Source organism: Amycolatopsis sp. N2S4-7 (genome assembly GCF_058119595.1).
Genome location: NZ_CP172299.1, coordinates 3118666 through 3231655, shown reverse-complemented (window position 1 = coordinate 3231655; position 112990 = coordinate 3118666). Strand labels below are relative to the sequence as shown.

Annotated in this window: 110 protein-coding genes and 2 pseudogenes (2 of these 112 running past the window's edge); 75 read left to right on the top strand and 37 right to left on the bottom strand. The window is 71.7% G+C overall.

Features of this window, described 5'->3' with window-relative positions; genetic code table 11:
* A protein-coding gene (locus ACH54P_RS15020) for a phosphatase PAP2 family protein (RefSeq protein ID WP_489913077.1) crosses the window boundary here: on the bottom strand, positions 1–272 show its start. 295 nt of this gene lie to the left of the window's left edge; only the first 272 of its 567 coding nucleotides appear in the window; its start codon is at positions 270–272; its stop codon lies beyond the left edge, outside the window.
* Positions 273–335: 63 nt separating this feature from the next.
* Between ACH54P_RS15020 and ACH54P_RS15015 the strand changes: the two genes are divergently transcribed.
* The gene (locus ACH54P_RS15015; protein WP_489913075.1) at positions 336–1223 is read left to right on the top strand and encodes an FAD-dependent oxidoreductase; all 888 of its coding nucleotides are present in this window, start codon (positions 336–338) and stop codon (positions 1221–1223) included.
* On the opposite strand, the gene ACH54P_RS15010 is transcribed toward ACH54P_RS15015, so the two are convergent.
* The 3 genes from ACH54P_RS15010 to rocD all read right to left on the bottom strand — a co-directional run bounded on the left by ACH54P_RS15010 (position 1210) and on the right by rocD (position 5326).
* Positions 1210–2511: a glycoside hydrolase 5 family protein gene (locus tag ACH54P_RS15010; RefSeq protein ID WP_489913073.1), complete on the bottom strand. Its 1302-nt coding sequence runs from the start codon at positions 2509–2511 to the stop codon at positions 1210–1212. The two genes, ACH54P_RS15015 and ACH54P_RS15010, sit on opposite strands and share 14 nt — an antisense overlap.
* An 84-nt stretch (positions 2512–2595) precedes the next feature.
* Positions 2596–3954, bottom strand: a complete 1359-nt coding sequence (locus ACH54P_RS15005) for a DUF2252 domain-containing protein (protein ID WP_489913071.1) — start codon at positions 3952–3954, stop codon at positions 2596–2598.
* A gap of 139 nt (positions 3955–4093) precedes the next feature.
* The gene (gene rocD, locus ACH54P_RS15000) at positions 4094–5326 is read right to left on the bottom strand and encodes an ornithine--oxo-acid transaminase (RefSeq protein ID WP_489913069.1); all 1233 of its coding nucleotides are present in this window, start codon (positions 5324–5326) and stop codon (positions 4094–4096) included.
* Between the two features lie 144 nt (positions 5327–5470).
* Between rocD and ACH54P_RS14995 the strand changes: the two genes are divergently transcribed.
* From ACH54P_RS14995 to ACH54P_RS14975, 5 genes are all read left to right on the top strand, one after another.
* Positions 5471–5836: an SRPBCC family protein gene (locus ACH54P_RS14995; RefSeq protein ID WP_489913067.1), complete on the top strand. Its 366-nt coding sequence runs from the start codon at positions 5471–5473 to the stop codon at positions 5834–5836.
* Positions 5837–5853: 17 nt separating this feature from the next.
* On the top strand, positions 5854–6705 hold the full coding sequence (locus ACH54P_RS14990; RefSeq protein WP_489913065.1) for a PPK2 family polyphosphate kinase: 852 nt from the start codon (positions 5854–5856) through the stop codon (positions 6703–6705).
* 20 nt (positions 6706–6725) lie between these two features.
* The gene (locus ACH54P_RS14985; RefSeq protein ID WP_489913063.1) at positions 6726–8825 is read left to right on the top strand and encodes a S9 family peptidase; all 2100 of its coding nucleotides are present in this window, start codon (positions 6726–6728) and stop codon (positions 8823–8825) included.
* A gap of 73 nt (positions 8826–8898) precedes the next feature.
* Complete coding sequence (locus ACH54P_RS14980; RefSeq protein ID WP_489913061.1) at positions 8899–9849, top strand: LLM class F420-dependent oxidoreductase; 951 nt, start codon at positions 8899–8901, stop codon at positions 9847–9849.
* A 54-nt stretch (positions 9850–9903) separates the two neighbouring features.
* On the top strand, positions 9904–10281 hold the full coding sequence (locus ACH54P_RS14975; protein WP_489913059.1) for a hypothetical protein: 378 nt from the start codon (positions 9904–9906) through the stop codon (positions 10279–10281).
* On the opposite strand, the gene crcB is transcribed toward ACH54P_RS14975, so the two are convergent.
* From crcB to ACH54P_RS14960, 3 genes are read right to left on the bottom strand one after another with little or no spacing between them, the layout of a single operon-like run.
* Positions 10278–10652 carry a fluoride efflux transporter CrcB gene (crcB, locus tag ACH54P_RS14970; RefSeq protein WP_489913058.1) on the bottom strand — a complete coding sequence of 125 codons (375 nt, stop codon included), beginning with the start codon at positions 10650–10652 and terminating at the stop codon, positions 10278–10280. The genes ACH54P_RS14975 and crcB overlap by 4 nt on opposite strands.
* The gene (locus tag ACH54P_RS14965) at positions 10649–10981 is read right to left on the bottom strand and encodes a DUF190 domain-containing protein (protein WP_489913056.1); all 333 of its coding nucleotides are present in this window, start codon (positions 10979–10981) and stop codon (positions 10649–10651) included. The genes crcB and ACH54P_RS14965 overlap by 4 nt, the downstream gene beginning before the upstream one ends.
* Positions 10981–11388 (bottom strand): fluoride efflux transporter FluC, encoded by a 408-nt coding sequence (locus tag ACH54P_RS14960; protein ID WP_489913054.1) that lies wholly within the window; start codon positions 11386–11388, stop codon positions 10981–10983. The genes ACH54P_RS14965 and ACH54P_RS14960 overlap by 1 nt, the downstream gene beginning before the upstream one ends.
* 143 nt (positions 11389–11531) lie before the next feature.
* Here ACH54P_RS14960 and ACH54P_RS14955 point away from each other — a divergent pair, with 143 nt between their 5' ends.
* The 5 genes from ACH54P_RS14955 (at position 11532) to ACH54P_RS14935 (ending at position 17782) form a co-directional block, all read left to right on the top strand.
* On the top strand, positions 11532–13118 hold the full coding sequence (locus tag ACH54P_RS14955) for a pyridoxal phosphate-dependent decarboxylase family protein (protein WP_489913052.1): 1587 nt from the start codon (positions 11532–11534) through the stop codon (positions 13116–13118).
* A complete protein-coding gene (locus tag ACH54P_RS14950; RefSeq protein WP_489913050.1) occupies positions 13115–14398 on the top strand; it encodes a lysine N(6)-hydroxylase/L-ornithine N(5)-oxygenase family protein in 1284 nt (427 codons plus the stop codon). Before ACH54P_RS14955 ends, ACH54P_RS14950 begins: the two co-directional genes overlap by 4 nt.
* The gene (locus tag ACH54P_RS14945; protein WP_489913048.1) at positions 14395–16128 is read left to right on the top strand and encodes an IucA/IucC family protein; all 1734 of its coding nucleotides are present in this window, start codon (positions 14395–14397) and stop codon (positions 16126–16128) included. Before ACH54P_RS14950 ends, ACH54P_RS14945 begins: the two co-directional genes overlap by 4 nt.
* Positions 16125–17432 carry a type I glutamate--ammonia ligase gene (locus tag ACH54P_RS14940; protein ID WP_489913046.1) on the top strand — a complete coding sequence of 436 codons (1308 nt, stop codon included), beginning with the start codon at positions 16125–16127 and terminating at the stop codon, positions 17430–17432. Before ACH54P_RS14945 ends, ACH54P_RS14940 begins: the two co-directional genes overlap by 4 nt.
* Before the next feature lie 221 nt (positions 17433–17653).
* Positions 17654–17782, top strand: coding sequence for a hypothetical protein (locus tag ACH54P_RS14935; protein ID WP_489913044.1), 129 nt, complete (start codon positions 17654–17656; stop codon positions 17780–17782).
* 321 nt (positions 17783–18103) lie between these two features.
* On the opposite strand, the gene ACH54P_RS14930 is transcribed toward ACH54P_RS14935, so the two are convergent.
* Together ACH54P_RS14930 and ACH54P_RS14925 are read right to left on the bottom strand one after the other, a co-directional pair.
* Positions 18104–19492: an FAD-binding oxidoreductase gene (locus ACH54P_RS14930; RefSeq protein ID WP_489913042.1), complete on the bottom strand. Its 1389-nt coding sequence runs from the start codon at positions 19490–19492 to the stop codon at positions 18104–18106.
* 81 nt (positions 19493–19573) lie between these two features.
* Positions 19574–22564, bottom strand: coding sequence for an ATP-binding protein (locus ACH54P_RS14925; RefSeq protein ID WP_489913040.1), 2991 nt, complete (start codon positions 22562–22564; stop codon positions 19574–19576).
* 91 nt (positions 22565–22655) lie between these two features.
* Here ACH54P_RS14925 and sthA point away from each other — a divergent pair, with 91 nt between their 5' ends.
* Positions 22656–24068 carry a Si-specific NAD(P)(+) transhydrogenase gene (gene sthA / locus ACH54P_RS14920; protein ID WP_489913038.1) on the top strand — a complete coding sequence of 471 codons (1413 nt, stop codon included), beginning with the start codon at positions 22656–22658 and terminating at the stop codon, positions 24066–24068.
* A gap of 8 nt (positions 24069–24076) precedes the next feature.
* Here the strand turns inward: sthA and ACH54P_RS14915 are convergent, their stop codons facing one another.
* Positions 24077–26953, bottom strand: coding sequence for an AfsR/SARP family transcriptional regulator (locus ACH54P_RS14915; protein WP_489913036.1), 2877 nt, complete (start codon positions 26951–26953; stop codon positions 24077–24079).
* 44 nt (positions 26954–26997) lie between these two features.
* Here ACH54P_RS14915 and ACH54P_RS14910 point away from each other — a divergent pair, with 44 nt between their 5' ends.
* The 6 genes from ACH54P_RS14910 (at position 26998) to ACH54P_RS14885 (ending at position 34941) form a co-directional block, all read left to right on the top strand.
* Positions 26998–28911: an intein-containing Rv2578c family radical SAM protein gene (locus ACH54P_RS14910; protein WP_489913034.1), complete on the top strand. Its 1914-nt coding sequence runs from the start codon at positions 26998–27000 to the stop codon at positions 28909–28911.
* A 287-nt stretch (positions 28912–29198) separates the two neighbouring features.
* Complete coding sequence (gene merB, locus ACH54P_RS14905) at positions 29199–29801, top strand: organomercurial lyase (RefSeq protein WP_489913032.1); 603 nt, start codon at positions 29199–29201, stop codon at positions 29799–29801.
* Between the two features lie 153 nt (positions 29802–29954).
* Positions 29955–31730 (top strand): aspartate--tRNA ligase, encoded by a 1776-nt coding sequence (aspS, locus tag ACH54P_RS14900; RefSeq protein ID WP_489913030.1) that lies wholly within the window; start codon positions 29955–29957, stop codon positions 31728–31730.
* Entirely contained in the window at positions 31730–32677 is a 948-nt protein-coding gene (locus tag ACH54P_RS14895) for a DUF389 domain-containing protein (RefSeq protein WP_489913028.1), read from the top strand. Before aspS ends, ACH54P_RS14895 begins: the two co-directional genes overlap by 1 nt.
* Before the next feature lie 79 nt (positions 32678–32756).
* Positions 32757–33944 carry a phosphotransferase gene (locus tag ACH54P_RS14890; RefSeq protein WP_489913026.1) on the top strand — a complete coding sequence of 396 codons (1188 nt, stop codon included), beginning with the start codon at positions 32757–32759 and terminating at the stop codon, positions 33942–33944.
* A 145-nt stretch (positions 33945–34089) separates the two neighbouring features.
* On the top strand, positions 34090–34941 hold the full coding sequence (locus ACH54P_RS14885; RefSeq protein ID WP_489913024.1) for an SGNH/GDSL hydrolase family protein: 852 nt from the start codon (positions 34090–34092) through the stop codon (positions 34939–34941).
* Here ACH54P_RS14885 and ACH54P_RS14880 read toward each other — a convergent pair.
* The 3 genes from ACH54P_RS14880 to ACH54P_RS14870 form a co-directional block, all read right to left on the bottom strand.
* Positions 34913–35641 (bottom strand): metallophosphoesterase family protein, encoded by a 729-nt coding sequence (locus tag ACH54P_RS14880; protein WP_489913022.1) that lies wholly within the window; start codon positions 35639–35641, stop codon positions 34913–34915. The two genes, ACH54P_RS14885 and ACH54P_RS14880, sit on opposite strands and share 29 nt — an antisense overlap.
* 62 nt (positions 35642–35703) lie before the next feature.
* Complete coding sequence (locus ACH54P_RS14875; protein ID WP_489913020.1) at positions 35704–36915, bottom strand: cytochrome P450; 1212 nt, start codon at positions 36913–36915, stop codon at positions 35704–35706.
* Positions 36916–36946: 31 nt separating this feature from the next.
* The gene (locus ACH54P_RS14870) at positions 36947–37642 is read right to left on the bottom strand and encodes a TetR/AcrR family transcriptional regulator (RefSeq protein WP_489913018.1); all 696 of its coding nucleotides are present in this window, start codon (positions 37640–37642) and stop codon (positions 36947–36949) included.
* A gap of 144 nt (positions 37643–37786) precedes the next feature.
* On the opposite strand from ACH54P_RS14870, the gene ACH54P_RS14865 reads away from it, so the two are divergent.
* The 4 genes from ACH54P_RS14865 to ACH54P_RS14850 all read left to right on the top strand — a co-directional run bounded on the left by ACH54P_RS14865 (position 37787) and on the right by ACH54P_RS14850 (position 40994).
* Complete coding sequence (locus ACH54P_RS14865) at positions 37787–39160, top strand: replication-associated recombination protein A (protein WP_489913016.1); 1374 nt, start codon at positions 37787–37789, stop codon at positions 39158–39160.
* Between the two features lie 302 nt (positions 39161–39462).
* Positions 39463–39840 (top strand): VOC family protein, encoded by a 378-nt coding sequence (locus ACH54P_RS14860; RefSeq protein WP_489913014.1) that lies wholly within the window; start codon positions 39463–39465, stop codon positions 39838–39840.
* Positions 39841–39960: 120 nt separating this feature from the next.
* On the top strand, positions 39961–40152 hold the full coding sequence (locus ACH54P_RS14855) for a hypothetical protein (RefSeq protein WP_489913012.1): 192 nt from the start codon (positions 39961–39963) through the stop codon (positions 40150–40152).
* Complete coding sequence (locus tag ACH54P_RS14850) at positions 40149–40994, top strand: NAD(P)-dependent oxidoreductase (protein WP_489913011.1); 846 nt, start codon at positions 40149–40151, stop codon at positions 40992–40994. Before ACH54P_RS14855 ends, ACH54P_RS14850 begins: the two co-directional genes overlap by 4 nt.
* Positions 40995–41040: 46 nt before the next feature.
* Here ACH54P_RS14850 and ACH54P_RS14845 read toward each other — a convergent pair whose 3' ends face one another.
* Positions 41041–41931 (bottom strand): hypothetical protein, encoded by an 891-nt coding sequence (locus tag ACH54P_RS14845; RefSeq protein WP_489913009.1) that lies wholly within the window; start codon positions 41929–41931, stop codon positions 41041–41043.
* Positions 41932–42059: 128 nt separating this feature from the next.
* Between ACH54P_RS14845 and ACH54P_RS14840 the strand changes: the two genes are divergently transcribed.
* The 7 genes from ACH54P_RS14840 to ACH54P_RS14810 all read left to right on the top strand — a co-directional run bounded on the left by ACH54P_RS14840 (position 42060) and on the right by ACH54P_RS14810 (position 50834).
* On the top strand, positions 42060–42446 hold the full coding sequence (locus ACH54P_RS14840; protein ID WP_086678291.1) for a DUF948 domain-containing protein: 387 nt from the start codon (positions 42060–42062) through the stop codon (positions 42444–42446).
* Positions 42443–42748, top strand: a complete 306-nt coding sequence (locus ACH54P_RS14835) for a hypothetical protein (RefSeq protein ID WP_489913007.1) — start codon at positions 42443–42445, stop codon at positions 42746–42748. Before ACH54P_RS14840 ends, ACH54P_RS14835 begins: the two co-directional genes overlap by 4 nt.
* Positions 42749–42923: 175 nt before the next feature.
* Complete coding sequence (alaS, locus tag ACH54P_RS14830; RefSeq protein ID WP_489913005.1) at positions 42924–45584, top strand: alanine--tRNA ligase; 2661 nt, start codon at positions 42924–42926, stop codon at positions 45582–45584.
* 31 nt (positions 45585–45615) lie between these two features.
* Positions 45616–46077, top strand: coding sequence for a Holliday junction resolvase RuvX (gene ruvX / locus ACH54P_RS14825; protein WP_489913003.1), 462 nt, complete (start codon positions 45616–45618; stop codon positions 46075–46077).
* The gene (mltG, locus tag ACH54P_RS14820; RefSeq protein WP_489913001.1) at positions 46074–48674 is read left to right on the top strand and encodes an endolytic transglycosylase MltG; all 2601 of its coding nucleotides are present in this window, start codon (positions 46074–46076) and stop codon (positions 48672–48674) included. Before ruvX ends, mltG begins: the two co-directional genes overlap by 4 nt.
* A 16-nt stretch (positions 48675–48690) precedes the next feature.
* Positions 48691–49518, top strand: a complete 828-nt coding sequence (locus tag ACH54P_RS14815; RefSeq protein ID WP_489916442.1) for a shikimate dehydrogenase — start codon at positions 48691–48693, stop codon at positions 49516–49518.
* Positions 49519–49589: 71 nt separating this feature from the next.
* Positions 49590–50834, top strand: coding sequence for a GrpB family protein (locus tag ACH54P_RS14810; RefSeq protein ID WP_489912999.1), 1245 nt, complete (start codon positions 49590–49592; stop codon positions 50832–50834).
* Here the strand turns inward: ACH54P_RS14810 and ACH54P_RS14805 are convergent.
* Together ACH54P_RS14805 and ACH54P_RS14800 are read right to left on the bottom strand one after the other, a co-directional pair.
* Complete coding sequence (locus ACH54P_RS14805) at positions 50821–51480, bottom strand: TetR/AcrR family transcriptional regulator (protein WP_489912997.1); 660 nt, start codon at positions 51478–51480, stop codon at positions 50821–50823. The two genes, ACH54P_RS14810 and ACH54P_RS14805, sit on opposite strands and share 14 nt — an antisense overlap.
* A gap of 25 nt (positions 51481–51505) precedes the next feature.
* A complete protein-coding gene (locus ACH54P_RS14800) occupies positions 51506–51925 on the bottom strand; it encodes a hypothetical protein (RefSeq protein ID WP_489912995.1) in 420 nt (139 codons plus the stop codon).
* A 143-nt stretch (positions 51926–52068) separates the two neighbouring features.
* On the opposite strand from ACH54P_RS14800, the gene ACH54P_RS14795 reads away from it, so the two are divergent.
* Together ACH54P_RS14795 and ACH54P_RS14790 are read left to right on the top strand one after the other, a co-directional pair.
* Positions 52069–53262, top strand: a complete 1194-nt coding sequence (locus ACH54P_RS14795; RefSeq protein WP_489912993.1) for an endonuclease/exonuclease/phosphatase family protein — start codon at positions 52069–52071, stop codon at positions 53260–53262.
* 5 nt (positions 53263–53267) lie between these two features.
* Positions 53268–54200: a D-2-hydroxyacid dehydrogenase family protein gene (locus ACH54P_RS14790; protein ID WP_489912991.1), complete on the top strand. Its 933-nt coding sequence runs from the start codon at positions 53268–53270 to the stop codon at positions 54198–54200.
* A gap of 185 nt (positions 54201–54385) precedes the next feature.
* Here the strand turns inward: ACH54P_RS14790 and ACH54P_RS14785 are convergent, their stop codons facing one another.
* The 4 genes from ACH54P_RS14785 to ACH54P_RS14770 form a co-directional block, all read right to left on the bottom strand.
* On the bottom strand, positions 54386–55201 hold the full coding sequence (locus ACH54P_RS14785; protein ID WP_489912989.1) for a serine hydrolase domain-containing protein: 816 nt from the start codon (positions 55199–55201) through the stop codon (positions 54386–54388).
* Positions 55202–55280: 79 nt separating this feature from the next.
* Positions 55281–55547 carry an HPr family phosphocarrier protein gene (locus ACH54P_RS14780; RefSeq protein ID WP_013224593.1) on the bottom strand — a complete coding sequence of 89 codons (267 nt, stop codon included), beginning with the start codon at positions 55545–55547 and terminating at the stop codon, positions 55281–55283.
* Positions 55548–55586: 39 nt separating this feature from the next.
* Complete coding sequence (locus ACH54P_RS14775) at positions 55587–56828, bottom strand: PTS transporter subunit EIIC (protein ID WP_489912981.1); 1242 nt, start codon at positions 56826–56828, stop codon at positions 55587–55589.
* Complete coding sequence (locus ACH54P_RS14770) at positions 56825–57613, bottom strand: GntR family transcriptional regulator (protein WP_489912979.1); 789 nt, start codon at positions 57611–57613, stop codon at positions 56825–56827. Before ACH54P_RS14770 ends, ACH54P_RS14775 begins: the two co-directional genes overlap by 4 nt.
* A 243-nt stretch (positions 57614–57856) precedes the next feature.
* Between ACH54P_RS14770 and ACH54P_RS14765 the strand changes: the two genes are divergently transcribed.
* Both ACH54P_RS14765 and ACH54P_RS14760 read left to right on the top strand, forming a co-directional pair.
* The gene (locus ACH54P_RS14765; protein ID WP_072482356.1) at positions 57857–58096 is read left to right on the top strand and encodes a PTS sugar transporter subunit IIB; all 240 of its coding nucleotides are present in this window, start codon (positions 57857–57859) and stop codon (positions 58094–58096) included.
* On the top strand, positions 58093–58548 hold the full coding sequence (locus ACH54P_RS14760; RefSeq protein ID WP_489912977.1) for a PTS sugar transporter subunit IIA: 456 nt from the start codon (positions 58093–58095) through the stop codon (positions 58546–58548). The genes ACH54P_RS14765 and ACH54P_RS14760 overlap by 4 nt, the downstream gene beginning before the upstream one ends.
* Positions 58549–58621: 73 nt before the next feature.
* Here the strand turns inward: ACH54P_RS14760 and ACH54P_RS14755 are convergent, their stop codons facing one another.
* Complete coding sequence (locus ACH54P_RS14755) at positions 58622–59059, bottom strand: QcrA and Rieske domain-containing protein (RefSeq protein WP_489912975.1); 438 nt, start codon at positions 59057–59059, stop codon at positions 58622–58624.
* Between the two features lie 105 nt (positions 59060–59164).
* Between ACH54P_RS14755 and ACH54P_RS14750 the strand changes: the two genes are divergently transcribed.
* From ACH54P_RS14750 to ACH54P_RS14710, 9 genes are all read left to right on the top strand, one after another.
* Positions 59165–59533 carry a hypothetical protein gene (locus ACH54P_RS14750; RefSeq protein WP_489912973.1) on the top strand — a complete coding sequence of 123 codons (369 nt, stop codon included), beginning with the start codon at positions 59165–59167 and terminating at the stop codon, positions 59531–59533.
* 10 nt (positions 59534–59543) lie between these two features.
* Positions 59544–60056 carry a sigma-70 family RNA polymerase sigma factor gene (locus ACH54P_RS14745; protein ID WP_489912971.1) on the top strand — a complete coding sequence of 171 codons (513 nt, stop codon included), beginning with the start codon at positions 59544–59546 and terminating at the stop codon, positions 60054–60056.
* Entirely contained in the window at positions 60053–60694 is a 642-nt protein-coding gene (locus ACH54P_RS14740) for an anti-sigma factor family protein (RefSeq protein ID WP_489912969.1), read from the top strand. Before ACH54P_RS14745 ends, ACH54P_RS14740 begins: the two co-directional genes overlap by 4 nt.
* Positions 60695–60997: 303 nt before the next feature.
* Positions 60998–62185, top strand: coding sequence for a chorismate synthase (gene aroC, locus ACH54P_RS14735; protein WP_489912967.1), 1188 nt, complete (start codon positions 60998–61000; stop codon positions 62183–62185).
* Positions 62182–62706: a shikimate kinase gene (locus ACH54P_RS14730; RefSeq protein WP_489912965.1), complete on the top strand. Its 525-nt coding sequence runs from the start codon at positions 62182–62184 to the stop codon at positions 62704–62706. The genes aroC and ACH54P_RS14730 overlap by 4 nt, the downstream gene beginning before the upstream one ends.
* 8 nt (positions 62707–62714) lie before the next feature.
* The gene (gene aroB, locus ACH54P_RS14725) at positions 62715–63824 is read left to right on the top strand and encodes a 3-dehydroquinate synthase (RefSeq protein WP_489912963.1); all 1110 of its coding nucleotides are present in this window, start codon (positions 62715–62717) and stop codon (positions 63822–63824) included.
* Positions 63821–64252 carry a type II 3-dehydroquinate dehydratase gene (aroQ, locus tag ACH54P_RS14720; protein WP_364725185.1) on the top strand — a complete coding sequence of 144 codons (432 nt, stop codon included), beginning with the start codon at positions 63821–63823 and terminating at the stop codon, positions 64250–64252. Before aroB ends, aroQ begins: the two co-directional genes overlap by 4 nt.
* A complete protein-coding gene (locus ACH54P_RS14715) occupies positions 64249–65181 on the top strand; it encodes a GNAT family N-acetyltransferase (protein ID WP_489912961.1) in 933 nt (310 codons plus the stop codon). Before aroQ ends, ACH54P_RS14715 begins: the two co-directional genes overlap by 4 nt.
* Before the next feature lie 590 nt (positions 65182–65771).
* The gene (locus ACH54P_RS14710; RefSeq protein ID WP_489912959.1) at positions 65772–67253 is read left to right on the top strand and encodes a glycoside hydrolase family protein; all 1482 of its coding nucleotides are present in this window, start codon (positions 65772–65774) and stop codon (positions 67251–67253) included.
* A gap of 96 nt (positions 67254–67349) precedes the next feature.
* Here ACH54P_RS14710 and ACH54P_RS14705 read toward each other — a convergent pair whose 3' ends face one another.
* Positions 67350–67868 (bottom strand): B-4DMT family transporter, encoded by a 519-nt coding sequence (locus ACH54P_RS14705; protein ID WP_489912957.1) that lies wholly within the window; start codon positions 67866–67868, stop codon positions 67350–67352.
* A 103-nt stretch (positions 67869–67971) separates the two neighbouring features.
* On the opposite strand from ACH54P_RS14705, the gene ACH54P_RS14700 reads away from it, so the two are divergent.
* From ACH54P_RS14700 to nusB, 3 genes are read left to right on the top strand one after another with little or no spacing between them, the layout of a single operon-like run.
* The gene (locus ACH54P_RS14700; protein WP_489912955.1) at positions 67972–69063 is read left to right on the top strand and encodes a M24 family metallopeptidase; all 1092 of its coding nucleotides are present in this window, start codon (positions 67972–67974) and stop codon (positions 69061–69063) included.
* A gap of 45 nt (positions 69064–69108) precedes the next feature.
* Positions 69109–69672, top strand: a complete 564-nt coding sequence (gene efp, locus ACH54P_RS14695; protein ID WP_125315891.1) for an elongation factor P — start codon at positions 69109–69111, stop codon at positions 69670–69672.
* Entirely contained in the window at positions 69672–70127 is a 456-nt protein-coding gene (gene nusB / locus ACH54P_RS14690) for a transcription antitermination factor NusB (RefSeq protein ID WP_489912953.1), read from the top strand. The genes efp and nusB overlap by 1 nt, the downstream gene beginning before the upstream one ends.
* Before the next feature lie 102 nt (positions 70128–70229).
* On the opposite strand, the gene bldD is transcribed toward nusB, so the two are convergent.
* Complete coding sequence (gene bldD, locus ACH54P_RS14685) at positions 70230–70718, bottom strand: transcriptional regulator BldD (protein ID WP_003096372.1); 489 nt, start codon at positions 70716–70718, stop codon at positions 70230–70232.
* Positions 70719–70967: 249 nt separating this feature from the next.
* On the opposite strand from bldD, the gene pyrR reads away from it, so the two are divergent.
* From pyrR to ACH54P_RS14620, 13 genes are all read left to right on the top strand, one after another.
* Positions 70968–71582, top strand: coding sequence for a bifunctional pyr operon transcriptional regulator/uracil phosphoribosyltransferase PyrR (gene pyrR, locus ACH54P_RS14680; protein WP_489912949.1), 615 nt, complete (start codon positions 70968–70970; stop codon positions 71580–71582).
* Positions 71579–72511, top strand: a complete 933-nt coding sequence (locus ACH54P_RS14675) for an aspartate carbamoyltransferase catalytic subunit (protein WP_489912947.1) — start codon at positions 71579–71581, stop codon at positions 72509–72511. The genes pyrR and ACH54P_RS14675 overlap by 4 nt, the downstream gene beginning before the upstream one ends.
* Positions 72512–72584: 73 nt before the next feature.
* Positions 72585–73871, top strand: coding sequence for a dihydroorotase (locus ACH54P_RS14670; protein WP_489912945.1), 1287 nt, complete (start codon positions 72585–72587; stop codon positions 73869–73871).
* A complete protein-coding gene (locus ACH54P_RS14665; RefSeq protein ID WP_489912943.1) occupies positions 73871–74365 on the top strand; it encodes a PH-like domain-containing protein in 495 nt (164 codons plus the stop codon). Before ACH54P_RS14670 ends, ACH54P_RS14665 begins: the two co-directional genes overlap by 1 nt.
* Complete coding sequence (gene carA / locus ACH54P_RS14660) at positions 74362–75483, top strand: glutamine-hydrolyzing carbamoyl-phosphate synthase small subunit (RefSeq protein ID WP_489912942.1); 1122 nt, start codon at positions 74362–74364, stop codon at positions 75481–75483. The genes ACH54P_RS14665 and carA overlap by 4 nt, the downstream gene beginning before the upstream one ends.
* Entirely contained in the window at positions 75483–78797 is a 3315-nt protein-coding gene (gene carB, locus ACH54P_RS14655) for a carbamoyl-phosphate synthase large subunit (protein ID WP_489912940.1), read from the top strand. Before carA ends, carB begins: the two co-directional genes overlap by 1 nt.
* Entirely contained in the window at positions 78794–79642 is an 849-nt protein-coding gene (gene pyrF, locus ACH54P_RS14650; protein WP_489912938.1) for an orotidine-5'-phosphate decarboxylase, read from the top strand. The genes carB and pyrF overlap by 4 nt, the downstream gene beginning before the upstream one ends.
* 107 nt (positions 79643–79749) lie before the next feature.
* Entirely contained in the window at positions 79750–80067 is a 318-nt protein-coding gene (gene mihF, locus ACH54P_RS14645; protein WP_003096398.1) for an integration host factor, actinobacterial type, read from the top strand.
* Positions 80064–80717: a guanylate kinase gene (gene gmk, locus ACH54P_RS14640; protein ID WP_489912934.1), complete on the top strand. Its 654-nt coding sequence runs from the start codon at positions 80064–80066 to the stop codon at positions 80715–80717. Before mihF ends, gmk begins: the two co-directional genes overlap by 4 nt.
* Positions 80714–80983 carry a DNA-directed RNA polymerase subunit omega gene (gene rpoZ, locus ACH54P_RS14635; RefSeq protein WP_308671079.1) on the top strand — a complete coding sequence of 90 codons (270 nt, stop codon included), beginning with the start codon at positions 80714–80716 and terminating at the stop codon, positions 80981–80983. Before gmk ends, rpoZ begins: the two co-directional genes overlap by 4 nt.
* Positions 80976–82196, top strand: coding sequence for a bifunctional phosphopantothenoylcysteine decarboxylase/phosphopantothenate--cysteine ligase CoaBC (coaBC, locus tag ACH54P_RS14630; RefSeq protein WP_489912932.1), 1221 nt, complete (start codon positions 80976–80978; stop codon positions 82194–82196). Before rpoZ ends, coaBC begins: the two co-directional genes overlap by 8 nt.
* 93 nt (positions 82197–82289) lie before the next feature.
* Positions 82290–83492, top strand: a complete 1203-nt coding sequence (metK, locus tag ACH54P_RS14625; protein ID WP_489916440.1) for a methionine adenosyltransferase — start codon at positions 82290–82292, stop codon at positions 83490–83492.
* A gap of 126 nt (positions 83493–83618) precedes the next feature.
* On the top strand, positions 83619–85721 hold the full coding sequence (locus ACH54P_RS14620) for a primosomal protein N' (protein WP_489912930.1): 2103 nt from the start codon (positions 83619–83621) through the stop codon (positions 85719–85721).
* Between the two features lie 121 nt (positions 85722–85842).
* On the opposite strand, the pseudogene ACH54P_RS14615 reads toward ACH54P_RS14620, so the two are convergent.
* Positions 85843–86121: pseudogene (locus ACH54P_RS14615) on the bottom strand (hypothetical protein); the annotation flags it as partial.
* A 29-nt stretch (positions 86122–86150) separates the two neighbouring features.
* On the opposite strand from ACH54P_RS14615, the gene ACH54P_RS14610 reads away from it, so the two are divergent.
* Together ACH54P_RS14610 and ACH54P_RS14605 are read left to right on the top strand one after the other, a co-directional pair.
* The gene (locus tag ACH54P_RS14610) at positions 86151–86450 is read left to right on the top strand and encodes a recombinase family protein (protein ID WP_489912928.1); all 300 of its coding nucleotides are present in this window, start codon (positions 86151–86153) and stop codon (positions 86448–86450) included.
* Positions 86451–86464: 14 nt separating this feature from the next.
* On the top strand, positions 86465–87076 hold the full coding sequence (locus tag ACH54P_RS14605; RefSeq protein ID WP_489912926.1) for a recombinase family protein: 612 nt from the start codon (positions 86465–86467) through the stop codon (positions 87074–87076).
* A gap of 81 nt (positions 87077–87157) precedes the next feature.
* Here the strand turns inward: ACH54P_RS14605 and ACH54P_RS14600 are convergent, their stop codons facing one another.
* Together ACH54P_RS14600 and ACH54P_RS14595 are read right to left on the bottom strand one after the other, a co-directional pair.
* Complete coding sequence (locus tag ACH54P_RS14600) at positions 87158–87535, bottom strand: hypothetical protein (protein WP_489912924.1); 378 nt, start codon at positions 87533–87535, stop codon at positions 87158–87160.
* A 256-nt stretch (positions 87536–87791) separates the two neighbouring features.
* Positions 87792–88274 (bottom strand): DUF6998 domain-containing protein, encoded by a 483-nt coding sequence (locus ACH54P_RS14595; protein WP_489912922.1) that lies wholly within the window; start codon positions 88272–88274, stop codon positions 87792–87794.
* Positions 88275–88972: 698 nt separating this feature from the next.
* Here ACH54P_RS14595 and ACH54P_RS14590 point away from each other — a divergent pair.
* Positions 88973–90340, top strand: coding sequence for a pentapeptide repeat-containing protein (locus ACH54P_RS14590; RefSeq protein WP_489912921.1), 1368 nt, complete (start codon positions 88973–88975; stop codon positions 90338–90340).
* Positions 90341–90716: 376 nt separating this feature from the next.
* Here ACH54P_RS14590 and ACH54P_RS14585 read toward each other — a convergent pair whose 3' ends face one another.
* The 3 genes from ACH54P_RS14585 to ACH54P_RS14575 form a co-directional block, all read right to left on the bottom strand.
* Positions 90717–91010: a hypothetical protein gene (locus tag ACH54P_RS14585; RefSeq protein ID WP_489912920.1), complete on the bottom strand. Its 294-nt coding sequence runs from the start codon at positions 91008–91010 to the stop codon at positions 90717–90719.
* 63 nt (positions 91011–91073) lie between these two features.
* Positions 91074–91352, bottom strand: a complete 279-nt coding sequence (locus ACH54P_RS14580; RefSeq protein ID WP_489912919.1) for a hypothetical protein — start codon at positions 91350–91352, stop codon at positions 91074–91076.
* A 58-nt stretch (positions 91353–91410) separates the two neighbouring features.
* The gene (locus ACH54P_RS14575) at positions 91411–91803 is read right to left on the bottom strand and encodes a peptidase inhibitor family I36 protein (RefSeq protein WP_489912918.1); all 393 of its coding nucleotides are present in this window, start codon (positions 91801–91803) and stop codon (positions 91411–91413) included.
* A gap of 246 nt (positions 91804–92049) precedes the next feature.
* Here ACH54P_RS14575 and ACH54P_RS14570 point away from each other — a divergent pair, with 246 nt between their 5' ends.
* The gene (locus ACH54P_RS14570; protein ID WP_489912917.1) at positions 92050–94863 is read left to right on the top strand and encodes an AfsR/SARP family transcriptional regulator; all 2814 of its coding nucleotides are present in this window, start codon (positions 92050–92052) and stop codon (positions 94861–94863) included.
* 728 nt (positions 94864–95591) lie between these two features.
* On the opposite strand, the gene ACH54P_RS14565 is transcribed toward ACH54P_RS14570, so the two are convergent.
* The 4 genes from ACH54P_RS14565 to ACH54P_RS14550 form a co-directional block, all read right to left on the bottom strand.
* Positions 95592–96062, bottom strand: coding sequence for a hypothetical protein (locus ACH54P_RS14565; protein ID WP_489912916.1), 471 nt, complete (start codon positions 96060–96062; stop codon positions 95592–95594).
* A 51-nt stretch (positions 96063–96113) separates the two neighbouring features.
* Positions 96114–96485 (bottom strand): peptidase inhibitor family I36 protein, encoded by a 372-nt coding sequence (locus tag ACH54P_RS14560; RefSeq protein WP_489912915.1) that lies wholly within the window; start codon positions 96483–96485, stop codon positions 96114–96116.
* Positions 96486–96583: 98 nt separating this feature from the next.
* Complete coding sequence (locus ACH54P_RS14555) at positions 96584–97564, bottom strand: ArsR/SmtB family transcription factor (protein ID WP_489912914.1); 981 nt, start codon at positions 97562–97564, stop codon at positions 96584–96586.
* 561 nt (positions 97565–98125) lie between these two features.
* Complete coding sequence (locus ACH54P_RS14550; RefSeq protein WP_489912913.1) at positions 98126–98425, bottom strand: hypothetical protein; 300 nt, start codon at positions 98423–98425, stop codon at positions 98126–98128.
* Between the two features lie 328 nt (positions 98426–98753).
* On the opposite strand from ACH54P_RS14550, the pseudogene ligD (ACH54P_RS14545) reads away from it, so the two are divergent.
* From ligD (ACH54P_RS14545) to ACH54P_RS14535, 3 genes and pseudogenes are all read left to right on the top strand, one after another.
* A pseudogene (ligD, locus tag ACH54P_RS14545) lies at positions 98754–99200 on the top strand (non-homologous end-joining DNA ligase LigD); the annotation flags it as partial.
* A gap of 278 nt (positions 99201–99478) precedes the next feature.
* On the top strand, positions 99479–99775 hold the full coding sequence (gene ligD / locus ACH54P_RS14540; RefSeq protein ID WP_489912912.1) for a non-homologous end-joining DNA ligase LigD: 297 nt from the start codon (positions 99479–99481) through the stop codon (positions 99773–99775).
* Between the two features lie 800 nt (positions 99776–100575).
* Positions 100576–100890: a hypothetical protein gene (locus ACH54P_RS14535; RefSeq protein WP_489912911.1), complete on the top strand. Its 315-nt coding sequence runs from the start codon at positions 100576–100578 to the stop codon at positions 100888–100890.
* A gap of 41 nt (positions 100891–100931) precedes the next feature.
* Here ACH54P_RS14535 and ACH54P_RS14530 read toward each other — a convergent pair whose 3' ends face one another.
* The 3 genes from ACH54P_RS14530 to ACH54P_RS14520 form a co-directional block, all read right to left on the bottom strand.
* Positions 100932–101270, bottom strand: coding sequence for a hypothetical protein (locus ACH54P_RS14530; RefSeq protein WP_489912910.1), 339 nt, complete (start codon positions 101268–101270; stop codon positions 100932–100934).
* Between the two features lie 161 nt (positions 101271–101431).
* Entirely contained in the window at positions 101432–102043 is a 612-nt protein-coding gene (locus tag ACH54P_RS14525; RefSeq protein ID WP_489912909.1) for a hypothetical protein, read from the bottom strand.
* A 278-nt stretch (positions 102044–102321) separates the two neighbouring features.
* Positions 102322–102765, bottom strand: a complete 444-nt coding sequence (locus ACH54P_RS14520; RefSeq protein ID WP_489912908.1) for a MarR family winged helix-turn-helix transcriptional regulator — start codon at positions 102763–102765, stop codon at positions 102322–102324.
* A gap of 103 nt (positions 102766–102868) precedes the next feature.
* Between ACH54P_RS14520 and ACH54P_RS14515 the strand changes: the two genes are divergently transcribed.
* Together ACH54P_RS14515 and ACH54P_RS14510 are read left to right on the top strand one after the other, a co-directional pair.
* A complete protein-coding gene (locus ACH54P_RS14515) occupies positions 102869–103483 on the top strand; it encodes a UbiX family flavin prenyltransferase (RefSeq protein WP_489912907.1) in 615 nt (204 codons plus the stop codon).
* Positions 103480–104964: a UbiD family decarboxylase gene (locus ACH54P_RS14510; RefSeq protein WP_489912906.1), complete on the top strand. Its 1485-nt coding sequence runs from the start codon at positions 103480–103482 to the stop codon at positions 104962–104964. Before ACH54P_RS14515 ends, ACH54P_RS14510 begins: the two co-directional genes overlap by 4 nt.
* Positions 104965–105014: 50 nt before the next feature.
* Here the strand turns inward: ACH54P_RS14510 and ACH54P_RS14505 are convergent, their stop codons facing one another.
* Entirely contained in the window at positions 105015–105785 is a 771-nt protein-coding gene (locus tag ACH54P_RS14505; protein WP_489912905.1) for an IclR family transcriptional regulator, read from the bottom strand.
* 151 nt (positions 105786–105936) lie between these two features.
* On the opposite strand from ACH54P_RS14505, the gene ACH54P_RS14500 reads away from it, so the two are divergent.
* The 8 genes in view from ACH54P_RS14500 to ACH54P_RS14465 are tightly spaced (at most 25 nt apart) and all read left to right on the top strand, a layout consistent with a single transcriptional unit that may run on beyond the window.
* Positions 105937–107295: an MFS transporter gene (locus ACH54P_RS14500; RefSeq protein WP_489912904.1), complete on the top strand. Its 1359-nt coding sequence runs from the start codon at positions 105937–105939 to the stop codon at positions 107293–107295.
* Between the two features lie 5 nt (positions 107296–107300).
* On the top strand, positions 107301–107501 hold the full coding sequence (locus tag ACH54P_RS14495) for a tautomerase family protein (RefSeq protein ID WP_489912903.1): 201 nt from the start codon (positions 107301–107303) through the stop codon (positions 107499–107501).
* Positions 107498–108259: an alpha/beta fold hydrolase gene (locus ACH54P_RS14490; RefSeq protein WP_489912902.1), complete on the top strand. Its 762-nt coding sequence runs from the start codon at positions 107498–107500 to the stop codon at positions 108257–108259. Before ACH54P_RS14495 ends, ACH54P_RS14490 begins: the two co-directional genes overlap by 4 nt.
* Positions 108260–108270: 11 nt before the next feature.
* Complete coding sequence (locus tag ACH54P_RS14485) at positions 108271–108963, top strand: SDR family NAD(P)-dependent oxidoreductase (protein ID WP_489912901.1); 693 nt, start codon at positions 108271–108273, stop codon at positions 108961–108963.
* A gap of 24 nt (positions 108964–108987) precedes the next feature.
* Positions 108988–109818, top strand: a complete 831-nt coding sequence (locus ACH54P_RS14480) for an alpha/beta fold hydrolase (protein WP_489912900.1) — start codon at positions 108988–108990, stop codon at positions 109816–109818.
* Complete coding sequence (locus ACH54P_RS14475) at positions 109815–111824, top strand: flavin-containing monooxygenase (protein WP_489912899.1); 2010 nt, start codon at positions 109815–109817, stop codon at positions 111822–111824. The genes ACH54P_RS14480 and ACH54P_RS14475 overlap by 4 nt, the downstream gene beginning before the upstream one ends.
* A 5-nt stretch (positions 111825–111829) precedes the next feature.
* On the top strand, positions 111830–112789 hold the full coding sequence (locus ACH54P_RS14470) for a PDR/VanB family oxidoreductase (RefSeq protein ID WP_489912898.1): 960 nt from the start codon (positions 111830–111832) through the stop codon (positions 112787–112789).
* A gap of 25 nt (positions 112790–112814) precedes the next feature.
* A protein-coding gene (locus ACH54P_RS14465; protein WP_489912897.1) for a cytochrome P450 crosses the window boundary here: on the top strand, positions 112815–112990 show its start. 1024 nt of this gene lie beyond the right edge of the window; only the first 176 of its 1200 coding nucleotides appear in the window; the start codon lies at positions 112815–112817; the stop codon falls past the right edge of the window.

The following is a 112990-nucleotide window of genomic DNA, read 5'->3' as shown; positions in this document are numbered from 1 at the left end:
AGGATCGCCAGGACCGGCGCGGCGAGCGCGAGGAGGGCGTCGGCCCGCCGCCCGGCGCGCAGGCACAGCACGACAGCGAGGACGCCCAGCGCGAGCACGACGTACGGCTCGGTCGGGAGCACCAGCACCCGCACCACGCCGGGGCTCAGGTGCGCCGTCCACCCGGCCGCTTCGGCGTCGACGGCGCCGGGCGTGGTCCCGCCCGCGAACGGCAGGCCCAGCAGCAGCGCGAGCAGGCCGCAGACCGCGGCCGGCACCCGGATCGTCCTCACCCGCGCGAGGGTAGTCGCGCCCCCGCGCCCCGGCGGGCGCGCCCGGTGCGTCACGATGCGAGCATGCGGGTGACAGTCGCCGGGGCCGGGATCATCGGGCTGAGCTGCGCGTACCGGCTGGCCGAGGCGGGGCACGAGGTCACGGTCGTCGCGGCGGCCCCGCCGGCGGAGACGACGTCGGCGATCGCGGGCGGGGTGCTGTACCCGCCGGTGCGCCGTCCGGACGAGCGGATCCCGCGGTGGACCGCGGCGACCCTCGCCGTGCTGCGCGAGCAGGAGGCGCCGGGGGTGCGCTTCCGCCGCGGGCGGGTGCTGCTCGCGCCGGGCGAGCCGGACCCGCAGTGGTTCCCGGCGATGGGCGACCCGGTCCGCGACGGCGACCGCCTGGAGTTCACGACGGCGCTGGTCGACACGCCGGTGTACCTGGCCTGGCTGCTCTCGCGGGTGGAATCGCTCGGCGTGCGCGTCGAGTACCGGTCGCTGTCGTCCCGGTCCTCGTTGTCCGGTCCCGGCCCCGTGGTCAACGCGGCGGGCCTGGGCGCGGGCCGCCTGGCGGGCGACGACTCGATGGTCCCGGTCGGCGGTCAGGTGGTGCACCTGGCGGACCCGGGCCTGACGGAGTTCGTGGTCGACGAGACGGGCCCGGGCGTGAGTTACGTCATCCCGCACGGCGGCCACGTCGTGTGCGGCGGCACGGAGGAACCGGGCCGCGGCGACACGGACCCGAACCCGGGCGTGACGGCGGACATCGTGCGCCGCTGCCGCGAACTGGAACCCCGCCTGGCGGGCGCGCAGGTGCTGCGGTCCCTGGTCGGGCTGCGCCCGTTCCGGCGCGAGGTGCGGCTGGAACGGGTCGGCGACGTCGTCCACTGCTACGGCCACGGCGGTTCGGGGATCACGCTGGCGTGGGGCTGCGCGGCTGACGTCGCCGCGTTGGTCACAGGGGGATGAGCTCGGTGATTCCGCGCTGCTTCAGGTAGTTGGCGTCCGAGGCGCGGCTCTGCAGCACGAACGCCACGCGCTTGCCCGCGTCGGCCAGCGCGAAGAACCGGTCGTTGCCCCGGGTCGGGTCCGCGTCGGGGATGACGATCGCGCTCGGCCGGGGTTCCGGGCGCGGCGGGGTGCGGTCGAACTCCGCGGCCAATTCCTTCAGCGCCTGCCCGGCCGGCTTCAGCCGGCGGTCGTTCGTGTACAGCCCCAGGTCGTACTCCAGGGGGTTCAGGTTCGGCACCAGCGCGGGGTTCACGTCGTGGGAGCACCACCACGTGAAGCCGAGGGTGTGGGCGCACGAAGCCGCGTTGCGGATCGAGCGGGACAGCCATTCGCCGTACCGCGGGCGGGTCGCGTCGCTGAAGTGGAGCGACGGCGCCGCGCCGTCCTCCTGGATCCAGCAGGGCCGCGCCGGGTCCGTCGCGTACGCCTGCGCCACCTGGATCAGCCGTTCCGCGTTGTGCGTGGCGAACGCGCTGAGCGGATCCGTCTTCAGCGTGCCGAAGAACGACGTCCACGGGTGGATCGCCACGACGTTCCCGGCGTCCGCCAGGGCCGTCCGCGTGAAGTAGCGGCCGTTGTCCCACGGCGCGCGGTCGCAGCCGACCGTGTGGGCCTTGCCCGGCGCGACGCTCTCCGCCGTCTCGCAGAGGGTCCGCGCCCAGGCGTCGGCCTGCTGCGGTGTCACGGGCAGCCCGGCGTAGGAGTCCCAGTAGTAGTACGGCTCGTTCGACAGGTCGAAGCCGAGGAACCGCGGGTGCCGGCCGATCCGCGCCGCCAGGGCCGTCAGCAGGGCGCGCTGGGCGTCGAGCGCCGCCGGGTCGGTGAACCAGTTGACCGGCTCCGGGGTGGTCTGCAGCCAGTTCGGCGTCCAGTAGCGGGCCGAGATGTGGCCGTTGAAGACCGTCACCTCGACGTCGAGACCGGCCGCGCCGGCGTAGGAGAGCAACTGCTCCAGCCGGTCGAGCTTCTCGCCGCTGACCAGGTGCGGCTCGGGCTGGAACGCCGACCACAGCAGCATGATCCGGATGTGGTCGAGCCCGAGCGCGGCGATGTCGTCGAGGTCGCGGCGCAGGTCGCGCTCGCGCCAGTCCTCCCACAGGTGGAACCAGCGGGTCGACGGCGTGTAGTTGACGCCCAGCCGGAACGCCCGTTTCCGGGCCGGCGCGGCGAGCGCCGGGGCCGCCGTCCCGGCCACCGCGGCCGCCACCGCACCCGTGAGCACCGACCGCCGCCTGAGATCCGCCACGTCGCCTCCCTCGCCGTCACCCGTTCACGAACATCTAGCACGGCGGGGAATTCGTTCTCCAGCGTTGACCGGCAACCTGTCCGGTCAGGTCGCCGAGAAGGCGGCGTGGTCGGCTTCGGTCAGATCGGCGTAGCGCACGGCATACGCCCCCAGCGCCTCGTCCAGCTCGGAGTCGTCGGCGAAGTAGCCGGCGAGGAGCTTCGGGTGCAGCGACCGCGTGTGGGCGCGGGCGAGCAGTGCCCCGGCCAGCCGGCCGTAGTCGTCGAGGTGGTCCTTCTCCAGCTCCGCCGGGTCGATGTCGCCCTTGAGGTTCCGGAACTGCCGGACGATGAACGGCACGCCGCCGATCGTGGTCCAGCCGAGCAGGATGTCCGTCTCGGCCTGCACGAGCCGGGCGCCGTCGACGATCCGGCGGCCTTCGTGCGCCGCCGCGGGCAGGTCCAGGTACGGCGCCAGCGCGGGCGCCTGGGCCTGCTTCACCTGCAGCACCAGGTCTTCGTCGTCGTTGCCGTGCAGCAGGGCGACGTAGCTGCGCAGCCCGACGCTGCCCGTGCCGACCACGCGGAAGGCGACGTCGGCGAGCCGGTAGCGGGCGATGAGCGAGCGCCGCGACTCGCGCAGGCTGTCCACATAGGACACCAGCCCGGCCGCCACGGCCTCCGCGGTCTTGTCGTCGACGTGCGTCAGCACGGGCGGGTCTTCGACGAACCGGTGCCGGGACAGGCCGGTCTCGTGGTCGTCGACGCGTTCGGTCCACTTCGCCACGACCTTCGCGCTGTCGTTCTTGCGGGCCTTCTCGGCGGCGTCGGCGAAGTCGTCGATCAGCTCGTCCGCCCGGGCCTTCGACAGCACCGACGAGTCCGGCAGGGCGTTCCAGCTCCGCAGGAACGGCAGGTCGGCCAGCGCGCGGATGGTCCGGCGGTAGGACTTCACGGCGTCTTCGGCGGCTTCGCGGCAGCCGGACTCGCCGATGCCGCCCTCGCGGCCGGCGAGCACGAGGCTCGCCGCGAGCCGCTTGAGGTCCCACTCCCACGGGCCCGGCACGGTCTCGTCGAAGTCGTTGATGTCCATCACGATCTGGCCTTCGGGGGTGCCGTAGAGCCCGAAGTTCGCCGCGTGCGCGTCCCCGCAGAGCTGCGCGGTCAGCCCGGAGTCCGGGGTCCCGGCGAGGTCGGCGCCCATCAGCCCGGCGGCCCCGCGGAAGAAGGTGAACGGCGAGGTCCGCATGCGTTCCCGCCGCAGCTCGGCCAGCTCGGGCAGCCGCCCGGCGTTGCTCGCGTCGAAGTACTGCTTCGCGCTCGGCCGGTCTTTCGCCGCGGCCTCGTGATCATGCGCGGTGGCGGGCGTCTTCTCCCGGAGCCGCTTCCCCCGCGCGTACAGCTCGGCCGGCGTGACGCTCGCGGCGCCGACGAGCGGCCGTTCCACCCAGTCCCCTGATCCCATACCGGGCACAACGTCCACCCGGGGGCAAACGCTCCCGAAAGCCGTGAAGGCCACCTTCCGGTGACCTTCACGGGCTTCGGGCGGGGTTGTATCCGGATGCCGCCGGGGCGGGAGGCTCACCCGGCGGCATCCGGTGGTTTCAGGGGCGGATGACCCCGGCGATCGCGTCGATGCCGCGGTCCAGCTCCTCGCGGGTGATCACCAGCGGCGGCGCCACGCGCAGGGTGCGCTCGTGCGTCTCCTTGCACAGCACGCCCCGCGCCGCCAGGGCCTGGGACGCCTCGCGGCCGGACGGGCCGCCCGGGGCGATGTCGATGCCCGCCCACAGTCCGCGGCCGCGGACTTCGGACAGCCCGTCGCCGATCAGCGCCGACAGGCGGGTGTGCAGGTGGGCGCCCAGCTCCGTGGCGCGCTGCTGGAACTCGCCGGTGGCCAGCAGGCGCACCACCGCGCGCCCGACCGCGCAGGCCAGGGGGTTGCCGCCGAACGTCGAGCCGTGCTCGCCCGGCTTCAGCACGCCCAGCACGTCGCGGCGGCCCACCACCGCGGACACCGGCAGGATGCCGCCGCCGAGGGCCTTGCCCAGCGTGTACACGTCCGCGCGGACGCCTTCGTGGTCCAGCGCCAGCACCGTGCCGGTGCGGGCCAGCCCGGACTGGATCTCGTCGGCGATCAGCAGCACGCCGTGTTCGTCGCACGCGGACCGGACCTCGGCGAAGTAGCCCTCCGGCGGCACGATGACGCCGGCCTCGCCCTGCACCGGCTCCAGGAGCACCGCGGCCGTGCGCGGGGTGATCGCGTCGCGCAGCGCGGCGGCGTCGCCGTACTTCACGGTGACGAAGCCCGGCGTGAACGGGCCGAAGTCGGCGCGTGCGGTTTCGTCGGTCGAGAACGACACGATCGTGGTCGTCCGGCCGTGGAAGTTGGAGCCGGCGACGATGATCTCGGCGGTGCCGTCCGGCACGCCCTTGACCCGGTGGGCCCACTTGCGGGCGATCTTGACCGCGGACTCGACGGCCTCGGCGCCGGAGTTCATCGGCAGCACCAGCTCGGTGCCGGTCAGCTCGGCCAGCTCGCGGCAGAACAGGCCCAGCTGGTCGTGGTGGAACGCCCGCGACGTCAGCGTGACGCGCCCGAGCTGCTCCACGGCGGCGGCGACCAGGTCCGGGTGGCGGTGACCGAAGTTCAGGGCCGAGTAGCCGGACAGGAAGTCCAGGTAGGAGCGGCCTTCGACGTCGGTCACCGAAGCGCCGGAGGCTTCGGCGATCACGACGGGCAGCGGGTGGTAGTTGTGCGTGCTCCACCGCTCGTCGAGCTCGATGAAGCTCGCGGCGGAGGGGGCGGCGGTCTCCCGGCCGGCGAACGTCGTCATACGTTCAGATTAGAGGCAGTACACGCAGAGTTCAGCCGGGAATCGTTGCTTTCACCCGTTGTTCGTTGCGCAATACCGAGCCTCGACCCCCGAAACGCTGCGCAGCCGTTGAGGGGGGCATTGGTAAGTCGTGACTGACGGTTCGTGGCGACTTACGGAAGCGACCAGCCGGCCGCGTTGGCCGACCCGTCGCGGCGTGCGATCGTCGAGGCGCTCCACGGGGGGCCGCGCGCGGACGGCCGCTGGTACGAGCGGACCGTCGACGGCGCCGACTGCGACTGGGGCGAGGTGCTCGTCCGGGAGCCGCCCGCCCGCCTGGTGCTGTCCTGGCGGATCGACGGCGACTGGCGGATCGACCCCGACCCCGCGAACGCCAGCACCCGCGCCGAGCTGGAGCACCGGGACTTCGAGCGGCACGGCGAAACCGGCGCGAAGGTCCGCGACGGCCTCTCGGGCGAAGGCGGGCACGGCGCCCTGCTGGACCTCTTCGCCGCGAAAGCCGCCGCCTGAGCGGGTAGCTTCACAGGATGGCGAAGAAGGACGACGGAAGCCGGGTCCGGGACGCGCTGCGCGTCGGCGGGGACCTGCCGGACCCGGGCTCGGCCCCGGTCGGGCCCGGCAAGAAGGCCAAGGCCCTCGCGAAGCTCGGCAGCGCGGGCGAGCGGTTGTCCACGCTGCAGGAGGCGCTCTACGCCGAGGGCGTCGGCGGCGGCCGGCGCAACGTCCTGCTGGTGCTGCAGGGCATGGACACCTCCGGCAAGGGCGGCACGGTGTCGCACGTGCTCGGCCTGGTGAACCCGATGGGCGTCCGGTACGCGGCGTTCAAGAAGCCGACCGCGGCCGAACAACGGCACGAGTTCCTGTGGCGGATCCGCAAGCAGCTGCCGGCGCCCGGTCAGATCGGCGTCTTCGACCGCTCGCACTACGAGGACATCCTGGTCCCGCGGGTCTCCGGCCTGCTCACCGCGGCCGAGCGGCGCCGCCGGTACGCCCAGCTCAACGCCTTCGAGGCGGAACTGACCGAGGCGGGCACCACCGTCGTCAAGGTGTTCCTCCACATCTCGCCGGAGGAGCAGCTCAAGCGCCTCAAGGCCCGGCTCGTCACGCCGGAGAAGCGCTGGAAGTACAACCCGGGCGACCTCGAAGCGCGCTCGCACTGGCCCGCCTACCAAGAGGCCTACGCCGACATCTTCAAGCGGACCTCGACCGCCCACGCACCCTGGTACGCGGTGCCCGCCGACCACAAGTGGTACCGCAACTGGGCGGTCGCCGAGCTGCTCATCGAAACGCTGGCGGAGCTGGCACCGCGCTTCCCCGAGCCGGACTACGACGCCGACGCGGAGCTGGCGAAGCTGACGGGTGTTGGCGTCCCGTCGTGACCGTCTGAAAGAGTGCGGACGTGACCGATGTCGACAACCTCCCGTTCCTCCGCAAACAGGCCCGTACCCAGCGCTTCACCCTCGGCGCGCCGAAGGAGTTCCGGGTCGCCCCGGACGGCTCCCGCGTGCTGTTCCTGCGCGCGGAGTCGGGGACCGACCCCCGGCACAGCCTCTGGTCGGCCGATCCGGCCACCGGCGCCGAGACGAAGCTCGTCGACGCCGCCGAGCTGCTGCCCGGCGAGGAGGAGCTGCCCGCCGAGGAGCGGGCGCGGCGCGAACGGGCCCGCGAGACCGGCGGCGGCGTCGTCCACTACGGCGTCGACGCGGGCTTCACCGTCGCGGCGTTCTCGCTCTCGGGCAAGCTCTACACCCTGGACCTCGTTTCGGGAGAGATCACCCTGCGCGTCGACGGCGCCGTGATCGACCCGCGGCCGAACCCCACCGGCACGCACGTGGCGTACGTGCAGAACCGGCGGCTGCACGTGCTGGAGCTGGCCACCGGCGACAACCGCGTGCTCGTCGAGGAGGACGGCGAGGACATCGCCTGGGGCCTGGCCGAGTTCATCGCCGCCGAGGAGATGGACCGCACCCGCGGCTACTGGTGGGCCCCGGACGGCCGCAGCGTCCTCGCCGAGCGGTCCGACCGCGGCCCGGTGCCGCGCTGGACCATCGCCGACCCCGCGAACCCGCAGCACCCGGCGAACGTCGTCGCCTACCCGGCCGCCGGCACCACGAACGCCCTCGTCTCGCTGGCCGTGCTCGGACTGGACGGCTCCCGCGTCGACGTCGAGCCGGGGGAGTGGGAGTACCTGGCCTCGGTGCACTGGTCGGCCGGCGGCGCACCGCTGCTGGCCGTGCAGCCCCGCGACCAGAAGCGGATGGACGTCCTCGCGCTCGACGTCGCCGACGGGTCGACGTCGGTCGTGCACACCGCCGCCGACCAGCACTGGATCGACATCGTCGGCGGCGTCCCGGCGTGGACCCCGGACGGGCGGCTCGTCACCGAGGGCATGGTCGACGGCGACCACCGGCTCTTCGTCGGCGGCGAGGCCGTCACCCCGGCCGGGCTGCAGCTGCGGGCCGTGCTCGACGTCGGTGCCGAGATCCTCTTCAGCGCCTCCGAGGACGACCCGACGCAGATCCACGTGTTCCGGACGGAAGGCGCTTCGGTGCGCCGCCTGTCCACTGTGGACGGCGTGCACGTCGGTGCCGGATCCGCCGCGGTCACCGTGCTTTCGTCGTGGAGCCTCGAGTACAGCGGCCCGCGCGTCTCGGTCCTGCGGGACGGCGCGCCGGTCGCGTCGATCACGACGTCCACTGTGGACCCGGAAGTCGTGCCCAACCTGACCTGGCTGACCCTGGGGGAGCGCGGCCTGCGCGCGGCGCTGCTCCTGCCGCGCGGCTACGAGCCGAGCGAGGGCAGGCTGCCGGTGCTGCTCGACCCGTACGGCGGGCCGCACGCGCAGCGCGTCCTGCAGAGCCGCAACGCCTTCCTGACGTCGCAGTGGCTGGCCGACCAGGGGTTCGCGGTGCTCGTCGCGGACGGCCGCGGCACGCCGGGCCGCGGCGCGGTGTGGGAGCGCGAGATCGCCGGCCGCCTCGCCGACGTCACGCTGCAGGACCAGGTGGACGCGCTGCAGGCGGCGGCTGCCCGGTTCCCGGAGCTGGACCCGGAACGGGTGGCGATCCGCGGCTGGTCCTACGGCGGCTACCTGTCGGCGCTGGCGGTGCTGCGGCGGCCGGACGTCTTCCACGCGGCGGTCGCGGGCGCGCCGGTCACCGACTGGTCGTTGTACGACACGCACTACACCGAGCGGTACCTGGGCAAGCCGCAGGACGAGGTCGAAAGCTACGCGCACAACTCGCTGATCGAGAGCGCGGGCGAGCTGAGCCGCGCGCTGCTGATCGTGCACGGGCTCGCCGACGACAACGTGTTCGTCGCGCACGCGCTGCGGCTGTCGTCGGCGTTGCTGGCGAAGGGCCGCCCGCACGTCTTCCTGCCGCTGGCGGGCGCCACCCACATGACGCCGCAGGCCGAAGAGGTCGCGGAGAACCTGATGCGCACGCAGGTGGACTGGCTGCTGCGCGAACTGTCCGCCGTGGAGAAGGAGACTGCGTGAGCGAGCTCGCGAGCGAACCAGCCAACACCGCGCCTTCGGCTTGTGCCGGGCCGAGCGTCAGGGAGGGCCGCGCATGAGCCGCTGGGGCCTGACGATCCCGCTGACCGGGGTGCCGCTGACGGCGCACCGCGAACTGGTCGAACAGCTGCCGGACCTGGGCTACACCGACGCGTGGACGGCGGAGACGGCGGGCACGGACGCGTTCACGCCGTTGGTCCTCGCCTCGCAGTGGGCGCCCCAGCTGCGCCTGGGCACGGCGATCGTGCCGGTGTACACGCGGGGCCCGGGTCTGCTGGCGATGCAGGCGGCGACGGTGGCGGAGCTGGCGCCCGGCCGGTTCGTGCTCGGCATCGGCGCGTCGTCCCCGGTGATCGTCTCCCAGTGGAACGCCGCGGCGTTCGAAGAGCCGTTCGCGCGGTCCCGGGACACGCTGCGGTTCCTGCGCACGGCGCTGGCGGGGGAGAAGGTCAGCGAGAAGTACGAGACGTTCGCCGTCTCGAAGTTCCGCCTGGAGCGCCCGGCCGACCCGCCGCCGTCGATCATGCTGGCGGCGCTGCGCCCGGGCATGCTGCGCCTCGCGGCGCGTGAGGCGGACGGCGCGATCACCAACTGGCTGGCGGCTTCGGACGTGCCTCGGGTGCGTTCCGTGGTGGGGCCGGACGTCGAACTGGCGGCCCGGATCTTCGTCTGCCCCACGGAGGACGCGGACGCGGCGCGCGGCCTGGGCCGGATGCTGATCTCGAGCTACCTGACGGTCCCGGTGTACGCGGCGTTCCACGAATGGCTGGGACGCGGGGAGGCGCTGGCGCCGATGCACGAGGCGTGGGCGGCCGGGGATCGGCAGAAGGCCAACCAGGTGATCCCGGACTCGGTCGTGGACGAACTGGTGATCCACGGGAGCGTCGAGTCGTGCCGGGAGCAGGTGCAGTCCTATGTGGACAACGGACTGACGACGCCGGTCATCGCCTTGCTGCCGACGGGCGGGGATCCCTTCGAGCAGGTGCGGGGACTGGCGCCGCGCTGATATTTCGTTGCCTTCCGCCGGGGCCGGGTGTTTCCTGGCCCCGGAGGAGGGCGGATGAGACGGAAGACGCCGCCGGAGAAGAAGCGGCTCAGCTACCTCAAGGACCGACGCGACGCCTACGGCGAGAACGACAAGTCGTCGCGCAAGAACCTGGCGCGCAGCAAGGCCTTCGCGCGCCGCGCCAACCGCGCGCGGGAAAGCCTGGCGTTGCGGGCGGCGACCGGCAACCCGGACGAGGTCCGCGCCGAAGCGGCCGAGCTGCGGCTGCTGGGGAAACGCCGCCGGGTGAAGCGCAAGTGGCCGGACATCCCGCTCGCCGAGTACGTGGAGGGGAAGGTCGACCGCCGCGCCGGGCGGGAAGGCGGCCGGGCCGGGCGGCTGGAGGAGGCGCTCGGCCGCGTGCAGCGGAGGCTGGGCCGTCCGGGCCGCTAGGGCAAGACCGCGGTCGCGAGGAGCAACCCGAGCGCTCCCGAAACCAGCCCCGCGATCACCGTCACGACCACGTTGAGCACCGCGTACAGCCGCGTCTTCTCCAGGAACAGCCGCACCGTCTCGTAACCGAACGTCGAGAACGTCGTCAACCCGCCGCAGAAACCCACCGCCACCAGGGACCGCACCGACGACGGCTCCGCGCCGTGCAGGAGCCAGCCGCTCAGGAACCCCAGGATGAACGAGCCGATCACGTTCACCGTCAGTGTTCCGAACGGGAACGGCGAGTCGCGCCACGCCTGCACCCGGCGGTCGGTCAGGTAGCGCAGCACCGAGCCCGCCGCTCCGCCGAGGGCCACCAGGACCGGCGTCACCCCGTCCGCCCCCCGTGGCGGACCACCTCGACCTGGTCGAGCGTCACCAGGCCTTCGCCGATCAGCTCGTCCAGCCGCGGCAGGAACGCCCGCAGCTTCTCCTCCGCGTCGATGATCACGACCACCACCGGCAGATCCTCCGACAGCGACAGGATCCGCGTCGTGTGGATCAGCGACGACGCGCCGTAGCCCTCGACCCCGCGCAGCACCGAGGCGCCCGCCAGCCCGGCGTCGCGCGCCCGCCGGACGATCTCGTGGTAGAGCGGCTTGTGGTGCCAGTGGTCGTCTTCGCCGAGGTAGATCGTCAGACGGGTGGCGGGTCCTTCCATCAGCGTCCCTTCCTCACCGCGCGCGTCGCCGTCAGGCCGGCGGTCACCGCGAGCAGGCACAGCACCACCGACGCGGACGCGTACGCCAAGGATCCCACGAGACGCCCGGTTGTCGCCGCGTCGAGGGTGTCGGTCACGAACGTGGAGAACGTCGTGAACCCGCCGAGGATCCCGACGCCGAGGAACGGCCGCAGGAGGTGGTGCGGCCGGGCGGTCGTGGTCAGGATCGCCATCAGGACACCGATGAAGAGGCAGCCGAGGACGTTGGTGAGCAGCGTCGCGACGGCGAACCCGCCCCGCGGGTGCGGGATCGCCACCGACAGGCCGTACCGGGCCAGGCTGCCCAGCGCGCCGCCGGCGCCGATCGCGAGCAGGACGTCCCACCGGGTCGCGGGCACGCTGATCACCTCCGGCGCCGAACCTACTCCCGATGGCCGACGCGTTCCCGCCACCCGGTCGAGCATGCTGGACGGGGCCGGATGACAGGCAGCCGTCGGTCGCCGTACTGTTGCTCAGCGTAGGCAAGGCAACCCTAACGAAGGGCGGGTACATGCGCGGAGACGGGCTGGCCGGGGGCGAGGGCGGCGCGGAGCGGCTCGGCGAGCTGATCCCGGCGGCACTGCGCGGAATGGCGGCCGGCATCGCCGAGCGCGGCGGCCCCGTGCCGGCCGGCGGACCGGCGGCCGTGGCCGCCGCGCTGGCCGCCGGCGGAGGCCCGACCGTCGAGGGGCCCGAAGGCCTGGAGCGGCTCCTGGCCGCCGGCGGAGGCCCGTCCGTCGAGGGACCCGAAGGCCTGGAGCGGCTCCTGGCCGCCGGCGGAGGCCCGTCCGTCGAGGGGCCCGAAGGTCTGGAGCGGCTCCTGGCCGCCGAGGGAGGCTCGCTGCCCCGCCAGGGCGTCGGCGCCGAGGCGGCCCTTGAGGAGCTGAGCCGGCTGCTGGCGGCGGGCTCGGCCGACCCCGCCGATCCGGCCTGCGCGGCCCACCTGCACTGCCCGCCGCTCGCGGTGTCCGTGGCCGCCGACGTCGTGGCGAGCGCGCTCAACCCGTCGATGGACTCCTGGGACCAGGCGCCGGTCGCCAGCGAGCTGGAGCGCGAGTTCACCACCGGCATCGCCCGGTTGTGCTACCCCGGCGCGCAAGCCCCGGACGCCGTCGTGACCACCGGCGGCACCGAGTCCAACCTGCTCGGCCTGCTGCTGGCCCGCGAACGCGGCGTCGTCCAGTCGTTCTGCGGCGCCAACGCCCACCACAGCGTCGCCCGCGCGGCCTGGCTGCTCGGCCTGCCCGCGCCGATCGTCGTGCCGTGCGAGGGCGACCGCCTGCTCCCCGGCGCCCTCGCCGAGGTGCTGACCCCCGGAGCCGTCGTCGTCGCGACGGCGGGGACGACCAACACCGGCACCCTCGACCCGCTGCCCGAGATCGCCGCCGTGTGCCGCCGCGCCGGGGCCCGGCTGCACGTCGACGCGGCCTACGGCGGCATGGCCCTGTGCAGCGACGCGCTGCGGCCGAAGCTGGCCGGGCTCGAGCTCGCCGACTCGGTCGCGCTCGACCTGCACAAGTTCGGCTGGCAGCCGGTCGCGGCCGGGCTCTTCGCCGCCCGCGAAGCCGCCGACCTGGGCGCCCTGACCGTCCGCGCCGAGTACCTCAACGCCGACGACGACACCGAGGCCGGCCTGCCGGACCTGCTCGGCCGCTCGATCCGGACGTCCCGGCGGCCGGACGCGTTCCGGATGGCCGTCACCGTGCGCGCGCTGGGCACCGACGGCCTCGGCGCGCTCGTCGAACGGTGCTGCGCCACCGCGCAGGAGGTCGCCGCCCGGGTCGAGGCGAACCCCGGCCTCCGGCTCTGGGGCGCGCCGGAACTGTCCACTGTGGTGCTCCGGCCGGTCGTCGCCGACGAGACCGGCGACGACGAGCTCGTCGCCCGCGTGCGCCGGGCGCTGCTGGAGGCGGGCACCGCGGTGATCGGCCGGGCCGCGCTCCCGACCGGCCCCGGCGGCGCGCCGCAGCTGTGGCTCAAGCTGACGCTGCTGCACCCCGGGACGACCGGCGCGGACTACGGCCCCTTGCTCGACCGGATCGTCGCCACGGCCGGCGCCGAACTCGTGGCCGGCCGGGAAAGCCCGGTCGCTTCGTGAGGCGCCACCACCTGGCGGGCATCGGGATCGGGCCGTTCAACCTCTCGCTCGCGGCGCTGGCCGCACCGGTCGACGGGCTGGACGCGGTGTTCTTCGACGCCCGCCCGGAGTTCCGCTGGCACCCCGGCCTGCTGGTCGACGGCGCGACGCTGCAGGTGCCGTTCCTGGCCGACCTGGTGACGCTGGTCGACCCGACGAACCCGTTCTCGTTCCTCAACTACCTGCGCGACCGCGGCCGGCTGCTGCCGTTCTACTTCGCCGAACGGTTCCACATCCCGCGTGTCGAATACGACGACTACGGCCGGTGGGCCGCGGCCCGGCTGCCGTCGTGCCGGTTCGGGCACGAGGTCACCGGGATCCGCTGGGACGACGCCGAAGCGGCGTTCGAGCTGACCGTCGCCGGGGCCGGACCGGTGCTCGCCGAGGCCGTCGTGCTCGGCGTCGGCTCGGTGCCGTCGGTGCCCGAACCGCTGAAGGACCTCGTGGCCGACCCGGCGGCGCGCGTGCTCCACTCGGCCGACTACCTGACGCACCGGGACGCGCTGCTCGCCGCCGAGAGCGTCACCGTGGTCGGGTCCGGGCAGTCGGGGGCCGAGGTCGTCCTCGACCTGCTGCGGTCCCGGCCCACCGTGGACGGGGTGCGCTGGCTCGCGCGGACGCCGGCGTTCGCGCCGATGGAGTACTCCAAGCTCGGGCTGGAGCAGTTCACCCCCGACTACACCGCGTACTTCCACGGCCTGCCCGAAGCCGTCCGCGACCGGCTGCTGCCCACGCAATGGCAGCTGTACAAGGGGATCGACGCCGAGACGATCGGCGCGATCCACGACGAGCTCTACCGCCGCAGCATCACCGGCTCCCCGGGCGCGGTGCTGACCCCGGGGGTCGAGGTCGTCTCGGCGTCCACTGCAGACGGGCAGGTCGAGCTCGGGCTGAGGCACGCGCAGCAGGGCCGCAGCGGCACCCTGCGCACCGCCGCCGTCGTCGCGGCCACCGGCTACGCCGAGGCGCCGACCGGCTCACTGCTGGCCGGGCTCGGCGACGCCGTCCACCGCGACCAGCGCGGCCGGCTGGTCGTCGGCGCCGGCTACCGCGTCGCCCTCGACGTGCCGGGGCCGCTGTTCGTGCAGAACGCCGAACGGCACACCCACGGGCCGGGCGCGCCCGACCTGGGGCTCGGCGCCTGGCGGGCGGCCGTGATCCTCAACGCCGTGTGCGGCAAGACCGTCCACGACCTGCCCGACCGCACCGCCTTCACCACGTTCGGCCTGGAGGAGAAGTGAGCATCGACGAAGCGGCCGCCTGGCGCGCGGCCGGTGCCCTGATCGTGCACAAGATGCTCGGGGAGCTGTCCTACGAGCACATGCTGGAGCCGGTCGCCGACGGGGACGGCTACCGGCTGGAGCTGGCGGACGGCGTGGTCTACACGTTCCGGGCCCGGCGCGGCGCCTTCGAGGGCTGGACGGTCGAGCCCGGCAGCGCGCACCGGTCCGGCGAGCCGGTCACCGACCCGCGCACCCTCGTCGTCGACGCCCGGCGGGTCCTGGGCCTCGGCGGGCTGCGGCTGGCGGACGTCCTGGCCGAGCTGACCGCGACGGTCGCCAACGAGGCCGCCCGGCTGCGCCGCGCGCCGACCGCGGCGGAACTGTCCACTCTGGACTACAACCTGGCCGACGGGCACCTGACCGGGCACCCGCGGCTGGTCCTCAACAAGGGCCGCGTCGGGTTTTCCGCGCGCGACCGCGCCCGGTACGCGCCGGAGGCCGGCGCCGACGTCCGGCTGCGCTGGTTCGCCGTCCACCCCGGGCACGCCGAGTTCCGCTGCGTCGACGAGCTGAGCCGGGACGCGCTCCTGGACGCCGAGCTCGGCGACCTGCGCGCGGAGTTCGCCGCGCGGGCCCCCGAGGACTACGTGTGGGTGCCGGTGCACCCGTGGCAGGCCGACGAAATCGTCGGCACGCTCTACGCCGCCGAGCTCGCCACCGGGGTCCTGGTCGACCTCGGCGAAAGCGCCGACGGCTACCGGCCGCACCAGACGGTCCGGACCCTGGCGAACGTGACCACGCCGGGCCGCCACGACGTCAAGACCGCCGTGTCGGTGCGCAACACCCTCGTCTACCGCGGGCTGAACTCCGCCGCCACGCTCGCCGGGCCGTCCGTGACGTCGTGGCTGCGCCGCGTCAGTGCCGGCGACCCGCTGCTGGCGGAGAAGTACCGGTTCGGGCTGCTCGGCGAGGTCGCGAGCGTGTCGGTGAAGCACCCGCTGTTCGGGCACCTGGAGGAACTGCCGTACCGGTTCCACGAAACCCTGGGCGCGCTGTGGCGCGAGCCCATCCGGCTCGCCGAAGGGGAGCGCGCGATTTCGTTCGCCGCGCTGCCCTACCGCGGCCCGGACGGCGTCTCGGTGCTGGCGCACCTGATCGGCGGCGGGGACGCGGAAGCGTGGCTGACGCGGCTTTTCGACCTCGTGCTCACGCCGTTGCTGCAGTGGCTGCTGCGCCACGGCGTCGGGTTCTGCCCGCACGGCCAGAACCTGATCCTGGTCGTCGACGCCGCCGGGGTCCCGCAGCGGGTGCTGATCAAGGACTTCGCCCAGGGCGTCGACCTGCTCGACGAACCGCTCGAGAGCTACGAGAGCCTGCCGCCCGAAGCGGCGGCGGACATGCTGCGCTGGCCGGCGCACCTGCTCGCGCAGTCGTTGTTCAGCTCGGTGTTCTCCGGCCAGTTCCGCTTCTGGGCCGAGGTCCTGCTCGACGAGCTGGGCCTGCCGCGGGCGGCGTTCTGGGCGCCGGTCCGGGAGATCGCCGGCCGCTACCGCGACGAGAACCCGGACGTGGCCGCCCGCTTCGACGCGTGCCGCCTGTTCGCCCCGGACGTCGAACGCGTGACGCTGAACCGGGAGCACTTCGCCGGCCAGGGCTTCGACAAGGTGGAGCGCGACGACGAGTTCGACGTCCGCTGGGGCCGGGTGCCGAACCCGCTGCACGCGCCGGATCCCGGCGGTGCCTGGTGACGCCGTTCGCGCGGCCGGCCGGCCCGCGGTCCCTGGCCGTCCGCCGCGCGGCGGCCGAGGCGGGGGAGGCGGTGCTGCGCGGGGTGCTCGCCGAGGACGGCGCGCGGCTGCTCCTGCTGGTCCCCGACCCGCACGCGCGGTTCGCCGCGGTCGAGCTGGCCGCGCCGTTCGCCGCCGAGGTCCTGACCGGCGGCTACGGCGTCTGCAGCTACGTCTTCGCGTGGACGCCCGCGCGGGAGCCGCTCCCGGCGTCCGGCGTGCTCGGCGGGTACCTGGAAGGCTTCGGCGACCTGTGGATGCGGCCGGACGCGGCGAGCGCCGTCCCGCTGGGCGACCGGACGTGGGCGGTGGTGTGCGACGCCGGGTGGCCGTCCGGCGGAGCCGCGGAGCTCGCGCCGCGCGAGGTGCTGCGCGGGCAGCTCGCCGCGCTGGAAGGACTGGGGCTGGTGCCGTCGGTGGGGATCGAGCACGAGGTCGTGTTCCGCGACGCTCGCGGCGAGCCGCTCACCGGGCACGGCGCCGACTACGCGGTCGGCGGCACCGAACGGCTGGCGCCGCTGCTGCGCGACCTGCGGACGGCGCTGGACGAGGCCGGGCTCGGCGTCGAGTCGGCGCGCGCCGAGTGCCACCCGGGGCAGTACGAGATCGTGCTGCGCCACCGCGACGCACTGGCCGCGTGCGACGACGTCCTGCTGCAGCAGCTGATCGTGCGCCGGGTCGCCGCGCGCCACGACGTGGTCGCCGAGTACCTGGCCGCGCCCGCGCCGGGGCAGGGCAACTCGGGGCACGTGCACCTTTCGTTGTCCACTGTGGACGGCTCGGAACCGGACCTCCTGGGCGGCTTCCTCGCCGGCGTCCTCCGGGACGCGCGGGCGCTGACGGGGGTGTGGGCGCCGACGTGGAACAGCTACGTCCGGTTGCGGACCGCGCCGTTCTCGCCGCGCGAGGTGCGCTGGGGGCACGACGACCGGACCGCGTCGGTGCGGGTGGCCGGGCCGGACGGCAACCGGCGCCTGGAGTTCCGGTTCGCCGGCGCGGACGCCCAGCCGCACCTGGTCGTCGCGGGGCTCCTCGCCGCCGGGCGGTTCGGCCTCGAGGAGGGCCTGCAGCCCCCGGAGCCGGGGATCGCGGCCGCTTCGCTGGCGACGTCCCCGTGGGAGGCGCTGTCGCTGCTGGACCGCGTGGGGGAGCTGCTGGGCACCGACGTCGCGGCCCAGCTGACGGCGCTGCTCACCGAAGAGATCGACGCCGGCCTGGACACGGTCACCGACTGGCAGCGCCGCCGCGGCGCCCTCCGCTCGTGAGCCGGTCGCCGGGCACGGGGCCGATACCGGTTGGTGCCCGTGCTGCCACGCACCGCATGATCACGGCGACTCCCCGCACAGCCGATCGTGGGGTGGAGGCGCCGTGGGCAAACCGGACGAGTGCTTCCCGTGCGAACTCGAAAGCGACCCGGAGGACGTCGGGCTGACCCGGGAGTGCTGCGACGGGCCGTTCGGCAGGCTCCACTACCTGCGGCGTCGTTATGGTCGACCTCCGCCGGGTCTGCGAGCACGCCGAAACGCACTCGCTCGACAGCTGCGCGCACTTCCCGCACGCCGAAATGCCCGACCGCACGTACGCGTTCCTGTTCGGCGGACCGGCCGCCGGATGAGCGCGCGGCCGTTCGCCCCCAGCCGCCCGGTGGCCGAGCTGCTGCTCGGCGTGCCCGCCGCCATGGTCTCCATGGCGGTTTCCTCGGCCGTGCACGGAACTTCGCCGCGGTCGCCTACCACGTGTTCGTCCGGCGGCGCGGACCATCCGGCTCGAAGCCGACCACCTCGTCGGCGACGCCGGCTACCCGGTCCGCGGCCGCGCCGTGCGGTTCGCGTCGCTCGCCTCGGGCCTGATCCCGGTGCTCAAGCTGACCCACGACGTGATCGACCTGTACTTCTAAACCCGGGAGCCGGCGGCGGGCCGCCGCCGGCTCCGCGGGTCACGCGGGGCGGATGTTCTGGTTGACGTGGAAGACGTTGTCCGGGTCGTACCGCCGCTTGACGGCGGCCAGCCGCTCGTAGTTGCCGCCGTACGACGCCCGGACGCGCTCCTGGCCCTCCTCCATCATGAAGTTGACGTACGCCCCGCCCGCCGACGTCGGGTGCAGCTCCTCCCAGTAGTTCTTCGTCCACTCGGAGATGGCTCCCGCGTTCTCCGGCGCGGGGTCGACGCCGACGATCACGCCCGACCAGCCGCCGGACCGGTGGGGGAACGCCGTCGCGTCCGCCGCGACCCGGCTCGCGGCGCCGTCGATCGGGTACAGGTGCATCGACGAGTGCATGCTCGGCAGGCGCTCGCCGTGCTTGAGGTGGATGTCGATCGCGGCGTCGGAGATCTCGTGGAACACGTCCGCCCGCCAGTACCACTGCAGCCCGGCCGGGTACAGCGCGTCGAACGCGCCCTGCAACGCCGTGTACGGCATGGCCTGCAGGCCGACCAGCAGCGGCGAGCCGAATCCGCGCACCGGGGCCAGCACCTCGTCGGCCTTGTCGTGCGCGCCGGTGTAGCACCAGATGATCGCGCACGCCTTCCGGCCCCACAGCTGTTCGGGGAACGGCGGGGCCGGCGGGATGGTGATCAGGCCGAACCAGCCGTTCAGCTCCTCCGGCAGCGAGGGCAGCAGCTCGCGGTACCAGCGCAGCACGGCGGGGGTGTCGGCGAGGTCGTAGAGCACCGGCCCGCCGATGACCGTGCCGCGCTCGCCGATGTCGTGGCAGCGGAAGGTGAACGACGTGACGACGCCGAAGTTGCCCCCGCCGCCGCGCAGGGCCCAGAACAGGTCGGTGTGCGAAGACTCCGAAGCGTGCACGAACGAGCCGTCCGCGAGCACGACGTCCGCGCCGAGCAGGTTGTCGACGGTCAAGCCGAACCGCCGGGCCAGGTAGCCGATGCCACCGCCGAGCGTCAGCCCCGCGACGCCGGTGGACCCGACGATGCCCGAGGGCGTCGCCATGCCGAAGGCGACCGTGGCGTGGTCGACGTCGCCCCAGGTGCACCCGGCGTCGGCGCGCACGGTGTGGTTCACCGGGTCGACGGTGGTGCTGCGCAGCCCGGACAGGTCGATCACCAGCGCGTCGTCGGCGACCCCGAGGCCGCCCGCGTTGTGGCCGCCACCGCGCACGGCGATGTCCAGGTCGTTCGCCCGCCCGTACCGGACGCAGGCGACGACGTCGGCGGTGTCGCGGCAGTAGGCGATCGCCGCCGGCCGTTTGTCGATCATGGCGTTGTAGACGGCGCGGGCCTCGTCGTAGCCGGCGTCGGCCGGGGTGACGAGCCGGCCGCGCAGGACGGTGGCCAGTTCTTCGTGCGGCAGTGCGGTGGTGGTCATGGGTGCCCCTCTCGGATGTCCCGGTTCCCGTCGGAACGTAGGCACGCGGCGTTCGCGCAGCGTTCGGTCCGCCGCGGCCGGTCAGGAACCGGGCCGAACGCCGAGGTCCGCCTCCGCCCGGCGCAGCAGGGCGACGCTGCCCTGGGCGCGGGCGAGCGCGGCGGCGGCCCGCAGGCGGGGACCCGGATCGGGGTCGTGCGCGGCCCGCAGCCGCAGCACCTCCGGCAGCCACCAGCGGTCGTCGCGGGCCTCGCCGGCGGCGAGCGCGGCGTCCAGCGTCGCCCGGGCCGGCTCCGGCGCCGCCAGGTCGGCGACCAGCGTCAGCCAGTACGGCATCCGGGCGAACGCCCCTTCGGCCTTGAGGTTCGCGACGCCTTCCTGGGCCGCGGCCAGCCCGGCCTCGCCGCCGCGGGACCAGCCGCCCAGCACCAGGGCCCACTCCCGGTAGTACGCGAAGCCGTACCGGTCGCACAGCGCGTGCAGCTCGGTGACGGCCGCCCACAGCGCCGGCCGGTCGCGGCGCATCTGGTGGGTGATCCCCGCGTACGCCAGGGCGATGGCCAGGCTGTACGGCTGCTCGATCTCGCGGGCGTGCGCGATCGCGGCGGCCCCGCACGCCACGGCTTCGTCGTCGTGGCCGAGGAGCCAGTGGGCGTGCGCCGCCCACGCCGGGCCGTGCACGTCCGGCCGGGTGCCGATCGGCCACGACGACGCGCCGCGCGTGCGTTCCGCGCCCAGCTCGAAGTGCCGCAGGGCCTCGGCCGGGTCGTGCCCGAGGCTCAGCGAGGAGCCCGCGACGATGAAGTGCGCCGAGCCGTCCTGTTCGGCGCTCGTCCCGGGGGCGAGCAGCGCGAGGGCGCGTTCGGCCGCCTGGTGCGCCTCCGCCGTCCGGCCCTGGACGAACCGGGACGACCACAGCTCGAGCAGGGCCGTCAGCGCGGATTCCTTGCTGCCCAAGGACTCCGCGAGGGCCAGCGAGCGCTCCAGGGTGCGCTGCAGCTCGGGGGAGGCGTAGCCGTGGTGGGCGTTGAGCGGCCCGGCGAGCGCTTCGAGGACCTCGAGCTCCGCGCGGTCGCGGTTGCCGCTCGCGGGGCGGGCGCGCACCAGCGCCAGCGCCTCGTTCAGCAGCCGGATCGCCTCGGCGTGGGCGAAGGTGCCCGCGGCGACGGCCGCGGCCCGCCGGTAGTGCGCGACGGCGCGGTCGGGGCGGCCGCCGCGGGCGTACTGCTCGGCCAGCTGCGCGGCCACGGCGTCGGGGTCGTCGGCGTGCAGCAGCTCCATGCCCTGGGCCAGCCGCCGGTGCAGCAGCCACCGGCGCGGCGGGCTGACCTGCTGGTAGGCGGCCTCGCGCAGCAGGTCGTGGGTGAAGTCGTAGCCGCCGCGGAACTCGCGCACGATCCGGCGCCGCCACAGTTCGTCGATGGCGTCGACGACGGTGTCGGTGTCGAGGTCGCTCGCCTCGGTGAGCAGTTCGAGGGTGAAGTCGCGCCCGGCCGCGGCGGCCAGCCCGGCGACTTCGCGGGCGGCCGGGCCGGGCTGTTCGAGCCGGGCCCGCAGCACTCCGCTCAGCCGTCCCGACGGCGGGGAGGTGCTGGTGCGCAACGCTTCCACCACGTACAGCGGGAACCCGCCGGTGGCCGCGTGGAGCAGGGCGCGGTCCGGTTCGGACAGCGGGCGCCCGGCGACCGCTTCGCCGAGCCGGGCCGTGCCCTCGGCGTCGAACGGGCTCAGCGGCAGCTCGGTGAGCTTGCCCTCGTCGCGCAGGTGCGCGGTCCACGCCTCGACGCGGGCGTCGAGGTCGCCGTCGCGCATCGTCCCGGCGACCAGCAGCGGCGCGTCCGGCAGGAGGCCGAGGCAGAAGGCGAGGAACGCGCTCGTTTCCTCGTCGCACCACTGCGCGTTGTCGAGCACGAGCAGGACGGGCCGCCCGCCGGCGGTGAGCGCGCGGGCCAGCCCTTCGAAGAACCGCAGGCGCTGCCAGGCGTCGACCCTCGGGTGCCCGGCCGCGGCCGGGCGCGTGGCGGGCAGCAGCCGGTCGGCCTCGGCCCGCCACACCGGGTCGAGGGACGCCGCCGCGCGCTGCACCGCGGGCGTGCGCAGCCAGTCGGCGACCGGGGCGAGCGGGAGGCGTCCGGCCGAGCCGAAGCAGCGGCCGGTGGCCACGACGGCGCCGTCCCCGCGCGCCAGCCCGGCCAGCTCGGCGACCAGCCGCGTCTTGCCGACCCCCGCGTCGCCGCGCACGAGGACCATCCCGGCCCGGCCCGCCGCGGCCGCCCGCCACACCTGCCCGAGCCGGGCCAGCTCGGCGGCCCGCCCGACGAGCCCGGGCGCCGCCGCCCGGGGGCCGGGGTCCGGCCGGGCGAGCAGCCGGCGCAGCGCCGCGCGGGTCGGCTCGGCCGGGACGACGCCGAGTTCGCGTTCGAGGATCGACGCGCACCGGTGGTAGGTGCTGACCGCGCCCGCCCGGTCGCCGGCGGCGGCCTGCAGCGCCATCAGGGTCCGGTAGCCGGTTTCCTCCAGCGGCCGCAGCCGGATCCGGCGGCGGGCCGCGGCGAGCGCGGCGGCGGGGTCGGCCGACGGCGTCCGGCAGACCAGGTCGCACAGTTCGACGCACTGGCGGTCCAGTTCGGCGCGGGCCGCCAGGACCCAGTCGTCGGTCAGGCCCGGCAGCAGCTCGCCGCGGTAGGCCGCGAGTGCCTCGCGGGCGTGGGCGAGCACCTCGCCGTCGTCGGTGGCGGCCAGCGCCGCCCGGCGGGCGAGGTCGAAGACGCGGACGTCGACGCGGCTCGACGGCGTGTCCCGCCAGCACAGGTCGTGCCCGGTCACGACCAGCGACGGCGGGTCCCCCAGCACGCGGCGCAGCTGGTGCAGCTCGCGGCGGAGGTTGGTCAGGGCCTGCGCGTCGGTGGAATCGGGCCAGAACAGCCCGGCGATCCGCGGCCGGGGCTGCGCCAGCCCGGCGTGCACGACCAGGTGGGCCACGAGCGCGACCGACCGCGGCGACCGCGTCAGCACGGCGCCCGTCTCCTCGTCGGCGATCACCTGCTCGCCCAGCAGCGAAACGCGCAGCACCCGGTCACGCTAACCCCGGGACGGCGTCGTGCGCGGATCTTCACCGGGTGAGGGGTTGCGCCGGGACCGCCGGGTGCGCAGGCTCGACGTCGTGAGCGAGCACGAGTACGACCTCATCGTCATCGGTTCGGGCCCCGGCGGTCAGAAGGCCGCGATCGCCGCGGCGAAGCTCGGCAAGCGGGTGGCGGTCGTCGACCGGCACGACATGGTCGGCGGGGTGTGCGTCAACACCGGCACGATCCCGTCCAAGACGCTGCGCGAAGCGGTGCTCTACCTGACCGGCATGAACCAGCGCGAGCTCTACGGCGCGAGCTACCGCGTCAAGCAGGACATCACGATCGCCGACCTGCTGGCGCGCACCCAGCACGTCGTCGGGCGCGAGGTGCAGGTGGTGCGCGCGCAGCTGATGCGCAACCACGTCGACCTGATCGCCGGCACCGCGTCCTTCGCCGACGCCCACACCGTCGTCGTCGACGGCCGCCACCGCGGCGACCGCCGGACGCTGAGCGCGGACCACATCGTGATCGCCACCGGGACCCGGCCGGCGCGCCCGGGGCACGTCGACTTCGACGCCGCCCGCGTGCTCGACTCCGACGAGATCCTGCGGCTCGAACAGATCCCGTCGTCGCTGGTCGTGGTCGGCGCCGGGGTGATCGGGATCGAGTACGCGTCGATGTTCGCCGCGCTCGGCTCCCGGGTCACCGTCGTCGAGCAGCGCGACCACATGCTCGACTTCTGCGACCCCGAGATCGTCGAGTCGCTCAAGTTCCAGCTGCGCGACCTCGGCGTCACGTTCCGCTTCGGCGAGAAGGTCGCGGACGTCGCCGTGTCCGACGACGCCACGATCACCACCCTGGTCAGCGGCAAGCGCATCCCGGCCGACGGCGTCATGTACTCCGCGGGCCGCCAGGGCATGACCGGCGAGCTGGCCCTGGAGGCGGCCGGCCTGAGCGCGGACGAGCGCGGCCGGCTCGTGGTCGACGAGAACTACCGCACGGCGGTGCCGCACATCTACGCGGTCGGCGACGTGATCGGCTTCCCGGCCCTGGCGGCGACGTCGATGGACCAGGGCAGGCTCGCGGCGTACCACGCGTTCGGCGAACCGGCGAACGGACTGGGCGCGCTGCAGCCGATCGGCATCTACACGATCCCGGAGATCTCGTACGTCGGCGCGACGGAGGCCCAGCTGACGTCGTCGTCGGTGCCGTACGAGGTCGGCATCGCGCGGTACCGCGAGCTGGCCCGCGGCCAGATCACCGGCGACAGCTACGGGATGCTGAAGCTGCTGGTGTCCACTTCGGACCGGAAGCTCCTGGGCGTCCACGTGTTCGGCACGGGCGCGACGGACCTGGTCCACATCGGACAGGCGGTGATGGGCTGCGGCGGCACGGTCGACTACCTCGTCGACGCGGTGTTCAACTACCCGACGCTCTCGGAGGCGTACAAGGTGGCGGCCCTCGACGCGACCAACAAGATCCGGGCCCTGGACCGCTTCTCGTCCTGAGCCGCGGGCTAGCGCGGGCCGCCGAGCCGGTCGAGGTGCCGTTGCACGTGTTCGGCGTCCCGGTCGCGGCCCTGCTGCCGGTACAGGCGGTGGGCCTCCTGCCATACCGCGCGGGCTTCGTCGTCGTGGCCGAGGGCGAGGTGCGGGGGGCCGAGGTGGTCGAGCGTGCTCGCCGCGTCGTAGGCGTTGCCGAGGCCGCGGCGCAGGGCGAGGGCCCGCCCGTAGTGGCGGATGGCCTCCTCGTGGTGGCCGGCGTGGTGCTCGAGGTAGCCGAGGCTGTCGAGGCTGTTCGCCTCACCGGCGGGGTTGTCCTGTTCCCGGTGCAGGGCGAGAGCGGCCCGGAAGTGCTCGCGCGCGGTTTCGTGGTGGCCGAGGCGGGCGGTGTACCAGCCCACCGCGTTGTGCCCGTGGGCCAGGCACAACGGCACGCCGAGGCCGGAGAAGAGCCGCAGGGCGCGGGTGGCGTGGTCCAGCGCCCGGTGGTCGTCGTGGTGCCCGGACACCCGGGCGAGCGTCTGGTGCGCGTGGGCGAGTTCGTAGGTGCTGCCCTGCTCTTCGGCGAGGCCGACCGCGTGGCGCAGCTGTTCGACCGCCTCCTCGTGCAGGCCCACGGCGGCGCAGGCGCGGCCGAGGTACCGGTGGGCGATGACGCGGGGCGTGGGGCCGGGCAGGTGCGGCGCGGCGTCCGCGGCGGCCCGCCACGCGGCGAGGCGGTCGTGGCGGTGGCCTCCCCGGTGGTGGAACGTGTCCAGCGACAGGGCCAGCCACCACACGATGTCGTGCCGTTGCCGGAGGACCGCGAGCTGCTGGGCGGCGAGCAGGGTGCGGCGCTCGGCCTCGAACCAGGCCATCGCCGCCGCGGCGCCGGGCAGCGGGTGGACGTGGGTGCCGGGCTCGGGAGGCGCGAGGCCGGCCGGTCCGCGGTGGGCGTCCAGCAGCAGGCCGGCCTCGTGCGCGGTGTGGGCGTAGAAGCCGAGCACCCGCCGCAGCGCCGCGTCCCGCACGTCGCCGGGCAGCTGCCGCGCGGTGTCGGCGGCGTAGGCGCGGACCAGGTCGTGCATCCGGTACCGGCCGCCCGGGTCGGGTTCGAGGAGGGACGCCTGTTCCAGGCCGCGCAGGACGGCCCGGGTCCGCGCGGGCGGCAGGCCGGTCAGGTTCGCCGCGGCGGGCAGGCCGGTGTCCGGGCCCGGCGCGAGGGCCAGCAGGCCGAACACGGCGGCTTGCTCTTCGGCCAGGGCGTGGAACGACCAGGACAGCACGGTCGGCAGGCTCATGGCCGGATCGTCGTCGGCCCAGCCGCCCAGCCCCGACTCGCGCAGCTCGGCGACGGCGGCGGACAGCGGCGCCCCGGCGCGGCCGGCGAGCACGCTCAAGGCCAGCGGCAGGCCACCGCACAGGCCGACCAGCTCGTCGACGGCCGCGCGCTCGGCCTCGACCCGGGCCGGGCCGAGCCGGGCGGCCAGCAGGTCGCGGGCCTCGTCGGCGGCGAGCACGTCCAGCGGGACGTGGCGGGCGCCGTGCGCCGTGACCAGGCCCGCGAGCCGGTTGCGGCTGGTCACGACGACGGCGCAGGAGGCACCGCCGGGCAGGAGCGGCACGACCTGGCCGGTGCCGGCGGCGTTGTCCAGCACCACCAGGAGCCGCTTGTCCGCGGTCAGGCTGCGGAACAGCGCGGACCGGGTGTCCGTGTCGGGCGGGATCGAACCCGCCTCGACGCCCAGTGCCGTGAGGAAGCCGCGCAGCGCCGTGGCCGGATCGACCGGCGCGTCGTCCGGGCCGAAGCCGCGCAGATCGACGAACAGCTGGCCGTCGGGGAACCGGTCGAGACGGCGGTGCGCCCACCGCAGGGCCAGCCACGTCTTGCCGAGGCCGCCCGCGCCGGTGACGGCCGAGACCGTCATCGCGCCGCGCGACCCCGCGTCGGCCAAGGCCGCGTCGAGCCGGTGCAGCTCGTCCCGGCGGCCCACGAACGCCGTGGGTGCGGCGCGGAGCTCGCGGGGGACCACCGGGCCGGGCGCCGTCCGCGGGCCGGGACCGGGGCGCTCGGTCAGGATCCGCTGGTGCAGTTCCTGGAGGGCGGCGCCGGGATCCGTGCCGAGTTCCTCGACCAGGTGCGCCCGGAACCGCCGGTAGTGCTCCAGCGCGTCGGCGGTCCGCCCGGCCTGGTGCAGGGCCTGCAGGTACTGACCCGCCACCCGTTCGTCCAGGGGGTGCGCCCGGACGGCGGCGGCCAGCTCGGCCACCAGTTCCTCCCCGAGCCCCTGCCGGAGCCGGGTGTCGGCGAGCTCCCGCGCCGTCGCCTCGCGCTCCCGTTCCAGCCGGTCGCGTTCGGCTTCGGCCCATTCGCCGGCCAGCCCGGTCAGCGCTTCTCCCCGCCACAGCCCCAGCGCTTCGGTGAGCAGCGGCAGGGCCTGCTGTTCGTCGTCCCGCGCGCGTTCGCGGAGCTCGCGGCCGCGGTGGACGTCGACGGTGGCCAGGTCCGGGTCGGTCATCAGGGCGTAGCCGCCGGAGCGGCGCGTGAGGGTGACTCCATCGGCTCCGGCCAGCGCCGCGCGCAGCCGGGAGATGTAGCCGTGCAGGGTGGTCCGCGTCCGCGGGGTGACGTCGGCGCCCCAGACCCGGCCGACCAGCCGGTCCGTCGGCACCACCCGGCCGGCTTCGAGGGCCAGCACCGCCAGGATGCAGCGCTGCCGCGGTGTGCCGAGAGCCACCGGACGGCCGTGGACCAGCACGTCCACCTCGCCGAGCAGGCGCACCATCGTGACCACGCGCGGCCCCCTCACCACCACGGAGTACGCCGCGTCCCCCGGCGGATCACCGAGGGTACCCGGGCGAGCCGCGCTCGGCACCGACCCCAGGCGTCCCACCCGCACCAGCCGTCCCATCGCCGAAACCCTTGCCGGGAACCGGTTTGACACCCGAATAGAACATGTGTTCGACTGGCGGCGTGCGATGGGATCGGCAGCGAGCAGGGGAGGGTGAGCCGGCACTGCCCGGGCTGGAGGGCCTGGTGCGATCGGTGCGGTCACCGGAATTCGACGGCGTCACCTTTCACGAGGTGCACGCCCGTTCGGTGCTGAACAAGGTGCCCGCCGGGTCCGGGGTGCCGTTCGGCTGGACCGTCAACCCGTACCGCGGCTGCTCCCACGCCTGCACGTACTGCCTCGAAGGCGGCACCCGGATCCTGCTCGCCGACGGGCGGACGAGGGCGCTGTCCGAGCTGAAGGTCGGCGACCGGATCTTCGGCACCCGCGGCCACGGCGCGACCCGGCGGCTGGTGCCCACCGAGGTGCTCGCGCACTGGACGACGCTGCGCGCCGCCTACCGGGTGACCCTCGAGGACGGCACCCGGCTCGTCGCCGGCGGGGACCACCGGTTCCTCACCGCCAAGGGCTGGAAGCACGTCACCGGCAGCAAGTTCGGCGCCGCGCAGCGGCCGCACCTCGAGCCCGGGACCGAGCTGATCGGCGTCGGCCGGTTCGAGCCGACGCCGGACGAGACGCTCGGGTACCGGGCCGGCTACCTGTGCGGGATGCTCCGCTCCGGCGGGTTCGCCGCCGAGACCGACGCGGCCGCGCGCGCCCTCGGGTACCTGCCGGACTTCGGGGCCTCGGTGGGGTTCCTGCAGGTGCCGGCCGACCCGGACGCGCACTGGCAGCGCGGGTTCCTCGCCGGGGTCTTCGACCTCGCGGGCGGCTACGGCCGCGGCGTCCTGACGGTGGCGCACGACGAGCCCGAGATCACCGACGCCTTCGCCGCCGCGCTCACCCGCTTCGGCTTCGCCCACCAGCTCGACGAGGTGCCGAAGTTCCCGACCCGCCAGGAGGTCCGGCTGCTCGGCGGCGTCGGCGAGGTGCTGCGGTTCCTGCACGTGAGCAACCCCGCGGTGGGCTGGAAGCGGTCCCTGGACGGCGCGGTGATCGGTGCGAACCGGCGCCGCGTCGAGGCGATCGAGCCGCTGGGCCTGCAGCTGCCGCTGTTCGACATCACCACCGGCACCGGCGACTTCGTGGCCGACGGCATGGTGTCGCACAACTGCTTCGCCCGGAACACGCACACGTACCTGGACTTCGACGCCGGCCGCGACTTCGACACCCAGGTGGTCGTCAAGGTCAACGCCCCGCAGGTGCTGGCGGCGCAGCTGAAGAAGCCGTCGTGGCGCCGCGAGCACGTGGCGATGGGCACCAACACCGACCCGTACCAGCGCGCGGAGGGCCGCTACCGGCTCATGCCGGGGATCATCACGGCGCTGGCCCGGTCCGGCACACCGTTGTCGGTGCTGACGAAGGGCACCGTGCTGGCGCGGGACCTGCCGCTGCTGCGGGACGTCTCCGCCGACGTGCCGGTGGGGCTGGCGGTGTCGATCGCCCTGCTCGACGACGAGCTGCAGCACCGCCTCGAGCCCGGCACGCCGAGCCCGCGGGCGCGGCTGGAGCTGGTCCGCAAGGCCCGCGAGGCCGGCCTGCCGTGTTCGGTGCTGGTGGCGCCGGTGCTGCCGTGGCTGACCGACTCGGCGGAGGCCCTCGACGCGCTGTTCGCCCGGCTCGCGGAGGCGGGCGCGTCGAGCGTGACGGTGATCCCGCTGCACCTGCGGCCCGGGGCCCGCGAGTGGTTCGGCCGCTGGCTGGCGGGTTCGTACCCGGCGCTGGTCCCGCGGTACCGGGAGCTGTACGCGCGGGGGAGTTACGTCCAGAAGGCCTACCGGGAGAGGCTGGCGACGCGGGTGGCGCCGCTGCTGCGACGGCACGGCCTGGCGCCGAAGACGGGATATGACCCGCGAGACCCGGAGCCATCCCCGCTCGAGGCGGCGGAGGTTCCGGCGGAGCAGCTCCGGCTGCTTTGACCGCGCGGCCGGATGGTGGGCGAGGAGGTGCCAGGACCGTCGCCGTCGTGTCCTCAGTGGACTGTGGACCGGCATCCGCTCCGCCGCCCGGCGCGTGATCATCCCCCGGGCGGCCGGTTTCGTGGACCTGTCACCGGATCGGCGGTAGCGCTGCGCCGTTCGCCGTAGTCCGGGGTCGCTCGCGGGTGAGAGTCGGCGGCTTGCGGGAAAATGTCCGATCGTGTCGTTGTCGTCCCCTGTCACCGGCGCCTAACGTCGAAGGGATCGATCCCGAAGGGAGCCGGACGTTGACGACCTCGCAGACCGACCGGGTCGCGGCCGCCCGGCTCGCCTGGGCCGCCCTGAAGCTGACGCGGGCCGGGCGCCACCCGGTGGGCGTCGACCGGCTGGCCGCGACCGTCGGCGTCACCCCCGCCGAGGCGCGCCGGCTCGTCGAACTGATCGGCTTCACCCTGCGCCGCGACCTCGTGAGCACCGGCCCCGCGCCGCGCGGCGCGCACCACCGCCTCGAACCGGCCGAGGGCACCCTCGGCGCCGGCCCCGACGGCTCGGTCGACATGTTCCTGCTCGCCATCGCGACCGGCGAGCGCGTGCACGCGGCCGCGACCTGCCCCGTCACGGGCACGCGCATCCGCATCGAGCTCACGCCCCGCGCGATCCTGCTGGCCGACCCCCCGTCGGCGGTGGTCGCCGCGGTCGACCTCGGCTTCGGCCTCGAGCACGTCGAAGCGGTGGCGTGCGCGGGCCAGCCGTTCTTCGCCTCGGCGTCCGCGGCGGCGAGCTGGCTGGTGGGCCACCCCGGCGGCCGCATCTACCAGGTCGCCGCCTACCTCGCCCAGGCCCACCGGCTCGTCGCGGCGCTGGAGGCCCGGCCGAAGTTCGTGCTCTGACCACCGCGCGACCCCAGCCTGCCGACGTCCTAAGCTGTGACGTTCGGGGCTTCGCCCCGAGCCGGGGGCTCCGCCACCCGGACCCCCCAAGCGTTGGGCTGTTCGTTAGCCTTTTCCGGGCAGCGAGACCCATGTCGAAGGAGAGCAGTCGCAGTGCTCCGCACTCACAACGCCGGCACCCTGCGTGCCGGACAGGCCGGACAGACCGTCACCCTCACCGGATGGGTGGCCCGGCGGCGCGATCACGGCGGCGTCATCTTCATCGACCTCCGGGACGCCAGCGGCGTCGCCCAGGTCGTCTTCCGCGAGGGCGAGATGGCCGAGCGCGCGCACGCGCTGCGGTCGGAGTTCTGCGTGAAGATCGTCGGCGAGGTCGCGAAGCGCCCCGAGGGCAACGCGAACGCCGAGATCCCCACCGGCGAGATCGAGGTCCTCGCGACCGAGCTCGAAGTCCTCTCCGAGGCCGCGCCGCTGCCGTTCCCGATCGACGACCGGGTCGACGTCGGCGAAGAGATCCGCCTCAAGCACCGCTACCTGGACCTGCGCCGCAGCGGCCCGGCCGCGGCCATGCGGCTGCGCAGCGAGGTCAGCCGCGCCGCGCGCGAGGTGCTGCACGCCCAGGACTTCGTCGAGATCGAGACCCCGACGATGACCCGCTCCACCCCGGAAGGCGCCCGCGACTTCCTGGTCCCGGCCCGGCTCAAGCCCGGCTCCTGGTACGCCCTGCCGCAGTCGCCACAGCTGTTCAAGCAGCTGCTCATGGTCGGCGGCATGGAGCGGTACTACCAGATCGCGCGCTGCTACCGGGACGAAGACTTCCGCGCCGACCGGCAGCCCGAGTTCACCCAGCTCGACATCGAGATGAGCTTCGTCGAGCAGGACGACGTCATCGCGCTGGGCGAGGACATCGTGTCGGCGCTGTGGAAGCTGATCGGGCACGAGATCCCGCGGCCCATCCCGCGCATCACCTACCACGAGGCGATGGCCAAGTACGGCTCGGACAAGCCGGACCTGCGCTTCGACCTCGAGATCACCGACATGACGGAGTTCTTCGCCGACACGCCGTTCCGCGTGTTCCAGGCGCCGTACGTCGGCGCGGTCGTCATGGCCGGCGGGGCGGACCAGCCGCGGCGCCAGCTCGACGCGTGGCAGGAGTGGGCGAAGCAGCGCGGCGCCCGCGGCCTCGCGTACATCCTCGTCAACGAGGACGGCACGCTCGGCGGCCCGGTCGCCAAGAACCTGTCCGAGCACGAGCGCGAGAACGTCGCCGCCGCGGCGGGCGCGAAGGCCGGCGACTGCATCTTCTTCGCCGCCGGCAAGGCCGCTTCCACGCAGCCGCTGCTCGGCGCCGCGCGCGACGAGATCGGCAAGCGCCTCGGCCTGATCGACGAGAACGCCTGGTCGTTCGTGTGGGTCGTCGACGCGCCGCTGTTCGCGCCGGTCGAGGACATCGGCGACGACGTCGCCGTCGGCTCCGGCAAGTGGACCGCCGTGCACCACGCGTTCACCTCGCCGACCCCCGAGTGGATCGACAAGTTCGAGCAGGACCCGGGCAACGCGCTGGCCTACGCCTACGACATCGTCTGCAACGGCAACGAGATCGGCGGCGGCTCGATCCGTATCCACCGCGGCGACGTCCAGAAGCGCGTCTTCAGCCTGATGGGCCTCGGCGAGGAGGAGGCGCAGGAGAAGTTCGGCTTCCTGCTCGACGCCTTCGCCTTCGGCCCGCCGCCGCACGGCGGCATCGCGTTCGGCTGGGACCGCATCGTCATGCTGCTGGCGAAGGCCGACTCGCTGCGTGACGTGATCGCGTTCCCGAAGACCGGCGGCGGGTACGACCCGCTGACCGCGGCGCCGGCGCCGATCACCGCGCAGCAGCGCAAGGAGGCCGGGATCGACGCGAAACCGGCCGCCGCGCCGCAGAACTAGTGCTGCACCTCAGGGCCGTGTGCCCGCCGGAGAAGACCGCCCAGGCGCTCGACATCCTGCGGGCCCACACCGGGACAGCGCACCTGATCGTGCACCGCGGCGTCGCCGTGCAGCCCGAAGGCGACCTGGTCGAGGCCGACATCGCGCGCGAGGCGGCGGACGAGATCGTCGACGCGCTGTGCGGGCTCGACCTCGACCACACCGGCGGGATCACGCTCGAATCGCTCGACACGGCGCTCTCCGACGCCGCCGACGAGGCCGAGGAGGCCGCGCCGGGGGAGGCCGCCGACGCCGTCGTGTGGCAGGAGCTGCTGTCCCGCACCGGCGAAGAGTCGCGGCTCAACGCGACGTTCCTGGCGTTCCTCACCATCGCCTGCCTGCTCGCCGCGGTCGGGGTGCTCACCGACTCCGCCGTGACGATCGTCGGCGCGATGGTCGTCGGCCCGGAGTTCGGGCCGCTGGCCGCGCTCGCGGCGGGGCTGGTGCTGAAGCACTGGCAGCTCGTCCGGCAGGCGGCGGCCGCGCTGGTCGTCGGGTTCCCGCTGGCCATGGTCGTCACGCTGGGTGGCGCGCTGCTGGTCCGCGCGACCGACGTCTTCGGCGACAAGGCGTTCGAGCTGCAGCAGCACAACGAGGTCGACTTCGTCTTCTCCGTCGGCGTCCCGTCGCTGGTCGTGGCGATGCTCGCCGGTGCCGCGGGGATGCTCGCCATGACGTCGGCGAAGTCGGCCGCGCTGGTGGGCGTCTTCATCTCGGTGACCACGGTGCCGGCCGCCGGTTACGCGGTCGTCGCGGCCGTGGCGGGGGAGTGGAGCCGGTGCCTCCAGTCGGTCGGCCAGCTGCTCGTCAACCTTCTCGGAATCGTTGCAGCAGCGGCCATTGTGTTGATCGTGCGCCGGAATGGGCAACGTTCACCGGTGGGAATGCGTCCGCTTTCACGCGGGTGACCCGGATCCCGGGCGGTCGCGTTCTGCTGACCGGATGTCAATAGCCATGGTTGCTCAGTCACGAGTAGGGTCGGTGACAATGACAGTCGACACCTCCTCCGCCGGCGACGCTGGGGTCGGGGCAGGAGCCGAGCACCTCGCCGTCGCCGCGGCGGTCGCGGCGGGCGAGTCCGTTCTTTCGCGCCGGTTCGGCAGCCCGATCACCCTGGTCGCGCCCGAGGACCTCGCGGGGAGCGGACCGGCCACGGTTGTCCGCGCCAGGGTGGTGTCGTCGTCGTTCGCGCTGCCGCGGACGCTGGTGATCAAGCACTACCCGGATCCGCCGGCGCCGGGCGGCGCCGACCCGTTCGCCCAGGAGGCGGTCAGCTACCAGCTGTTCACCGCGCTGGCGCCGGACGAGCGGATGTGCCCGGAGCTGCTCGCCCACGACGGCACGCACCGCGTGCTCGTGCTGGAGGACCTCGGCCGCACGCCGACGCTGGAGGACAAGCTCTACGCCCGCGACTCCCGCGCGGCCGAGCGCGCGCTGCTGTCCTGGGCCCGCTCTCTGGGCCGGCTGCACGCGAACACGGCGGGGCGCGAAGCCGACTTCAACGCGCTGCTGCGGCGGCTCGGCGGGCCGGCGAAGAGCGACTCCAGCGGCGTCGACGAGCTCTGCGCGCGGGTGCCGTCGGTGATCCAGGAGCGCCTGGGCATCCCGGTGCCGGAGGCGGTCCGAGCCCAGGTGGCGGCGGCGCTGGAGCAGTCGCGGTCGGCGGGCTTCCGGGCGTTCAGCCCGGTCGAGCTGAGCCCGGACAACAACCTGGTGACCGGCGACAGCGTCCGGTTCCTCGACTTCGAGTACGGCTGCGTCCGTTCGGCCCTGGTCGACGCCGCCCACCTGCGGCTGCCGTTCGCGAGCTGGCCGGACGCGCTGGCCCTCCCGGCGGGCATGAGCGAGGCGATGATCGCGGCGTGGCGCGCGGAGGTGGTGGGGGTGTGGCCGGCGTTCGCCGACGACGAAGCCCTCGCCGGCCACCTGACCAGCAGCGAGCTGCTGCGGGTCTGGCTGATCACGGGCGAGGAGCTGGGTTCGCTGGACCTGTCCCGCCACGCGGCCCCGGTGAGCCGCGAGGCGGCGTTCGTGACGTGGTGGCGAGATTTGGCCAAGCACGCCGGGTATGTCCGCATGACGGCGGTTTCGGAGTTCGCGGCCCGGGTGGCGGCGGCGTTGGCGGCTCGGCTGGGGCCGCACGCTGACCTGGCGTTTTACCCGGCCTTTCGCTGAGCCGGCTTGGTTGTCCACAGGGCGGTGGATGCGCCACCCACCCAGAACACGACATTCCCGGCGCCCCTGACCAGAGCGTCAAGAGTTAGGCGCCCTGTCGCGACAGCGTTACCTCGTCCTCACCGGGCGTGAGTCTCCGTGGCCGATGGTCGTGGGCGTGACCGTGATGAGCGTCGATGTCACTCCTGTTCCCGAACGTCCCGAACGTCCTCCGCTGGCCGCCGTTCCGCCGCTGCGGCAGGCGCGGCGGCTCGTCGTGCTCGGCGACTCCACCGCCGTCGGGCTGGGGGATCCGCTGCCGGAAAAGGGCGGCTGGCGGGGGGTCGGCCCGCTGGTCGCCGCCGCGCTCGGGGTCGAAGCCGACGGCTACCTGAATCCCTCCTTCACCGGTGCCCGGATGCGCTGCGTGCTCACCGGGCAGGTGCCCGCGGCCGTGGCGCACCGGCCCGACGTCGCGTTGGTGGTCGCCGGCATGAACGACACCCTGCGCCCCGACTTCGACGCCGCCCGCATCGCCGCCGATCTCACCGAGGTCGTCCACCGGCTGCGGGAGACCGGCACCACCGTCATCCCCGTCCGGTTCCACGACCACAGCAAGGTCTTCCGCCTCCCGCCGTCGCTGAAACGCGCCCTCAGCGCCCGCGTCGCCGAACTGAACACCGCCATCGACGACGTCGTCGCCCGCGAAGGCGTGCCCTGCCTCGATCTCGAGCACCTGCCCGGCGCCTACGACCTGACGTCGTGGAGCGTCGACCGGCTGCACCCCTCCGAGCTCGGCCACCGCATGCTGGCGGACGGTTTCACCCGCCTCCTCGCCGAAGCCGGCTTCGACGTCCCCGAGCCGGTGAGCCTCACCTGCGGCGGCGGGGCCGAGCCGAGCACCACCGGCCACGTGGGCTGGCTGGTGCTCAAGGGCATCCCGTGGCTCTGGCGCCGCGGCCGCGAGTTCCTGCCCTACGCCGCGGTGATCATGTGGCACTCGTTCCGGAACCGCTGAACACCCGCAGCGCCTCCGCGTCCGAGGCCGGGTGGCGGACGAAGAAGTCCGCCCACTCCTCGATGTCCGGATACGCGCAGTGCTCGGCGAGGAACCGGCACGCCGCCTCGGCGTCGTACTCCGTGCGCCGCAGCTGGACGCCGTCGCCGAGCAGCGCCCAGTGCGCACCGGCTGTCCCGTAAGGCATGCCGACGCTGCCGGGGTTCACGATCAGCCGCCGGTCGGCCAGCCGGACGAACGGCATGTGCGTGTGCCCGCAGACCACCGTCGGCTCCGCGACGCCGTCGAGGACCTCCGCCCACCGCTCCAGCGGGCTGTCGACGAGCACGATTTCGCTGTCGTCGCGCGGAGTCGCGTGGCAGAACAGCACCTCGCCCAGGCGCACGGTCAGCGGCAGGGCGTCCAGCACCGGCAGGTGCTCGGGACGCAGCTGCCGCGCCGCCCACGGGAAGATCGGGTCCGGCACGAACGCGCCGGCACCGCGCGCGGACGCCGCCAGCTCCCGGTCGGCGTTGCCCCGCACCCACACGGCCCGCGAGCCCAGCGGCTGCAACCGCTCCAGGGTCTCGACCGGCATCGGGCCCGCCAGCACGTCGCCGAGCAGGACGATCCGGTCCGCCGTGCGCACGTCCGGCTCCGCCAGGACGGCCTCCAGCGCGGGGAGCACCCCGTGGATGTCGGACAGCACCGCCACCTTCATCGCCCCACCATCGGGCACGGCCGACGCCCTGGGCGAGGGATTTCGCCCAGGGCGCAACCGGCCTAGCCGATCGTGAGCGGCAGCTCCCGCACGCCGGTCATGTTCGGGTTGACCTGGAACTTCGGCGGCTCACCCGGGATCGTGCGCAGGGCCGGGTAGCGGTCGAACAGGATGTTCATCGCCACCCGTCCCTCCAGCCGCGCGAGCGGCGCCCCGATGCAGAAGTGGATCCCGCGGCCGAACGCCAGGTGCGGGTTCGGGTCGCGCAGCGGGTCGAAGACGTCCGGGTCGGTGAACACCCGCTCGTCCCGGTTGGCCGCCGCCACCCACACCATCAGCAGCTGGTCGGCCGGCACGGTGACGCCGCCGACTTCCACCTCCCGCATGGTCGTGCGCGCCACCGCCGCGAACGGCGTGAGGAAGCGCAGCGATTCCTCGATCACCGCGGGGACCAGCGTCCGGTCGGCCCGGGCGCGCTCGTCCCACTCCGGGTGGGTGTCCAGGCTCAGGACGGTGTTGCCGAGCAGCATCGTGGTGGTGATGTGCCCGGCCAGCAGCAGGATGTTCGCGAAGTTGACGACCTCGTTGCGGGACAGCCGTTCGCCGTCCAGCTCGGCTTCGACGAGCTTCGTCAGCAGGTCTTCGCGCGGCTGCTTCCGCCGCTCGTCGACGTGCTCGCCGAGGTAGTCCGTGAGCGCCTTCTGGCCCTCCAGGGACTTCTTGATCGCCTCGTCCTGCTTTTCGTCCTTCTTCACCAGCGAAAGCTGTTCGCCGGACTCGAACATCTTGTCCACCCAGCCCTTGAACAGGTGCCGGTCGCTCGCCGGGACGCCCAGCAGCTCGGCGATCACGATCACCGGCAGCGGGTAGGCCAGGTCCGCCACCAGCTCCAGCCGGCCGTCGGTGGTGACCGCGTCGAGCGTCTCGTGGGTGATGGCGGCGATCCTCGGCTCGAGGTCCGCCACCACCTTCGGCGTGAAGGCCCGGCTGACGAGCTTGCGCATCTTGTTGTGCAGCGGCGGGTCCAGCTGCAGCAGGTTGCCGGCCGACATCGCTTCGAGGTCGGCGTCCGGCATCATCTCCTTCGGCACCAGCCGGGTGGTGTCGGAGGAGAACGTCGCCGGGTCGCGGAGGATCTCCTCGATCTCCGGGTGCCCGTAGACGTTCCACATCCCCAGGTCGGCGGCGAACTCGACCCGCTTCTCCGGCTGCTTCCCCCGCAGCCAGAACTGGGATGCGTGGAGTCCCCAGGTGTCCGCCGGTGTGGTGGTCATTTCCGCCCCTTTCCCCTGTGTGGCCCCGGCTTCAGCCGGGTGCCTTGGCGGGATCGTGTGCGTAGATCCCTTTCCGGTAGCCCGCGACGAGCTCCTCGAGCGCCGCACCCAGTTCCGCCGCCACGTCCGCGACCGCGAGGGGATCGGGTTCCCCCGGCGGCTCGAACGTGGTGCGGATCAGGTACGCGAGGACATCCGCCTTCTCCTCCAGCGGGATGCCCGCGAACTCGTCGGAAAGCGTGTCGCCGACGTAGAAGCCGATCGTCGCGGCGTGGAGCGCGTAGCTCACGTTCGGGACGTCCGCGCGGATCAGCCCGCGCCGGAGCATCGCTTCCTCGAACTGCGTGCGCAGCTCGTCCTGCTGCTTCTTCAAGGCGACGTCGCCCAGCGAGCCGAACATCTCCGCGTTGCCGCGCAGCATCGCCATCACGAGCGGACGGCGGTGGGTGACGAGGAACGAGGCCGAGATCATCCGGTGCGGGAGGATCATCGCCGGGTCGGCCTTGATCGCGTTCAGGATCTCGTCGGTCAGGTCGGCCGATTCGCGCATCATCAGCGCCTGGAACAGCAGCTCCTTGTTGCGCCAGTGCAGGTAGACGGTGCCCTTGCCGATCCCGACCGCGCGCGCGATGTCGTCGATCGCCACCTTGCGGTAGCCCATGCGCAGCAGCAGTTCGCCCGCCGCGTCCAGGATGCGGTCGGCGCGCTCGCGGTTGGGATGACTCATGCGTGTCCACCTGATCTGTTTTCGTTGAGCATTTGACCTGTTGACCAGAATCGCACTTTCGGTCAACCAGTCACCACGACCGTAGCGCGGAGCCGGGCACCTCGGCAAGGGGAGTTGTCGGTGCCGTCGGTTAACGTCATCGGTGTGGCACAGGACGAGCTCTTCACCGTGAACGCCGACATCGCGCCTCCGCCGGAGCGCACGACGTCGAACGCGGGGGAACCGCAGGCGGACCCGGCCAGCTCCCCGCTGGCCGTGCGGATGCGGCCGCGCTCGCTCGGCGAGGTCGTCGGCCAGCAGCACCTGCTGCGCGAAGGGGCCCCGCTGCGGCGGCTGGTCGAGGGCGCCGCGCCGGCGTCGGTGCTGCTCTACGGCCCGCCCGGCACGGGCAAGACGACGCTGGCCAACCTGGTCTCCATCGCCACCGGCCGCCGGTTCGTCGCGATGTCGGCGCTCTCGGCCGGCGTCAAGGAGGTGCGCGGGGTCATCGAGGAGGCCCGCCGGCGGCGCCAGTACAACGCCGAGAACACGGTGCTGTTCATCGACGAGGTGCACCGCTTCTCCAAGACCCAGCAGGACGCGCTGCTCGGCGCGGTCGAGGACCGCACGGTGCTGCTGGTCGCGGCGACCACGGAGAACCCGTCGTTCTCGGTCGTCTCGCCGCTGCTGTCGCGGTCGCTCGTGCTGCAGCTGCGTCCGCTGACCGACGAGGACATCACCGAGCTGATCGAGCGCGCGCTGGCCGACGAACGCGGCCTCGGCGGCGAGCTGACGCTGACCGAGGACGCGCGCGCCCACCTGGTCCGGCTCGCGGGCGGGGACGCGCGCCGGGCGCTCACGGCGCTGGAGGCGGCGGCGGACGCGGCGTCGGCCACCGAGGCGAAGACGATCGACCTCGCCATCGTCGAGTCCACTGTGGACAAGGCGGCGGTGCGCTACGACCGCGACGGCGACCAGCACTACGACGTCATCAGCGCGTTCATCAAGTCGATCCGCGGGTCCGACGTCGACGCGGCACTGCACTACCTGGCCCGGATGATCGAGGCGGGGGAGGACCCGCGGTTCCTCGCCCGGCGGCTGGTCGTGCACGCCAGCGAGGACATCGGGATGGCCGACCCGACGGCGCTGCAGTCGGCGGTCGCGGCCGCGCACGCGGTCCAGTTCATCGGCATGCCCGAGGGCAGGCTGGCGCTGGCGCAGGCGACCGTCCACCTGGCCACGGCCCCGAAGTCGAACGCGGTGATCAAGGGCATCGACGCGGCACTGGCGGACGTCCGGGCCGGGCTGGCGGGCGCGGTCCCGCCCCCGCTGCGCGACGGGCACTACGCGGGCGCGAAGAAACTCGGCAACGCGCAGGGCTACCGGTACCCGCACAACGTGCCGGAGGGCGTGCTGGCGCAGCAGTACCCGCCGGACGAGCTCGTCGGCAAGGACTACTACGAGCCCACCCAGCGCGGCGCCGAGCGGCCGCTGGCCGAGCGGGTCCCGAAGCTGCGCCGCACGATCCGCGGCCAGTGAGGTGGGAGGTGGGTGAAGGGGCGCTCGAGTTCTCGGAGCCGCTCTTCGCCGCCGCGTCGCGAGCCCAGGTACGGCACGCTGCGGGGAGCGGCTGAGCGCGGGGAAGTCTCGGCGGCCCGTTCGCGGTGCCGTTGCCCGCAGCCCGATCGCGGCCCGACGTGATCACTGCGTGAAGGGCACTTCACGCCCGGTTGAACGCCGTTCGCCAAGATCGGGGCGCGGGCACCAAGATCATCGGGTTTCGTAAACTACCCACTTCGAGGGGCTCGGGAGGGGCCCCGGCGACAGCAGGAGGCGTACCCGTGCCCGCGACGCTGCAGTGCATCGTCCTGGACTGCCCGGAACCGGTCGTGCTCGCCCGCTTCTACCAGGCCCTGCTCGGCGGCGAGGTGGACCGCCCGGACCCGCGGTGGCGGGTCGACGAGGACTGGTCCACCCTGCACGTGAACGGGACGGTCCTCGGCTTCCAGCGTGCTCTCGACCACCAGCCGCCGCGCTGGCCGGATCCCGCCTTCCCGCAGCAGTTCCACCTCGACTTCGAGGTCGACGACTTCCGGGAATCGCACCACCTGGTCCTGGAGCACGGCGGCCGGCTGCTCGACCCCGACCTCGGCGGCCGCGGCTGGCGCGTCTACGCCGACCCGGCCGGGCACCCCTTCTGCCTGCTGGGCGACTACTGATCCAGGGGTCGTGTCCCGCATTTCCGGAAAAGACGGTGAATAACCGCCTCTGACGGCAGAACCCTGCCGTTTGGGCAGGTCCGGATCACCGCGCTCGGCTACTGGCCGGTCTTCCGGCTCATGCAGCTGGTGCCCGGGATCATCGCGTTCCGGCTCGACGGCGAGCGCCTCGGCCCGCTGCTGGCGCTGCCGCTGGAGCAGTTCGTCCACCGGCAGCTGATGTACCTGGTGGTCGTCCAGTCCGTGATGACGGCGTTCGCCGGTCGGCTGAGCGCGCGGCCGCGTCCCGGCTTCGGCACGATGGCGGCATGACTGTCGCGTTTCTGGGAACCGGGATCATGGGCGCGCCGATGGCCGCCAACGTCGCGAAGGCGGGCCTCGACCTGCGGGTCTGGAACCGGACCCGTGCGAAGGCCGAACCCCTCTCGGACGTCGCCTCGGTCGCGGATTCGGCGGCTGAGGCGGCCGAGGGCGCGGACGTCCTGGTGACGATGCTGGCCGACGGCCCCGCCGTCGCTTCGGCGTTCGAAGCCGCTTCGCCTGCTTCGGGGACGTTGTGGCTGCAGATGAGCACGGTCGGTCTCGAGTGGACCGAACGGCTCGCGGCGACGGCGGAGAAGGCGGGCGTGGTGTTCGTCGACGCGCCGGTGCTCGGCACCCGCCGGCCCGCCGAGCAGGCGCAGCTGCTGGTCCTGGCGTCCGGGCCGGAGGAGAGCCGCCCCGCCTCCACGCCGGTGTTCGACGCGGTCGGGATGCGCACGCTGTGGCTCGGGCCCGCGGGCGGGGGAAGCCGGCTCAAGCTGGTCGTGAACGCGTGGGTGCTCGCGCTGACCAACGCCACGGCCGAGAGCCTCGGCCTGGCCCGGGCCCTGGGCCTGGACCCGGCGCTGTTCCTGGAGACGATCTCGGGCGGCGGCCTCGACGTCGCCTACGCGCACGTCAAGGGCGGGGCCATGCTGGCGGGCGAGTACCCGCCGTCGTTCCCCGCGGGCCTGGCGGCGAAGGACGCGCGCCTGGTCGTGGAGGCCGCGGGCGACGCCGTCGACGTGGCCGGGGCCCGGGCGGTGCTGTCCCACCTGGAGTCGGTGGTGGCGGCGGGCCACGGCGACGAGGACATGGCGGCGCTCTACCGGGCGGTGCTGAAGTCCTCCTGACGCGGGCTCCAGCGCCCCGGCGTGGGATTCGGTAACACCGGGGCGCTCACGAGCCGGGGAGGAGCGTGGCCAGGCGGTCCACACCCAGGCCGCTCGTCATGAGACGTTCCTTCGCGTTCCCGAGCAACCGCCGCGTCCACGGCGTGAAGCCGCCGTCGCCGACCTCGGCCGGGGAACCGCCGAAGGACGCGTACACCTTGAAACACAGCCCCTCGTAGTACCCGCCTCGGCCGCCTTCGCGGTCCGGGAAGGGGTGGACCGGCACGTCCACCCCGTCGAGCAGGCCGTCGAAGCGCGGATCCAGCACCGTCACCCCGAGCGAAACCTCCGTCGCGCCCAGCGCCCGGCACCCCGCCGCCATCAGCCGCGCGTGCTCGGCCGCGGCCGCCCGCTCGAAGCCGAGGTTGCCCGGGTCGCGGCCCGCCGTCACCGCGCCGAACAGCGAGAAGTGCGCGAACAGCCCGGCGCCGCCGGCCCGCTGCGCCCGGACCACGCGCTGGACCGCCGCCAGGCGGACCTCGGCGCCGGCGGCGCGCCGCACCGCCGCTTCCAGGGCCAGCCCGGTGGTCGGGTCGGCGGCGACCTCGGTGCCGCGGCCGGTCGGCACCACCCGGTGCTGCGCCAGCCCGGTCACCGCCGAGTGCGTGCCCAGCGGCACCACCGGCGCGAGCGGCACCAGGTCGAACGCCGAAGCCTCGGCCAGCAGGGCGTCCTCGACCCGGCGCAGCAGCGCGAACGGCAGCGGGCTCGGCGCGACGAACCGGTCGGCACGGTGCCGCCGCAGCACGTCGGGCCCGGACAGCCGGGCCGCGCGGCGGCGCGCCACCTCCAGCTGGACCGTCGTCAGGTCCGCGCCGGGCAACGCGGCCAGCACGTCGGCCGCCTCCCCGCCCGGTCCGGAAAGGACCCGGCGCCCGGGTCCGTCGTCGTGTCCCATCGCCCAGGTTTACCGCCCCGCGGCCGCCGGGGCGACGCGTTTTCCGGCCCGCGCGGGCCGACACGGTCGGGGACCCGGCCAGGCGGTAACCTCATCGGCACCCAAGACCCGTGAACCGAGGAGGGCCCGTGTCGGCAGGGCAGATCGCCGCGTTGATCGCCGCAGGAGCATTCGTGGTGCTGGTCGTCCTGCTGGCGATCCCGCTGATCAAGCTCGGCAAGACGCTGGACGCGGCCACCGAGGCGATCGAGCGCACCAACAGCAACACCGACCCGCTGCTGATCGGCGCGAACCAGACGATCACGCACGTCAACGCCCAGCTCGAGCGGGTCGACGGGATCACCTCGAACGCCCAGGCCGTGACCGGGAACGTCTCCGCGCTGGCGTCGGTGTTCACCGCGACCCTGGGCGGCCCGCTGGTCAAGACCGCGGCGCTGTCCTACGGGCTCAGCAAGGCGATCAAGGCGCGCAAGAAGAAGAGCGCGCTGAAGGCCGCGAAGAAGGCGGCGAAGTGAAGCGCCTGTTCTGGCTCGGCGTCGGCGTGGTCGCCGGCGTCGCCCTGTCCCGCAAGGCCACCGAAACCGCTCGTCAGGCCAGTCCGGCCGGGTTAGCATCGAACCTGGGGGAGGCCGTGCGCGAGCTGGCCGGCGCCGTGGGCTCGTTCGGTGCCGAGGTGCGCGCGGGCATGAACGAGCGGGAGCAGGAGTTGCACGACATGGTCGAGGAGCGGACGGGCGTCTCGGCGCCCCGCGCCGAAGGACGGCACGCCGCTGCCGCCCGGCGCCCGGTCCGGCGAGCTCGCCGGGCGGAGGGCTGATCCGGGCCTGCCCGGAACCCTTCCGCCGCCGCCGTCCGACCCCGTTCGTCGCCACCCAGTCACCCATCCGACCCCAAGCAGGCCGCCCGTCGAGCGGGCGTAACGGTTGCCGCGAAAGCCATCGGCCGTGACTGTGGTTGGATTGGTGACGAACAGCACAGCAAGGACTGACCCCGTGGACACACACGAAATCACCGACCGTTTCCTGCGCCATTTCGAGGGCAAGGGGCACACGCGCGTGCCCAGCGCGCCGCTGATCCTCGACAACCCGAACCTGCTGTTCGTCAACGCCGGCATGGTGCAGTTCAAGCCGTACTTCCTCGGTGAGGCGCCGCCGCCGTACCCGCGCGCGACCTCCGTGCAGAAGTGCGTCCGCACGCCGGACATCGACGAGGTCGGCAAGACCACCCGGCACAACACGTTCTTCCAGATGGCCGGCAACTTCTCCTTCGGCGACTACTTCAAGGAAGGCGCCATCGAGAACGCCTGGGAGCTGATCACCAAGCCCCAGAGCGAAGGCGGCTACGGCCTCGACCCGGACCGGATCTGGGCGACCGTCTACGAGGACGACTCCGAAGCGGCCGGCCTGTGGCGCAAGCTCACCGGCCTGCCCGGTGACCGGATCCAGGCCCGCGACGGCAAGGACAACTACTGGGACATGGGCGTGCCCGGTCCCGGCGGCCCCTGCTCGGAGATCTACTACGACCGCGGCCCGGCGTACGGCCGCGAGGGCGGCCCGGTCGCGGACGAGGACCGCTACATCGAGATCTGGAACCTCGTCTTCATGCAGGACGTCCGCGGCGACCTGAGCCCCAAGCTCGGGCACAAGCCGATCGGCGAGCTGCCGAAGAAGAACATCGACACCGGCATGGGCGTCGAGCGCGTCGCGACGATCCTGCAGGGCGTCGAGAACGTCTACGAGACCGACCTGGTGCGCCCGGTGATCGGCCGCGCGGAGGAGTTCTCGGGCCGCCGCTACGGCAGCAACCACGCCGACGACGTCCGCTTCCGCGTCATCGCCGACCACGCCCGCACCGGCGTCATGCTGATCGGCGACGGCGTCACCCCGGGCAACGACGGCCGCGGCTACGTGCTGCGCCGCCTCCTGCGCCGCATCGTCCGCTCCTCGCGCCTGCTGGGCGTGCACGAGCCGGTGCTGCAGGCGTTCGCCGGCGTCGTCCGCGACACCATGGGTCCGACCTACCCCGAGCTGGTCAGCGGCTTCGACCGGATCAACGAGGTCGTCCGGATCGAGGAGGAGGCGTTCCTCTCGACCCTGACGAGCGGTTCGCGCATCTTCGACATGGCGGCCGAGGAGACCAAGCGCGGCGGCGGGGACGTCCTGGCCGGCGACAAGGCCTTCCAGCTCCACGACACCTACGGCTTCCCGATCGACCTGACCCTCGAGATGGCGGCCGAGCAGGGCCTCACCGTCGACGAGGACGGCTTCCGCACGCTCATGAACGAGCAGCGGACCCGCGCGAAGGCGGACGCGGCGGCCCGCAAGACCGGCCACGGCGACCTTTCGGAGTACCGGAAGGTCCTGGAGCAGCACGGCGAGACCGAGTTCCTCGGCTACACCGACCTGCAGGCCGAGGCCAAGGTCGTCGCCCTGCTCGAAGACGGGCAGCCGGTCCGCAGCGTCTCCGCGGGCAAGAAGGCGGAGCTGGTCCTCGACCGCACGCCGTTCTACGCCGAGAGCGGCGGCCAGGTCGCCGACACCGGCGTGCTGCTGGGCGACGGCGTCGAGCTGAAGGTCCTGGACGTGCAGAAGATCGTCCCGGGGCTGTTCGTGCACCGCGTCGAGGTCGTCGACGGCGAGGTCGGCCTGGACACGAAGCTGACCGGTTCGGTCGACGCGCACCGCCGCCTGTCCATCGAGCGCTCGCACTCGGCGACGCACCTGGTGCACGCGGCCGTCCGCGGCGCGTACGGCAAGCGCGCGGCGCAGGCGGGTTCGCTCAACTCGCCGGGCCGCATGCGGTTCGACTTCACCACGCCCGGCTCGGTGTCGGCGGACGTGCTGACCGAGGTCGAGCAGGAGGTCAACGACTACCTGCAGACCAACGTCGAGGTGCAGAGCTTCACCACGACCAAGGACAAGGCCCTCGAGCTCGGCGCGGTCGCGCTGTTCGGCGAGAAGTACGGCAACGACGTCCGCGTGGTCGACATGGGCGAGTACTCCCGCGAGCTCTGCGGTGGCACGCACGTCGACCGGATCGGCCAGCTCGGCCTGGTCAAGCTGGTCTCCGACGCCTCCATCGGCTCGGGCGTGCACCGCGTCGAGGCGCTGGTCGGCACGGACGCGCTCAAGTACGTCCGCAAGGAGCAGCTGCTGGTCTCGCAGCTGGCGAACACCTTCAAGGTGCCGTCGGACCAGCTGCCCGGCCGCATCGACGACGTCCTGACCCGGCTGAAGAACGCCGAAAAGGAGATCGCGCAGCTCAAGACCCAGCAGGTGCTGGGCTCGGCGGGTGCCCTGGTCGACAAGGCGCAGGACATCGGCGGCGTGACCGTGGTGGCCGAGGTCGTCCCGGACGTCGACGGCAACGGCCTGCGCGCGCTGGCGTCGGACATCCGCGGCCGCCTCGGCTCGCGGGCCGGCGTGGTCGCGCTGTTCTCGCCGGCCGGGGACAAGCTCAGCTTCGTCGTCGCGACGACCAAGGCGGCCCAGGAAAAGGGGATCGCCGCGGGCAAGCTCGTCCCGTCGTTCGCCGAGAAGATCGGCGGCCGCGGCGGCGGCAAGCCCGACATGGCCCAGGGCGGTGGCACGAACCCGGCCGGCGCGGCCGACGCGGTCACGGCCCTGCGCGCGGCGATTGCCGGCATTGGTTAACCGCGGGAACCGCGGCCCGGACCGGCCCGGCGTGGACGATCCGGGCCGCGGCCGCCGGCTGGGGGTCGACGTCGGTTCCGTCCGGGTCGGGGTGGCGCTGAGCGATCCGGCCCCCGTTCTCGCTTCGCCATTGGTTACCCTCTCCCGCGATGCGACCGACGACACTGATCTGGACCAGCTCGCCACCCTCGTCACCGAGCACGAGGTGGTCGAGGTGATCGTGGGCCTGCCGAGAACGCTGGCCAACCGCCAGGGACCGGCGGCCGAGCTGGCGATCGCGTACGCTGAACGTCTGGCCGGGCGCGTCGCGCCCGTGCCGGTCCGGCTGGGCGACGAGCGGCTGACCACGGTCACCGCATCCCGCATCCTCTCCCAGCGCGGGGTCAAAGGCCGCAAGCAGCGCGCGGTGGTCGACCAGGCCGCCGCCGTCGAGATCCTGCAGGCCTGGATCGACGCCGCCGCTGCGCACCGCGCCCGGGAGGGAGACCGATGAACGAGCAGCCACCTGAGCGGGAAAGCGGGCGCCGGCGCCTGCGCGAACCGGGACCGGCCACCCCGCCGCCGTCCCGGCCGCGCCGCCCCGACCCCCGCGACCCGCACGCGAGCGGGTACCAGGAGCTCCCGCAGCCGGCGCGGCACAGCGGCCCGCACGAGCTGCCCCAGCCGACCCGCCGGAGCCGTCCCGCCGAGCCGGGCTACGACGCGCCCGCCGGCCGACGCCGCCGCCTCGAACCACCGGCCACGTTGCCCCCGGCCGACGACGAGCTCGACCCGCAGGCCCGCCGGGCCGCGCCCGGCCGCGCCGCGCGAGCCCGCCACGGGCTGGACGAAGGCTCCGACGCGCCACCCCCGCGCCGCCGCCGCGCGGCCCCGGAACCCGGCGACCCCGCCGAACCCCCGCGCCGCCGTCCGGCGCCGGACCCCGAAGCCCGCCGCCGTCCGGCACCGGAGCCCGAAGCCCGCCGGCGCCGCCCGAGCCCCGAAGAGCTGGCCGAAGCCGAAGCGGCCCGCCGCCACCAGGCGATGCTCGACCTGGAAGAGGCCGCGGAAGCGCAGGCCGCCCGCCTCCGCGGCGCACCGGAAGGCGAAGGTCAAGTCGCCCGCCTCCGCGGCGGACCGGACACCGAAGGCCAGTCGGCTCGCCTCCGCGGTGCACCGGACGGTGAAAGTCAGGCCCCGCGCCTCCGGGGTGCATCGGACGTTGACGGCCAGTCGGCCCGCCTCCGCGGCGGACCGGACACCGAAGGCCAGTCGGCTCGCCTCCGCGGTGCACCGGACGGTGAAAGTCAGGCCCCGCGCCTCCGGGGTGCATCGGACGTTGACGGCCAGTCGGCCCGCCTCCGCGGCGGACCGGACACCGAAGGCCAGTCGGCCCGCCTCCGCGGCGGACCGGACGTTGACGGCCAATCCGCTCGCTTCCGCGGCGCACCGGACATCGAAGGCCAAGCCCCGCGCCGCCTTCGCGGAGTCCCCGACGAGCCGGCCGAAGCCGCCCGCTTCCGGGGCGCACCGGGCCCCGACGAGGCCGCCGAGCCGCCGGCCCGCCGTCGCGCGGCCCCCGAACCGGCCGATGCCGAGGGGCGCCGGCGCCGTGCGGCGCTCGATCCCGACGCCGGCCCCGACCCCCGCCGCGGGGCCCCCGAACCGCCTCCGCCGCCCGCTCGGCGGCCCGTCCAGCCGGGTGACCGCCCTGTCGGCGTGCCCGAAACCGGCGTCGAGCCGCCCCGGCGGCGCCGTCCGCCGCCCCCGCCGGCGCGCGACGAGCCGCAGACCGACGTCCTGCCCGCCCTGGCCCCGCTGCCGCCGGCCGAGCCGCCGCACGAGGACCCCGAGAGCGACGGCTTCTTCGCCGAGGACGACGAATACGCGGACTACGACGAGTACGACGACGGCTACGAGGACTACGACGAAGCCGAGTACGACGAGGACTACGACGAGGACGAGGACGAGCCGGCCAAGCCGCGGAAGAAGAAACGCGGTAAGCGCGCCCTCGGCTGGGTGGCCGCGATCGCGGTGATCGCGCTGCTCGCCGGCGGCGCCTGGTACGGCTTCAACCAGTTCTTCGGCTACGACGACTTCGAGGGTTCCGGCGACGGGGACGTGCTGTTCCAGGTCGACGACGGCGATTCGACGTCGGCGATCGGCGCGAAGCTCGCCACGGCGGGCATCGTCGCCAGCGGCAAGGCCTTCGTGAAGGCCGGCGAGGACAACCCGAAGCTGGCCCGCATCCAGCACGGCTTCTACGTCATGAAGTCGCACATGTCCGGGGCCAGCGCGGTCGACCGGATCGTCTCGCCGGGCGCGCGCGTCGGGCAGCTGGAGATCCGGCCGTACACGCAGTTCGACGACATCACCCAGCCCGACGGCAAGGTCACGCCCGGCGTGTACAGCCTGATGGCCAAGGCGTCGTGCGCGCAGCTCGACGGCAAGAGCACCTGCGTCTCCGCCGACAACCTGCGCAAGTTCGTCGACTCGGCGGACCTCAAGACGCTCGGCGTGCCGGACTGGGCGATCGAGCCCGCGAACAAGGCCGACCGCAAGGACCGCAGGCTGGAAGGCCTGATCGCGCCGGGGCTCTACGACATCCGGCCCGGGGCGAGCCCGCAGGACATCGTCGGCCAGCTGGTGCGCACCTCGACCGAGGCGATCCAGAACGCCGGGCTGAGCCCGCAGTCGACCGGCCCGGGGATGACGCCGTACCAGACGCTGGTCATCGCCTCGATCATCGAGCGCGAAGCGGTGAAGGCCGACTTCGGCAAGCTCTCGCGGGTGATCTACAACCGGCTGGCGATCAACATGCGGCTGCAGATGGACTCCACGGTCAACTACGTGCTGGACCGGCCGACGCTGCTGACCGACGAAGCCGACCGCGTCAAGTCCGGCGCGTACAACACCTACAAGAACGCCGGGCTGCCGCCGACGCCCATTTCGGTGCCGAGCGCGGACGCGATCAAGGCCGCCGTGCACCCGGCGGCCGGGGACTGGGTCTACTTCGTCAAGTGCGAGAAGAACGGCTTGTCCTGCTTCGCGGTGACGAACGACGAGCACAACCGGAACCGGGACCTGGCCAGGGAACGCGGTGTCATCTGAGCCGCGCAAGGCCGCCGTGCTCGGCAAGCCGGTGGCGCACTCGCTGTCCCCGGTGCTGCACGGCGCCGCGTTCGCCGCGCTCGGCCTGACCGGCTGGACGTACGAGCGCATCGAGACGAGCGCCGAGGAGCTGCCGGGCCTGGTCGACGGCCTCGGCCCGGAGTGGGCCGGGCTTTCGGTCACCATGCCCGGCAAGCGCGCGGCGCTGGACCACGCGGACGAGGTGACCCCGCGCGCCGCCGCGGTCGGGGCGGCCAACACGCTGGTCCGCACGGCGAAGGGCTGGCTCGCCGACTGCACCGACGTCGACGGCGTCACCGGTGCGCTGCGCGCGGCGGGCGGCTACGAGCCGTCGCCGTCGGACACCGCGGTCGTGCTCGGCGCGGGCGGCACGGCGGCCGCGGCGGTCGTCGGGCTCGCGGCGCTCGGGGTGCGGCAGGTGCGCTTGGTCGTGCGGGATCCCGCGCGCGCCGGGGAAACCCTCGACGCGGCGAAGCGGGCTTCGGTCGACGTCGACGTGCTTCGCTGGGCCGAGACGGACTTCGCGGACCTCGGTGCCGCGGCGGTGCTGGTGAACACCGTGCCGCCGGACGCGGTCGTCCCGCACGTGGCCGAGCTGGCGGGTGTCGCGCACGTCCTCGACGTCATCTACCACCCGTGGCCGACGCCGCTCGCCGAAGCGGTCGCGACGCACGGGGGCCGGCTCGCCACCGGGCTGGACATGCTGCTGCACCAGGCGTTCGGGCAGGCGGAGCACTTCACCGGCCGCCCGGCCCCGCGCGCGGCGATGCGGGACGCGCTGCGCGCGGCGACCGGCAACCTGCTGCCGCTGCCGATCGGCTGACTGCGTTCCCGAAAAGCGCTTGCCCCCGTCGATATTCTGGTCGACTGCCTTGATGAAGGGGGTTCACCGGAATGACCAGCCAAGAAGCGTTGGACGAAGACGGGATCCAGGGGGCGTGGGTCGGCGAGGCGCCGAAGCTCGACTCCACGGTCACGCTCGCCGACTACGACCCGGAGTGGCCGAAGCTCTTCGAGCGCGAAGCCGAGCGGATCCGGGGCGCGCTGGGGGAGCGGGTGCTCGTCCTCGAACACGTCGGGTCGACCTCGGTGCCGGGGCTGTGCGCCAAGCCGATCATCGACATCCTCCTCGAGGTGCCGGACTCCGACGACGAGGACGCCTACGTCCCGGCGCTGGAAGCGGCGGGCTACCGGCTCGTCATCCGCGAGCTCGACTGGGAGAAGCACCGCTGCTTCAAGGGCCCGGACACGAACGTCAACCTGCACGTGTACTCGCCCGGCAACGGCCAGACCGAGCGCTACCGGCTCCTGCGCGACCGGATGCTGGCGCACCCGGAAGAGCGTGACCTCTACGCGGCGAAGAAGCGGGAACTGGCCGCGAAGACGTGGAAGTACATCCAGAACTACGCCGACGCCAAGACCGAGGTGATCGAGGAGATCCTGGGCCGGGCGCGCGCGGCGCAGTACGACGCCTTCAGCGAGGCCTACGCCGAGCACGCGGAGAAGAGCGTCACGAACGCGTGGTACGACCGGCCCGCGATCCTCGAGCTGGCCGGCGACGTGTCGGGACGCCGCGTGCTGGACGTCGGCTGCGCGGCCGGGCACCTGAGCGCGTTGCTGGCCGAGCGGGGCGCGGACGTCCTGGGCGTCGACGCGAGCGCGGGGATGGTTTCCGTGGCGCGGCGGAAGTTCGGCGAGGTGGCGCGCTTCGAGGTCGCCGACGTGACCCGGCCGCTCCCGGTCGAGCCGGGTGCGATCGACGTGATCACGGCGTCGCTCGTGCTGCACTACCTGAAGGACTGGGGCACCACCCTGGCAGAGTTCCGCCGGGTCCTGAAACCGGGGGGAGCACTGGTGTTCTCGGTGCACCACCCGGGTGAGGACTGGCGCTGGTTCGGCAAGGAGAACTACTTCGAGGTGGAGCTGCTCGAAGACGAGTTCCCGCCCGGTCAGCGGGTGCGCTTCTACCGGCGCCCGCTGAGCTGGACGTTCCAGGCGGTCCGCGACGCGGGCTTCGCCGTCGACAGGCTGGTCGAGCCGATGCCGGCCCCCGAGGTGGCCGAAGCCGATCCGAAGTGGGCGGAGAACCTGCGGACCAAGCCGCGGTTCCTCTACTTCAAGGCCGTCAGTCCCGCTTAGCCAGCTCCTGGATGAGGTCGACGATCTCCCGGCTGACCGGGCGGAACACCCGCAGCCGGGAGAGCGCGGCCAGCCGGGCGAGCAGCGGGACGCTGCGCTCCACCAGCATCCGGCTGCGCTTGGTGCCGGCGGAGCGGTCGTGGACCCAGAACAGCACCACGCCCATCTGGTAGAGCCACAGCAGCTCCGGCAGCTGGTCCCGCAGCTCCGGGTCGAGCTTGACGTCGGAGCCGTCGACGACCTCGCGCATGAGGCCGATCGACGCTTCGCGGGCGGCCGAGGAGTCGTCGCTGAACGGGCTCAGCGGCGACTCCGGGTCGGCCGCGTTGACGAAGAACTGCGTGCCGAAGCGGTGGTAGGGCTCGGCGATGTCGAGCCAGCACAGCAGCACGGCCCGCAGGCGCGCCGCGAAGGCGGGTTCGCCCTCCAGCAGCGTGCGGGCCGTGGCCAGGTGCCGTCGGGCGATCTCGTCGTAGAAGCCCTGGATCAGCTGTTCCTTCGACGAGAAGTAGTAGTAGGCGTTCCCGACGGAGACACCGGCTTCGGCGGCGATCGCCCGCATCGTCGTGCGGTCGTAGCCGTTCTCGGTGAACAGCCGCATCGCGGTCGAGACGATCAGGGACCGCGTTTCCTCGCTCTTGGCCACGCGCTGCACGTTAGCGCCGCCCACGTCAGGGCGCGGGGAAGGGCGGCACCTGCGCCGCGCCGGGGTAGGCCATGGGCGCCGGCCGGGCCGCGGGCTTCGGAGCCAGGTGGCGCCGCCGGATGCCGTTGAAGACCAGCACGTTGGTCAGGTGCATCGCGCCGAGGATCAGCGCGACGACGCCGACCTTCACCGAGAGCAGCTCGAACACCGCCCGCGCGGTGGCCACGTCGGCGTGGCTGGTCAGGAAGAGCGTCACGAAGCCCAGGCTGACCAGGTAGAAGCCGACGACCAGGAGCTGGTTGACGGCGTTGGCCAGGCCGGGGCTGTCGGCGAAGACCTCGGCGAGGAAGGTGCGGCCGTGCTTGCTCAGGGTCCGGGCCACGAGCACGGTCAGCGGAATGCTGATCAGCAGGTAGAGCGCGTAGGCGACGACGATGCGGTCCATGGTTCCTCCCTATCGTTTTGAACGTGTTCAAGACGCACTGTAGCCCCGTTTTTGAACGCGTTCAAGAGGTCGTTCGTTCCCCTGGTGCTCACCCGGACGGGCGGAATCCGGCATAGGGTGACCGCCGACCGGGAGGTACCACCGTGAAACGCATCGCCGCCGGGCTGTCGATCGCCGCCCTCGTAGCGCTCTTCGTGCCCGCTACCGCTTCCGCGGGCTTCGGGCAGAGCGTCCGCTTCGCCACCTTCAACGCTTCGCTCAACCGCGCGTCCGCCGGGCAGCTGGTGACCGACCTCTCGACGCCGGGCAACGCCCAGGCGCGGGAGGTCGCCGAAGTCGTCCAGCGCAACCGCGCCGACGTCCAGCTGATCAACGAGTTCGACTACGTGCCCGGAAACACCGCGGCGGACCTGTTCCGGAAGAACTACCTCGCCGTCGGCCAGAACGGCGCGAAGCCGATCGACTACCCGTACGCCTACACCGCGCCGGTCAACACGGGCGTGCCGACCGGCTTCGACCTCGACCGCAGCGGCACGGTCGGCGGCGGGAACGACGCGCAGGGCTTCGGGACGTTCGAAGGCCAGTACGGGCTGCTCGTGCTGTCGAAGTACCCGATCGACCTCGCGCACGTGCGGACGTTCCAGCACTTCCTGTGGAAGGACATGCCGGGCGCGCTGCTGCCCGACGACCCGGCCACGCCGGCGCCGCACGACTGGTACAGCCCCGCCGAGCTGGCGATCCTGCGGCTGTCGTCGAAGTCGCACTGGGACCTGCCGCTGAAGATCGGCCGCTCGACCGTGCACTTCCTGGTCTCGCACCCGACGCCGCCGAGCTTCGACGGCCCGGAGGACCGCAACGGCACCCGCAACAACGACGAGATCCGCTTCTGGGCGGACTACGTGACCCCGGGCAAGGGCGGCTATATCCACGACGACCGCGGCCGGCGCGGCGGCTTGGGCGCCTCGGAGCGCTTCGTGGTGGCGGGCGACAACAACTCCGACCCGCTCGACGGCGACAGCGTCCCCGGTGCGATCGACCGGCTCCTGGACGCGCGCCGGGTGATCGAGACGCACCCGGGCAGCGAAGGGGCCGTGCTGGCCGCCCGGGCCCAGGGCGGCGCGAACGTGGGCCAGAAGAGCGACCCGTTCTTCGACACCGGCGACTTCGCCGACGTCGCGCCGGGCAACCTGCGGACGGACTACGTGCTGCCGTCGAAGGGCCTGCTGCCCTGGCACGCGGAGGTGTTCTGGCCGGTGCCGTCGGACCCGCTGGCGCGGCTGAACGACGCCTCCGACCACCACCTCGTCCGGGTGGACGTGCTCGTCGGGCTACGGTGAGATCCATGCGGATCGCGATTCTCGACGACTACCAGAACGTCGCGCTCACCTTCGGTGACTGGAACTCGCTGAAGGCCGACATCACGGTCTTCACCGAGCCCCTGGACGACGTCGTCAAGCAGCTGCAGGGCTTCGAAGCGGTGGTCGCGATGCGCGAGCGCACCCGCTTCCCGGCCGAGGTGCTCGACCGGCTGCCCGACCTGAAGCTGCTGGTCAGCACCGGCAAGCGCAACGCGGCCATCGACGTGGCGGCCGCGCGGCGCAACGGCGTCGTCGTCTCCGCCACCGGCTACATCGGCCAGCCGACCGCCGAGCACACCTGGGCGCTGATCCTCGCCGCGTCGCGGAACCTGCCGCAGGAGTTCCGCTCCATGCGCGAGGGCGGCTGGCAGACGAGCGTCGGCACGATGCTGCACGGCAAGACGCTGGGCCTGCTCGGCCTCGGCAGGCTCGGCGCCGGCGCGGCGAAGATCGGGCAGGTCTTCGGGATGGAGACGATCGCCTGGAGCCAGAACCTGACGCCGGAGAAGGCGGAACCGCACGGTGTCACCGCGGTGTCCAAGGAGGAGCTGTTCGCCCGCTCGGACGTGCTGTCGGTCCACCTGGTGCTCAGCGAGCGCACCCGCGGCCTGGTCGGTGCGGCCGAGCTGGCGGCGATGAAGCCGACCGCGTTGCTGGTGAACACCTCCCGCGGCCCGATCGTCGACGAAGCCGCGTTGGTGGACGCGTTGCGGCGCAAGGAGATCCGCGCCGCCGCCCTGGACGTGTACGACACCGAGCCGTTCCCCGCCGACCATCCACTGAGGACGCTCGACAACGCCGTCCTGACCCCGCACATCGGGTTCGTCGCGCGGGAGGTCTACGAGATCTTCTACGGCGACGCGATCGAGGACATCGCGGCCTACCAGGCGGGGGAACCGATCCGCGTCATGGAGTAGTGGCGTGCGGCCCGCCGGGGCCCGAGGTCCCCGCACCGGCCCGGCGGCGGGCCCGCACCCCTGGATGACACCAGCCGGGGCGCCGGCGGGGCAGAGGCTTTGGACCCTGTCCGCGCGGGGTCGTTGGGCCTCACGCGGCAGTCGGGGATTTTCCGGGGCGTGCCGCGGACCGCGACCAACCGGCGTCAGGCGCGCAATTCCGCCAGCACGGCGTCGGTGTAGCGCGGCCAGACCTCGGCGGCCCACGGGCCGAACGCGCGGTCGGTCAGCGCGACGCAGGCCGCGCCCGCGTCCGGGTCCACCCAGAGGAACGTGCCCGACTGGCCGAAGTGCCCGAAGGTCCGCGGCGAGCTGTTCGCGCCGGTCCAGTGCGGGCTCTTGTGGTCGCGGAGCTCGAAGCCGAGGCCCCAGTCGTTCGGCTTCTGGTGGCCGAACCCGGGCAGCACCCCGGACAGCCCGGGGAACACGACGTTCGTCGCCTCGGCGACGGTGGCCGGGTCGAGCAGCTTGGGGGCCTGCAGCTCGGCGGCGAACGCCACCAGGTCGTCCACAGTGGACACCGCGCCGGACGCGGGCGAGCCTTCCAGCGCGGTCGAAGTCATCCCGAGCGGCGCGAACAGCGCTTCGGCCTGGTACTGCGCGAAGGGAATGCCGGAGTGCTCGGCCAGCGCGTCGGCCAGCTGCTCGAACCCGGCGTTGGAGTAGAGCCGCCGCGTGCCCGGCGCGGCCATCGCCTTGTGCGCGTCGAAGGCGAGCCCGGAGGTGTGGGCGAGCAGGTGCCGCACGGTCGAGCCCTCGGGCCCGGCGGGGGTGTCGAGCTCGACGACGCCCTCTTCGACGGCGATGAGCGCGGCGTAGGCGGTCAGCGGCTTGCTGACCGAGGCCAGCCGGAACTTCCGCGCGGGGTCGCCGTGGCGGCCGGCGACGCTCCCGTCCGCCGCCACCACGGCCGTCGCGGCGTTGTCCACCGGCCACTCGTCGATCAGGCGCACGCTCTCCATGCGCCCAGCCTACGAAACGCCGCGAAGGCCTCCGCACCGGCTGTCGGGGAGCCGGTGCGAAGGCCTTCGCGGGGGTTTCTCAGGCGTCGAGGTCGGTGGCGACCAGCTGGGCGACCGCTTCCACGGCCTCCTCGGCGCCCTCGCCCTCGGCGCTGATGACGACCTCGTCGCCGTACCCGGCGGCGAGCGTCATCAGGTTGAGCACGCTGCCGGCGGCCACCGGGCTCCCGCCGGCCTTGGCGATCTGCACCGCGACGGGCTGCGCCGCGGCCGCCTTCGCCACCAGCGCGGCCGGCCGGGCGTGCAGCCCCACCTTGCTGGCCACGGCGACGCGTTTCTCCGGCATGTTCGTCCTCTCGCTACAGGGGTTTCGTCGATCGAGATGTTACTTCGCGGCGGTCGCCTCGAGGTCCGACTCGATCGAGTCGTCCTCACGGCCCGGCGTCTTCAGGTTCCACTTGGTGATCGCGAAGCGGAACACCACGTAGTAGATCACCGCGTACACCAGGCCCATCACGATGAGGATCCAGGTGTTGTGCGCCGCCTTCGAGCTCGAGTTGAGCGCGAAGTCGATCGCGCCGGCCGAGAACGAGAAGCTCAGGTGCACGTCCAGCAGGTTGGCGATCGCCAGCGAAAGGCCGGTCATCACCGCGTGGAAGATGTACAGCGGCCACGCGACGAACATGAACGAGAACTCGATCGGCTCGGTGACACCGGTGATGAACGAGGTCAGCGCGGCCGCGATCATCACACCGCCGACGACCTTCTTCTGCGCCGGGCGGGCGGTCTGCCAGATCGCCAGCGCCGCCGCGGGCAGCGCGAACATGAAGATCGGGAAGAAGCCCGTGGTGAAGGCACCGGCGTTCGGGTCGCCGTTGAAGAAGTTGGTGATGTCACCGCCCTTGAAGATGAACCAGACCGGCACGTTGATCAGCTGGTGCAGACCGACCGGGATCAGCAGGCGGTTGAGCAGGCCGTAGATGCCGCCACCGACAACCGGCGCGCCGGTGACCGCGTCACCGACGTTCTCGATGCCGGTGTTCACGTACTTGAAGAGCAGGCCGAAGATCACGCCGAGGATCAGCAGCGCGAACGCGGTGATGATCGGGACGAACCGGCGGCCGCCGAAGAACGCCAGGTAGGCGGGCAGCTTGATGCGGTGGTACCGCTGCCACAGGACGGCGGCGACCAGGCCGACGACCACGCCGGCGAGCACGCTGTAGGGCCACTTGATGGGAGCCAGTTCGAACCCGCCGTTCGGCTTGTAGCCCGGCAGGTCCTTCAGCGGCGCGAACACCTGGATGACGCTGGTGAACACGAAGAAGCCGACGACCGCGGCGACACCGGTGGAGCCGTCGCCCTTGCGGGCGAAGCCGACCGCGATGCCCACCGCGAACAGCAGCGGCAGCCAGTTGAACAGCGAACCGCCGGCGGCACCGAGGACCGCCGCGACCTTGTCCCAGCCCAGGCCGTCCTTGCCCAGCAGGTCGTCTTGGCCGAGGCGCAGCAGCAGGCCGGCGGCCGGCAGCGTGGCGATGGGAAGCATGAGGCTGCGGCCGAAGCGCTGAAGACCGGCGAGGCCTCCGCCGCCCTTCTTGGTCGCCCCCTCCGCGGTGGTGGAGCTCATCTGGATCCTCCATAGTGGGGTGGTTGACCGGGTTCCGGGGTATTCCGGTCCAACTGCATGGTCACCTGGTAATGATCTCCCCGGTACCAGGACGTGATGTCTTCGATGGGGTCGCCGCCGGCGCTGGAGACCCGACGGAACACGAGCAGGGGGCTGCCGGCGCGCATGCCGAGCAGCCGGGCCGTCTCGCGGTCCGCACCTTCGGCCCAGACCGTCTGCCACGCCCGGTCGGGACGCACGTCGTACGTCTCGGCCAGCTGCGCGTAGATGGACTGGGTCAGATCGAGCTCGAGCAGGCCGGGAGCCCGGCCCGCGTGGTACCAGCCGCGTTCGACGGCCAGTGGCACGCCGTCGGCGTGGCGCAACCGCACCAGGTGGTGCGCGGGTGCGCCCTCGGCCAGGCCGAGCGCGTGCGCCGAGGCGGTGGGCGGCACCTCGGTGGCCGCGGAGACCACCTCGGTCGTCGGGGTCAGCCCCCGCCTCCGCATGTCGTCGGTGAACGACATCAGGTAGAGCTGCAGCTCCATCCGCCGGGCCGCGGTGAACGTGCCCTTGCCGCGGACCCGGGCGAGCAGGCCCTCCTCGACCAGCTTGCCGATCGCCGACCGGACCGTGAGCCGCGACACGCCGTAGCGCTGCGCCAGCTCGCGTTCCGACGGGATCGGCGCGCCCGGCGGGAGCTCGCGCTCCACCGTGCGGCGGAGGATCTCCCGCAGCTGGGCGTGCTTGGGCGTGGGCCCGTTGACGACCCGGTCGGGTGGCGGGACGTGCGCGGCCGCGCTCATCGGCGTCACCCTCCTCGTTCTGCGTTCACCGGGGGACCGGTGCTCGCGTCCGGCCCGGAACATTGGTACGTTCCGGTCTAGACCAATGATCTGATGGGGCAGGATGCTCCGCCGTGCGGACGGGTGTCAACCACCGTTATCCGTTCGTGGCCCGCGGCGGGGTGCATGCCGACGAACGGCGTAGTACAGGTGGACACGCGGTTCGCGTCAGGTTGGGAACAAACAGTGATCAAGGAGACCGCGATGGCGGATGACAGGCCCGAAAAGATCCTCGCGGCACTCGGCGGCGCGGACAATCTCACCGAGGTCGAGGGCTGCATCACGCGGCTGCGCTGCGAGGTCGAGGACATGAGCCTCGTCGACGAGGCGGCGCTGAAGAAGGCCGGCGCGATGGGCGTGGTCAAGATGGGGTCGACGGCCCTGCAGGTGATCGTGGGGCCGGAGGCGGACACGATCGCCAGCGACATCGAGGACCTCCTGTGAGCCTGGAGATCCTCAGCCCGGTCGCCGGGCGCGTGGTGCCGATCACCGAGGTCCCGGACCCGGTGTTCGCGCAGGCCATGGTGGGCCCCGGCATCGCGGTGCAGCCCGCGGGCGGGCGGGCGGACGCGGTCGCGCCGGTCGACGGCACGATCAAGACGCTGCACCCGCACGCCTTCGTCGTCCAGACCGACGAGGGCCAGGCCGTGCTGGTCCACCTCGGCATCGACACGGTGAAGGAGAAGGGCGAGGGCTTCACGCTGCACGTCGTCAAGGACGAGCGCGTGCGGGCCGGCCAGCCGGTCGTCAGCTGGGACCCGGACGCGGTGACCGCGGCGGGCTATTCGGCGATCGTCCCGGTGGTCGCGCTGGACGCCTCGGCGGACGTCCTGTCCGGTTTGGACGCCGAGCGCGACGTCTCGGCCGGCGAGCGGCTGTTCGGCTGGGACGCCTGAGTCGCTTTTGTCACACGGAGGGCCCTTGTGGACGGTGGTCGTCCCCAAGGGCCCTCCTGCGTCCCCCGGCTCGTCAGCCGGTGACGACCTTCCCGTTCTCGACCTTCACCGGCACCGACGGCAGCGGCTTGTTCGCCGGTCCCTGCTTGACCTCGCCGGTGAGCGCGTTGAAGACCGAACCGTGGCAGGGGCAGACGAGGTCGGCGCCCTTCGGGGTGACCGTGCAGCCCTGGTGCGTGCAGATCGCGCTGAACGCGGCGCACGCCGACTCGGACGTCCGGGCCACGATCACGTCGGAGCCGTCCGGGGCCTTGGCCGCCTTCGCCTGCCCGACCGGGACGTCGGCGAGCGCGACCAGCGGCGTCCCGGCGGCGATCGGCGCCTGCGCGGTGCCCGACTTGGCGTCGTCGGAGGATCCGCAGGCGGTGAGCGCGACGGCGCCGACGGCGACACCGGCGACAGTGGCACCGGTGGTCAGGACGGTGCGGCGGGAGTGCAGTTCGGCTGTCATGCCCTCCTAAACGAGATCGACACCCGATCGGTTCAATCCGCCGTGAACCGGATCGGCCCCTGCTCCGTGTATGTACCCGAGTGGGTGTGGAGTGGAGGAACGATCATGGTGGGTTGGGTCTTGCGCATCGTCGTGGCAGCCGCGCTGCTGGGCTCGGCGGGCGTGCACTACTTCCTGTGGACAGAGGACTACCCGGGCATCGTCGGCCCGTTGTTCCTGCTCGACGCGATCGCCGGGCTGGTGCTCGCGATCGCCGTCCTGGCCTGGCGGCACTGGCTGCCGGCGCTGGGCGCGGTGGGGTTCGGCGTCCTGACGCTGGGCGCGTACGTGCTGGCCGCGACGGTCGGGTTCGCCGGGAACCACGACCAGTTCAACAGCCAGCCGGAGTACTGGGGCGTCATCACCGAGGCGGTCTGCATCGTGGGCGGTCTGGCGCTGCTGTTCGTGAAGGACCGGCGCCGCGCGACGGTCTAGGGCCGCGCCGGTGAAGGAAGTCGCCGAAGACGCGCTGATGCGCGCGCTGCACGAGGAGCACGCGGGCGCCCTGTGGTCGTACGCGCTGCACCTGACCTCGGGCGACCGGATCCGGGCCGAGGACGTCGTCCAGGAGACGCTGCTGCGGGCCTGGCGGTCGACGAGGGTGCTGGACCAGTCGCAGGGCTCGGCGCGGGCGTGGCTGTTCACGGTGGCGCGGCGGATCGCCATCGACGGCTGGCGCTCGGCGTCGGCCCGGTCGGAGGTCGTGACGGACCAGCCCCCGGAGCGGCCCGTCGCGGACGGAACGGACCGCGCGGTGCAGGGCTGGCTGGTCGCCGAGGCGCTCGCCGAGCTGTCGGACCGGCACCGGGAGGTGCTGGTGCTGTGCTACTTCCAGGGCTACTCGGTCGCCGACGCGGCGATCCGGCTCGGGGTGGCCGAAGGGACCGTGAAGTCGCGCACGCACTACGCGTTGCGCGCACTCCGCCTGGTGCTGGAGGAAAGGGGGGTGACCCAGTGAGCGAAGACCCGTTCGCGACGTTCGACGCCGCGTACGTGCTCGGGGCGCTGGCCCCCGAAGACCGGCAGCGTTTCGAGCAGCACCTGCGCACGTGCGACCGGTGCGCGGCCTCGGTGCGCGAGCTGGCCGGGCTGCCGGGGCTGCTGGCCAGGGTCGACGCGCCCGCCGTGCTCCCGGACGCCGGCCCGCCGCCGCCCGACCTGCTGCCGTCGGTGCTGCGCCGCGTCCGGCGCGGCCGCCGGATCCGGTTCGCGGTGACGACGGTGTCGGCCGCGGTGGCGGTGTCGGCCTGCGTGGCACTGGGCGTGGTGGCGGCCTGGCCCGCGCCCGCCCCGCCGCCGTCGACCGCGATGACGGCACTGGGCCAGTTCCCGGTCCGCGCGGACGCCCGCCTGGACGCGTTCGAGTGGGGCACCCAGGTGGAGATGTCCTGCAGCTACACGGGCGGCCGCAGCGGCGGCGACTACGTGCTGGTGGCGGTCGCCCGGTCCGGGGAGGAGACGCAGCTGGCGACGTGGAAGGCGGTCCCGGACAACACGGCCCGCATCGTCATCGGCACGGCTTTGCAGCGGTCGGACCTGGCGGCGCTCGAGATCCGCGGGGGGAGCGGGCGGGCGCTGCTCAGGCTGGCGCTGTGAGGGGGCGGGTGGCTCATCCGGGCCGCAGGGGGTCCCGGATGAGCCACCCCGGCCTCACCCCGTGTCGCCGACGCTCCAGGCACGCGAACCGACCCCCCGGGTACGCGAACCGTCCGTCCAGGTCCGCCGGTCGACCGTCCGGCCAGGCGACGTGATCGGGTGCCCCAGCCGCCCGCGATGTCGCCCGCGAGAGTGGTTCCCGGCCGAAAACCCGGCGAACGGTCCCGGGTGCCCTCTTCCCCGGTGCGGGACGACACGGAACACTCTTCGGGCCCGCCCGGCCGCCGTGACAGGATTGAGCCCATGTTGCGCTGGATCACCGCAGGTGAATCGCACGGACCCGCGCTGGCCGCCGTGCTCGAAGGCATGCCCGCCGGCGTCGGCGTCACCACCGCCGACGTCACCGAGCAGCTGGCCCGGCGCCGCCTCGGCTTCGGGCGCAGCCCGCGGATGGGCTTCGAGACCGACCACATCGAGTTCCTCGGCGGCGTGCGCCACGGCCTCACCCAGGGCGGCCCGGTCGCGGTGCAGATCGAGAACGCCGAGTGGCCCAAGTGGGAGCAGGTCATGGCGGCCGACCCGGTCGACCCGCAGGTGCTCGAAGGCCTCGCGCGCAACGAACCCCTCACCCGGCCCCGCCCCGGCCACGCCGACCTGCCCGGCATGCAGAAGTACGGCTTCGACGAGGCCCGCCCCGTCCTCGAGCGCGCCAGCGCCCGCGAGACGGCGTCGCGGACCGCCCTCGGCACCGTCGCCCGGAACTACCTCAAGCAGCTGCTCGGCATCGAGATCCTCAGCCACGTCGTCTCGATCGGCGGCGCGGACGCGCCCGAAGGCCCCCTGCCGGTCGCCGCCGACCTGGCCGCCATCGACGAGAGCCCGGTGCGCGCGTTCAGCCAGGAAGGCACCGACGCGATGGTCGCCGAGGTCGACGCCGTGCGGAAGGCGGGCGACACCGTCGGCGGCGTGATCGAGGTCCTCGCCTACGGCCTCCCGCCGGGCCTCGGCTCCCACGTCCACTGGGACCGCCGGCTCGACGCGCGGCTGGCCGGCGCGCTGATGGGCGTCCAGGCGATGAAGGGCGTCGAGGTCGGCGACGGCTTCACCACCGCCCGCCGCTGGGGCAGCCAGGCGCACGACGAGATCGACCGCGGCACCGGCCCGGTCGGCGTCACCCGCCGGTCCAACCGCGCGGGCGGCCTGGAGGGCGGCATCACCAACGGCGAGCCGCTGCGGGTGCGCGTCGCGATGAAGCCGATCTCGACCGTCCCCAAAGCACTGTCCACTGTGGACGTCCGGACCGGTGAGCCCGCGGTCGCCATCCACCAGCGGTCCGACGTCTGCGCCGTGCCGCGCGCCGGCGTCGTGCTGGAGTCGGTGGTGGCGCTCGTCCTCGCCGACGCCGCGCTGGAGAAGTTCGGCGGCGACTCCCTCGCCGAGAGCAAGCGCAACGCCGAGGCGTACCTCAAGGCCCTCGAGGAGCGGTGGTGAGTCCTCGCGCGGTCATCGTCGGGCCGCCCGGCTCGGGCAAGAGCACGGTCGGGCCGCTGCTGGCGGCCGCGCTCGGGGTCGCGTTCCGGGACAGCGACGACGACATCGTCGCGCACGCCGGACGACCCATCTCCGACATCTTCGCCGAGGACGGGGAAGCCGCCTTCCGGGCGCTGGAAGCGGACGCCGTCGCCACCGCGCTCGCGGAGCACGACGGCGTGCTGTCCCTCGGCGGCGGCGCGCCGCTCACCCCCGCCACGCGGGCCCGGCTGGCCGGGCACACGGTCGTGTTCCTCAACGTCGGCCTCGCCGCCGGCGTGCAGCGCACCGGCCTGTCGAGCGCGCGGCCGTTGCTCGCCGGGGTGAACCCCCGCGCCACCTTCAAGAAACTGCTCGACGAGCGGGTGCCCGTCTACCGCGAGGTCGCCACCGTCGAGGTCGTCACCGACAACCGGACGCCCGCCGAGATCGTCGCGGACCTCGCGGCGGAGCTCGCCGTCCCCGCCGAAGCCAAGGAGTGAGTCACCCCGTGTCCGATCCGGTGCGCATCCCCGTCGCCACCGCCCACCCGTACGACGTCGTGGTCGGGCGCGGCCTGCTCGGTGACCTCACCGCGCACCTGGCCGATGCCTCGAAGATCGCGCTGATCCACCCGCCCACGCTGACCACCACGGCCGAGGCCATCCGTGACGAGCTGAACGCGGCCGGCCTCGACGCGCACCGCGTCGAGATCCCGGACGCCGAGGACGGCAAGGCGCTGACCGTCGCCAGCTTCTGCTGGGAGGTGCTCGGCCGGATCGGGCTGGACCGCCGCGGCGTCGTGGTCGGCCTCGGCGGCGGCGCGGTCACCGACCTCGCCGGGTTCGTCGCGGGCACGTGGATGCGCGGGGTCCGGCTGGTCAACGTGCCGACGACGCTGCTCGGCATGGTCGATGCCGCCGTCGGCGGCAAGACCGGCATCAACACCGAGGCCGGCAAGAACCTCGTCGGGGTGTTCCACGAGCCGAGCGCCGTGTTCGTCGACCTCGCGACGCTGGAGACGCTGCCGCGCAACGAGCTCGTCGCCGGCATGGCCGAGGTCGTGAAGACCGGCTTCATCGCCGACCCGCGGATCCTCGAGCTGGTCGAGGCCGACCCCGCCGCGGCGCTCGACCCCGCCGGTGACGTGCTCGGCGAGCTGGTCCGCCGGTCCATCCGGGTCAAGGCCGACGTCGTGGCCGCCGACCTGCGGGAGTCCGACCTGCGGGAGATCCTCAACTACGGCCACACGCTCGGCCACGCCATCGAGCGCCGCGAGCGGTACCGGTGGCGCCACGGCGCCGCGGTGAGCGTCGGCCTGGTGTTCGCCGCCGAGCTGGCGCGGCTGGCCGGGCGGCTCGACGACGCCACGGCCGAGCGCCACGCGGCCGTGCTGAAACTGCTCGGCCTGCCGACGACCTACGACGCCGACGCGCTGCCCCAGCTGCTGGAAACCATGAAGGGCGACAAGAAGACCCGCTCGGGGGTGCTGCGGTTCGTCGTCCTCGACGCCCTCGGCAAGCCCGGCCGGCTCGAAGGCCCGGACCCGGCGCTGCTCGCGGCCGCGTACTCGGCGATCGCGGCCGACGCCCCGGCGAGCGGCGGGAGCGTGCTGCTGTGAAGGCGTTCGTGTTCAACGGCCCCAACCTCGGGCGGCTCGGCAAGCGGGAGCCGTCGGTCTACGGCTCGACCACCCACGACGACCTCGCGGCGCTGTGCGTCAAGACCGGGGCGGAGCTGGGGATCGAGGTCGAGGTCCGGCAGACCGACCACGAAGGCGAGCTGGTCGGCTGGCTGCACGAAGCCGCCGACGGCGGGCACCCGGTGGTGCTCAACGCCGGCGCGTGGACGCACTACTCGATCGCCGTGCGCGACGCCGCGGCGCAGCTGACCGCGCCGCTGATCGAGCTGCACATCTCGAACGTGCACAAGCGGGAGGCGTTCCGGCACCACAGCGTGCTGTCGGACATCGCGACGGCCGTGATCGCGGGCCTCGGCGTCGACGGCTACCCGCTCGCGCTGCGCTGGCTGGCCGCGCACCCGGGATGAGCCTGCCGTCCCTGACCACGGCCCGGCTGCGGTTGCGGCCACTGGCCGAGGCCGACCGCGAAGCCGTCGTGAAGGTGTTCTCCGACCCGGAGATGAGCCGGTTCTTCGCCGCGGACTTCGCCGACCCGGCGGCGGCGAACGCCATGGTCGACCGGCGGCTGAGCTACCGCGGACCGGCCGGTCAGGGCCACTGGGTGATCGAGCGCGACGGCGAGGTGATCGGCGTCGCGCACCTGCGGCCGTCGCCGGAGCTGCCGGGCGGGGTCGCCGAGCTGGGCTACTACGTCGCGGGCGCGCACGCCGGGCAGGGCCTGGCGACCGAGGCGGCGCAGGCCCTGCTGGACCACGGCCTGCACGCGCTCGGGCTCCCGGCGGTCTGGGCGCTGGTGCACGAGAACAACGCCGCGAGCCGCAAGGTGGCCGCCCGCCTGGGTTTCCTCGACGTAGGCAGCGGCATCCACTACGGCGATTTGCACCGGGTGCTGGTGGCGCTGCCGCCCGTCCGCGGGCGGCCGCACCACATCGAGCTGTGGGTGCCGGACCTCGCCGAGGCCGAGCGGAGCTGGGGCTGGCTGCTCGGCGAGCTCGGCTGGCGCGAGTTCCAGCGCTGGCCCGCGGGAGTCAGCTGGCGGCTCGGCGGGACGTACGTGGTGGTCGAGGCGTCACCGGCCCTGAGCGCGGCGGAGCACGAACGCACCCGGCCGGGGCTGAACCACCTGGCGCTGCAGGTGGGGACCCGGGCGGAAGTCGACGCATTGGTCGCCCGCGCGGGTGACCACGGCTGGCGGGCGCTGTTCGCCGACCGTTATCCGTACGCGGGCGGCGACGCTCATTACGCGGCTTACCTCGAGAACGAGGCGGGCTTCGAGGTCGAGCTGGTCGCGGTCGAGGGGCCACCGAGGGAAACGGCGATCACGCGGTCCGGGTAGGGCCGGGGGCGGGGCCGCGGCCGGGTCGGCTGTTGGCCGGTCCGAGTGGCGCCGCGGGCGGGCCGCTGGCCGGTCGGCTGTCGCCCGGCGCGAGTGGCGCCGCGGGCGGGCCGCTGGCCGGTCGGCTGTCGCCCGGCGCGAGTGGCGCCGGGGGCGGGCCGCTGGCCGGTCGGCTGTTGGCCCGGTCCGAGTGGCGCCGGGGGCGGGGCCGCTGGTCGGTCGGCTGTTGGCCGGTCCGAGTGGCGCCGAGGGGGCGGTCGAGGGGCCTGGTCGGACCGGCTATTGGCCCGGCCGACCGTGCCTGTGGGTGCCCGTGGCAGCCCGCTCGGTCCGCCCGACGCCCCACCTCCACATCCCCCGCCATCCGCCCGCGGAGCGCAGTGAAGCGAAGCCCGCGCACCGGAGGCGCCAGCCGCGGCGCCACCTCCCTTGACCGGCCGATACCCTCGAAACCCCTTGCCCCACCCGCGATCTTGCGCGCGACCGGGGGACCGCCGACCAGGCGTGCCGTCACCCTTACGAGTTAGCTCTCGCTACACTTCGGCGTCGTGCGCCCGTTTCGTCGTGGGGGTCGGCGACCCGCTCGTGCCTTGTTCGCCAGTGTGCTGGCGGGCTTTCTGGTCGCGGGCTGCACGCAGGGTTACGCCCAGCCGCAGGCGGCGGGGGAGCAGCCGGCCATCGCGGGTGGGAAGACCACCTCGGCGCCGCGGCCCTCCGAGGTGAAACTCCCTTCGGGTGACCCTCGGCAGAGTGGTGCCGTGATCGCCGCCGGTGGGGCGGATGCCGTCTACAACTACGGGCCGTCCGTGATGCTCGATCGCGGGCAGACCCGGATGTGGTGGTGCAGCCAGTACGGCGGCGCCGGGCCGGCCGGGGACGACATCCTCTACGCCCAGGCCCAGTCGATGGACGGGCCCTTCACCGGGCCCGGCGGCGGGATCCCGGCGGCCGTCTTCTCCGGCGCGCCCGGCCGGTTCGACGGCATGCACACCTGCGACCCGTCCGTGCTGCGCGTCGGCTCGACCTACTACCGGTACTACACCGGCGCCGCCGGCGACCACGCGCTCGGCAACGCCATCGGGCTCGCGACCAGCCCGGACGGCGTGCACTGGACCCGCGCGGCGGGCGGGAAACCGATCCTCGGGCCGTCGCACGACGTGCACCGCGCGAACGTCTACGGCGCCGGCCAGCCGTCCGTCGTGTACCTCGACGGCTGGTTCTACCTGATGTTCACCGACACCACCGGCCGCGCCGCGGGGTGGAACGGCGCGGGCCAGTTCGTGCTGCGCTCACCCGACCCGGCGTTCGGGGCCGGGGTGCAGGCCCTCGACGTCGGCGGGTTCGTGCCCGTGGCGTCGACGTCCGCGCCGCGTGGCCGCTCGATCGTCGACGGCTTCAGCGCGGACCTGATGTGGGTGGGCGCGCTCGACGCGTTCGCCGTCGCGCACGAGACCGACGCCGGGACGACGCTGACCTTCTGGACCGCGGACTTCACCGAGCACCCGTACCAGCCGGTGGTGCTGGCCGGGCCGTGGAAGGAAGGGCCGGGGCTCGTGCGCCGGGCCGACGGGCACGCGCCGCTGTCGTCGGCCGATCCGTGCGACCGGGTGCCGTTCGACGTCGTGCGCGCCACCGCGCTCGGCGGGGCCGGCGCGCCGACCGACCTGCGGCACTTCGGGCTGGACCTGCTGGGCAGCGGGGCCTGCGCGGACCCCGGCCGGCTGGCCGCGACGTTCGACGGCGTGACGGTGCCGTCGCCGGAACGGACGATGGACCTGGTCCGGGCCGGGCAGCGGATCCGGATCGACCGGCGCGGGGTCGCGGCCGCGCTCGCCGGGGAGCTGCTGGAGAAGGCACCGGCCGCGGTGGCGGCGCTGCCGCTGGCGGCGCGGCTGCGGTCCGGGGCGGAGGCGGTGCTCGCGCCGGGCCGCGGGTTCGGGCTGGTGCTCGACGACCGCCGCCTGTGGCGGGTGCCGGACGCCGGGGTGGTCGCGGGCAACGGCTCGGTGGCGCACCCGCTGACGGACGCGCAGTGGGACGGCCACCCGCGCGGCGCTTCGCTGGCTGGTTGAGGCGCAGACCCGGCGACAGGCGCGGACCCCGGCTACCCGTCAGAGGCGGCACGTTCCTCGCCGGCCGGTTGAGGCGGCGACAGGCGCACCCCTGAGCTACCCGCGGGGTTCCTCGTTCGACGGACGGCGAACCGCGGGCCGGGGACGCGGCCGAGGCCGAGGCCGGGGACGCGGCCGAGGCGCGCTCTCCACAGCCTCCTCCTCATCCTCCGAGTCCGGAGCCTGGGAACGGCCGATCCGCCCGCCGACGAAGAGCCCCAACCCGGCCGGGATGAGCACCAGCAACGCGGAGAACGCCGCGCCGCCCGTGAGTGCGCCACCCAGTTCGGAGACGCCGGTCTGGTCGACGAAGACCGCGCGCCCGATGACGTAGAGGATCCCGGCGACCGGCCCGGCGACGAGGGCGGCGATGAACCACACGCGGCCCCGGTCGGGGAGGCCGCGCCAGGCGTCCAGGGCGCTCCAGAGCGCGGCCGCGCCGACGAGCACGGCGAGCGCGACCGACACGACGAGCGTCTGGTCGGTGGGGTGGTAGACGGCGTACTTGGCGAGGAGGGTGATGGCCGCGCCGTGCAGCACCGCCATCCCGAGTCCGCGAATCACCCAGGCGCTCATCCTGCGGAGTGTAGGCGGCCTACTGGCGAGTCGCTTGACCCGGCGAAGCGGGTCCGCGCGGAACGCGACGAACGTCCGGCCGGCCCCGCACTAGGGTGGGGCCGTGCCCGAAACCCATGGACGACGTCGCGCGGCGCTGCGCGGGCTTCTGACCGAAGCCGGTGTGGACGCGCTGCTGGTCACCGACCTGCTGAACATCCGCTACCTGACCGGGTTCACCGGCTCCAACGCCGCGGTGCTGCTGCACGCCGGCGGCGACGAGCGGACCCTCTTCTGCACCGACGGCCGCTACACCACCCAGTCGGCCGCGGAGGTGCCCGATCTCGAGACCGTCGTCGACCGGGCCAGTGCCGCCGCCCTGGTCGCGAAGGCCGCCAAGGACCGGAAGACCTACGGGCGGGTCGGCTTCGAGAGCCAGCACGTGAGCGTGGAGGAGTACGAGGCCCTCAAGCTGGAGGTCGACCAGCTCGCGCGCACGCCCGGGCTGGTCGAGCAGCTGCGGCTGGTCAAGGACGAAGCCGAGGTCGAGGCGCTGCGGCAGGCGTGCGCGGCGGCGGACCGGGCGCTGGACGACCTCGTCGCCGCCGGCGGGCTGCGGCCCGGGCGGACCGAGCTCGAAGTGGCCCGTGACCTGGAGAACCGGATGCTGGAGCACGGCTCGGCCGAGCCGAGCTTCGCCTCGATCGTGGCCGCCGGCGCGCACTCGGCCATCCCGCACCACCGGCCCACCCACGCCGAGCTGAAGCGCGGCGACTTCCTCAAGCTGGACTTCGGCGCCACCGTCGACGGCTACCACTCGGACATGACCCGCACGTTCGTCCTCGGCGAGCCGGCGGACTGGCAGCGCGAGGTGTACGACCTCGTGCACGCCGCCCAGGCGGCCGGGGTCGACGCCGTCGCGCCCGGCACCGCAGTGTCCGATGTGGACGCCGCGGCCCGGTCGGTGATCGCGGGCGCGGGCCACGGCGAGCACTTCGCGCACGGGCTCGGGCACGGCGTCGGCCTGCAGATCCACGAGGCACCGAGCCTGGCCGCGACGGGCGTCGGTACACTGGCCGCCGGTATGGCGGTCACCGTCGAGCCCGGCGTGTACCTCGCGGGGCGCGGTGGCGTGCGCATCGAGGACACGCTCGTCGTGCGGGCTGGGGAGCCCGAACTCCTCACCCTGAGCACCAAGAACCTCGTGGTCGTCTGACGGCGGCCCCGAACCCCGAAGATCGACACAGGAGACTGCAAGCTCGTGGCCACCACCAACGACCTGAAGAACGGGCTCGTCCTCAACCTCGAGGGCCAGCTGTGGACCGTCACCGCGTTCCAGCACGTCAAGCCGGGCAAGGGCGGTGCCTTCGTGCGCACGACGCTCAAGCACGTGCTCACCGGCAAGGTGGTCGACAAGACGTTCAACGCGGGCACGAAGGTCGACACGGCCACGGTGGACCGCCGGAACATGACCTACCTGTACAAGGACGGCGCCGACTTCGTCTTCATGGACGGCGACACCTACGACCAGATCACGGTCCCGGCCGAGGTCGTCGGCGACAACGCCAACTACATGCTGGAGAACACCGAGGTCCAGGTCGCGGTGCACGAGAACGAGCCGCTGTACGTCGAGCTCCCGACGTCGGTCGAGATCGTCATCCAGCACACCGACCCGGGTCTGCAGGGCGACCGCTCCACCGGCGGCACCAAGCCGGCGACGCTGGAGACCGGCGCGGAGATCCAGGTCCCGCTGTTCCTGTCCACCGGCGAGAAGATCAAGGTCGACACCCGCGACGGCCGTTACCTGGGCCGCGTCTCCAGCTGATGCCGACTTCGAAGCCCCACCCGAACCGCGGCGGCGCGATCAGCCGCCGTCAGGCGCGCCGCCGTGCGGTGGAGATGTTGTACGAGGCCACGCAGCGGGACACCGATGCGGTGACGCTGCTGGCCGACCGGGTCGGCGCGACGGAGGTCGACCCGATCGCGGACTACACGATCAGCCTGGTCGAGGGCGTCACGGCCCGCCGGGCGCAGATCGACGAGCTGCTGGCCGAGCACGCGCAGGGCTGGACGCTGGAGCGGATGCCGAAGGTCGACGTCGCGGTGCTGCGGGTCGGGGTCTACGAGCTGCTCTGGGCCGAGGACGTGCCGGACCCGGTCGCGATCGACGAGGCCGTCGGCCTGGCGAAGGAACTGTCCACGGACGACTCGCCGCGGTTCGTCAACGGCGTCCTGGGCCGGATCGGCACGATCGCCGACCGCCTCCGCGCCGTGCTCTGACGGAAGAACACCCGGGTGCTGGGAGCCCCCCGACGAAGTCAGTGAGCGTCTCCGGTGCCCCACCGGGAACGCTCACTGCGTCGGCCGCAGCACATTCGGCGATCAGTCCTCCTTGGAAGGACGCGCCTCCGGGGGGAGGACACCCCAGTCGATGAGCTGCTCGGTCAGCTCGCCCGGGGTCATGTCGTAGATGATCGCCAGCGACCGCAGGTCCTCGGTGCGGATCGAGAGCACCTTGCCGTTGTAGTCGCCGCGCTGGCTCTGGATGGTCGCCGCGTAGCGGGCCAGCGGGCCCACCTTCTCGGCCGGCAGCTGCTGCAGGCGCTCCAGGTTGATCACGATCTTGGTGGCGGGCTCGGCGCCGGAGGGGACCCGGCCCTCGGGCAGCAGCTCGACCACCGGCACGCCGTAGAAGTCGGCCAGCTCGGCCAGCTTCTGGACGGTGACGGCACGGTCGCCACGCTCGTACGAGCCGACGACGACGGCCTTCCAGCGCCCACCGGACTTCTGCTCGACCCCGTGCAGGGACAGGCCCTGCTGCTGGCGGATCCCGCGGAGCTTGGCCCCGAGCGCCTTGGCGTAATCGCCCATCTGGTCGTTCTCCGTTCTTCACCCCCCTTCCGGTCGGGGTGACCGGTCCAGGGGACTCTTCGAGTCGAATACTCAGAGTAATGGTTACGCATTGTTGTCACCAGGTCAAGCAGGAGCTTGCCGCGGATCACGCCACACCACCCGTAAGGCTGAGCAAAGTGCCTGCTACTGTCGGTGGGAAAGCCCCGACCAGCAGGGGAACAGACGTCCTTTAAGGACCCGTCCGGTGAGGCGGGGAAGGAGTCCGGTTTGTCGTCACGCCCGCGTGACGCGGCTGGTTCGGCCGGGGAGCGCGAGCTCCTGACGGCCGGCGATGTCGCGCGCACGATCGCCCGAATGGCCCATCAGGTCATCGAAAAGACCGCGAACGGTGCGGAGAGCACTACCCCGCCCGTGTTGCTCGGCATCCCGTCCCGCGGCACGCCGCTCGCCGTCCGCCTGGCCGACAAGATCGGCGAGTTCTCCGGCGTCCGCCCGCCGACCGGCGCCCTCGACGTCACCCTCTACCGGGACGACCTCCGCCGCCGCCCGCCGCGCGCGCTCGAGCAGACGCAGCTGCCGCCGGACGGCATCGACAACCGGGTGGTGATCCTGGTCGACGACGTGCTCTTCTCCGGCCGGACCATCCGGGCCGCGCTCGATGCCCTCCGTGATCACGGCCGCCCCCGCGCGGTGCAGCTGGCGGTGCTGGTCGACCGCGGTCACCGCGAGCTGCCGATCCGCGCCGACTACGTGGGCAAGAACGTCCCGACCGCCCGCTCCGAAGGCGTGTCCGTCCTGCTGGCCGAAATCGACGGCCGTGACGCCGTCCTGCTGCGCCCATCGGAAAACGGCCCTGTCGAAGCTGCTGGAGAGGACTCGTGAAGCACCTGCTCGCCACCGACGGCCTGGACCCGGCGGTCGCCACGGCCGTGCTGGACACCGCCGACGAGCTGAAGCACACCCTGCTCGGCCGCGAGGTGAAGAAGCTGCCGACGCTGCGCGGCCGCACGGTGATCACCCTGTTCTACGAGAACTCGACGCGCACCCGGGTGTCGTTCGAGATCGCCGGGAAGTGGATGAGCGCGGACGTGATCAACGTCTCCGCGTCGAGCTCCTCGGTGAACAAGGGGGAGTCCCTGCGGGACACCGCGCTGACGCTGGCCGCCGCGGGCGCCGACTGCGTGATCGTCCGGCACCCGGCCAGCGGCGCCGCCCAACGGCTCTCGGAGTGGCTCGCCGGGCCCGGCACGTCGGTGGTCAACGCCGGCGACGGCACCCACGAGCACCCCACCCAGGCGCTGCTCGACGCGGCGACCCTGCGGGAGCGGCTCGGCTCGCTGAAGGACCGGCGGATCGCGATCGTCGGGGACGTCCTGCACAGCCGCGTCGCCCGCTCGAACATCCACCTGCTCTCCGGCCTCGGCGCGGAGGTGGTGCTCGTCGCGCCGCCGACGCTGCTGCCCTACGGCGTCGAGAGCCTCCCGGTCACCGTCTCGCACGACCTGGACGCCGAGCTGCCCGCGGTCGACGCGGTGATGATGCTGCGCGTCCAGGCCGAACGGATGCACGGCGGGTTCTTCCCGTCTTCACGCGAGTACTCGATCGCGTATGGCCTCTCGGAACGGCGGCTGAAGCTGCTGCCCGACCACGCGGTCGTCCTGCACCCCGGCCCGATGCTGCGCGGGATGGAGATCGCGAGCGCGGTCGCCGACTCCCCGGCCTCGGCCATCACCGAACAGGTCCGCAACGGCGTCCACGTGCGCATGGCGGTCCTCTACCACCTCCTGGCCAGCGAAGGAGCCGCCGCGTGAGCGAGCTTGCGAGTGAACCATTCGACACAGCGCTTGGTGCTCCGCAGGCACCGAGCGTCAGCGAGGTGCGCGCGTGAGCACCGTGATCAAGGGCGCTCGCCCCTACGGCGAAGGCGACCCGGTCGACGTCCTGATCGAGGACGGCGTGATCACCGCGATCGGCGCCGTCGACGTCCCGGAAGACGCCGAAATCATCGAAGCGAACGGCCAGGTGCTCCTCCCCGGCTTCGTCGACCTGCACACCCACCTGCGTGAACCCGGCCGCGAGGACACCGAGACGATCGACTCGGGCTCGGCCGCGGCGGCGCTCGGCGGCTACACCGCGGTGTTCGCCATGGCCAACACCGACCCGGTCGCCGACAACGCCGTGATCGTCGACCACGTGTGGCGGCGCGGGCAGGAGGTCGGCCTGGTCGACGTCCACCCGGTCGGCGCGGTCACCGTCGGGCTCAAGGGCGAGAAGCTCGCCGAGCTGGGCACGATGGCGAACGCGCAGGCGCGGGTCAAGGTGTTCTCCGACGACGGCCTCTGCGTCGCCGACCCGCTGCTCATGCGCCGCGCGCTGGAGTACTCGACCGCGCTCGACGTCGTCATCGCGCAGCACGCCGAGGAGCCGCGGCTGACCGTCGGCGCCCAGGCCCACGAGGGCGAGCGCGCCGCCCGGCTCGGCTACACCGGGTGGCCCGCCGCGGCGGAGGAGTCGATCGTGGCGCGCGACTGCCTGCTGGCCCTGCACGCGAAGGCCCGGCTGCACGTCTGCCACGTCTCCACCGCGGGGACCGCCGACGTGCTGGCCTGGGCCAAGGAGCGCGGCACGAAGGTGTCGGCCGAGGTCACGCCGCACCACCTGCTGCTCACCGACGAACGCCTGGCCACCTACGACCCGGTCAACAAGGTGAACCCGCCGCTGCGCACCGGGTCCGACGCGGCGAAGCTGCGGACCGCGCTGGCCGAAGGCGTCATCGACTGCGTCGCCACCGACCACGCTCCGCACGCGGTGCAGGACAAGGACACCGAGTGGACCGCGGCCCGGCCGGGCATGCTCGGGCTGCAGACGGCCCTGTCGATCGTCACGGAGACGATGGTCCGCACCGGGCTGCTCGACTGGCGCGGCGTCGCCCGCGTGATGAGCGAGCGGCCCGCCGAGATCGGCAACCTGGCCGACCAGGGCCGGCCGATCGCGGTGGGCGAGCCGGCGAACCTGGCCCTGGTCGACCCGGACGCGGAGTGGACCGTCCGGGGCGCGGAGCTCGCCAGCATCGCGGCCAACACCCCGTACGAGGGAATGCGGCTGCCCGGCGTGGTGACCGCGACGCTCCTGCGCGGGCGGATCACCGCGCGGGACGGGAAGGTGGCGTGATGGAGCGCTTCTGGCTGGTGCTGGCGATCGTCGCCTTCTTCCTGCTCTGCCTCTGGGGCATGTACGTCGGCTGGCGGCGCAAGGCGCGCTCGCAGAGCGTGCAGGTGCCCCCGTTCCCCGCTATCCCCGAAGACGCGGGCGAGGCGCTGCTGGAGTCCACCGGCGTCTACGTCGCCACGACGTTCGCGCGGGAGTGGCAGAACCGCGTGGTCACCCGCGGCGCGGGGCTGCGCACCGGCGCGGTCTGGCGGCTGCACGACGGCGGCGTCGCGGTCGAACGCGGGGGAGCGCCCGACTTCTGGATCCCGCGCGACGCCGTCACCGGGGTCCGGCGCGACTCGAAGATCGCCGGGAAGGTGATGGGCACGGACGCGCTGCTGGTGCTCACCTGGCGGCTCGGCGACACCGAGCTCGACACCGGCTTCCGCGGCGACGACCTCGACGGCTATCCACAGTGGATCGAACAGCTCAAGATCAAGGGAGGTGCCCAGTGAACGCGCGCGCTCAGGCCGCACTGGTGCTCGAAGACGGCCGGGTGTTCCGCGGCGCTGCCTACGGCGCGCAGGGGCGGACCCTCGGCGAGGCGGTGTTCTGCACCGGCATGACCGGCTACCAGGAGACGCTGACCGACCCGTCCTACCACGGGCAGATCGTGGTGCAGACCGCGCCGCAGATCGGCAACACCGGCTGGAACGACGAGGACGACGAGTCCTCGAAGATCTGGGTCAACGGCTACGTGGTGCGCGACCCCGCGCGCACGCCGTCCAACTGGCGCTCGAAGCGCACGCTCGACGACGAACTGGTGCGCCAGGGGATCGTCGGCATCGCCGAGGTCGACACCCGCTCGCTGACCCGCCACCTGCGCGAGCTCGGCGCGATGCGCGCCGGGGTGTTCTCCGGCGACGCGCTGGGCACGGTCGACGACATGGTCGCCGAGGTCCTGGCGAGTCCGAAGATGGAAGGCGCCGACCTGGCCGGCCAGGTCACCACGCCCAAGCCGTACGTCGTCTCGCCCGAGGGGGAGACGCGGTTCCGGGTGGTCGCGCTGGACCTGGGCATCAAGTCCAACACCCCGCGCCAGATGATCAAACGTGGCATCGAGGTGCACGTCCTGCCCTCGACGTCGAGCTTGGACGAGCTCCTGGCGGTCGAACCGGACGGCGTCTTCCTCTCCAACGGCCCCGGCGACCCCGCCACGACGACGCACGCCACCGAGCTGACCAAGCAGGTCCTGGGCCGCGAGATCCCGCTGTTCGGCATCTGCTTCGGCAACCAGGTCCTCGGCCGCGCGCTCGGCCTGGGGACGTACAAGATGCGCTACGGCCACCGCGGCATCAACATCCCGGTGATCGACGTCGCCACGAAGTCGGTGGCGATCACCGCGCAGAACCACGGCTTCGCCCTCGAAGGCGAGCCCGGGCAGCGCTTCGAGTCGCCGTTCGGCGCGGCCCAGGTCAGCCACTACTGCGCGAACGACGGCGCGGTCGAGGGCCTGCGGGCGTTCGACGTGCCGGCGTTCTCGGTCCAGTACCACCCCGAAGCCGCGGCCGGCCCGCACGACGCGGCCCCCCTGTTCGACGATTTCGTTTCGCTCATGGAGAAGAAGGCCTGATGCCGAAGAGGACGGACATCCAGCACGTGCTGGTGATCGGCTCCGGGCCGATCGTGATCGGGCAGGCGGCGGAGTTCGACTACTCCGGCACCCAGGCCTGCCGGGTGCTGCGCAGCGAAGGCCTGCGCGTCTCCCTGGTGAACTCGAACCCGGCCACCATCATGACCGACCCCGAGTTCGCCGACGCGACCTACATCGAGCCGGTCACGCCGGACTTCGTCGAGAAGGTCATCGCGGCGGAGCGGCCGGACGCGCTGCTCGCGACGCTCGGCGGGCAGACCGCGCTCAACTGCGCGGTCGCGCTGCACGAGCGCGGCGTGCTCGACAAGTACGGCGTCGAGCTGATCGGCGCCGACATCGACGCCATCCAGCGCGGCGAGGACCGGCAGAAGTTCAAGGACATCGTCCGCACGGTCGGCGCCGAGGTCCCGCGAAGCCGCGTCTGCCACGACATGGCCGAGGTCCGCGAGACGGTCGAGGACCTGGGCCTGCCGGTCGTCATCCGGCCGTCGTTCACCATGGGCGGGCTCGGCTCGGGCATGGCGCACACGCCGCAGGAGCTGGAGCGGCTGGCCTCCAGCGGCCTCGCCGAGTCGCCGGTCACCGAGGTGCTCATCGAGGAGAGCGTGCTCGGCTGGAAGGAGTACGAGCTCGAGCTGATGCGCGACAAGCACGACAACGTCGTGGTCGTCTGCTCGATCGAGAACATCGACGCGATGGGCGTGCACACCGGCGACTCCGTCACCGTCGCGCCGACGATGACGCTCACCGACCGCGAGTACCAGGTGATGCGCGACGTCGGCATCGCGGTGCTGCGCGAGGTCGGCGTCGACACCGGTGGCTGCAACATCCAGTTCGCGATCAACCCGGCCGACGGCCGGATGGTCGTCATCGAGATGAACCCGCGGGTGTCGCGTTCGAGCGCGCTGGCGTCGAAGGCCACCGGCTTCCCGATCGCCAAGATCGCCGCGAAGCTCGCCATCGGCTACACGCTCGACGAGATCCAGAACGACATCACCGGCGAGACGCCGGCGGCGTTCGAGCCCACTTTGGACTACGTCGTCGTGAAGATGCCGCGGTTCGCCTTCGAGAAGTTCCCGGGCGCGGACCCGACGCTGACCACGACGATGAAGAGCGTCGGCGAAGCGATGTCGTTCGGCCGCAGCTTCCCCGAGGCACTCGGCAAGGTGATGCGGTCGATCGAGACCAAGGCGACCGGCTTCTGGACGCTCCCGGACCCCGATGGCGCGACCCTGGAGTCCACTTTGGACGCCCTGCGCACGCCGCACGAAGGCCGGCTGTACGAAGTGGAACTCGCGCTGCGGCTCGGCGCCACCGTCGAGCAGGTCCACGAAGCGAGTGGCATCGACCCGTGGTTCATCGACCAGATCGCCTACATCGGCGAGGTCGGCGCCGAGGTCCGCGACGCGCCCGTCCTCGACGGCGAGCTGCTGCGCCGCGCCAAGCGCACGGGTCTTTCGGACCGCCAGATCGCTGCGCTGCGGCCGGAACTGGCCGGCGAGGACGGCGTCCGCACCCTCCGCCACCGCCTCGGCGTGCGGCCGGTGTTCAAGACCGTCGACACCTGCGCGGCCGAGTTCGCCGCCAAGACGCCGTACCACTACTCGGCTTACGAGTCCGATCCCGACGCGCAGTCCGAAGTGGCCGTTCAGTCGGACAAGCCGAAGGTGCTCATCCTGGGCAGCGGCCCGAACCGGATCGGGCAGGGCATCGAGTTCGACTACTCCTGCGTGCACGCGGCGATCGCGTTGCGCGAGGCCGGGTTCGAGGCCGTCATGGTCAACTGCAACCCGGAAACCGTGTCCACCGACTACGACACGTCCGACCGGCTGTACTTCGAGCCGCTGTCCTTCGAGGACGTCCTCGAGGTCGTGCACGCCGAGCAGGCGTCCGGCACGGTCGCCGGCGTCATCGTCCAGCTCGGCGGCCAGACCCCGCTGGGCCTGGCGAAGCGGCTCGCCGACGCCGGGGTGCCGGTGGTCGGCACCCCGCCGGAGGCGATCCACCTGGCCGAGGACCGCGGCGCGTTCGGTGAAGTGCTCACCGACGCCGGGCTGCCCGCACCGCGCTACGGCACGGCGACGTCGTTCGAGGGCGCGAAGCGGATCGCCGACGAGATCGGCTACCCGGTCCTCGTCCGCCCGTCGTACGTGCTCGGCGGCCGCGGCATGGAGATCGTCTACGACGAGGAGACCCTGGCCGGCTACATCGGCCGCGCCACCGAGATCACCCCCGAGCACCCCGTGCTCGTGGACCGGTTCCTCGACGACGCCATCGAGATCGACGTCGACGCGCTGTTCGACGGCGAGGAGCTCTACCTCGGCGGCGTCATGGAGCACATCGAGGAGGCCGGCATCCACTCCGGCGACTCGTCGTGCGCGCTGCCGCCGATCACGCTCGGGCACACCGACCTGCAGGCCGTCCGGCGCTCGACCGAGGCGATCGCGCGCGGCGTCGGCGTGCGCGGGCTGCTGAACGTCCAGTACGCGCTCAAGGACGACGTCCTCTACGTCCTGGAGGCCAACCCGCGCGCGTCGCGGACGGTGCCGTTCGTGTCGAAGGCGACGGCGGTGCCGCTGGCCAAGGCCGCCGCGCTGATCATGACCGGCTCCACGATCAAGGACCTGCGGACGAGCGGCGTCCTCCCGGCCGAGGGCGACGGCGGGCAGCTGCCGGCCGACTCGCCGGTCGCGGTGAAGGAGGCCGTGCTGCCCTTCCACCGCTTCCGCACCCCCGAAGGCCACGGCGTCGACTCGCTGCTGGGCCCGGAGATGAAGTCCACCGGCGAGGTGATGGGCGTCGACGTCTCCTTCGGCAAGGCGTTCGCCAAGTCGCAGAGCGGCGCGTACGGTTCGCTGCCGACGTCCGGGCGGGTGTTCGTCTCGGTGGCCAACCGCGACAAGCGCTCGCTGGTGTTCCCGGTGAAGCGGCTGGCGGACCTCGGCTTCGAGATCCTCGCCACGTCCGGCACCGCGGAAGTGCTGCGGCGCAACGGGGTCGCCTGCACCGTGGTGCGCAAGCACTACGAGGGCTCGACCGAGGCCGAGCCGAACATCGTGGACGTCATCCTGAACGGCGACGTCGACATGGTGATCAACACCCCGTACGGGAACAGCGGTCCGCGCATCGACGGCTACGAAATCCGCACCGCGGCGGTGTCGCGCGACATCCCGTGCGTGACCACCGTGCAGGGCGCCGCGGCGGCCGTGCACGGCATCGAAGCGCTCATCCGGGGCGACATCGGGGTCAAGTCGCTGCAGGAGCTCCAGGCGGCGCTGAAGGCGAAGTCGTGAGCACGCCGGAGCGGTTCGGGGCGCGGCTGGCGAAGGCCGTCGCGGCCCGGGGCCCGCTGTGCGCCGGGATCGACCCCCACCCGGGCCTCATCGAGGCCTGGGGACTCCCGGTGGACGTCTCGGGCCTGGAACGGTTCGCGCTGTCCGCCACGGAGGTCCTGGCGGCGCACACGGCGATCGTGAAGCCGCAGTCGGCGTTCTTCGAAGCGTTCGGCGCCGGCGGCGTCCGGGTGCTGGAACGGGTTGTCGAGACCGCGCGCGAAGCGGGCGCGCTCGTGCTGCTGGACGTCAAGCGCGGCGACATCGGCTCCACGATGGCGGCCTACACGGCCGCGTACGTGGCCGAGGGCGCGGCGATCGCGGCCGACGCGATCACCGTTTCGCCGTACCTCGGGTTCGGCTCTTTGGCCCAATGCGCCGAAACGGCGGTGGCCGCGGGGCGCGGCGTCTTCGTGCTCGCCCGGACGTCCAACCCGGAAGCGGCCGCCGTGCAGAACGCCCGGCTGCCCGACGGGCGCACCGTGGCGCAGGCGATCGTCGATTCCGCGGCGGCGCTCAACGACGAAGCCGTGCCGCTCGGCGATGTGGGTGTCGTCGTCGGGGCCACAGTTCCGCCAGGAGAGCTCGACCTCTCACGGCTGAACGGTCCCGTGCTGGCGCCCGGTTTCGGGGCCCAGGGGGCCACTGTGGCCGATTTGCGGGCGGTCTTCGGCCAGGGTCTGCCGGGTGTGCTGCCCGCGTCGTCCCGTGACCTCCTGCGTCACGGACCGGAGCAAGCCGCTTTGCGCCAAGCGGTCGAACGTGTCGCCGAAGTGCTGGCCGACCCGCAGGAAAACGGCCAATAGCAGGGCCCGGAACCGGCCCCCACCAGGCACCCCCGCATTGTGGCCGGTGCTCACGGGTGGGTACCGTCGCGTCACCCACCCAGTTTTGAGAACTACCGGAGGAAAACGTGGCACTTCCCCAGCTGACAGAGGAACAGCGCGCTGCGGCGCTGGAGAAGGCCGCCGCCGCCCGCCGCATCCGTGCTGAGCTGAAGGAGCGGCTGAAGCGGGGCGGTACCACTCTGGTCGACGTGCTGAAGCAGGCCGAGGAGAACGAAGTCCTCGGCAAGATGAAGGTTTCGGCTCTGCTCGAGGCCCTCCCGGGCGTCGGCAAGGTCCGCGCGCAGCAGACCATGGAACGACTGGAGATCGCCCCCAGCCGTCGCCTTCGCGGCCTCGGCGACCGGCAGCGCAAGGCGCTGCTGGCCGAGTTCAGCGGCGAGTGAACGGCGCCGGTCGTGACTACCCGGTGAACCGGGGCGCCGACCGCGGCAGTGAGCCGGTGACGGGGGACTTCTCCCGGCACCGGCTCACCGTCGTATCGGGGCCTTCGGGGGTCGGGAAGTCGAGTGTGGTGGGCGAGCTGCGGAAGCTGGAGCCCGAAATCTACTTCAGCGTCTCGGTCACCACGCGCCAGCCGCGCCCCGGCGAGATCGACGGGGCGCACTACCACTTCGTCGACCGGGCGGAGTTCGACGCCATGGCCGCCGACGGCCGGCTGCTGGAGTGGGCCGAGTTCGCCGGCAACCGCTACGGCACCCCGCGCGAGCCGGTCGAGAAGGCCCTCGCCGAAGGCCGCCCGGCCGTCCTGGAGATCGAACTGCAGGGCGCGCGCCAGGTCCGCGCGGCCATGCCGGAGGCCCGGCTGGTGATGCTGATGCCGCCGTCGTGGGACGAGCTGGTCGGCAGGCTCACCGGGCGCGGCACCGAAAACGAGGCCGCCGTGAAGGCCCGGCTGGCCGAAGCGGAGCGCGAGCTGGCCGCCGCCGGCGAGTTCGACCACCGCGTCGTCAACGCCGACGTGCGGGAGGCCGCCGAGCACTTGCTAAACTTGATTACTGATCAGTCTTCCGACGAATCGGAGCACCACGCGTGACCACCCAGGTAACCCTGACCGAAGAGCTCGAGGGCATCACCAACCCCCCGATCGACGACCTGCTCGAGAAGGTCAGCTCGAAGTACGCGCTGGTGATCTACTCGGCCAAGCGTGCCCGCCAGATCAACGACTACTACGCCCAGCTGGGCGAGGGCCTGCTGGAGTACGTCGGCCCGCTGGTCGAGCCGGGCCCGCGCGAGAAGCCGCTCTCGATCGCGCTGCGCGAGATCCACGGCGGCCTGCTCGAGCACACCGAGGGTGAGTAAACCCCGCGTCGTCCTGGGCGTGGGCGGCGGGATCGCCGCCTACAAGGCCTGTGAGGTCCTGCGCGGGCTGACCGAGTCCGGTCACGACGTCCGCGTGGTCCCCACCGAAGCCGCGCTGAACTTCGTCGGCGCGGCGACCTTCGAAGCCCTCTCCGGGCACCCCGTGCACACGGGGGTGTTCACCGAGGTGCCCGAGGTCCAGCACGTCCGCGTCGGCAAGGAGGCCGACCTGGTCCTGGTCGTCCCGGCCACGGCGAACCTCCTCGCCAAGGCCGCCCACGGCCTGGCGGACGACCTGCTGACGAACACCCTGCTCACCGCCCGGTGCCCGGTCGCCTTCTTCCCGGCGATGCACACGGAGATGTGGGAGCACCCCGCGACCCGCGCCAACGTGGCCCTGCTGCGCTCGCGCGGGTCGATCGTCACCGAGCCGGACTCCGGCCGCCTCACCGGTGTCGACACCGGCAAGGGGCGCCTGGCGAACCCGGCCGAGATCGTCGACCTCGCCCGGCTGCTCCTGGCCCGCCCGGACGCCCTCCCGCGGGACCTCGAAGGCATCCGCGTGGTCGTGTCGGCGGGCGGCACCCGCGAGCCCCTCGACCCGGTGCGCTTCCTGGGCAACCGCTCGTCCGGCAAGCAGGGCTACGCGCTGGCCCGCGTCGCCGCCCAGCGCGGCGCCGAGGTCACGCTGGTCACCGCGCACACGGTCGCCCTGCCGGACCCGGCGGGCGCGGTGGTTTCGCACGTTTCGACGGCGGAGGAGCTGCGGCAGGCCGTCCACGCCGCGGCCGAGACCGCCGACGTCGTCGTGATGGCCGCCGCCGTCGCCGACTTCCGGCCGGCGAACCGGGCCGACCACAAGATCAAGAAGTCCGACGACCAGCCGGACCCGGTCATCACGCTCGACCGCAACGCCGACATCCTCGCCGAACTGGTGCGCAACCGGCGGCCCGGTCAGGTCGTCGTCGGGTTCGCCGCCGAAACCGGCGACGAGCACGGCAGCGTCCTCGACCACGCCCGCGTCAAGCTCAAGCGCAAGGGCGCCGACCTGCTGATGGTCAACGCGGTCGGCGACGGCAAGGCGTTCGGCACCGAGGACAACTCGGGCTGGCTGCTCGGCTCGGACGGCACCGAAATCTCCATTCCCCTCGGCGCGAAGGCTGAACTGGCGTCCACGTTGTGGGACGCTGTTGTGAGCTTCATGAAGCGTTGACCGTCCCCCGAGCGATAGTCAGTACGCTTGCACAGGTAAGGGGTGCCTAACCCACCGGGCATCCGACGACTAGGTGAGGAAGTGACGGCCACCGTGACCGCGTCCAGCAGCAGATTGTTCACCTCGGAGTCGGTGACTGAAGGGCACCCCGACAAGATTTGCGACGCCATCAGCGACTCGATCCTCGACGGGCTGTTGTCGAAGGACCCCCGCAGCCGCGTCGCGGTCGAGACCCTGATCACCACCGGCCAGGTCCACGTGGCCGGCGAGGTGACCACGGAGGCGTACGCCGACATCCCCACCATCGTCCGCGACGTCATCCTCAAGATCGGGTACGACTCTTCCGCCAAGGGCTTCGACGGCAACTCCTGCGGCGTCAACGTCGCGATCGGTTCGCAGTCGCCCGACATCGCCCAGGGCGTCGACACCGCGTACGAGTCGCGGGTCGAGTCGGACGAGGACGAGATCAACCGCCAGGGCGCCGGCGACCAGGGCCTGATGTTCGGCTACGCCTGCTCGGACACCCCCGAGCTGATGCCGCTGCCGATCGCGCTGGCCCACCGCCTCTCGCGCCGGCTGACCGGGGTCCGCAAGGACGGCGTGCTGCCGTACCTGCGCCCGGACGGCAAGACCCAGGTGACCATCGAGTACGCCGGTGACCAGCCGGTGCGGCTGGACACCGTCGTCGTCTCCTCGCAGCACGCCGACGGCATCGACCTCGAGCGGATGCTCAGCGTCGACGTCAAGGAGCACGTCGTCGGCCCCGAGCTCGAGGGCCTGGGCATCGACACGTCGAACGCGCGGCTGCTGGTCAACCCGACCGGCCGCTTCGTCATCGGCGGCCCGATGGGCGACGCCGGCCTGACCGGCCGCAAGATCATCGTCGACACCTACGGCGGCATGGCCCGCCACGGCGGCGGCGCGTTCTCCGGGAAGGACCCGTCCAAGGTCGACCGCTCGGCGGCGTACGCGATGCGCTGGGTGGCCAAGAACGTCGTCGCGGCGGGGCTCGCCTCGCGGACCGAGGTGCAGGTCGCCTACGCGATCGGCAAGGCGGCCCCGGTCGGCCTGTTCGTCGAGACGTTCGGGACCGAGACGGTCGACCCGTCGAAGATCCAGCAGGCCATCACGGAGGTCTTCGACCTGCGGCCGGCCGCGATCATCCGCGACCTCGACCTGCTGCGCCCGATCTACGCCCCGACGGCGGCGTACGGCCACTTCGGCCGTCCCGAGCTGGACCTCCCCTGGGAGAGCACGGTCCGCGCCGAGGCCCTGAAGGCCGCGGCGGGCGCCTGACGCACGCGAACACCGGAAGGCCGTCCCCGACGCCGGGGGCGGCCTTTCCGGCGTCCGGCCCCGATCCGGTGACGGGGGGCCTTCCTGGCGTCGGGGGTGTCGGTGGGGTCTGGTAGAGATCACGGCGTGAGCAGTTCCGAGCCCGCTGCCCTCTGGGACCTCCCGGAGGGGCCGCCCGCCGCCCCGGCGGCGCCGTCGCGTGCCCGGAAGCCGAAGGCGCCGAAGCCGGGCCACAAGGCCAAGGGCGCCCAGCAGCCCGCGCCCGAGCGGCCGGTCGCGCGGATCGTCGTCGACATCCCCCTGGCGCACCTGGACCGCACCTTCGACTACCTCGTGCCGGAGAAGCTGCACGAAACCGCCGTGCCGGGCTGCCGGGTGCGCGTCCGGTTCGCCGGGCAGCTCGTCGACGGCTACCTGGTCGAGCGCGGCGAGACCAGCGACTACGGCAGCAAGCTGGCGTTCCTCGACCGCGTCACCTCCGCCGAGCCGGTGCTGACGCCGTCGCTGCACGCGCTGTGCCGGTCGGTCGCCGACCGCTACGGCGGCACGCTCTCGGACGTCCTGCGGCTCGCGATCCCGCCGCGGCACGCGAAGGTCGAGGGGGAGCCGCCGGTGGCGGCCGCGGCGCTCCCGGAGGCGCCGGACAGCACGGCCTGGGCGCGCTACCAGCGCGGTCCGGCGTTCCTGGAGGCCCTCGCCGAGGGCAAGCCCGCGAACGCCGTCTGGCAGGCCCTGCCGGGCGAGGACTGGCCGCGCCGGCTGGCCGAGGCGGCCGGGTCGGTGGCGGCCGCGGGGCGCGGCGCGGTGCTGGTGGTGCCGGACCACCGCGACCTGACCCGGGTGTACGAGGCCTGCGCTTCGGTTGTCGGCGAGGAAGCCGTGGTGGCGCTGATCGCCGGGCTCGGGCCCGCCGAGCGCTACCGGCGCTGGCTGGCCGTGCTGCGCGGCGCGGTGCGGGTGGTGGTCGGCACGCGGGCGGCGATGTTCGCGCCGGTCCACGACCCCGGCCTGTTCGTCGTCTGGGACGACGGCGACGACCTGCACCTCGACCAGCACGCGCCGTACCCGCACGTCCGGGACGTGCTGATGGACCGGGCTCACGCGGCGAAGGCGTCCCTGCTGGTCGGCGGCTTCGCCCGGACGGCCGAGGCGCAGCTGCTGGTCGAGTCGGGCTGGGCCGCGCCGGTGCTCGCGGACCGCGCGACGCTGCGGGCCGCGGCCCCCCGCGTCACGCCGGTCGGCGAGGACTTCGACGTCGCCCGTGACGAGGCCGCCCGCGTCGCCCGGCTGCCCGCGGTGGCGTTCGAGGCCGCGCGCCAGGCGTTCGCGGCGGGCCACCCGACGCTGGTGCAGGTGCCGCGGCGCGGGTACGTGCCCGGCCTGGCCTGCGGCAACTGCCGCACGCCCGCGCACTGCCGCCGCTGCGCCGGGCCACTGGCCCTGCCCGGCGGCTCGGTCGACGGGCAGCCGAAACCACCGGCGTGCCGCTGGTGCGGCGTCCCGGAGACGGCGTTCCGCTGCCCGGCGTGCGCTTCGGTCCGGCTGCGCGCGGTGATCGTCGGCGCGAAGCGGACGGCAGAGGAGCTCGGCCGCGCGTTCCCCGGCGTCCCGGTCCGCACGTCCGGAGCGGCGGAGGTCCTGGAATCGGTGCCGGGCAAACCGGCACTGGTGGTCTGCACCCCGGGAGCGGAACCGGTGGCCGAGGGCGGCTACGGCGCAGCGCTGCTCCTGGACGGCTGGGCATTGCTGGGCCGCCAGGATTTGCGGGCGGGGGAGGAGACGTTGCGCCGCTGGATGGCCGCGGCGGCGCTGGTGCGCCCATCGTCATCGGGTGGTCGTGTCATCGTCGGCGCGGAAGCCGGCCTGGCGGTGGTCCAGGCCCTGGTCCGCTGGGACCCGGCGTGGCACGCGGGCCAGGAGCTGGCGGAGCGCCGCGAACTGGGCTTCCCCCCGGCCATGCGGATGGCGAGCGTGGAGGGAAGTCCCGACGCGGTGGCGGGCTTCCTGTCGGACCTGCCGCTGCCTTCGTCCGGTGAAGTCCTCGGCCCGGTCCCGATCGGCGAGGTCGACGAAGAGGGCAACGCGGAGCGGGAAAGGGCGTTGGTCCGGGTCTCGCGCTCCGACGGAAAGGCCCTGTCGTCGGCGATTCACGCTGCCGCAGCTCGGCGGGATGCGAAGAAGGCCACCGAGCCGATCCGCATCCAGCTGGATCCGCTGGAGCTCATCTAGCGATCCGGCGCTTCCCCTGGCAGGGAAGCGCCGGATCTGTAGCTGGGCCCGGGTGCCGCAGCCGGAGTAGTCCCACTCCTGCCCGGCGCGATTTTCCGGCGTGCGCGCGGGATCCGCCGGATCAGCGGCCCAACACCGTGCCGGGCAAGGATTCCACCGCGGCGCGCGGGGATTCCGTGGCCTGCGGCGCGGCTCCCGGCCGGGAACCCCCGGCGGCGGCCGTCGTCAACGCGACCACCTGGGCCGCGATCGTCTGGCGCCTGGCTTCGAACGCCGCGTCCGTCAATGCCGCCGGGTCCGCCGGTTGGCCCAGGACCGGGGTGTGCAGGTGGCCGCCCGCCACCGAAGTCAGACCCAAGCCCAGTCGCACCCGGTTCGCGCGGAACATCGACTCGTTCGAGAAGTCGCCGTAGTAGGTACTTTTGAATCATGGAGCTCACGGACGTTGATGCCGCAGCGTATGAACGAGTCTCGAAGGACACGAGTGGCCGGGAACGGTCGCCCGAGGAGCAGCATGACCGCCACCTCGAGACGTGCCGGCGCTTCGGCTGGCGCCTCCAACTGCCGACATACCGCGAGGTGGGCTCGGCTTCGAAGCATCAGCGCAAGGCGCGCGCGAAGTTCGACAAGCTCATCGCGGATCTGAGGAGCGGTGCGTTCACCGCCCGCGTTCTGATGCTCTACTCGTCGTCGCGTGGGTCAAGGAAACGGAAGAGTGGCTTGAATTGATCAATCTATGTGACATGCGTCACGTAGTCTTCTGGGTTGATCAGCACGACCGCATCTACGATCCGCGTAAGCCTCGTGACCGAAAGTCACTGATTGATGACGCTTCGAAGGCCGAGCTGGACGTCGCTGAGATGTCGCTGCAGATTCGCCGGACAACGGCCTCTTCGGCGCGTGCAGGCTTGCCGCATGGTCGGATCCTGTTTGGTTACCGCCGCGTATACGACGAGCGGACAAAGCAGTTGGTCGTCCAGGAGCCTGACCCGGCGGAAGCGCCGATCGTTCAGGAGATGTACCGGCGAGTGAAGAAGGGGCATCACCTCAAGGCTATCGCGCGCGACCTCAACGAGCGGGGTCTTCGCAGGCGGGGTGGTGGGGAGTGGGTTCCGCAGAACATAGGACTGATGCTTCTTCGGGAGTGCTACATCGGACTGAGGGTGCACGACCCCGCGCGGAAGAGCGCTTATCACCCGCTGACGCCAAGCGCGTCTGTTGTCGAGGGTCAGGGGGAGGGTCTAATCAGTCCTGCGGATTTCTATGCCGTGAGGAATATCTTGCGAGATCAAGCTCGGCTGACGAATGAACATCCCGGAGCGATAATTCACCGACCCGGCCCGGTTCGACGTTGACCGCCTGGTGCCGCTCGGCGAAGCCGCCCGCACCGGAACCCGCGGCTGGACCAGCGCGCAGTGCGAGCGCGTAACACGCACCTAAGCATGACGGAGGCGAAACAGCGAGAGGTCATATCCGCTGCCGACCAGGCTGCTCGACCGCTCACGGCCGTCGGGCCCCCGGAACGTCATGCCAACGACATAGTCGTTGGATACGTAGGCGCCCTCGACGGGATACTGGTCGCCGTGTGCCTTGATCTTCTTCGATTGCTGGTTTGCGAGGTATTGGGCCAGGCTGCCGCGGCTGCCGGTGCCCGCGCCGCCAATCTCTGTGCCCAGCGCATCCCTAAGATCGGGATGCGCCTCGTCGACGTGAATCGCGAGCCGGTACGCGGTCACGAACGGCCGGCCAAAATGATGTCCTTCGGGATGGGCGACCGTGAACTGGTCAAGGGCCTCGCACACCTTGTCCAGCACCGCCTGGCTCGTCCACACAGTGTCGTTCAATCCACACCCCTCAACCGAGTCGTACCCCACAGTCGCTAGCAGCCGATGCGCTGTTACGCCGCGCCCCTCACGGTGCGACAGCTAGGCGACGACTCCAGTGAGGCCGTGGTCCGACGAGCGTCACGTCGCTCTTCGTCGCGTTCGCTACGCCGTCAACCCCACCGGCCCGTCGCCACGTCGACCAACATCGGTGGGCCATGCGCGCCACGAGCGCTGCGCTGCCGGGCTACGCCGATAGGACGGTCCTGAATCGTGGCGTGACGTCCGTGCCAAGTCGTGCGCCTCTGATGGTCGGGATGCGATGCCCGTTGACGTGCGGGGAGTGCCTGCCGGCCGCCTCGATGTCAGCTGCCGGCACTTCACGGGCCCACAGCAGGTCGTAGGTCGAACTGTCGAACGCGATCAGGACGGCGACGTCGAAGTCGAACGTTCGGAAAACCGAGAAGATCGCCCCCGCACGAGTGCTCGGACCGACGGCTCTGGCCTTCACCTGAATCCGGCGCCCGTCCCCGGCGTGCAGGTCGTAGGACTTCACCGAGTTGGCCGCCAGTTCACCTCCGTAGACCCGAGCAGCGAGGTATTCGGCATAGTCACCCAACGGCGCGTTCCCGGTCCTCACCACACCTCGCCGGCGCAACTCATCCAGGATCGACGCATAGAGTCCCAGCAGGTCGGGAACAGACGCTCGCTCGAGGCTGTCGAAGTCCATGTCGGGACACTACGCGCCGCGCCAGCCTGCTTGAGCAGCGAACAGCGCACGCTGACTCGCCAGTAAACTCGATGCTGTAACTGCGTCGCCACCTGAAGCGACTATCTGCTCGTAACAGGTTTGAGGGGAGGTGACCGGTGCAGTATCGGGCCAGTTGGCAAGCGCTAGCCGTGACCTATGTTGTCGTCGCGGGCTGCAGCTCTACCTTGCGATCGCCACCGGCGCACACTGGGCTTGGGTTCTCGCCGCGACCTGCACTGCGACCGCGACCGGATTCGGCGTCGCCACGATCCGGCAGACACAAAGCGTGACGAACGCCGTTGAGCCCGTCCGCCCGGCCACAGCTACAGCGGCGCGCACGCTGAAAATCGGCGAGCCGAAACGCAAACATGGCTGACGACAACACTGACCGCCACCGCCAGCGAGCACGCAAAGCCCGCTCGATCATGTACCTGGGTGTGTTCGCGGTAATACTCGGTGGGCTCTTTTGGGTCTTCGGGACGCCGATAAGCCCAATCTCGGTACCGCAACAGTTCAGACCATTTGTAGCTGAGATCCCGATAATTCTGGGCGCAGGCGGCCTGTTTCTGATCGTACTCGCTGGACGCCGGATTCGGTCAGCATTGTACCTCATCGCGTATGGCCCTCTACGCACCGAGCCGCAGTTGCGCAGGCCGATCCGGTCGATGCGGTGGTGGATGATCTTGCTGGCGATCGGTGGCGTGGCGGGGGCGACGTGGGCGGCTTCTCTCTGGTTGCTGCGCGAAGCTGATGCAGCACCCATCCGCGCGACTGCTCGACTCGACGCCATCAAGACATCGATGACCGTCGCCGCTGGCCTCGGGGCTGGTCTGGCACTTGCGCTCACCGCGCGGCGCCAGTGGCTGGCCGAGCGCGCGCAAGGGCACACCGAGGACGACGCAGCGGATCGTAGGGTCACCGAGCTCTACACGATGGCTGTCGAACAGCTGGGCTCAAACAACGCCGCAGTTCGTGTCGGCGGCCTGTACGCGCTGGAACGTCTCGCGCAGGACAACAGAGGGCACCGACAGACCATTGTCGAGGTCATCTGCGGCTATCTTCGGATCAGCGACAGCGCGGACGAGCGAAGTCCCAACTCGACACCAGCTGCAGATGCACCACCCTACGACGGCGAAAACGCCACTATCAGCTCGTCTCTTGGTCGTAACGGCGTTGAGGTCGCCGAGTTGCAAGTCAGGCTGACAGCGCAGCGTATTTTGACCACTCATTTGCAACCGGACAGAGGCTGGGCCGATCGACCTGCTAACCCGAAGTTCTGGTCCAACATCGATCTCGACCTTCGTGGCGCCAACCTTGTTGACTTCGACCTCCACAACTGTCAGCTGGCAAACGCCGACTTTCGCGACGCCACCTTCACGGGTACCACCGACTTCGGCGGCACGCGGTTCGAACGACGTGCAGATTTTAGCAATTCTGAGTTCTGCGACGCTGCCGACTTCAGCCTGGCAGAGTTCCTCTGGCATGTCAGCTTCAATGGAACAGAATTCGCCGACGCAACCAGCTTCGATTGGGCCGAATTCGCGGGACGCGCAGATTTCGACGGCGGCAAATTTCGGCACCTCGCCAACTTTGACCGCGCGCACTTCGACCGGAAAGTCACGTTCGAAGGGGCGACATTCTTTATGGAAACAAACTTCAACCAGGCGCAGTTCAAGGAATCGGCGTCCTTTCTTGACGTGACCTTCCTGGGTGACGTTGTCTTCACGGCCGCACAGCTCATACGACAAGACAACGGGACTGGTCCCGACTTCCGTCACGCACGATTCGGTCGAGGAGTCCGCCTCGATGACAACACGTCGTCGCACCTGACGAAACTCGACCGGGCACCAGCATGGATACGCACCTGCCTCCAAAGTGCAGCAGCCCGCGTGGACGCACCCGACACAGACGCTCGGATCTGGTTTCCCGGCTGGGACGTCAGCACGGCAAGCGCGCAGCAGCAGGACGACATGCCGGGAACATGGCGCTACCTGGAATCCAGCTACGGCGATAACACGCTTATGCAGACACCCCCTGGTGAGTAAACATGTTCAGAGTTCACCGCACGCAAGTCGGCGAAGGCGGTGTGGTGGGCAAGGTGTTGAGTCCAGAGGACGGCGCGGCCCTCTTCGAGGAGGCCTAGTACTGCAACGGCACTCGGCATGCGTGTCGTAGGGCCCGGACGGCGCGGGGGACCTCACAGGCGAGGGTTCGGCCCGCCGCAACGGCCACTGGGCCTCGATGACACACCGGGCCAGACGCAGTCTCCCGGTCGGGGTCAGGGGTGCGTTAGCGTGGGTCACGAGGGCCTCCAGGTTGCCGGTGCAGATGTCGCAATCCACGCCGAACCCGGAGGCCCTCCCTCACGCCAAGATCATCCGATCACGTGTCGCTACGTTCGTAGCTTCCCGGGCAGTACACCTAGTCGTTGGCGGCGTTGCAGGCCACGGCCGCGTGGTCGGCTGAGACCTCGATCGCGAGTAGCGCGATGTAGCAGGCCAGAGTGCCCGGACTGCCGCCGGTCTGCCCGGTGTTGCAAGCCGCGCGCACCTTCGGGCCGACCTGGTAGTGCTGTGCGCGCAAGTACTCTTGGCATTTCGCGGAACTGGCCTGAGCCGGCTCGGCGACGGTCGTGCACAGCGCGATTGCGATCGCCGACGCTGCCGCCGACGTCAGCAGGCGGCGCGCCGCCACGCGGAATGGTTTCGGCTTCAAAATGTGTCCTCACTGACAGGGATCGAGTGGTCGGAAACAGCCCGACGTCGGCGGACGACGGCGTCAGTTCGTGTAATAGTAGAAGTAATACCCCTTTTCGGTGTGATAACAGCCGGAAGACGGTTCGACCGGGTATCCGCCCGATTTCCTCAGTTGCTTGGTGATATTGCATGTGTTTCCGTTGGTGAAGTACCCGGTGAACTCCCAGTGGGCATCGTTTGTCGAGGCTGGCTGGTTCACGGAAGTGCGCGGCGCTGGATCCGCGATTGCGGGCGCGGCCGTGCTCCAGGCCAGGAACATGGCGAGGATGGGGGCGACCGCGGCGCTCTTGTTCAGGTGCATGATTCACTCGGCTTCCTTGATGGAATTACGCTGGGTTGTCATTGATGGCGAAGGCGCGTCACGGGTATCCGCCGAGGGAGTGCCGTGCACCGGTGTTGTCGATCGCTTGACCGGGATAGATGTAAAAGGGACTACCATGGCAACTGGAGTCGGGGAACAGCTTCTGAATGACCTGAGTCCGGTTGTAGGCGGAGTAGCCGCGCAGGTACGTGTCGGAACAGCTTCCCGGACCAACCGCGAAAAGTTCGATGTGAACACCGGTCCCGGCCGTACCGGTCCACACACAGATCCTCCCCACGGGACAGTCGCTGTAGCCCTGCGGCTGGAAAGCGGCTGCCGTGTACGAGTAGGGTGCCGAACGCGAACCGGCAGCGTTTGCCGGTGTCGCGCCCAGCAATAACGCGGCGGCCGCCGACACGCCCAGTGTGGCCACTGTCTTCCGGTACTTCATCGTTTCCCTTTCCGATCGATGGTTGTCCTGCGCGCACAGGTGTCTTCCTGCGTGCACAACTGGAGATGCCAAGGCGCCGTCGTCGGTCAGTGCATCCCACGACTCTCGGAGCTGTGGTGCGGCGTCGGTGCGAAGCCTCCACCGCCAGCGCCTCGGTTCTGCATCACGAATGCACAATCCGGGCAGTCCGCCGCCGTTCGAGTGAATCACGGTGAACGTGCGCGCCACGACGAAGCAGGCCGTGCTATGCCGGTGGAGCGAGAAGGGGGTGACTCGCTGATCGAACTACGGTTCCTGGGCGCGGTGACCGCGACCGTGGACGGCACACCGGTCGACTTGGGGCCGGCGCGGCAACGATGTGTCCTGGCCGCGCTGGCGATTGACGTCGGCCAAGTCGTCTCGGTGGATCGGCTCGTCCAGCGGGTGTGGAACGGCGAACCACCGGAGCAGGCACGGCGAGTGGTGGTGAACTACCTGTCCCGCCTCCGCAGGAAACTGGCTGGCGGCGCCGCCATCGTCCGTTCATCAGGCGGGTACCGCCTGCGGACCGAACCGCACACCGTCGACGTCCACCGGTTTCGGGAGCTGCGGTCCCGTGCGCGAGGAACCGGCGAGCGTCAGGTGGCGGCTCTCTTGGGAGAAGCGCTGTCCTTGTGGCGGGGAGAGGCCCTCGCCGGCTTGGCCGGTGAGTGGGCCACGGCCGAACGGGCGCAACTGGAGCGGGAACGCCGAGATGCCGGCAACGAGCTCGTCGACGCCCGGCTCGCGCTGGGGCACGGCGAGGACCTCGTTCCGGTGCTCGCCGCCCGCACCGCCGAGGAGCCGCTGGACGAGCGGCTGGCCGCCCAGTACCTGTTGGCCCTCCACCGGGCCGGGCGGTCCGCGGACGCGCTGGCCCATTTCCACCGGATTCGAAGCCGGCTGGCCGAGGAGCTCGGCATCGACCCCGGTGACGCGCTGAAAACCCTGCACCAGCAGATCCTCGAGGACGAACCGGCGCTGACGGCGGCCGGCGATGCACGCGACGCCACAACTGCGGTGGTACCGAGACAACTTCCGGCGGTGCCCTCGCCCTTCGTCGGGCGTACCCAAGAACTGGAGCGCCTCGACGCCGTGCTGGCCGACGGCCGCGGGGCCGCCGTCGTCATCTCCGCCATCGCCGGTGCGGGCGGTATGGGCAAGACCTGCCTCGCCCTGCGCTGGGCGCACCGTCACGCCGCCGAGTTCGTCGACGGCCAGCTCTTCGTCAACTTGCGAGGCTTCAGTCCCGGCGGCCAGCCGATGGACCCGGCAGTGGCCGTGCGCGGATTCCTCGACGCCCTCGGCGTTGAGCCGGGCCGGATGCCCGCCGACACGCAGGCACAAGCAGCCCTGTTCCGCAGCTTGGTGGCAGGCAGGCGAATGCTGGTGGTCCTCGACAACGCCGCCGACACCGCACAGGTCGTGCCGTTGCTGCCGGGCAGCGGGTCCTGCACGGTGATCGTCACCAGCCGGACCCAGCTTCCCGGCCTGCTTACCGGGCACGGCGCCCGGCACCTGGCACTGGATGTCCTGTCCGACGCCGAGGCCGTCGCACTGCTCACCGACCGGCTCGGCCGCCCGCGCATCAATGCGGAGCAGGCCGCGGTCGCCGGACTGATCGAGTTCTGCGGCGGCTTCCCGTTGGCGCTCGGCATCGTCGCGAGTCAAGCTGCCACGCGACCGCACGCACCGCTCGGCAGTGTTGTCGCCGAGCTGCGCGAGGCGGGTCTGAGTGCGCTCGACGGCGTCGAGCCCGCCGCCGGCCTTCCCGCCGTGCTGTCGTGGTCGGTCCGGGCACTGACCTCCGAGCAGGCCACCGCGTTCGCGCTGCTGGGGATCGCACCCGGCCCCGACATCGAGCTACCCGCCGCCGCGGCCCTCATCGGTTGTGCGCCTAACGCGTGCCGCACCGTCCTGCGCGTTCTCGAGCAGTCGTCGCTGCTCGCCCGGGACGCTCGCGGCCGCTACCGGATGCACGACCTCATCCGCCGGTACGCCGCCGAGAGGGCCGGAGACCTGCGCGAAGACGTGCGGCAGGACGCGATCCGGCGAGTCCTCGACCACTACGGCCACACCGCGTTCGCCGCCGACCGCTGTCTGGTGCCGTACCGCCACCCCATCGTCCTCGACCCCGCCGTGCCCGGCGCCCGTCCGCACCGGCCTTCCGACGACAAGGCAGCCATGGCGTGGTTCGCCGCGGAATACGTCAACCTGCTTTCCGCCCAGCAGACCGCAGTCGCGCACCGCAGGCACACGTCGGCCTGGCAGTTCGCCTGGGTGCTGACCACTTTCCAGCACCGGGCGGGGCACCTCCACGACCACCTCGCCGTGTGGCAAATCGCGGGGGAAAGCATCGCGGCCCGGCCCGGTGGTTCCACCGACAGCCTGGTGCTGCGGCTTCTCGGCGGTGCCTGCGCCGAATGCGGACGCTATGACGAGGCCGTGCGGCACCTCGACGAAGCCCACAGCCTCGCGGTGCACCACGGCGACGACGTCGCCCACGCCTACGCTCACCGGACCCTCGCCTGGACGTGGACCCGGCGCGGCAACGATCGGCTCGCCGCGAAACACGCCGCCGACGCGCTTGAGCTGTTTCGCAGCCTCGGCCGCCCGGTGTGGGAGGCGGAAGCCCTCAACGCGCTGGGGTGGTATACCGCCCGGCTCGGTGGCCACGACGAGGCCCTGAAGCATTGCCTGGCCGCGCTGGATCTGTTCCGCGCCAACCACGACCCGTCCGGCGAGGCGGCCACCCTCGACAGCCTCGGCTATATCTACGATCAACTCGGTCACCACCGCGAGGCCGTCGAGTACTACGAGCGGGCCGTGTGGGTGCTGCGTGAGCTCGGCTATTCCTACGAAATCGCCAACACGCTCACCAACCTCGGCCATCCCCATGCAGCCCTCGGTGATGTCCGGCGGGCTCGCGCGGCCTGGCGTGAAGCGCAGGAACTCTATCGGCGCCAGGGGCGATCGGACCAGGTCGAGCGGGTGCGGTGCCTGCTGGATACGCTCGGAGAGCAAGTTCTGACAACGCGCTGACGCTGACCAGGGCCGCAGCGGCTCAGACGAGGCGCCGCAGGCCGCACGAACGAGTGTTGCTCGCTGTTGGTGGTGACTCGCTCGTCGACCAGGCGTGGCGCAGTCATGTCCGCTTGTCCGCCCTGGGCCGGAGTGATCGGATGGCGCGCAGGATTCCCGCGGATTTTCGATCCGCCCGGCGGTCCGGAGTACTGCCGCTGCATATCAGCCGAACGTGTGCCTTTCTGCAGGAACCGCACGCGCCGAGCCCATCACCGGCTCGACCTCGGCGGCCTGTCGTGGTGTGTCAGTGGCCAGTGGATCTGGCCCGCAGTCACTTGAGGTGGCCCGTAGGTGGCACACGGTCAAAGGACCTGGCCCGACCTCGTCTTCAGTAGCGTCCGTCGACCTCGTTCACGATCGGTGTCCTGTCCGGGAACCTGGCGGGGTCCGGGGCTGGGTTGCCGGGCGGTGGTGGCCGGACGGGCAGTGCTGGATCACCGCGTCGCCTGCGTCAGTGACATGACGGCGGAGGTTCGGAAAACGGTTGACCGGGCGGAAAAATTATCGGTATGAACTATGGAGCTTGATGGACGCTTGGCCGGCACGGCACGACTGGCGCTGGCTGACGGCGTGTCGATCCTCGACCCGGAGTCGGCAGTGTTCGAGGCAATGCTGGCCGGGTAATCAGCGAGCCGGAAGCGCCGGGACGGGATCCCGCCCCGGCGAGCACGCCGGCTCCTCGCACCTCAGAGAGTCGCTGATGGATCGAGGAAAAGGTGGTAAACACCGGTCTGACCGACCCAGCCACTCGCGAACACCCGCGTGGTCCAGGTCTGGGTTGCCCCGAAACACACCGACCACGAGTTCGCGGCCACTCCCGACCGGGCGCACTGCCATTGGCCGATGATGGCACTTGACGACATGAACAGCTCCGCCAGCGCTTCGATGCCATAGGAGGTGGCGCGGTTATTGCGCACGATCACGGCCGCCTGGACGCTGCGGTGATCCGTCGACCTGATCGCGCAGACCTGCGCCTTGATACCGGAGACGACGTCCGCGGTCGGGCCGCATCGCCACGTGCTGGCACTCGAGGTGATCGGGTTGGTGTTGCCGTACGGATGCCAGCTACCGGGCGGGATGGCCGCGGACGCGATACCGGCAGCTGCCAGGCTCATCCCGAGAAACGCGACGACGGCGACGATCAGACCCCTGAACATTCGTGAAACTCGCATAGCTGTCCCTTCGCAACGCACATTGATCGAACACCATCAAGAATGATCGTCGGCCGCTATCGCCGGACAGCCGCACCCCGTCAGCACGAAACTGCGGACCGCCGGACTGAAATTACCCCAGGAGGTGCCGGGAATCATCCATGAATCAGGCACCGTGCACCGGGTGTCCGAGTAGAGGTTGAGCCGATATCCGCTGACATTGGAGACCGACCTGGCCGAGGCCAGGTTGAAGAAGGTGTGGCACCTGCCGACCGACGAGCCGTGGCTTTCGAAAGTTCCGGTGAAATTGATCCCGCTCCAATAGCAGGTGTTGATCGCCCCAGAGACACACTGACTGCTCGCGACCGCGGTACTCGCATTCGCCGGCCCCGAAAAGCAGAACGCGGAGGCGATCGCAACAGCGACCACGGACGCACTTTTCATTCGACTCGATATCATCCCACAGTCTCCTCTTGTCTGCGATTGTCCGTTTCCCCATTCGGTCACCCGAGGCGCAGTGGCCAGGGTTACCGAGCCTCGCGGGTTACGCCGCCCGCGGCGACGATCGACGTACCGAGAGCGGTACGGCGGTAGAGCACGCTGCGCCCGTCACGGTTCGCGATGACCAGACCGTTGCCACGCAAAACGGACAGATGCGTGCTGATTCCGCCCGGGCTGGTGTCGAGCAGGCGGGCGATCTGCGTCGTCGAGCGGGGTACCGCCAGCACGCGCAGGATACGGGCCCGGGTCGAACCGATCAGCGCGGCCAAGGCGTCCTCGCTCGGCTTCACCGGCCCGTCATCGGCCCAGGCCCGCCCGATCTCGTGGACCGGGTAGTGCAGCTGCACCGTTTCGGGAGAGCGGTCGACCACGACCAGCCGGGGCCAGGCGAAGACCGAGGGCACCAGGGTGATCGACGCGCTCGCCACGCCCGTGCAGGCGTGATGCCCCTTGGCGATGGTGAGCCGTCGGCCGTCCACCCGCACTTCGGGATGCAGGTCGGCGAAGACGCCGTACAGGCCATCCTGGAGCGCACGTTCGGATCGGCGGGCGATTTCGGTGTCCAAGGCCGCGCGCAAGCGGGGGCGCACCGGCGTGAGCACTTGCTCGTCGAAGCGGCGCAGGGCCCGCACCAGGCGTGCCTTGCCGGTCTTGCCGCGCAGTGGCGCCGGCACCGGATCGGGTGTCCACGCCTGCGCCAGCTCCCTGCCGTAGTCGGCCACGGACATGGCGCCGAGCTGGGTCAGCTGGTGCTCGAGGGTGATGTCACGATCCAGGCTGACCGGGTACAGGAAGTCGGGAACGAGTCCGCTCGCCGGGGCCGCCAGCCGCAGCACCCGCAAATCCTCCCCCGCCACCTCGCCGGGGACGTGGCGCAGCCACGGCCGCACCATTGGCGCCGCCTGAGGGTCGTCGAGCGCCCGCAGGCCGCAAGCCACCTCACCCAGCGGCGAGAACCCCAGCCGGGTCGCTCCCAGTGTCTCGACACTCAGCCCGAACTCGATCACGCGCTCGCCCCCCCAGCCGCCCCGTCAGCCCGTGAGCACGCCCCCCGGCGTGGTCAACCGCTCACGGGCACCAGCATCCACGCGTGAACGCCCCACGCCAAATGATTCGCGCACCGCTGAATGGTTCGCCGCCGATACTCGGCCACCTTGCTGCATTTTGTTGCGCTTGTCCGGTTTTACCGTGCGCCGACCTGACCTCGTTCACCTGCCGGCGGCCGGCCCAGGGCCGCCGGACCTGGACATCGACGGCATCAACGGCACCCGGTATCGGGCCGGATCCGCGGGCGGCGCGAACTCTTTCGCGGTGGCTACCACCCCCGATAGCCTGGCTGCTCGACCGCCGGGCAAAGGAGCCTCGTGACTTCAGCAGGGCACGCGCCGGACATTGACGCCGAGGTGACGCTGGGGAAGCCAGTCGTGTGTCGAGTGCGTCACTCGCGATGGTATGTCGACGGTGGTGGTTTCCCGGGCGCTCACGTCGCCCAGCCGCAGTGTGTCGGCGGTCCGGAACTGCCGTTCACTGACGAGCCGAGGTGCCCAGGCAAGTCGAACAAGTGATCGCTATCGACGAATATTGCACGGTCGAATATGTGCATCACCCGGCACGCCGACACCGTCACGGGGCGGGCGAGTGGGGGCGTGACTCCAGGCCAGAGCTGCCTGCCAGGCCGCGATCAGAGCTTCGTCGTCGGCAAAGGTGGGGTCGGCGCCGAGCGGAACCCAGGTCTGCTCGACGACCGCGCCGGCCTCGATCCGCGCGACGGCGATTCCGGAGTAGCGCAGGACCTCGCTGTCCGGCTCCGTGGTGGTGGTGACCGCGCGGCTGGCGGCGACCAGCTGTACCTGGCGTTCGCTCGACACCGTCCACGCTCCTCGGGACATTGTTGACAGGAATTCCGCGCCGGGAACCTGGTGGGTAGCAGGTTGTTCCTCGCGGCCGCCCGGAAACGCACGGAGGCAAGCGGGGAAGCGTGGTGTGGGGGTGGTGGCGGCCGGAGAGCTGTGCGTTCAACTGTCCGGCAGCCGGCTCAGAGGGCATACCTGCCGGTCAACGTCTATCGCTTGCGATTCCAGCCGACGCGGTGTTGAAAGGTGGCTTCGTCGTTGAATCGGTGATGGATCAGCCGAAGGTGCGGGACGGCGGCAGTGTCGGGGGAGGAAAGCTGTCGCCGTCCCGCATCCGCGGCGCGTGCCGCAAGTCCAGAGTCGAACGAGCTGCCCCCGCCGTTACCCCGGCGTCGCGATCGTGGGCCGACGTCGGCCCACGGTTGCTCGCCCCTTCTCTTGTCGGCCGCGGTGGTCTGTGAAAGCTGGTGGAGGTGGGGCCGGGCTCGCCCCCTACGCGAGCCCGGCACACCGCTTTCCCCTGGTGCCGCCCTCCGCCGCCCCGGCCGCAGGTGAGAGTGGCGGCTCGCACATCGCCGCGGTCCTCCTGCCGTACCTGGCCGGCAGGCCCGTCACCTTCATCTGCTTCCCTGACGGGGTCGGCGTCGGCAAGCAGCAGTTCTTCGAGAAGAACGTCCCCCAAGGCGCCCTCGACTGCCTGTCGACGGTACGGCTTCCCAGTACTGGCACCCGTTCCGGCCGCGGTGAAGGTGTTGTCGAGTACGCGCTGCTGGAGGAGTTGGCGGGGCTGGTGTGGGCGGCGAACATGGCCGCGCTCGAGCTGCACGTCCCGCAATGGCAGATCGACGCCAAGGGCGGCGGCGGGCGCCGGACCGGCGGTGTCCGACCTCGAACCTGGGCCCGGGGCCTCGATCGTGGACTGCTGCCGGGTCGCCGAACTCCTCGATGCGGACGGGCTCACCGCGTTCGCGAAGACGTCCGGGTCAAAGGGGGATGCAGCTGTAAGCGGCGGTCAGTACTCGTGACCCTGCTGCGCCGTCGGCTTACGCCAAGAGCCTCGCTCAGCAGTTGGCCCGCGAGACTCCGGAGTCGGTCACGGCGGTCATGGCGAAGAACCAGCGCACCGGTCGGGTGTTTATCGACTGGTCCCAGAACAGCCCGGCCAAGACCACCATTGCCCCGTACTCGCTGCGCGGCCGCGACCGCCCGACCGTTTCCACGCCGATCACCTGGGCCGAAGTCGAGTCCTGCATGCACGTCAGTCAGCTGACCTTCGCCGCCGATGACGTCCTGGACCGCGTGGAGAAGCTCGGCGATCTCCTCGCCGACCTCCGGGGCACCAAGGGGCCGCTGCCAGCCCGGTAACGCCTGTGCTGGGGTCAGTCGAGGAGTCCTGCGAGGAGGTAGGGCTCGGCGGCAAACGGGGGGCATTTTGCCGCCGAGCCGAACTGCCGTGATCGAGTCGGTCGGGGGCGTGCCGGATCGATCACCTCAGCACCAGACAAGAGGACCGGGGCCGATCGTAATGACGCGACGTCGGAGATCACCGAGATGGGTGACGCGCCGGTGCCCGGAGCCCGGCAGGACATCGGCCCCCGAACCCTGCCGAGCATCCCGGGCACCGACCGCCCTCTTCTACCAGTGTCCGGTACGGCAGACGCATCGCCCGGCGGCGACGTCGCCCGAACGCGGTGTGGATTCCACCCGGCCGTGACGAGGGCGGGACTCGCACGACTTGCTTGACGAGACCGGCGCGCGGCGCGGAGCTACCTTCCGCCGGCGGCCTGGTCGACTCGGGGCCGGTGCGCGAGAACGTCTGCCGCCGGTTCGTCGGTCCACCGCCGCAGGAGCTGATGCCGGCTCGGCTAATCTGCCTCCCTGACGTCGACCGCCTGCGGCAGCCAGCAGGGAAGAACTCGGGAGCGAACGTGACGGTGAACGTCGAACCCAGAGCTCGCGGCCGCACGGAAGCCACCGCTGATGACGCGGCTGAGGGACAGTGGCCTCGACCGCGGACCCGGTGCGCCGCCGATCTCCACCACACCGGAGCCCCGCTGCCGCAGCGCCCCGCGAGCCGCCCGCAACCGTGGCTGGCCGACAGCGGCCCGGGCACACGCGGGGCCGGCTGGGATCCCTGGAAGTTCGACAGTCACCGAGCCGGACGCATGCGCGCCGAGGACCTGTGCCAGCTCTGCGGAACGCCGCGGACGGACACCGTGTATGTGCTCGCCCCCGTCGAGCAGATCGACACGATGGTCGAGATGTACGGCGGCGCCGTGTGTTCGCTGCGGTGCGCTCGGCTGACCGCGGCGGTGTGTCCGCACTACACGACTGCCGGCTCACCGATCGCCATCTATGCCGTTCCCCGACACGAGCGCGTCGACCTGGTCGGCTGCGACCTGGATAACGATGACGAGTACGACGTCGCCGATCTCGACCCGATCGCAGTCGTGACGGCGACCCGAGGGGCCGGACGGTGACATGCGCGCAACGCCGGGCGTACCAGCTCTCCCGTCGCGGGCTAGTTGGCGAAGCGAACCCATTGATTTTCGTGTTGCTCGACCTGACCGGAGCTGACGTCGGGTGAGGTGATGAAGAAGCGTGGAGTGCTGGAACTCAGGTCGACGAACACGAGAAGGTCTGCGCCGGTGACGTCCTGGTTCCCGGCGCGACGCATCGGGCGCTTCTGTGCCGTGCGCCTGGCCAGCACGCGAGCCTTCTTGCCGTTGATCGTCAGCCACCAGCGGCGCTCGTCGACTGCCAGGTCGACGGGGAAGTCGGTACGGCGAGTCGCTTCACCAGCCGCGAAGTAGCAGGCGGCGTCGTTGAGCCGGTCATTGGCCAGGTCGGAAAAGTCCATCTGGCAACCCTAGGCGTGAGGCCGACTCGAAGGGAACAGCCTTCCCCGCCCTTATACACAGCCTCTGAGTGCTTGGCTTCTGCGCAAACGTCGGCAAGAACATGCCATGACCGTCGCCACCTGGGAGGACGTCAACCCGGACCGGCGCAGTCCACATTGATCTACCAGTTCTGAGGCTGCCGCCGGCAGGTCTTTCTACCTGGCAAATACAACGGCTGTGGCCCCGGCGCAGGGGCTTCCTGGGGCTTGCCCGCAGCTGCTTTCATCCAGGTGGGTTGCGGAGCTAAACGTCGGCGTGTCCGGGCAGGAATGTGATTGTCCAGTGCTCGAGTCCCGTGGGATTGGGATCGTCGAGCGGCGGTGTGAACGTGGCGGGGGACACGAGTAGGCGTCGCGTGACGACGACGTGGCGTTGGCCGGAGACCGGCACGGCGAATTGGGTTTCGGGTTGCACGTAGTCGGGGTTCTCGAAACTGCAGCCCCTTGTCGGTCAAGGCGAAAGAGCCGCTATGGCTGCGGACACGCGGGTCGTCCACAGGATCCGGCGCTTCGAACGGTCCGGCGATGAATTCCATGTTGACGGTGACGATGTGAGACTGGAAGGCGCTGGCGAAGGCGATGCCGTTGGGTCCGAACGCGCAGATGTCACCGGTGTCGAGCAGGCCGTCGACGAGGGCGGCGGGGAGTTCGGTGCCGGCGGGGGTGACGTTGGCGAGGAAGAACGGGCCGGGATAGACGGCGACGGTGCGGTGGACCCGCTGGATCACGGTCATGGGGTGCACGCTAGCAGGGGTGCTAAGCGAACCCGGCTGTTCGCGCACCACCCCTTCGGTTCGTGAATAGATGCCGGTTCTGCGCGAGGTCGCGGATGACCTGGCTGCCACCGTCGCCCTGATCGTCGTCGAGGGCGCCGAAGCGGTCGCCGTCGCCGTGGTGGAACCGGCCAACGCGACTACCGCATTACCTACCGCCAGGGCAGTCGCCATCACCTCGACGGTGGCTTCGCCGGATACGCCTTGCGGCAACGGGCATGCGTTGGCGAATGCAGTAGTTAGGAGGGGCGTTCTGCGTCCGCGATCTCTTTCAGCAGCAGGGTGAGGGTCGCGAGCTTTTCGGGGCCGAGCAGGTCTTCTATCCAGCGGCTCGCTTCTTGCGCCTGCTGACGGCCGAGGGCCGCCCGCTCCCGCCCGGCGGGGGTGAGGGTGATCAGCGCACGGCGGCGATTCTGTGGATCCGTGGTCTTGGTGACGAGGCCGCGGGCGAGCAGTCGGTCGAGCAGTGTGGTGATCGTCGAGCGGTCCACGGCCGCGAGCGTGCCGAGCGTCGTCTGATCGAGCTCGCCGCGCTCGTCCAAGACCTGCAGCACAGCGAACTGGACCGGTGTGAGGTCCTTGCCAGTCTGCTGCCAGAGGGCATTCACCGTCTGCGACGCGCGCCTGAGCTGGTGGGCCATGCCGTCAGCCAGCACGCCGTCGTATCGAGCTCCGGTCACCATCGTGCCAGCTTACCGTCCGTGCACTGTGATTTGGTGCACGAACAGTCCGATCACTGCGGGTTCAAGTTAGATTGTCTGTGTACGGAATAACCGTGTACGGAAGGTGGTGGTTTCGGTGCCACGTCGGGTGATCGTGGGTATGACGGGCGCGACCGGCGCTGTTCTCGGGGTCGAGTTGCTTCGTCGGCTGCGGGACCTGCCGGATGTGGAGACGCATCTCGTGCTGTCGCAATGGGCCAGAGCGACGGTCCATCTGGAGACGGATCTCACTGCGCGCGAGGTCACCAGGCTCGCGGACGTCACCTACTCCGCGAACGACCAGGGCGCGGCGATCTCGTCCGGCTCTTTCCCGGTGGAAGCGATGGCGATCGTCCCCTGCAGCATGAAGACGCTGGCGGGGATCCGGACCGGATATGCGGAGGGACTCATCGCCCGCGCCGCCGACGTGACATTGAAGGAGCGGCGGCGGCTGATCGTGGTGCCTCGCGAGACTCCGTTGAGCGAGATCCACCTGGACAACATGCTTGCGCTCGCCCGGATGGGAGCGCGGATCGTGCCCCCAATGCCGGCCTTTTACAGCCGTCCGGCGTCCATCACCGAGCTCGTCGAGCACGTGGTGGTTCGCATCCTCGACCAGCTCGGCTTTCCTGTTGCCTCCGCGCAGCGCTGGACCGGCATGGTGACCACCACGAAACTGACAGGAGTGGCGAACGAATGAGCCGGAGCACCGATCTGCGGGCGTATCTCGCCGCGCTCGACGAACTGGGCGATCTCGACCACGTTTCGCGGGTCGTCGACGCGAATCTCGAAGCCGCGGCCATCGCTCGGCGTTCCACCGAACTACGCCGGCCGGCCCCCCTTTTTGAGCGCATCGCGGGGTTCGGCGAAGGAGTTCGCATGGTTGCCGCCCCGGGTGCCCTTTCGAGCTTGCCCGGGTACCCGCTGGCGCGGGTGGCTATGTCTGTCGGTCTGCCTGCGACGACCAGTGCGGCGGAACTGGTGGAACACTTCCGGCAGGCTCGCTACCGCACGCCGCTTCCGCCGCGGCTCGTACCAGCCGATACGGCCCCGTGCAAGGAGCACGTCCTTCGCGGGGAGCAGGCCAGGCTCGACCGGTTTCCCATTCCGGTCGTGCACTCGGGCGACGGCGGACCGTATGTCAATACCTGGGGTGTGATCATCGCGCGGACGCCGGACGGCCGCTGGACCAACTGGTCGATCTCGCGGATCATGATGCTGAACGAACGGCAAATGACAGGCCTGGTGCTGCCGGGTCAACACCTCGGCATGATCTGGCACGAGTGGGAGCAACTCGGCAAACCGATGCCTTACGCCCTTGTTCAGGGCGGTCCCCCTGGCGTGCCGATCGCCGGCTCGATTCCCCTGCCCGAAGACGTCGACGAGGGCGCGTATCTGGGAGCACTGCTCGGCGAGCCAATCGAGGTGGTGCCATGCGAAACGGTTGACCTCGAGGTTCCAGCCACCGCAGAGGTCGTGATAGAAGGCCATCTGTCGGCCACCCGCGACGCGATCGAAGGGCCATTCGCGGAGTTCCACGGCTGGGCTTTCGATGAGACCTCGCCGCAGCCCCTGTTCAGTGTCGAGGCGATCTCCCACCGCAACGATCCCATCTGGCCGCTGGCCGCCGCCGGTCGTCCGGTCGACGACTCCCACGTCGGTCCCGGCGTGGGGATTTCCGCCGAGATTGTGGCGATCCTGCGCGACGCGGGCCTGCCGGTGACGACGGCCTGGCTGTCGCTGAGCACCGCCTGTCACTGGATGGTGATCACGGTGCCGTCTGCCTGGCGCGACGTGATGCCCGGCGCGGATTCTGCCGAATTCGTGCACCGCATCGGTGAAGTGCTGACCAAGACCCGTGTGGGACGCCTATGCCCCGTCACCTACGTGCTCGACGACGACATCGATCCATCGAACGATGCCGATTTGCTGTGGGCATTGGGCACTCGGGTTCACCCGCTGCACCGGCAGGAGCACTGGGACGGGCCGATCATGCCCTGGTACCCGTGCTACCTGGAGCACGAGTCGCACAGTGGACGCGGCGCGACCGTGATGCACGACGGTCTGCTGCCACCCTTCGGGAGCGGCAGGGTTCCTCCCGCGACGTTCGAAGGCGTCTATCCGGCCGAGGTGCGCGAGCGAGTGCTCGCCGCCGAACGAGCCGCGGAGAGTCGTCGCTGAGCGGACTGGCGGGCGGTCGTCGGACACCGATGGCCGCCCGGCGTGCTCAGTCAGCTGCGATGAGCCAAGTCGAGCCGGTGGCGGGCATCCTTGCCCGCCTCAATCAAGGACCGTCCGAGTTTCTCCAGGTCCATTGCCGCCATTCGGTAGGTGGGCATGCACACCGAAATGCCCACCACCGGTAGCCCACGTGCGTCTCCGACAGCGACGCCGACGCCCCCGACATCGGCCCGGTAGCCACCCTCGTTCACGGCATAGCCGCGATCCCGCACGATCTTCAACTGCCGCCGCACGTCCTCGGCGTCCCGTGGCGAGTTGTCGGTGTAACGCTGCAACGGCGCCGTCAGGACCCAGCTCAGCATGTCCTCGGGCAGCATGGCCAGCTGGGCGAGCCCGGGCGAGACGCAGTGCGCCGGCGAGCGGCTTCCGATGACCGCGACGGAGTGCACCGGCTGGGGCGAGACGAGCTGGTCCAGGTAGACGATCTGCCGCCCGTCGAGCCGGGTCAGGTGGATGGTCTCCCGGCTGGCCTCGTGGAGTTCCTGCAGGATCGGACGCAAGGTGTGAGCAAGATCGGGTTCGCGGCGCTCCGCCGCTAGTCCGAGGACCCCGGGGCCGAGCCGGTAGCGGAGCTCGTCGTCCTTGATCAGCCAGCCGCGCTCGACCAGCGTGTTCGCGAGGCGGAAGGCAGTAGCCTTACCCGCTCCCATCCGGGTGGCCAGCTGGGTGACGGTGAGACCGGAGTGCGCTGCCAGCACCTCGATCATCGTCAAGGCGCGCTCAACCGAGGACAGCCGGGCGGTCTGCTTGGTGTCTGCCATGCACGAAGAGTACGACTGTTGCCACTAGCGGAACAAGTTTCGACAATAATCGTTCCGCTATAGGAAACGCACTATTGCTCGTGGCGGAACTGCCCGTCTACAGTCCCGGGAACTGGTCGTGCAGGCCGGCTTGCAGCCAACGGAGGCCGCTATGAGTGACTCAACCCCCCAGATCCAGGCCCGCAGACGCCAAGTGCGCGCGGCCGGGATCGCGTCCATTACCGGCTGGGCGATGGACCTCTACGACCTGTTCATCATCCTGTACGTCGCCCCGGTGATCGGGCCACTGCTCTTTCCGGCGAGCCAGCCGACCTTGCAGCTCGCGCTCGTCTATGCGTCGTTCGCGGTGACGTTGGTGATGCGCCCGCTCGGATCGGCGGTCTTCGGCGTCTACGCAGACCGCCACGGGCGCAAGCGCGCGATGATCATCGCGATCAGCGGCGCCGGAATCTCCACCGCCCTGATGGGCGCGATACCGACGTACGCCGCTGTCGGTATCGCCGCTCCACTGGCCTTCGCCGTCCTCCGCCTCGTGATGGGTGTATTTGTCGGCGGCGTGGTGGCGTCCACGCACACGCTCGGCACGGAAACCGTTTCGCCACAGCACCGCGGCCTGATGTCGGGCCTCGTCGCCGGCGGTGGTGCCGGCGCCGGTGCGGTGGTCGCGTCCGCGGTGTACTTCCTCGTCTCCAGCATCTTCCCCGGTACCGAGTTCTCGAGCCTCGGCTGGCGCGTCATGTTCTTCACCGGCTTGCTGACCGCCGCGGTGAGTTTCTATGTCTACCGCCGCACCGAGGAGTCCCCGCTGTGGCAGGCCGGGCAGATCACGGTGCGGCAGAAGTCCCCGCTCGCGCAGCTCTTCGGCCGCCGGTACCGGACGATCCTGCTCGTAAATGTCCTCGTCGCCACCGGCGGCGCCGCGCTGTACTACCTGACGATCGGCTTCTTCCCGACGTTCCTCGGCAAGAACCTCGGCCTCACACAGACGACCGCAGCGATCGTGCTCGTCATCGTGAACGTCGTGACCATCGCGGCCGGCGCAGCCGGAGGTTCGCTGAGCGACCGCATCGGCCGTCGTGCGACGTTCCTGTGGTGCGGGATCCCGATGCTCGTCCTCGTCCCGTTGCTGTACTACATGACCAACGCCGTCGGAGGCGATCAGCCGGTGGCCGTCGCACTGTTGACGAGCCTCATGGTGGTCTTCGTGATCCTCGCCCAGGCGCCGGTCCTCATCTTCCTCAACGAGCGGTTCCCGACCGAAATCCGGGCAACCGGCACCGGTCTCAGCTGGAACATCGCGTACGCGTTGGGCGGCATGATGCCGACGGTCGTGACCCTTCTCAGCCCGCAGGTGGCCGACATCCCCTCCCGCCTGGTCATCCTGTCGGCCATCGCCGCCGCGGTGTTCCTCAGCGGCGCGTTGCTTGCCCGGGAATCCCGTCACCTCGGCCTCGGCGAGACGACCACCAAGTCCCCAGAGGACTCCGAAAAAATCCTCGAGAAAGGCTGACTGCCGTGCCGTTGATCCGCGTCAACCACGCCACCCCGTTGAGCCCGGACACCCTCGAAAAGCTGCTCAGGGCCCTGACCGATGCCTACACCGACACCACCGGTAGCGACCCCGCCGCCGTGCAGGTGCTGGTCGAACGGGTGCCGCCGGAGCAATGGGCGATCGCGGGGGAGAGCCTGGCCGCCCGGAAAGCTGTGAAGCGATGACCGCTCAAGAGGCCGTCGTCCTGCTCCACAGCCTCGGCACCGACCGGAACCTGTGGCGCCCGCAGATGGCTGCGTTCGAAGGCCGGTACCGCGTGCTGACCCCGGAGAGCCGGGGCCACGGCGCCACACCGTGGCAGAGCCCGCTGGACCTGGCCACCTGGATCGCGGACCTCGACCGCTTCCTCGACGCGGCACTGGGGCCCGCCCCGGTCCCGGTGCACCTCGTCGGCCTGTCCATGGGTGGTGTTCAGGCGATCGCCTACGCCTCCCAGCGTCCGGAGCGGGTGGCGAACCTGGTGCTGGCCGACACGTTCGCCGCGTTGCCGCCCGAAACGGCGCGGGCGCGCGTGGCCGGCATGACCGAAGCCGTGACCCGGCTCGGCATGGCCGCCTATGCGGAGCAGTACCTGCGGGAGACACTGGTCGCGCCCGTGCCGGAGTCCGACCTGGCCGCCCTGCACGCCGCGATCGCCGGAGTGCCGGCAGAGGCTTACATCGCCTCCGCCCAGCTCACCTTCCACACCGACCACCTCGGCGTGCTCGCGGGGATCACGCGGCCCACCCTGGTGCTCATCGGCGAGGAAGACCACAAGAGCCCCGCTCCACTCGCGGCAGAACTCGCGAACGGCATACCTGGTGCCCGGCTCGAGACCATCCCCCGTGCCGGACACCTGTCCAACATCGAGAACCCCGAAGCGTTCACCGCCGCGGTGCAGACATTCTTCGCGGCTTCGGACGTCATGGAGGTGACATCGTGAGTGAGCCACCTGTGTCGATCGTGACCGGAGGTGCGAGCGGCATCGGCGCCGCGGTCGTGGCCTCGCTCGCCGAGGACGGTCGTCACTGCGTCGTACTGGACATCAATGTCCCGACCGACCGGGTCGCGGGGGTCGAGTACCTGAACGTCGACCTCGGTGCCCCAGACAGCATCGAGACGATCCAGTCGCTGCTCACCTCGGCGGGGATCGGACAGGTCGACCACCTCGTGCACTGCGCGGCGGTCGGGCAGTGGTCCCCGTTCCGGGAAACGAAAAGAGCAGAGTGGGAGCGCATCCTGCGCGTGAACCTCGAAGGCACGATCGCGCTGACTCAGGCGGTCGTGCCACTGATGGGCCCGGGCGGCCGAATCGTCCTGTTCGCCTCCGGCACCGTCTTCAAAGGACCCCGCAATGTCTTCGCATACGTCGCGTCGAAGGCGGGTGTCATCGGGTTCGCCCGGTGTCTGGCCGACGAGCTGGGTGACGACGAGATCACCGTGAACGTCGTCAGCCCCGGCATCACCGACACTCCGATGATCGCGCCGATGGCGCACACCGAGCAACAGAACATCGCCACGCGGGCGATCAAGCGCCGAGCAGTCCCGGATGACCTGGTCGGACCGGTGCGCTTCCTGCTGTCCCCGGCGGCGGCCTTCATCACCGGGCAGACGCTCTGCGTCGACGGCGGATCCGTCAAGAACTAGCAACCAGTGAAAGGACCTCGAAACATGAGCTGGACCCGGTCGACCATCGACGCCGGCGGCTTCCGCACCGGATACCTGGAGGCCGGCGATCCTGCCCGGGACACCATCGTGCTGATTCACGACGGGGGTTTCGGCACGACCGCGGACCTGTGCTGGGGCGGGGTGATCGAGCACCTGGCCGAGCAGTACCACGTTCTCGCCCCAGAGCTGCTTGGCTGGGGTGAGACCGACAAGGTGGTCTACCTCGACCGTCCGCCGTACGCCGCGCGCATCCCGCACGTCGCCGCGTTCTGCCGGGCACTCAAGGTCGAGGGAGCGGCCTTCGTGGGAGCCTCCTTCGGCGGCTCTCTGCTGCTGCGGGCGGTCGTCGCCCAGGGCCGGCCCTGGCCCATCACGCAGGCCGTGAGCATCTCGGGCACCGGCGGGCCGTTTCGGCTGCCCGAGGGAATCGCGGCGCTCGCCGACTACGAGCCCAGCCTCGAAGCCGCAGAACGCATGACAGCCCTGATCGTCCGCGACACCTCGACGCTGACCGACCACATTCGACAGCGCTACGAGAACAGCCTCGCGCCAGGCCACTGGGAAGCGATGACCGCGCCCCGGCTGCACAACCCCGCGACAGAGCGGACCACGACGCCGGACGACTTCCTCGACCGGTTCGCAGCGATCGACGTGCCGGTTCTGCTCGTCGAGGGCCGCTACGACCCGCTGCTGGAAGACGGCTGGTCGAAGAAGCTCGCCGACCTCTCTCCGCACGCGAACGCCGTGACCGTGGAGTACTCGCACGAGCCCAACATCGACGCACCGGCCGAAATCGGGCGTATCATTGTGGACTTTCTCAAGGAGGTCGCATGACCGCCGTTGCCGGTGCAGCCCGCGAGGCCCCTGTGAGCTTCGAGACCGCGACGACGTCCTACGACGCGGTGCTGCCGATCGAGGCCGACGACGCCTTCCTGGAGCAGGCTGTCGCCGAATCCGACCTGCCCGCGCTGCTGGCGGCCCTGGCGCTGACCACTGGTGACCACGAGCGCCTGCTCGCTGACGAGCTGCGACCGCCACTCCCGCTGATGGACGCCGTCATCGCCCCGCAAGGCGGGATGAGCCCGGAAGCACAGAAGAAGGCGCGGAAGGTGGCCCTGGACGCGCTGATCCAGTTCCGGGACAACGGTTCCCGGACGCTCGGGCCACTCGATGAGGGCACCCTGACCAGGATTACGGCGTTCCTCACCAAGCAGGTGGGGACTGAATGCCTGCCGCTGTTGCGTCACGAGCTCGGCCTGCCCACCGACGCCGGCGCCCCACGTTGGTCGGCGGACGAGGTGGCGGTGGGCACCGATTTCACCGTGGCCGTGATCGGCGCGGGTATCTCCGGCATGGCCGCGGCACACCGTCTCCAGCAGGCGGGCCTGTCGGTGGTGGTGTTCGAGAAGAACACCGAGGTCGGGGGCGTGTGGTGGGAGAATGTGTACCCCGGCTGCCGCCTCGACACACCCAACTTCGCCTATAGCTACTCGTTCGCGCCCAAGCAGGACTGGCCGCACCAGTTCTCCGAGCGGGACGACATCGAGGGCTACCTCACCGACGCCGCTACCCGCTTCGGGCTGCGCGACCTGGTGCGGTTCGAGACAGAGGTCATCGAGGCGGCGTTCGACGAGAACACTCTGGAATGGACCCTGGTGACGACGACCGGCGGCGGCCAGCGCGAAACCCATCGCTTCGACGCCGTCGTCACCGCCGTCGGGCAGCTGAACCGGCCGACCCTGCCAGACATCCCAGGCCGGGAGGACTTCGGGGGACAGGCGTTCCACTCTGCGCAGTGGGACACCACCGCCGACCTGACCGGCAAGCGCGTTGCGGTGATCGGCACCGGGGCGAGCGCCTACCAGATCGTCCCGTCCATTGCGGACCAGGTCGCGGAGCTATCGGTCTTCCAGCGGCACGCGCCTTGGATGCTGCCGACCCCGACCTACCATGAGGCCATCCGGCCGGGCATGGCCTACCTGCTACGGCACGTTCCGTACTACGGGCGCTGGCTGCGGTTTTGGCAGTTCTGGCTCGCCACCGAGGGGCGGCTGCCGTTCGTGGAGGCGGATCCGGAGTGGACGGAGCCGGGCTCGACCTCGGCCGCGAACGCGCACCTGCGCAAGCAACTGCTGGCCCACCTGGAAGGGCAGCTGGCGGATCGGCCGGACCTGCTGAAGAAGATGATCCCGGACTACCCGCCTGGCCTGAAGCGGATGACCCGCGACAACGGGGTGTGGGCGGCGGCGCTGAAGAAGCCGCATGTGGACCTCGTCGTGGACGGGATCACCGAGATCACCACGACGGGCATCCGCACCGCCGACGGCACCCACCGCGAGGTGGACGCCATCATCTACGCGACCGGGTTCCAGGCGTCGGACTATCTGGCGCCGATGAGGGTTCGCGGGCGCGGTGGGATGGACCTGCACGAAAAGTGGGGCGGTGACGCCCGGGCCTATCTGGGGGTCACCGTCTCGCAGTTCCCCAATCTTTTCCTCATCATGGGTCCGAATACCGGCGTGGTCGTCAACGGCAGCGCAGTCTTCATGGCCGAGTGCGCGGTCGAGTACACGGTCGCCACTCTCGGCGCGATGCTGCGGGCGGGATCGCGGGCAGTCGATCCCCGCGAGTCGGCCGTGGATCGCTTCTGCGAGTGGGTGGACGCCGGGAACCGGCGCCGCGCGTGGGGCGCCAGCCCGATCGGCAGTTGGTACAAGAACAAGTTCGGGCGAGCGTCACAGGTCTGGCCGTACTCACTGCGCGAGTACTTCGACCTCACCCGAGAACCGGATCTCGACGACTACGAACTGCTCGGCACCCGGACACCGGGGAAGAGGTGACCTGAATGACCAACCCAGGGCCCGCTGACCGGTCCGTCGTGCGCGTCCGGTCGCGAACCACGATCGCCGACGGTGTCCTCGAGATTCTCCTCGAACATCCTGAGGGACAACGACTTCCGCCGTGGACGCCCGGAGCGCACATCGACCTGATTCTCCCGGACGGGCGAAGCCGGCAATACTCGCTCTGCGGTGACAGGGACGACGCCTACACCTACCGGGTTGGCGTACTCCGGGAACCGGCCGGGCGAGGCGGCTCGGCATGGATTCACGACGAGCTGCAGACCGGCCAGGTCCTCGGGTTCGGCGGGCCTCGCAACCATTTCCCGCTGGTCCCGTCGCCCACCTACCTGTTCATCGCCGGAGGTATCGGCGTCACCCCGCTGCTACCGATGATCCGGCAGGTCGAGCAGGCCGGGGCGGAGTGGCAGTTGCTCTACGGGGGTCGGACGCGGTCGTCGATGGCGTTCGCCGATGAGCTGATGGCCTACAGCGACCGGGTCCGCCTCGTTCCCCAAGACGAAGCCGGCCTGCTGGATCTGGCCGGGCTGCTGGGGCGGCCACGTGAGCGGACCCAGGTCTATGCCTGCGGTCCCGCCGGGCTGCTGTCCGCGCTGGCGGACGTCACCGCGGATTGGCCGCCGTACACGGTGCGTACAGAGCGGTTCGTTGCCGCGACACTGGACGCACCGCACCGGCAGGGGCCGTTCGTGGTCGAGCTGAAACGGACTGGGCAGACGCTCACGGTCGGGCCGGAGCAATCCGTGCTGGACGTGGTCCGGAGGGCCGGCGTCGAGATGCTGTCGTCGTGCGGCCAGGGCGTCTGCGGGACCTGCGAGGCCGACGTGCTCGCGGGACTGCCCGACCACCGGGACGCTGTGCTCGACGAGATCGACCGTGGCCGCAACGACTGCATGATGTTGTGCGTTTCCCGCTCCCGTTCCGAAAAACTCGTCCTCGATCTTTGATCCTTTCCAGCAGGGAGGCCTGTGCGTGACAACGACAACCGCACTCCACGAAGAGCTGCCTCACAGCGACGCCGATCCGTTCGACGAGCGAACGCTGACCGACCCGATCCCGGTGCAGCAAGAACTCCGGGAGCGTGCGCCGATCCTGTATCTTGACCGGTACGACGTGTATGTGGTCGGCCGGTACGTGGAGATGCGCGA

Excerpts from the sequence above, each read along its gene's own strand:
- ACH54P_RS14750 (WP_489912973.1), top strand. The coding sequence starts at position 59,165 with ATGGTGGGTTGGGTCTTGCGCATCGTCGTGGCAGCCGCGCTGCTGGGC.
- ACH54P_RS14780 (WP_013224593.1), bottom strand. The coding sequence starts at position 55,547 with ATGCCGGAGAAACGCGTCGCCGTGGCCAGCAAGGTGGGGCTGCACGCC.
- ACH54P_RS14875 (WP_489913020.1), bottom strand. The coding sequence starts at position 36,915 with ATGACCACCACACCGGCGGACACCTGGGGACTCCACGCATCCCAGTTC.
- ACH54P_RS15015 (WP_489913075.1), top strand. The coding sequence starts at position 336 with ATGCGGGTGACAGTCGCCGGGGCCGGGATCATCGGGCTGAGCTGCGCG.
- ACH54P_RS14770 (WP_489912979.1), bottom strand. The coding sequence starts at position 57,613 with ATGAGCGCGGCCGCGCACGTCCCGCCACCCGACCGGGTCGTCAACGGG.
- ACH54P_RS14965 (WP_489913056.1), bottom strand. The coding sequence starts at position 10,981 with ATGGAAGGACCCGCCACCCGTCTGACGATCTACCTCGGCGAAGACGAC.
- ACH54P_RS14890 (WP_489913026.1), top strand. The coding sequence starts at position 32,757 with ATGACAGTCGACACCTCCTCCGCCGGCGACGCTGGGGTCGGGGCAGGA.
- ACH54P_RS14520 (WP_489912908.1), bottom strand. The coding sequence starts at position 102,765 with ATGGTGACCGGAGCTCGATACGACGGCGTGCTGGCTGACGGCATGGCC.
- ACH54P_RS14470 (WP_489912898.1), top strand. The coding sequence starts at position 111,830 with ATGACCAACCCAGGGCCCGCTGACCGGTCCGTCGTGCGCGTCCGGTCG.
- mltG (WP_489913001.1), top strand. The coding sequence starts at position 46,074 with ATGAACGAGCAGCCACCTGAGCGGGAAAGCGGGCGCCGGCGCCTGCGC.
- ACH54P_RS14935 (WP_489913044.1), top strand. The coding sequence starts at position 17,654 with ATGGTCGACCTCCGCCGGGTCTGCGAGCACGCCGAAACGCACTCGCTC.
- ACH54P_RS14510 (WP_489912906.1), top strand. The coding sequence starts at position 103,480 with ATGAGCCGGAGCACCGATCTGCGGGCGTATCTCGCCGCGCTCGACGAA.
- ACH54P_RS14715 (WP_489912961.1), top strand. The coding sequence starts at position 64,249 with ATGAGCCTGCCGTCCCTGACCACGGCCCGGCTGCGGTTGCGGCCACTG.
- rocD (WP_489913069.1), bottom strand. The coding sequence starts at position 5,326 with ATGACGACGTTCGCCGGCCGGGAGACCGCCGCCCCCTCCGCCGCGAGC.
- ACH54P_RS14475 (WP_489912899.1), top strand. The coding sequence starts at position 109,815 with ATGACCGCCGTTGCCGGTGCAGCCCGCGAGGCCCCTGTGAGCTTCGAG.
- ACH54P_RS14855 (WP_489913012.1), top strand. The coding sequence starts at position 39,961 with ATGCAGCTGGTGCCCGGGATCATCGCGTTCCGGCTCGACGGCGAGCGC.
- ACH54P_RS14570 (WP_489912917.1), top strand. The coding sequence starts at position 92,050 with ATGCCGGTGGAGCGAGAAGGGGGTGACTCGCTGATCGAACTACGGTTC.
- ACH54P_RS14480 (WP_489912900.1), top strand. The coding sequence starts at position 108,988 with ATGAGCTGGACCCGGTCGACCATCGACGCCGGCGGCTTCCGCACCGGA.
- ACH54P_RS14765 (WP_072482356.1), top strand. The coding sequence starts at position 57,857 with ATGGCGGATGACAGGCCCGAAAAGATCCTCGCGGCACTCGGCGGCGCG.
- ACH54P_RS14885 (WP_489913024.1), top strand. The coding sequence starts at position 34,090 with ATGGTCGTGGGCGTGACCGTGATGAGCGTCGATGTCACTCCTGTTCCC.
- ACH54P_RS14980 (WP_489913061.1), top strand. The coding sequence starts at position 8,899 with ATGAGCCGCTGGGGCCTGACGATCCCGCTGACCGGGGTGCCGCTGACG.
- ACH54P_RS14530 (WP_489912910.1), bottom strand. The coding sequence starts at position 101,270 with ATGGACTTTTCCGACCTGGCCAATGACCGGCTCAACGACGCCGCCTGC.
- ACH54P_RS14880 (WP_489913022.1), bottom strand. The coding sequence starts at position 35,641 with ATGAAGGTGGCGGTGCTGTCCGACATCCACGGGGTGCTCCCCGCGCTG.
- ACH54P_RS14810 (WP_489912999.1), top strand. The coding sequence starts at position 49,590 with ATGACCAGCCAAGAAGCGTTGGACGAAGACGGGATCCAGGGGGCGTGG.
- ACH54P_RS14785 (WP_489912989.1), bottom strand. The coding sequence starts at position 55,201 with ATGGAGAGCGTGCGCCTGATCGACGAGTGGCCGGTGGACAACGCCGCG.
- ACH54P_RS14790 (WP_489912991.1), top strand. The coding sequence starts at position 53,268 with ATGCGGATCGCGATTCTCGACGACTACCAGAACGTCGCGCTCACCTTC.
- ACH54P_RS14990 (WP_489913065.1), top strand. The coding sequence starts at position 5,854 with ATGGCGAAGAAGGACGACGGAAGCCGGGTCCGGGACGCGCTGCGCGTC.
- ACH54P_RS14575 (WP_489912918.1), bottom strand. The coding sequence starts at position 91,803 with ATGAAGTACCGGAAGACAGTGGCCACACTGGGCGTGTCGGCGGCCGCC.
- carB (WP_489912940.1), top strand. The coding sequence starts at position 75,483 with ATGCCGAAGAGGACGGACATCCAGCACGTGCTGGTGATCGGCTCCGGG.
- ACH54P_RS14775 (WP_489912981.1), bottom strand. The coding sequence starts at position 56,828 with ATGAGCTCCACCACCGCGGAGGGGGCGACCAAGAAGGGCGGCGGAGGC.
- ACH54P_RS14535 (WP_489912911.1), top strand. The coding sequence starts at position 100,576 with ATGCGCGCCGAGGACCTGTGCCAGCTCTGCGGAACGCCGCGGACGGAC.
- ACH54P_RS14850 (WP_489913011.1), top strand. The coding sequence starts at position 40,149 with ATGACTGTCGCGTTTCTGGGAACCGGGATCATGGGCGCGCCGATGGCC.
- nusB (WP_489912953.1), top strand. The coding sequence starts at position 69,672 with ATGCCGACTTCGAAGCCCCACCCGAACCGCGGCGGCGCGATCAGCCGC.
- ACH54P_RS14490 (WP_489912902.1), top strand. The coding sequence starts at position 107,498 with ATGACCGCTCAAGAGGCCGTCGTCCTGCTCCACAGCCTCGGCACCGAC.
- ACH54P_RS14590 (WP_489912921.1), top strand. The coding sequence starts at position 88,973 with ATGATCTTGCTGGCGATCGGTGGCGTGGCGGGGGCGACGTGGGCGGCT.
- ACH54P_RS14500 (WP_489912904.1), top strand. The coding sequence starts at position 105,937 with ATGAGTGACTCAACCCCCCAGATCCAGGCCCGCAGACGCCAAGTGCGC.
- ACH54P_RS15005 (WP_489913071.1), bottom strand. The coding sequence starts at position 3,954 with ATGGGATCAGGGGACTGGGTGGAACGGCCGCTCGTCGGCGCCGCGAGC.
- ACH54P_RS14955 (WP_489913052.1), top strand. The coding sequence starts at position 11,532 with ATGCGCGGAGACGGGCTGGCCGGGGGCGAGGGCGGCGCGGAGCGGCTC.
- ACH54P_RS14505 (WP_489912905.1), bottom strand. The coding sequence starts at position 105,785 with ATGGCAGACACCAAGCAGACCGCCCGGCTGTCCTCGGTTGAGCGCGCC.
- ACH54P_RS14595 (WP_489912922.1), bottom strand. The coding sequence starts at position 88,274 with ATGGACTTCGACAGCCTCGAGCGAGCGTCTGTTCCCGACCTGCTGGGA.
- ACH54P_RS14910 (WP_489913034.1), top strand. The coding sequence starts at position 26,998 with ATGTGTTCGACTGGCGGCGTGCGATGGGATCGGCAGCGAGCAGGGGAG.
- ACH54P_RS14975 (WP_489913059.1), top strand. The coding sequence starts at position 9,904 with ATGAGACGGAAGACGCCGCCGGAGAAGAAGCGGCTCAGCTACCTCAAG.
- ACH54P_RS14605 (WP_489912926.1), top strand. The coding sequence starts at position 86,465 with ATGCGTCACGTAGTCTTCTGGGTTGATCAGCACGACCGCATCTACGAT.
- ACH54P_RS14565 (WP_489912916.1), bottom strand. The coding sequence starts at position 96,062 with ATGTTCAGGGGTCTGATCGTCGCCGTCGTCGCGTTTCTCGGGATGAGC.
- ACH54P_RS14580 (WP_489912919.1), bottom strand. The coding sequence starts at position 91,352 with ATGCACCTGAACAAGAGCGCCGCGGTCGCCCCCATCCTCGCCATGTTC.
- ACH54P_RS14665 (WP_489912943.1), top strand. The coding sequence starts at position 73,871 with ATGGAGCGCTTCTGGCTGGTGCTGGCGATCGTCGCCTTCTTCCTGCTC.
- ACH54P_RS14755 (WP_489912975.1), bottom strand. The coding sequence starts at position 59,059 with ATGACAGCCGAACTGCACTCCCGCCGCACCGTCCTGACCACCGGTGCC.
- ACH54P_RS14705 (WP_489912957.1), bottom strand. The coding sequence starts at position 67,868 with ATGAGCGCCTGGGTGATTCGCGGACTCGGGATGGCGGTGCTGCACGGC.
- ACH54P_RS14915 (WP_489913036.1), bottom strand. The coding sequence starts at position 26,953 with ATGGGACGGCTGGTGCGGGTGGGACGCCTGGGGTCGGTGCCGAGCGCG.
- ACH54P_RS14800 (WP_489912995.1), bottom strand. The coding sequence starts at position 51,925 with ATGGACCGCATCGTCGTCGCCTACGCGCTCTACCTGCTGATCAGCATT.
- ACH54P_RS14610 (WP_489912928.1), top strand. The coding sequence starts at position 86,151 with ATGGAGCTCACGGACGTTGATGCCGCAGCGTATGAACGAGTCTCGAAG.
- bldD (WP_003096372.1), bottom strand. The coding sequence starts at position 70,718 with ATGGGCGATTACGCCAAGGCGCTCGGGGCCAAGCTCCGCGGGATCCGC.
- ACH54P_RS14525 (WP_489912909.1), bottom strand. The coding sequence starts at position 102,043 with ATGACCGTGATCCAGCGGGTCCACCGCACCGTCGCCGTCTATCCCGGC.
- ACH54P_RS14870 (WP_489913018.1), bottom strand. The coding sequence starts at position 37,642 with ATGAGTCATCCCAACCGCGAGCGCGCCGACCGCATCCTGGACGCGGCG.
- ACH54P_RS14930 (WP_489913042.1), bottom strand. The coding sequence starts at position 19,492 with ATGACCACCACCGCACTGCCGCACGAAGAACTGGCCACCGTCCTGCGC.
- aroC (WP_489912967.1), top strand. The coding sequence starts at position 60,998 with ATGTTGCGCTGGATCACCGCAGGTGAATCGCACGGACCCGCGCTGGCC.
- ACH54P_RS14845 (WP_489913009.1), bottom strand. The coding sequence starts at position 41,931 with ATGGGACACGACGACGGACCCGGGCGCCGGGTCCTTTCCGGACCGGGC.